112 protein-coding genes, 1 tRNA gene, 1 other RNA gene and 2 pseudogenes are annotated in these 113,683 nt (G+C 60.0%); 49 read left to right on the forward strand and 67 right to left on the reverse strand.

What is annotated here, in order from left to right; translation table 11 throughout:
- The first annotated feature begins 113 nt into the window (after positions 1-113).
- Complete coding sequence (locus tag PHS32_RS06070; protein WP_301078007.1) at positions 114-1,388, forward strand: hypothetical protein; 1,275 nt, start codon at positions 114-116, stop codon at positions 1,386-1,388.
- On the opposite strand, the gene PHS32_RS06075 is transcribed toward PHS32_RS06070, so the two are convergent.
- Positions 1,343-2,236, reverse strand: coding sequence for a M14 family zinc carboxypeptidase (locus PHS32_RS06075; RefSeq protein WP_301078008.1), 894 nt, complete (start codon positions 2,234-2,236; stop codon positions 1,343-1,345). The genes PHS32_RS06070 and PHS32_RS06075 overlap by 46 nt on opposite strands.
- Before the next feature lie 118 nt (positions 2,237-2,354).
- Here PHS32_RS06075 and PHS32_RS06080 point away from each other — a divergent pair, with 118 nt between their 5' ends.
- The 6 genes from PHS32_RS06080 to PHS32_RS06105 all read left to right on the forward strand — a co-directional run bounded on the left by PHS32_RS06080 (position 2,355) and on the right by PHS32_RS06105 (position 5,914).
- Positions 2,355-2,954, forward strand: coding sequence for a YcxB family protein (locus PHS32_RS06080; RefSeq protein ID WP_301078009.1), 600 nt, complete (start codon positions 2,355-2,357; stop codon positions 2,952-2,954).
- A 488-nt stretch (positions 2,955-3,442) separates the two neighbouring features.
- Positions 3,443-3,877 (forward strand): TIGR02594 family protein, encoded by a 435-nt coding sequence (locus PHS32_RS06085; protein WP_301078010.1) that lies wholly within the window; start codon positions 3,443-3,445, stop codon positions 3,875-3,877.
- An 18-nt stretch (positions 3,878-3,895) separates the two neighbouring features.
- Entirely contained in the window at positions 3,896-4,492 is a 597-nt protein-coding gene (locus tag PHS32_RS06090) for a hypothetical protein (RefSeq protein WP_301078011.1), read from the forward strand.
- A 12-nt stretch (positions 4,493-4,504) separates the two neighbouring features.
- Positions 4,505-5,116: a GyrI-like domain-containing protein gene (locus PHS32_RS06095; protein ID WP_301078012.1), complete on the forward strand. Its 612-nt coding sequence runs from the start codon at positions 4,505-4,507 to the stop codon at positions 5,114-5,116.
- A gap of 2 nt (positions 5,117-5,118) precedes the next feature.
- On the forward strand, positions 5,119-5,535 hold the full coding sequence (locus tag PHS32_RS06100) for a PaaI family thioesterase (RefSeq protein WP_301078013.1): 417 nt from the start codon (positions 5,119-5,121) through the stop codon (positions 5,533-5,535).
- A gap of 58 nt (positions 5,536-5,593) precedes the next feature.
- Positions 5,594-5,914 (forward strand): hypothetical protein, encoded by a 321-nt coding sequence (locus PHS32_RS06105; RefSeq protein WP_301078014.1) that lies wholly within the window; start codon positions 5,594-5,596, stop codon positions 5,912-5,914.
- A gap of 310 nt (positions 5,915-6,224) precedes the next feature.
- Here PHS32_RS06105 and rnpB read toward each other — a convergent pair.
- Positions 6,225-6,566: RNase P RNA component class A (gene rnpB, locus PHS32_RS06110), an RNA gene on the reverse strand.
- 110 nt (positions 6,567-6,676) lie between these two features.
- On the opposite strand from rnpB, the gene cysK reads away from it, so the two are divergent.
- Both cysK and PHS32_RS06120 read left to right on the forward strand, forming a co-directional pair.
- On the forward strand, positions 6,677-7,594 hold the full coding sequence (gene cysK / locus PHS32_RS06115; RefSeq protein ID WP_301078015.1) for a cysteine synthase A: 918 nt from the start codon (positions 6,677-6,679) through the stop codon (positions 7,592-7,594).
- 74 nt (positions 7,595-7,668) lie between these two features.
- Entirely contained in the window at positions 7,669-9,366 is a 1,698-nt protein-coding gene (locus tag PHS32_RS06120; protein ID WP_301078016.1) for an NAD(P)/FAD-dependent oxidoreductase, read from the forward strand.
- 4 nt (positions 9,367-9,370) lie between these two features.
- Here the strand turns inward: PHS32_RS06120 and PHS32_RS06125 are convergent, their stop codons facing one another.
- The 10 genes from PHS32_RS06125 to PHS32_RS06170 form a co-directional block, all read right to left on the reverse strand.
- Positions 9,371-10,255 (reverse strand): DMT family transporter, encoded by an 885-nt coding sequence (locus tag PHS32_RS06125; protein ID WP_301078017.1) that lies wholly within the window; start codon positions 10,253-10,255, stop codon positions 9,371-9,373.
- A gap of 27 nt (positions 10,256-10,282) precedes the next feature.
- On the reverse strand, positions 10,283-11,158 hold the full coding sequence (gene htpX, locus PHS32_RS06130) for a protease HtpX (RefSeq protein WP_301078018.1): 876 nt from the start codon (positions 11,156-11,158) through the stop codon (positions 10,283-10,285).
- Positions 11,159-11,223: 65 nt separating this feature from the next.
- Complete coding sequence (locus PHS32_RS06135) at positions 11,224-11,979, reverse strand: DUF3025 domain-containing protein (protein ID WP_301078019.1); 756 nt, start codon at positions 11,977-11,979, stop codon at positions 11,224-11,226.
- Positions 11,964-12,995 (reverse strand): dihydroorotase, encoded by a 1,032-nt coding sequence (pyrC, locus tag PHS32_RS06140; protein ID WP_301078020.1) that lies wholly within the window; start codon positions 12,993-12,995, stop codon positions 11,964-11,966. The genes PHS32_RS06135 and pyrC overlap by 16 nt, the downstream gene beginning before the upstream one ends.
- Positions 12,992-14,179 (reverse strand): ATP-binding protein, encoded by a 1,188-nt coding sequence (locus PHS32_RS06145; protein ID WP_301078021.1) that lies wholly within the window; start codon positions 14,177-14,179, stop codon positions 12,992-12,994. Before PHS32_RS06145 ends, pyrC begins: the two co-directional genes overlap by 4 nt.
- A 54-nt stretch (positions 14,180-14,233) precedes the next feature.
- Complete coding sequence (locus PHS32_RS06150) at positions 14,234-15,250, reverse strand: aldo/keto reductase (protein WP_301078022.1); 1,017 nt, start codon at positions 15,248-15,250, stop codon at positions 14,234-14,236.
- A 75-nt stretch (positions 15,251-15,325) separates the two neighbouring features.
- Positions 15,326-16,174: a crotonase/enoyl-CoA hydratase family protein gene (locus PHS32_RS06155; RefSeq protein WP_301078023.1), complete on the reverse strand. Its 849-nt coding sequence runs from the start codon at positions 16,172-16,174 to the stop codon at positions 15,326-15,328.
- 86 nt (positions 16,175-16,260) lie between these two features.
- Entirely contained in the window at positions 16,261-17,103 is an 843-nt protein-coding gene (locus PHS32_RS06160) for a prohibitin family protein (protein WP_301078024.1), read from the reverse strand.
- A gap of 105 nt (positions 17,104-17,208) precedes the next feature.
- Positions 17,209-17,544: a helix-turn-helix transcriptional regulator gene (locus PHS32_RS06165; RefSeq protein ID WP_301078025.1), complete on the reverse strand. Its 336-nt coding sequence runs from the start codon at positions 17,542-17,544 to the stop codon at positions 17,209-17,211.
- A gap of 32 nt (positions 17,545-17,576) precedes the next feature.
- Positions 17,577-17,939: a type II toxin-antitoxin system RelE/ParE family toxin gene (locus PHS32_RS06170; RefSeq protein ID WP_301078026.1), complete on the reverse strand. Its 363-nt coding sequence runs from the start codon at positions 17,937-17,939 to the stop codon at positions 17,577-17,579.
- 264 nt (positions 17,940-18,203) lie between these two features.
- Between PHS32_RS06170 and PHS32_RS06175 the strand changes: the two genes are divergently transcribed.
- The 3 genes from PHS32_RS06175 (at position 18,204) to PHS32_RS06185 (ending at position 19,260) form a co-directional block, all read left to right on the forward strand.
- Complete coding sequence (locus PHS32_RS06175; RefSeq protein WP_301078027.1) at positions 18,204-18,566, forward strand: MarR family transcriptional regulator; 363 nt, start codon at positions 18,204-18,206, stop codon at positions 18,564-18,566.
- A 65-nt stretch (positions 18,567-18,631) separates the two neighbouring features.
- On the forward strand, positions 18,632-18,895 hold the full coding sequence (locus PHS32_RS06180) for a PbsX family transcriptional regulator (protein ID WP_301078028.1): 264 nt from the start codon (positions 18,632-18,634) through the stop codon (positions 18,893-18,895).
- A 38-nt stretch (positions 18,896-18,933) separates the two neighbouring features.
- Positions 18,934-19,260: a type II toxin-antitoxin system PemK/MazF family toxin gene (locus PHS32_RS06185; protein WP_301078029.1), complete on the forward strand. Its 327-nt coding sequence runs from the start codon at positions 18,934-18,936 to the stop codon at positions 19,258-19,260.
- A gap of 210 nt (positions 19,261-19,470) precedes the next feature.
- Here the strand turns inward: PHS32_RS06185 and PHS32_RS06190 are convergent, their stop codons facing one another.
- Positions 19,471-19,863, reverse strand: a complete 393-nt coding sequence (locus tag PHS32_RS06190) for a hypothetical protein (RefSeq protein ID WP_301078031.1) — start codon at positions 19,861-19,863, stop codon at positions 19,471-19,473.
- A gap of 243 nt (positions 19,864-20,106) precedes the next feature.
- A complete protein-coding gene (locus PHS32_RS06195; protein WP_301078032.1) occupies positions 20,107-22,002 on the reverse strand; it encodes an ABC transporter ATP-binding protein/permease in 1,896 nt (631 codons plus the stop codon).
- Between the two features lie 52 nt (positions 22,003-22,054).
- Between PHS32_RS06195 and PHS32_RS06200 the strand changes: the two genes are divergently transcribed.
- Both PHS32_RS06200 and PHS32_RS06205 read left to right on the forward strand, forming a co-directional pair.
- Positions 22,055-22,474: an acyl-CoA thioesterase gene (locus PHS32_RS06200; protein ID WP_301078033.1), complete on the forward strand. Its 420-nt coding sequence runs from the start codon at positions 22,055-22,057 to the stop codon at positions 22,472-22,474.
- A 7-nt stretch (positions 22,475-22,481) separates the two neighbouring features.
- Positions 22,482-23,666, forward strand: coding sequence for an MFS transporter (locus tag PHS32_RS06205; RefSeq protein WP_301078034.1), 1,185 nt, complete (start codon positions 22,482-22,484; stop codon positions 23,664-23,666).
- Here PHS32_RS06205 and PHS32_RS06210 read toward each other — a convergent pair.
- Positions 23,654-24,436, reverse strand: coding sequence for an NAD-dependent deacylase (locus tag PHS32_RS06210; protein WP_301078035.1), 783 nt, complete (start codon positions 24,434-24,436; stop codon positions 23,654-23,656). The two genes, PHS32_RS06205 and PHS32_RS06210, sit on opposite strands and share 13 nt — an antisense overlap.
- A gap of 338 nt (positions 24,437-24,774) precedes the next feature.
- Here PHS32_RS06210 and PHS32_RS06215 point away from each other — a divergent pair, with 338 nt between their 5' ends.
- The 9 genes from PHS32_RS06215 to PHS32_RS06255 all read left to right on the forward strand — a co-directional run bounded on the left by PHS32_RS06215 (position 24,775) and on the right by PHS32_RS06255 (position 33,745).
- Complete coding sequence (locus tag PHS32_RS06215) at positions 24,775-25,530, forward strand: hypothetical protein (RefSeq protein ID WP_301078036.1); 756 nt, start codon at positions 24,775-24,777, stop codon at positions 25,528-25,530.
- Between the two features lies 1 nt (position 25,531).
- Positions 25,532-26,575 carry a hypothetical protein gene (locus PHS32_RS06220; protein WP_301078037.1) on the forward strand — a complete coding sequence of 348 codons (1,044 nt, stop codon included), beginning with the start codon at positions 25,532-25,534 and terminating at the stop codon, positions 26,573-26,575.
- A 116-nt stretch (positions 26,576-26,691) separates the two neighbouring features.
- Positions 26,692-28,953 (forward strand): ATP-binding protein, encoded by a 2,262-nt coding sequence (locus tag PHS32_RS06225; protein WP_301078038.1) that lies wholly within the window; start codon positions 26,692-26,694, stop codon positions 28,951-28,953.
- A 27-nt stretch (positions 28,954-28,980) separates the two neighbouring features.
- The gene (locus PHS32_RS06230; protein WP_301078039.1) at positions 28,981-29,400 is read left to right on the forward strand and encodes a hypothetical protein; all 420 of its coding nucleotides are present in this window, start codon (positions 28,981-28,983) and stop codon (positions 29,398-29,400) included.
- A complete protein-coding gene (locus PHS32_RS06235) occupies positions 29,397-29,792 on the forward strand; it encodes a hypothetical protein (RefSeq protein WP_301078040.1) in 396 nt (131 codons plus the stop codon). Before PHS32_RS06230 ends, PHS32_RS06235 begins: the two co-directional genes overlap by 4 nt.
- A gap of 31 nt (positions 29,793-29,823) precedes the next feature.
- Positions 29,824-31,326, forward strand: coding sequence for a DUF2779 domain-containing protein (locus tag PHS32_RS06240; RefSeq protein ID WP_301078041.1), 1,503 nt, complete (start codon positions 29,824-29,826; stop codon positions 31,324-31,326).
- A 24-nt stretch (positions 31,327-31,350) separates the two neighbouring features.
- Complete coding sequence (locus tag PHS32_RS06245) at positions 31,351-32,316, forward strand: WYL domain-containing protein (RefSeq protein WP_301078042.1); 966 nt, start codon at positions 31,351-31,353, stop codon at positions 32,314-32,316.
- Positions 32,317-32,325: 9 nt separating this feature from the next.
- Positions 32,326-33,024, forward strand: a complete 699-nt coding sequence (locus PHS32_RS06250; protein WP_301078043.1) for a hypothetical protein — start codon at positions 32,326-32,328, stop codon at positions 33,022-33,024.
- 19 nt (positions 33,025-33,043) lie between these two features.
- On the forward strand, positions 33,044-33,745 hold the full coding sequence (locus PHS32_RS06255; RefSeq protein ID WP_301078044.1) for a hypothetical protein: 702 nt from the start codon (positions 33,044-33,046) through the stop codon (positions 33,743-33,745).
- A 478-nt stretch (positions 33,746-34,223) separates the two neighbouring features.
- Here the strand turns inward: PHS32_RS06255 and PHS32_RS06260 are convergent, their stop codons facing one another.
- Positions 34,224-35,039, reverse strand: a complete 816-nt coding sequence (locus PHS32_RS06260; RefSeq protein WP_301078045.1) for a crotonase/enoyl-CoA hydratase family protein — start codon at positions 35,037-35,039, stop codon at positions 34,224-34,226.
- Positions 35,040-35,171: 132 nt separating this feature from the next.
- Between PHS32_RS06260 and PHS32_RS06265 the strand changes: the two genes are divergently transcribed.
- The 9 genes from PHS32_RS06265 to PHS32_RS06305 all read left to right on the forward strand — a co-directional run bounded on the left by PHS32_RS06265 (position 35,172) and on the right by PHS32_RS06305 (position 45,079).
- The gene (locus PHS32_RS06265) at positions 35,172-36,047 is read left to right on the forward strand and encodes a branched-chain amino acid ABC transporter permease (protein WP_301078046.1); all 876 of its coding nucleotides are present in this window, start codon (positions 35,172-35,174) and stop codon (positions 36,045-36,047) included.
- A 61-nt stretch (positions 36,048-36,108) separates the two neighbouring features.
- Positions 36,109-37,185 carry a branched-chain amino acid ABC transporter permease gene (locus tag PHS32_RS06270; protein ID WP_301078047.1) on the forward strand — a complete coding sequence of 359 codons (1,077 nt, stop codon included), beginning with the start codon at positions 36,109-36,111 and terminating at the stop codon, positions 37,183-37,185.
- A complete protein-coding gene (locus PHS32_RS06275) occupies positions 37,182-38,012 on the forward strand; it encodes an ABC transporter ATP-binding protein (RefSeq protein ID WP_301078048.1) in 831 nt (276 codons plus the stop codon). Before PHS32_RS06270 ends, PHS32_RS06275 begins: the two co-directional genes overlap by 4 nt.
- 82 nt (positions 38,013-38,094) lie before the next feature.
- Positions 38,095-38,892: an ABC transporter ATP-binding protein gene (locus PHS32_RS06280; RefSeq protein ID WP_301078049.1), complete on the forward strand. Its 798-nt coding sequence runs from the start codon at positions 38,095-38,097 to the stop codon at positions 38,890-38,892.
- A gap of 164 nt (positions 38,893-39,056) precedes the next feature.
- Positions 39,057-40,913, forward strand: coding sequence for a long-chain fatty acid--CoA ligase (locus PHS32_RS06285; RefSeq protein WP_301078050.1), 1,857 nt, complete (start codon positions 39,057-39,059; stop codon positions 40,911-40,913).
- Between the two features lie 20 nt (positions 40,914-40,933).
- A complete protein-coding gene (locus PHS32_RS06290) occupies positions 40,934-42,112 on the forward strand; it encodes an ABC transporter substrate-binding protein (RefSeq protein ID WP_301078051.1) in 1,179 nt (392 codons plus the stop codon).
- Between the two features lie 270 nt (positions 42,113-42,382).
- Positions 42,383-43,591, forward strand: coding sequence for a hypothetical protein (locus PHS32_RS06295; protein WP_301078053.1), 1,209 nt, complete (start codon positions 42,383-42,385; stop codon positions 43,589-43,591).
- Between the two features lie 116 nt (positions 43,592-43,707).
- Positions 43,708-44,571 carry a hypothetical protein gene (locus tag PHS32_RS06300; RefSeq protein ID WP_301078054.1) on the forward strand — a complete coding sequence of 288 codons (864 nt, stop codon included), beginning with the start codon at positions 43,708-43,710 and terminating at the stop codon, positions 44,569-44,571.
- Between the two features lie 247 nt (positions 44,572-44,818).
- The gene (locus PHS32_RS06305; protein WP_301078056.1) at positions 44,819-45,079 is read left to right on the forward strand and encodes a helix-turn-helix transcriptional regulator; all 261 of its coding nucleotides are present in this window, start codon (positions 44,819-44,821) and stop codon (positions 45,077-45,079) included.
- A gap of 25 nt (positions 45,080-45,104) precedes the next feature.
- On the opposite strand, the gene PHS32_RS06310 is transcribed toward PHS32_RS06305, so the two are convergent.
- From PHS32_RS06310 to PHS32_RS06320, 3 genes are all read right to left on the reverse strand, one after another.
- Positions 45,105-45,446, reverse strand: a complete 342-nt coding sequence (locus PHS32_RS06310) for a type II toxin-antitoxin system ChpB family toxin (protein ID WP_301078058.1) — start codon at positions 45,444-45,446, stop codon at positions 45,105-45,107.
- Positions 45,447-45,704, reverse strand: coding sequence for a ChpB-ChpS toxin-antitoxin system antitoxin (locus PHS32_RS06315; RefSeq protein ID WP_301078060.1), 258 nt, complete (start codon positions 45,702-45,704; stop codon positions 45,447-45,449). It abuts the gene before it with no gap.
- Positions 45,705-45,865: 161 nt separating this feature from the next.
- On the reverse strand, positions 45,866-46,465 hold the full coding sequence (locus PHS32_RS06320; RefSeq protein ID WP_301078063.1) for a VOC family protein: 600 nt from the start codon (positions 46,463-46,465) through the stop codon (positions 45,866-45,868).
- A gap of 218 nt (positions 46,466-46,683) precedes the next feature.
- Here PHS32_RS06320 and PHS32_RS06325 point away from each other — a divergent pair, with 218 nt between their 5' ends.
- The 4 genes from PHS32_RS06325 to meaB are packed head-to-tail and all read left to right on the forward strand — an operon-like array spanning position 46,684 to position 50,631.
- Complete coding sequence (locus PHS32_RS06325) at positions 46,684-47,271, forward strand: TetR/AcrR family transcriptional regulator (protein WP_301078065.1); 588 nt, start codon at positions 46,684-46,686, stop codon at positions 47,269-47,271.
- Positions 47,268-47,693 carry a cobalamin-dependent protein gene (locus tag PHS32_RS06330; RefSeq protein ID WP_301078066.1) on the forward strand — a complete coding sequence of 142 codons (426 nt, stop codon included), beginning with the start codon at positions 47,268-47,270 and terminating at the stop codon, positions 47,691-47,693. Before PHS32_RS06325 ends, PHS32_RS06330 begins: the two co-directional genes overlap by 4 nt.
- On the forward strand, positions 47,690-49,369 hold the full coding sequence (locus tag PHS32_RS06335; RefSeq protein ID WP_301078067.1) for an acyl-CoA mutase large subunit family protein: 1,680 nt from the start codon (positions 47,690-47,692) through the stop codon (positions 49,367-49,369). Before PHS32_RS06330 ends, PHS32_RS06335 begins: the two co-directional genes overlap by 4 nt.
- Complete coding sequence (meaB, locus tag PHS32_RS06340; RefSeq protein WP_301078069.1) at positions 49,366-50,631, forward strand: methylmalonyl Co-A mutase-associated GTPase MeaB; 1,266 nt, start codon at positions 49,366-49,368, stop codon at positions 50,629-50,631. The genes PHS32_RS06335 and meaB overlap by 4 nt, the downstream gene beginning before the upstream one ends.
- On the opposite strand, the gene PHS32_RS06345 is transcribed toward meaB, so the two are convergent.
- The 36 genes from PHS32_RS06345 to PHS32_RS06520 all read right to left on the reverse strand — a co-directional run bounded on the left by PHS32_RS06345 (position 50,616) and on the right by PHS32_RS06520 (position 85,175).
- Complete coding sequence (locus tag PHS32_RS06345; protein WP_301078070.1) at positions 50,616-51,104, reverse strand: thioesterase family protein; 489 nt, start codon at positions 51,102-51,104, stop codon at positions 50,616-50,618. The genes meaB and PHS32_RS06345 overlap by 16 nt on opposite strands.
- Positions 51,105-51,114: 10 nt before the next feature.
- On the reverse strand, positions 51,115-52,281 hold the full coding sequence (locus PHS32_RS06350; protein ID WP_301078071.1) for an acyl-CoA dehydrogenase family protein: 1,167 nt from the start codon (positions 52,279-52,281) through the stop codon (positions 51,115-51,117).
- 2 nt (positions 52,282-52,283) lie between these two features.
- Positions 52,284-53,189 (reverse strand): SDR family oxidoreductase, encoded by a 906-nt coding sequence (locus PHS32_RS06355; protein WP_301078072.1) that lies wholly within the window; start codon positions 53,187-53,189, stop codon positions 52,284-52,286.
- Positions 53,189-53,860 (reverse strand): TetR/AcrR family transcriptional regulator, encoded by a 672-nt coding sequence (locus PHS32_RS06360; RefSeq protein WP_301078073.1) that lies wholly within the window; start codon positions 53,858-53,860, stop codon positions 53,189-53,191. The genes PHS32_RS06355 and PHS32_RS06360 overlap by 1 nt, the downstream gene beginning before the upstream one ends.
- 274 nt (positions 53,861-54,134) lie before the next feature.
- Positions 54,135-54,983, reverse strand: coding sequence for an NAD(P)-dependent oxidoreductase (locus PHS32_RS06365; protein ID WP_301078074.1), 849 nt, complete (start codon positions 54,981-54,983; stop codon positions 54,135-54,137).
- 18 nt (positions 54,984-55,001) lie between these two features.
- Positions 55,002-55,766 (reverse strand): enoyl-CoA hydratase, encoded by a 765-nt coding sequence (locus PHS32_RS06370; RefSeq protein WP_301078075.1) that lies wholly within the window; start codon positions 55,764-55,766, stop codon positions 55,002-55,004.
- A 13-nt stretch (positions 55,767-55,779) separates the two neighbouring features.
- Positions 55,780-56,373: a 2-hydroxychromene-2-carboxylate isomerase gene (locus PHS32_RS06375; RefSeq protein ID WP_301078076.1), complete on the reverse strand. Its 594-nt coding sequence runs from the start codon at positions 56,371-56,373 to the stop codon at positions 55,780-55,782.
- Between the two features lie 28 nt (positions 56,374-56,401).
- Positions 56,402-57,136, reverse strand: coding sequence for an SDR family oxidoreductase (locus tag PHS32_RS06380; protein ID WP_301078077.1), 735 nt, complete (start codon positions 57,134-57,136; stop codon positions 56,402-56,404).
- 90 nt (positions 57,137-57,226) lie between these two features.
- Positions 57,227-58,048, reverse strand: a complete 822-nt coding sequence (locus PHS32_RS06385) for a thioesterase family protein (protein ID WP_301078078.1) — start codon at positions 58,046-58,048, stop codon at positions 57,227-57,229.
- A 51-nt stretch (positions 58,049-58,099) separates the two neighbouring features.
- The gene (locus PHS32_RS06390; RefSeq protein ID WP_301078079.1) at positions 58,100-59,296 is read right to left on the reverse strand and encodes an acetyl-CoA C-acyltransferase; all 1,197 of its coding nucleotides are present in this window, start codon (positions 59,294-59,296) and stop codon (positions 58,100-58,102) included.
- Positions 59,297-59,364: 68 nt separating this feature from the next.
- A complete protein-coding gene (locus PHS32_RS06395) occupies positions 59,365-59,880 on the reverse strand; it encodes a DUF4442 domain-containing protein (RefSeq protein WP_301078080.1) in 516 nt (171 codons plus the stop codon).
- 151 nt (positions 59,881-60,031) lie between these two features.
- Entirely contained in the window at positions 60,032-62,431 is a 2,400-nt protein-coding gene (locus PHS32_RS06400; RefSeq protein WP_301078081.1) for a 3-hydroxyacyl-CoA dehydrogenase/enoyl-CoA hydratase family protein, read from the reverse strand.
- 111 nt (positions 62,432-62,542) lie between these two features.
- The gene (locus tag PHS32_RS06405; protein WP_301078082.1) at positions 62,543-63,001 is read right to left on the reverse strand and encodes a DUF2147 domain-containing protein; all 459 of its coding nucleotides are present in this window, start codon (positions 62,999-63,001) and stop codon (positions 62,543-62,545) included.
- A 35-nt stretch (positions 63,002-63,036) separates the two neighbouring features.
- Complete coding sequence (locus PHS32_RS06410; protein WP_301078083.1) at positions 63,037-64,833, reverse strand: acyl-CoA dehydrogenase C-terminal domain-containing protein; 1,797 nt, start codon at positions 64,831-64,833, stop codon at positions 63,037-63,039.
- A 5-nt stretch (positions 64,834-64,838) separates the two neighbouring features.
- Positions 64,839-65,543 carry a TetR/AcrR family transcriptional regulator gene (locus PHS32_RS06415; protein WP_301078084.1) on the reverse strand — a complete coding sequence of 235 codons (705 nt, stop codon included), beginning with the start codon at positions 65,541-65,543 and terminating at the stop codon, positions 64,839-64,841.
- A gap of 150 nt (positions 65,544-65,693) precedes the next feature.
- Positions 65,694-66,380 (reverse strand): nucleoid occlusion factor SlmA, encoded by a 687-nt coding sequence (gene slmA, locus PHS32_RS06420; protein ID WP_301078085.1) that lies wholly within the window; start codon positions 66,378-66,380, stop codon positions 65,694-65,696.
- 102 nt (positions 66,381-66,482) lie between these two features.
- Positions 66,483-67,373 carry an acetylglutamate kinase gene (gene argB, locus PHS32_RS06425; RefSeq protein ID WP_301078086.1) on the reverse strand — a complete coding sequence of 297 codons (891 nt, stop codon included), beginning with the start codon at positions 67,371-67,373 and terminating at the stop codon, positions 66,483-66,485.
- Between the two features lie 32 nt (positions 67,374-67,405).
- Entirely contained in the window at positions 67,406-67,831 is a 426-nt protein-coding gene (locus PHS32_RS06430) for an H-NS histone family protein (RefSeq protein WP_301078087.1), read from the reverse strand.
- Positions 67,832-67,843: 12 nt separating this feature from the next.
- Entirely contained in the window at positions 67,844-68,404 is a 561-nt protein-coding gene (locus PHS32_RS06435; protein ID WP_301078088.1) for a sugar transferase, read from the reverse strand.
- Positions 68,405-68,487: 83 nt separating this feature from the next.
- Positions 68,488-69,291, reverse strand: coding sequence for a glycosyltransferase (locus PHS32_RS06440; protein WP_301078089.1), 804 nt, complete (start codon positions 69,289-69,291; stop codon positions 68,488-68,490).
- A complete protein-coding gene (locus PHS32_RS06445; RefSeq protein WP_301078090.1) occupies positions 69,288-70,235 on the reverse strand; it encodes an NAD-dependent epimerase/dehydratase family protein in 948 nt (315 codons plus the stop codon). Before PHS32_RS06445 ends, PHS32_RS06440 begins: the two co-directional genes overlap by 4 nt.
- Complete coding sequence (locus PHS32_RS06450) at positions 70,232-71,242, reverse strand: glycosyltransferase (protein ID WP_301078091.1); 1,011 nt, start codon at positions 71,240-71,242, stop codon at positions 70,232-70,234. The genes PHS32_RS06445 and PHS32_RS06450 overlap by 4 nt, the downstream gene beginning before the upstream one ends.
- Positions 71,211-72,050, reverse strand: a complete 840-nt coding sequence (locus tag PHS32_RS06455) for a glycosyltransferase family 2 protein (RefSeq protein WP_301078092.1) — start codon at positions 72,048-72,050, stop codon at positions 71,211-71,213. The genes PHS32_RS06450 and PHS32_RS06455 overlap by 32 nt, the downstream gene beginning before the upstream one ends.
- An 87-nt stretch (positions 72,051-72,137) precedes the next feature.
- Positions 72,138-73,205 carry a glycosyltransferase gene (locus PHS32_RS06460; protein WP_301078093.1) on the reverse strand — a complete coding sequence of 356 codons (1,068 nt, stop codon included), beginning with the start codon at positions 73,203-73,205 and terminating at the stop codon, positions 72,138-72,140.
- Positions 73,202-74,086 (reverse strand): alpha-1,2-fucosyltransferase, encoded by an 885-nt coding sequence (locus tag PHS32_RS06465; protein ID WP_301078095.1) that lies wholly within the window; start codon positions 74,084-74,086, stop codon positions 73,202-73,204. Before PHS32_RS06465 ends, PHS32_RS06460 begins: the two co-directional genes overlap by 4 nt.
- Positions 74,086-74,757 (reverse strand): methyltransferase domain-containing protein, encoded by a 672-nt coding sequence (locus PHS32_RS06470; protein ID WP_301078097.1) that lies wholly within the window; start codon positions 74,755-74,757, stop codon positions 74,086-74,088. The genes PHS32_RS06465 and PHS32_RS06470 overlap by 1 nt, the downstream gene beginning before the upstream one ends.
- A 6-nt stretch (positions 74,758-74,763) precedes the next feature.
- On the reverse strand, positions 74,764-75,477 hold the full coding sequence (locus PHS32_RS06475; protein ID WP_301078098.1) for a class I SAM-dependent methyltransferase: 714 nt from the start codon (positions 75,475-75,477) through the stop codon (positions 74,764-74,766).
- A gap of 10 nt (positions 75,478-75,487) precedes the next feature.
- Complete coding sequence (locus PHS32_RS06480; protein WP_301078099.1) at positions 75,488-76,264, reverse strand: DUF268 domain-containing protein; 777 nt, start codon at positions 76,262-76,264, stop codon at positions 75,488-75,490.
- Complete coding sequence (locus PHS32_RS06485) at positions 76,248-77,552, reverse strand: oligosaccharide flippase family protein (RefSeq protein ID WP_301078100.1); 1,305 nt, start codon at positions 77,550-77,552, stop codon at positions 76,248-76,250. Before PHS32_RS06485 ends, PHS32_RS06480 begins: the two co-directional genes overlap by 17 nt.
- 12 nt (positions 77,553-77,564) lie before the next feature.
- Positions 77,565-78,698 carry a GDP-mannose 4,6-dehydratase gene (gene gmd, locus PHS32_RS06490; protein WP_301078101.1) on the reverse strand — a complete coding sequence of 378 codons (1,134 nt, stop codon included), beginning with the start codon at positions 78,696-78,698 and terminating at the stop codon, positions 77,565-77,567.
- Positions 78,695-79,663 (reverse strand): GDP-L-fucose synthase, encoded by a 969-nt coding sequence (locus PHS32_RS06495; protein WP_301078102.1) that lies wholly within the window; start codon positions 79,661-79,663, stop codon positions 78,695-78,697. Before PHS32_RS06495 ends, gmd begins: the two co-directional genes overlap by 4 nt.
- An 8-nt stretch (positions 79,664-79,671) precedes the next feature.
- Positions 79,672-80,226 (reverse strand): dTDP-4-dehydrorhamnose 3,5-epimerase, encoded by a 555-nt coding sequence (gene rfbC / locus PHS32_RS06500; RefSeq protein WP_301078103.1) that lies wholly within the window; start codon positions 80,224-80,226, stop codon positions 79,672-79,674.
- A gap of 15 nt (positions 80,227-80,241) precedes the next feature.
- Positions 80,242-81,135: a glucose-1-phosphate thymidylyltransferase RfbA gene (gene rfbA / locus PHS32_RS06505; RefSeq protein ID WP_301078104.1), complete on the reverse strand. Its 894-nt coding sequence runs from the start codon at positions 81,133-81,135 to the stop codon at positions 80,242-80,244.
- Positions 81,136-81,147: 12 nt separating this feature from the next.
- Positions 81,148-82,038: a dTDP-4-dehydrorhamnose reductase gene (gene rfbD / locus PHS32_RS06510; protein ID WP_301078105.1), complete on the reverse strand. Its 891-nt coding sequence runs from the start codon at positions 82,036-82,038 to the stop codon at positions 81,148-81,150.
- Positions 82,035-83,099 (reverse strand): dTDP-glucose 4,6-dehydratase, encoded by a 1,065-nt coding sequence (gene rfbB, locus PHS32_RS06515; protein ID WP_301078140.1) that lies wholly within the window; start codon positions 83,097-83,099, stop codon positions 82,035-82,037. The genes rfbD and rfbB overlap by 4 nt, the downstream gene beginning before the upstream one ends.
- Before the next feature lie 78 nt (positions 83,100-83,177).
- The gene (locus tag PHS32_RS06520) at positions 83,178-85,175 is read right to left on the reverse strand and encodes an SDR family oxidoreductase (protein ID WP_301078106.1); all 1,998 of its coding nucleotides are present in this window, start codon (positions 85,173-85,175) and stop codon (positions 83,178-83,180) included.
- Between the two features lie 205 nt (positions 85,176-85,380).
- Between PHS32_RS06520 and PHS32_RS06525 the strand changes: the two genes are divergently transcribed.
- The 4 genes from PHS32_RS06525 to PHS32_RS06540 all read left to right on the forward strand — a co-directional run bounded on the left by PHS32_RS06525 (position 85,381) and on the right by PHS32_RS06540 (position 88,789).
- The gene (locus PHS32_RS06525; protein WP_301078107.1) at positions 85,381-85,926 is read left to right on the forward strand and encodes a phasin family protein; all 546 of its coding nucleotides are present in this window, start codon (positions 85,381-85,383) and stop codon (positions 85,924-85,926) included.
- Between the two features lie 156 nt (positions 85,927-86,082).
- Positions 86,083-87,336: a patatin-like phospholipase family protein gene (locus tag PHS32_RS06530; protein WP_301078108.1), complete on the forward strand. Its 1,254-nt coding sequence runs from the start codon at positions 86,083-86,085 to the stop codon at positions 87,334-87,336.
- On the forward strand, positions 87,330-87,995 hold the full coding sequence (locus PHS32_RS06535; protein WP_301078109.1) for a TetR/AcrR family transcriptional regulator: 666 nt from the start codon (positions 87,330-87,332) through the stop codon (positions 87,993-87,995). The genes PHS32_RS06530 and PHS32_RS06535 overlap by 7 nt, the downstream gene beginning before the upstream one ends.
- A 20-nt stretch (positions 87,996-88,015) precedes the next feature.
- The gene (locus tag PHS32_RS06540; RefSeq protein WP_301078110.1) at positions 88,016-88,789 is read left to right on the forward strand and encodes a hypothetical protein; all 774 of its coding nucleotides are present in this window, start codon (positions 88,016-88,018) and stop codon (positions 88,787-88,789) included.
- A 54-nt stretch (positions 88,790-88,843) separates the two neighbouring features.
- On the opposite strand, the gene PHS32_RS06545 is transcribed toward PHS32_RS06540, so the two are convergent.
- Positions 88,844-90,430 (reverse strand): wax ester/triacylglycerol synthase family O-acyltransferase, encoded by a 1,587-nt coding sequence (locus PHS32_RS06545; protein ID WP_366143466.1) that lies wholly within the window; start codon positions 90,428-90,430, stop codon positions 88,844-88,846.
- A 227-nt stretch (positions 90,431-90,657) separates the two neighbouring features.
- On the opposite strand from PHS32_RS06545, the gene PHS32_RS06550 reads away from it, so the two are divergent.
- A complete protein-coding gene (locus tag PHS32_RS06550; protein ID WP_301078111.1) occupies positions 90,658-90,912 on the forward strand; it encodes an acyl-CoA-binding protein in 255 nt (84 codons plus the stop codon).
- A gap of 119 nt (positions 90,913-91,031) precedes the next feature.
- Here the strand turns inward: PHS32_RS06550 and PHS32_RS06555 are convergent, their stop codons facing one another.
- Positions 91,032-91,358, reverse strand: a complete 327-nt coding sequence (locus tag PHS32_RS06555) for a polyhydroxyalkanoic acid system family protein (RefSeq protein ID WP_301078112.1) — start codon at positions 91,356-91,358, stop codon at positions 91,032-91,034.
- Positions 91,351-92,419: pseudogene (locus PHS32_RS06560) on the reverse strand (aminopeptidase). Before PHS32_RS06560 ends, PHS32_RS06555 begins: the two are co-directional and overlap by 8 nt.
- A 26-nt stretch (positions 92,420-92,445) precedes the next feature.
- Between PHS32_RS06560 and PHS32_RS06565 the strand changes: the two are divergent.
- A complete protein-coding gene (locus PHS32_RS06565) occupies positions 92,446-92,781 on the forward strand; it encodes a DUF1840 domain-containing protein (protein ID WP_301078114.1) in 336 nt (111 codons plus the stop codon).
- Between the two features lie 16 nt (positions 92,782-92,797).
- Here PHS32_RS06565 and PHS32_RS06570 read toward each other — a convergent pair whose 3' ends face one another.
- On the reverse strand, positions 92,798-93,739 hold the full coding sequence (locus tag PHS32_RS06570; RefSeq protein ID WP_301078142.1) for a tripartite tricarboxylate transporter substrate binding protein: 942 nt from the start codon (positions 93,737-93,739) through the stop codon (positions 92,798-92,800).
- Between the two features lie 121 nt (positions 93,740-93,860).
- On the reverse strand, positions 93,861-94,586 hold the full coding sequence (locus tag PHS32_RS06575; RefSeq protein ID WP_301078115.1) for a Crp/Fnr family transcriptional regulator: 726 nt from the start codon (positions 94,584-94,586) through the stop codon (positions 93,861-93,863).
- A 213-nt stretch (positions 94,587-94,799) separates the two neighbouring features.
- Here PHS32_RS06575 and PHS32_RS06580 point away from each other — a divergent pair.
- From PHS32_RS06580 to PHS32_RS06610, 7 genes and pseudogenes are all read left to right on the forward strand, one after another.
- Positions 94,800-96,775 (forward strand): annotated as a pseudogene (locus tag PHS32_RS06580) (AMP-binding protein).
- A gap of 41 nt (positions 96,776-96,816) precedes the next feature.
- Positions 96,817-97,602, forward strand: coding sequence for an ABC transporter ATP-binding protein (locus PHS32_RS06585; RefSeq protein WP_301078116.1), 786 nt, complete (start codon positions 96,817-96,819; stop codon positions 97,600-97,602).
- A gap of 68 nt (positions 97,603-97,670) precedes the next feature.
- Positions 97,671-98,600, forward strand: a complete 930-nt coding sequence (locus tag PHS32_RS06590; RefSeq protein ID WP_301078117.1) for a branched-chain amino acid ABC transporter permease — start codon at positions 97,671-97,673, stop codon at positions 98,598-98,600.
- Positions 98,601-98,692: 92 nt separating this feature from the next.
- Complete coding sequence (locus PHS32_RS06595; protein ID WP_301078118.1) at positions 98,693-99,769, forward strand: branched-chain amino acid ABC transporter permease; 1,077 nt, start codon at positions 98,693-98,695, stop codon at positions 99,767-99,769.
- A gap of 54 nt (positions 99,770-99,823) precedes the next feature.
- On the forward strand, positions 99,824-101,140 hold the full coding sequence (locus PHS32_RS06600; protein ID WP_301078119.1) for an ABC transporter substrate-binding protein: 1,317 nt from the start codon (positions 99,824-99,826) through the stop codon (positions 101,138-101,140).
- A gap of 153 nt (positions 101,141-101,293) precedes the next feature.
- Entirely contained in the window at positions 101,294-102,103 is an 810-nt protein-coding gene (locus PHS32_RS06605) for an ABC transporter ATP-binding protein (RefSeq protein WP_301078120.1), read from the forward strand.
- 57 nt (positions 102,104-102,160) lie between these two features.
- Complete coding sequence (locus tag PHS32_RS06610) at positions 102,161-103,420, forward strand: AMP-binding protein (protein WP_301078122.1); 1,260 nt, start codon at positions 102,161-102,163, stop codon at positions 103,418-103,420.
- A gap of 122 nt (positions 103,421-103,542) precedes the next feature.
- Here the strand turns inward: PHS32_RS06610 and PHS32_RS06615 are convergent.
- From PHS32_RS06615 to rpoC, 7 genes are all read right to left on the reverse strand, one after another.
- A tRNA-Phe gene (locus tag PHS32_RS06615) sits at positions 103,543-103,618 on the reverse strand.
- 47 nt (positions 103,619-103,665) lie between these two features.
- Positions 103,666-104,340, reverse strand: a complete 675-nt coding sequence (locus tag PHS32_RS06620; protein WP_301078123.1) for a response regulator — start codon at positions 104,338-104,340, stop codon at positions 103,666-103,668.
- A gap of 38 nt (positions 104,341-104,378) precedes the next feature.
- The gene (locus tag PHS32_RS06625) at positions 104,379-106,670 is read right to left on the reverse strand and encodes an ATP-binding protein (protein WP_301078124.1); all 2,292 of its coding nucleotides are present in this window, start codon (positions 106,668-106,670) and stop codon (positions 104,379-104,381) included.
- Positions 106,667-107,302 (reverse strand): DUF4390 domain-containing protein, encoded by a 636-nt coding sequence (locus PHS32_RS06630; protein ID WP_301078126.1) that lies wholly within the window; start codon positions 107,300-107,302, stop codon positions 106,667-106,669. Before PHS32_RS06630 ends, PHS32_RS06625 begins: the two co-directional genes overlap by 4 nt.
- Positions 107,259-108,584, reverse strand: coding sequence for a 16S rRNA (cytosine(967)-C(5))-methyltransferase RsmB (rsmB, locus tag PHS32_RS06635; RefSeq protein WP_301078127.1), 1,326 nt, complete (start codon positions 108,582-108,584; stop codon positions 107,259-107,261). The genes PHS32_RS06630 and rsmB overlap by 44 nt, the downstream gene beginning before the upstream one ends.
- Before the next feature lie 167 nt (positions 108,585-108,751).
- Entirely contained in the window at positions 108,752-109,315 is a 564-nt protein-coding gene (locus PHS32_RS06640; RefSeq protein WP_301078129.1) for a LemA family protein, read from the reverse strand.
- A gap of 109 nt (positions 109,316-109,424) precedes the next feature.
- Positions 109,425-113,642 carry a DNA-directed RNA polymerase subunit beta' gene (rpoC, locus tag PHS32_RS06645; protein WP_301078130.1) on the reverse strand — a complete coding sequence of 1,406 codons (4,218 nt, stop codon included), beginning with the start codon at positions 113,640-113,642 and terminating at the stop codon, positions 109,425-109,427.
- Positions 113,643-113,683: the final 41 nt, after the last annotated feature.

Consider the following 113,683-nt stretch of genomic DNA (forward strand, 5'->3'; position numbering starts at 1 on the left):
CGCTGGCGCTATTTGCAAGCCCATGAGCGTTTCTAGACTTGAGTGCCCGGCTCTGGCCCAGCGGCCATCCGAAAAAATTCGATAATGAATCCAGTATTGATTTGGATCCATTTATGATTTTCCGTTCTTTCAAGTTGTTCTTCGCCGCGCTGATCGCCGCACTGCTGTTGGTCGCTTGCAATAGCGGCGATCCGGCTCCGGCGCCAAGCGGGCTGGCCGTCACCGCCGGTGAATCGTCGGTCACGGTGTCCTGGGATATGACTGACGGCGTTGAATACTGGCTGTTTTTTGGTCCCAGCAGCGCAGCCCCCAGCAGCACGACATCGATGCAAGGCTGGTTTGGCCTGCCGGGCGGCAACGTGGTGATCAAAGCCACCTCACCGTATGTCGTTTCCGGCCTGGTCAACGGCTTGAGCTATTCGTTTTCGGTCAACGGCAGAACCAATGGCGGGCCCGGCGGGCCAGGCGCCACGCCGGTTACCGCCACACCCCGGATTGCCGGCTCAAGTTGGAGCGCCGGCAGCGCCATCTCCGGCAGCGTTGGCTTGCGCGGCCTGACCTATGGTGCAACCACCGCCACCACGACCACCAACTCGGTGGCGAACTTTGTTGCGGCCGGCGCGGCCGGGGCCATCTACGCCAGCCTTGATGGCGTCACCTGGAACGCCATCAACTACGCCACCAGCAGCAACATCAATGGCGCCGCCTACTTTGGTACTTTCAAATTGGTGGGTGATGGTGGCCTGGTGCTGACCAGTTCGGATGCCGCCACTTGGACCGCGCAAACCAGCGGCACCAGCCAGAACCTGTACGCGATCGCCAGCAATTATTCGAATTTGAATGTTGCCGTGGGCGCCAACGGCACCATCATCACCAGCCCCGACGGCGTCACCTGGACGGCGGCAACCAGTTCGGCTACCAGCCGTGATTTGTATGCGGTGGCTTACACCAGCTACAACAGTGGCACCTGGGTCGCCGTCGGCGCCGGCGGCACCGTCGTGGAAAGCGCGGACGGCTTGACCTGGCATGGCGTCACGTCCGGCAGCACGGCCGACCTGCGCGGCGTTGCCTACACCACCAGCACCTCCACGGACGGCGTCGTAAGCTACACCTTCGTGGCGGTTGGTGCCTCCGGTACCGTGCTGAGCAGCACCGACGCCAGCACCTGGACGGCACAGGCCGTGAGCGGCGCCGGCGCCCTCAATGCCGTTGTCTATGGCACGCAGTTTGTGGCGGTTGGCGCCGCTGGCAAGATCTTCATCAGCACCGATGGCCTGAACTGGACGCTGACCCCAGCCGCCACCAGCCAGGATCTCTACGCCGTGGCACACGGCTCGCTGGATTACTCGGCAGTGGGTGCCGCCGGCACCAATTTACTGTCCAGATAGCCGCCCGACGCGGCGGCAACGTTCTTTGCCGCGGCTACCCGCGCGTTCATCCAGCGCAACAGATCGAGCCACATCTGGCGCATCTCGGCATCCCGCGGCGTGCGCGTTGCATTGGGCAGCTCGATCGTGACCACCGGCATGCCCTGGTGTGCGCCGCCATAATTGCCCAATGAACCGGGGAAGATGCCAACCTGGTGCAGATACAAGCTGCCCAGTCGGGACGGCGGCACCACCGGCCCGTCAAAGTCAAGCACGCCATAGGGCGCATGAATACTGACGATCAGTTGCGGCTGAAAATTGCGCATCTCGTCGTGCAGAAAGCGCGACTCCGGCTCCGACAAGGGTCGCGGACCGGGCCAGCGGCGCGGGTCCTTGCGCGTGCGCTTTTCCCAGTACAACTTGGCATCGCGCTCCCAATTGGGCGTCGAAAAGTTCCGGTTCAAATCCACACCATGGGCGTTGACGCGGCGCGGCGAGGGGTTGAACAGACCGTCCGGATTGAGCACCGGCACAAAACGCCAGTGCACCTGCTGCGCGCCGACCATGGGCAGTTGCGCCGCCAGCCTGATCCAGTGAAAAGCCACCGCCGCCGAAGACGGCTCATCACCATGGATGGCGCCGACCACCAGCACCCGCAGCGTGGCATGTTCCGGCTTGACATCGCTGACCCACAGCGTTCGCCCTTTCACGGATCTGGCCGCCGTCGGTTGCAGCTTGGCGGCCTCGCACAGCTCGCGTCGCAAATTCGGCAAGCGGGCCGCAAAATCGGCGCAAGGTGTGGCGGATTGGGCGCTATCAACAGTTAAAAACAGAGCCAGCAAAAAGGGCTTCAGGCAACGCGCAGGCATGAATCCGAGTTTAACTTCTGGCCCCACCCAATGACGGGTTCAAATATACCTGTCGCTCAATATTGAGATTGCCTTCACGCAACCCAGTTACGTTCCAACATCACTCGCCGCAGCCTCCATGTTTACCTTTCGCCATCCGCGCCCTGTCGGTAACCGAAAACCGGTTGCGGAGTTGTCAATGCAACAGGAGGCCAGGGCCATCGACGCGTCGCATGCCATATTGGTCGGAAAGTCGGATGTTCTGCCACCACCCGTAGTCGCCACCACTTCAAGCGTGCCGCAACAACTTACGCTGGAGTTCTCGGTTTCGTATCGACTTGCGGAGTACTTGAGCTTCGCCCGGGATCATGCGCCTCTGGTTACGCAGCGCGTTCTGGCCGCGAAAGGGAAACTTGTCCAAACACCTTCGCGGTTACAAGGCGTGGCACTGACACTCATCTGCACGGTCGCCTTCTTCTTCAAGAAGCGCCGCATGCCAATTTGCCGGTTTATCATCACCGAGGATGGCATCCATAGAAGCGCGGCTTCGCGCAATTTGTTCATTCCATGGACCGAAGTTCTGGAGGTTCATCGGTACTCTCAGGGATACTTCATTGAGATGCACCGCGGCGCCATGCCACTGCCGTTCAGGTGCCTCCGTGCCCAGCAAGTGTCGGCATTTGACGCTCTCGTTGCCAAGTGGCAAAAGGCCTCTTTGGCATCAACCTTCCCGAAATGATGACATGCCAAACCCGGTTCGGCATAGCGGGAGGATCAGGCTGGAGGGGCACTCAGCTCCGTGTCCCCCGCCCTGCGGGCTCCTCCTTTACCTGCGCTGAGCGCCCCTCCAGCCTGATCTTTCAAGCAAGGTTGGTGTGCAATCGGCGCAAACCACCGACGCTCGCCGCCGAGGACGCTGGGGTGGGTGGCGTAGCGTGGACTTGGGGTTTTGCCAAATTAAGGGGGAGGCCGAAGGCCGGAGGACATTCGCAGAGCTACCCACCGCAGCGCTCTCGACCCACACACGCCTGGGCTGTAGTTCTTGACTTGCGAAAGCAATCCGCATCAGCCACGCTCGGCTGAAACGGTGTCCTGAATTTCGGGATTTTCAATAGCCGATTCACCTTCAGTCATCAATAGCGTGCCAAGCAAATGAGACGTGAGGCGACGCCAGTTATAGTGTCGGCGCCGCATGACTTGTCGCAACTGATCAACGCTAAAACACTGATGACTCTCCCACCTTGGTTATCGATTGCCGCCGCAGAGACGGGTGTGCGCACCTTTGCGCCGGGCGCCAGCAACCCCAGAATCACCGAGTACCACGCCCACACCAACATCCGGGGCTATGACGACAAAGCCTCCTGGTGCTCCTCCTTTGTCAACTGGGCGCTGGCCCAAGCGGGCATTCAGGGCACCGGCTCGGCGCTGGCCCGCTCCTGGTTGGCCTGGGGCGAGCCTTTGAGCGAGCCGGTACCTGGCTGCATCGTGGTCCTGTCACGCGAAGATCCTGGCGGCTGGAAAGGTCATGTCGGCTTCTTCCTGCGCGCCGACGCCCAGTTGATCCATCTGTTGGGCGGCAATCAGCTGGAACAGGTGCGCGAGCACTTCTACCCCCTGTCATCGGTGCTGGGCTACCGTTGGCCGGCGCGCAACACACCCTGACGCTTGGGCAACCCCACCATGCCACTCACTCCAAGACGCTGCCTGAGCGCCCTCCTGCTGGGGGTCACGGCCGCCCTATCTTCGCCGGCACAGGCACTGGAGAACGACCTGGGCAACGCCGTGCAAAGCGTCGCCGGCATCTACAGCAGCATCTGGATTCATGAGATGGGCCACGCATTGACCTTCCATGCTTTGGGCGCCACCGACATTGAAATCAAGGTACCCCGCGAAGGCTGCCGGCTGTGCGGAGAAACGACTTCCAAGAGTCCGGCCGGCGGCTACCAACTCTGGCATGCACAGGCCATTGCCGGATCAGGCCTGCTGGCGGCCAACCTGGCCGGCGAACTGGTGATCCAGCGCCAGTCGCTGCACGGCTCAGCCTTCGCACAAAGCGTTCTGGGCAGCTCCTTGGTGTCCAACGCCATCCATGTCTACACCTATTACACCCGCTACGTCGGCGTCGACGGCTACCGGGGCAACGACATCGACGCCTTCGCGGCCAGTGGCGGCAACCCGCATCTTTTTTCGGCAGCGCTGCTGGCCTATACCGCCTGGTCGCTGCAGCGCATGCGGCAGAAGGAGATTCCGTTCTTCTATGTCAATCTTCGCTTTTAGCCAGGAAAATCCATGGAAAAGATCGACCTCAAAAAAGACCTGAAACAGTACCAAGCGTCTGCCAAGGAGGTGGTGCAGCTTGACGTACCGAGCTTCCAGTTCCTGATGGTCGACGGCCGGGGCGATCCGAACACCTCGCCAGAATATGCCCAGGCGGTGGAGGCCTTGTTTTCCGTCTCTTACACGGCCAAGTTCATGCTCAAGAAGGGGCCGCAGCAACTTGACTATGCCGTCATGCCGCTGGAAGGGCTTTGGTGGGCCGATGACATGTCCGCCTTCGTCACCGGCGACAAAGCCAAGTGGCAGTGGACCCTGCTGATCCTGCAGCCATCCTTCGTGACCCCTGAAACCATCCAGGTGGCCATTGTCGAAGTCCGCAGAAAGAAAAAATTGCCGGCCCTCGACAAGCTACGCCTGGAGGATTTCTCTGAAGGTCTTTGTGCTCAAGTGCTGCACGTCGGGCCGTTCGCGGAGGAAGGGCCAACCATCGAGCGCCTGCATCAATTCATCGATGAGCGCACCGGCCGCAGCGGCAAGCACCATGAAATCTACCTGAGCGACATACGGCGCGCCGACCCGAAGCGATGGAAAACCATCATTCGGCATCCCATGAAACGAGCTTGACCATGACAACGATTCAATGGTCGGTTACCGATCTGAACGCCGTGCTGGAGCGAACGCCGTTCCTGAAGTCGTACGGCTTCAACGTCCAGTCCTGCGCCCCTGGCGAGTGTGTGCTGCGGGTTCCCTTCAACTTGGCGCTCGAGCGGCCGGGCGGCATCGTCAGCGGCATGACACTGATGGGCGCCGCCGACGTCGCCATGTGGCTGGCCATCATGACGCAGCGGGGCACCGAGGAACAGTGGGTCACCTCGGACATGAAGACCGCCTTTCTGCGCAGCGCTCGCCAGGAGGATTTCTTGTGCACCGCCCGAATTCTCAAGCTGGGGAAACGCAGCGCCTATGGCAGCGCCGAATGCAACGGTGTTGCCTCAGGCTTGCTGGCGCACCATGTGCTCACCTATGTCAAAGTCGCAAGCTGAGCGCCCAATCCACCGCCTTGATCTGCCCCCACCAACCACACAACCGGAGTGAAACACCATGCACGACATCAAATGGACCCATTCTGAGCAGAAGACGGCACGGAAGGTGTTCGACGCAGCCCTGCAACGAGAGCTTGCGGCGATCCTGTCCAAGCTCAAGGAATTGGCGGCCAGCGCAAAGACGCCTCAAGACATGTGGGAAATCGAAAAATACCTCACTCAACAGCGACGTCAGATTGACTCGAAATACGACTTTCGGTATTCACAGTTGATTGAGGTGTTCGGCAGGCTGCTGCGTGAGAACTGGATCGAAGAAAAAGAACTGCAGGCTCTCTCACCAGAGAAACTCGCCTGGATTCAACACATCGCCACGCTGTGAACCAACTGTTCCGCCAGTCGGGCCGCATTCTGTAGCCAACCCTGGTCAAGCCTGTCTGATGCAGATTGCTTTCGCAAGTCAATAACTGAGGCCCAGGCGTGTGTGGGCCGAGGGCGCCGCAACGAGCGTCGGTGGTTTGCCCAGCTCGCATACCAGCCCAGCCTGAAAGATCAGGTTGGTGGGGCGCTCGGTGCAGGTAAAGGAGGAGCCCGCAGGGCGGGGGACACGGAGCTGAGTGCCCCTCCAGCCTGATCCACCAGGTACATGAGCGGAGTTTGGCACGTCATCCTTTCGGGAACGATCCATAAAAGTGTGAAGCCCACCGATAAGCCGGATTCTGTGCAACTGCCAACCCTTGCGGGCCGGCAGAAGTGACTGCCATTAATCTGGGCTGTTGGTCGCCCAACAGCTCGGTGCTACCTACCCGCACACTCCGGGGGCCCCGTCAACGTGTGCCTACTTGGTATTGCTGCGCGTAGAGATTGCCCGTTTCACCCGAACTTAATCGGCTCGTCTCTGTTGCTCTGATCCTCACCTTATACCTTGCGGCTTTCAGTGGACAGCCGTTAGCTGCTACGCTGCCCTATGCAGTCCGGACGTTCCTCCAGTGCCCTGTTTCCAGGATTGCACCAGCGGCAGTCTGGCGGGCTTCACCCCTCCATTATCGCGGCTATCCATAACCTTATATCGAAAACTGTCGATCAACTGGTCCAAAATCTGGCCTTCTTCGCCCCAACCCACCACCTGCCCAAGGAGTTCCTCATGAAAGCCGACAACATCCTGCAAACCATTGGCAACACGCCGCACGTGCGCATCAACCGCCTGTTCGGCAGTTCGCACAAGGTCTGGATCAAGTCCGAACGCAGCAATCCCGGCGGCTCCATCAAGGACCGCATTGCACTGTCCATGGTCGAGGCGGCCGAGAAAAGCGGCCAGCTCAAGCCCGGCGCCACCATCATCGAGCCGACCTCTGGTAACACCGGTGTCGGCCTGGCCATGGTGGCCGCGGTCAAGGGCTACAAACTGATTCTGGTGATGCCCGACAGCATGTCGGTGGAGCGCCGCCGCCTGATGCTGGCCTACGGCGCCACCTTCGACCTGACGCCGCGCGAAAAAGGCATAAAAGGCGCCATTGCCCGCGCCACGGAACTGGTGGCTGCCACACCCAATTCGTGGATGCCGCAGCAGTTCGAGAACCCGGCCAACATCGACGCCCATGTGCGCAGCACGGCGCTGGAAATTTTGGCCGATTTTCCGGATGGCATCGACGCCTTGATCACCGGCGTCGGCACCGGTGGTCACCTGACCGGTTGCGCCCAGGTCCTGAAAGCCAAATGGCCCAAGCTCAAGGTCTACGCGGTGGAGCCGGTGGCCTCTCCCGTGATCTCGGGCGGTGCGCCGGCGCCGCACTCGATCCAGGGCATTGGCGCCGGCTTTGTGCCGAAGAACCTGGACACCGCTTTGCTCGATGGCGTGATTCTGGTCGATGCCGAACCGGCACGCGAGATGGCGCGCCGCTGCGCCCGCGAGGAAGGCATTCTGGTGGGCATCTCCAGTGGTGCCACGCTGGCCGCGATTGCGCAAAAACTGCCCGATCTGCCGGCCGGTGCCACCGTGCTGGGCTTTAACTACGACACGGGGGAGCGATATTTGTCGATTGAAGGTTTCCTGCCGGCCTGAAACCGGGCCGGCAAGGCCAGACCGTAAAATTCGGTGCTTCTGCTTGATAAACACAAGCCCACCAGACACCGACCATGATCCGACTGACAGAGCTCAAGCTGGGGCTTGAGCACTCCGCCGAAGACCTCAACGCACTGATTCACAGCACACTGGCCGTAACGGCGGCCGACGTGGCGCAGTCCAGCATTTTCAAACGCAGTATTGATGCGCGCAAAGCCGAACTGCGGGTGGTCTACATCGTCGATGTGGAGCTAAGCCCGGGGCTGGAGGCCACGTTGCTGGCCAAGTTTTCCGGCAACCCGCATATCTTTGCCGCACCCGACCTGGCGTACCACCCGGTCGCTCAAGCCCCCATCAACTTCGGGCCGCGTCCGGTCGTGGTGGGCTTTGGTCCCTGCGGTATTTTTGCCGCCCTCATTCTGGCGCAAGCAGGCTTCAAGCCTATCGTGCTGGAGCGTGGCAAGACGGTGCGTGAACGCACCCAGGACACCTGGGGCCTGTGGCGCAAGCGCGAGCTCAACCCCGAATCGAACGTGCAATTCGGCGAGGGCGGCGCCGGCACTTTTTCCGACGGCAAGCTCTACAGCCAGATCAAGGACCCGCGGCACCTCGGGCGCAAGGTCATGAACGAGTTCGTCAAGGCCGGCGCGCCGCCCGAGATCCTGGTCGATGCGCACCCCCACATAGGCACCTTCAAATTGGTCAAAGTGGTGGAGAACCTGCGCCAGCAGATCATCGCACTGGGCGGCGAAATCCGCTTTCAGCAGCGCGTCACCGATGTGCTGATCGAAGGTGCTGCCGATGACCGCCAATTGCGTGGTTTGACGGTCTTGAACCAGGCGAGCGGTGAGTCCTATGAACTGCCTGCCGAGCAGGTGGTGCTGGCGCTGGGCCACAGTTCGCGCGACACCTTCGCCATGCTGTACCGGCGCGGTGTCGCGATGGAAGCCAAACCGTTCTCGATCGGCTTTCGCATCGAGCACCCGCAAAGCCTGATCGACCGCGCCCGCTGGGGCCGCCATGCCGGTCACCCCAAGCTGGGCGCGGCCGACTACAAACTGGTGCACCACGCCAGCAATGGCCGCTCCGTGTACAGCTTTTGCATGTGTCCCGGCGGCACCGTGGTGGCGGCGACCTCCGAGATCGGTCGCGTGGTGACCAACGGCATGAGCCAGTATTCGCGCAACGAGCGCAATGCCAACGCCGGCATCGTGGTGGGCATTGAGCCCAGCGACTACCCGAGCGACGCCGCCGCCTTCCATGCCACCCTGGGCGACCAGGTGCCAAGCCAATTGACGCCCGGCATGGCACAGCATCCGCTGGCCGGCATCGTGTTGCAGCGCCAGCTCGAATCGAATGCCTATGTGCTGGGCGGCGCCAACTACGACGCACCGGGGCAACTGCTGGGCGACTTCCTGGCGGGCCGGGCCTCGACCCAACTGGGCGAAGTGGAGCCCTCATACAAGCCGGGCGTCGAGCTGGTCGATCTGGGCAGCGCCCTGCCAGGCTACGCGATCGATGCGATCCGGCAGGCACTGCCCGCCTTTGGCCACAAGATCAAGGGTTTCGACCGGCCCGACGCGGTCCTCACCGGCGTGGAGACGCGCACCTCGTCACCGCTCAAAATGCCGCGCGGCGAGGATTTTCAGAGCAGCAACACGCGCGGACTCTATCCGGCCGGCGAAGGTGCCAGCTATGCCGGCGGTATCCTGTCGGCCGGGGTGGATGGCATCAAGGTGGCCGAGGCGCTGGCCAGGAATTTGCTGGGCTGAGCACTCACGCTGCCGTTGGCGTTGCCGGGCGCGTGGCGCCCCACAGGCCGGCCAGACAAAACACGATGCCGGCAGTCGACACCAGCGTCGGACGCCAGCCCTCCAGCAGCGCCGACAGTAGCAGCGCAATCACCGGAATGATCATGCCTATGAGCGCGGCGCGCCCGGGTCCCTGGCGCTGCGCCAGCTTGAAGTAAAGCAGGAAGGCCACCACCGAACCGAAGGCGCTGAGGTAGACCAGCGACAGCCAGTAACTGGGACGCGAGTCCAGATGAAATGGCACCCCGCTGACGGCGGCTATCAGCAGCAGCGTGGCCGCGCCATAGCCCATGCTCCAGGCCAACAGCGGAATCAGTGCGGTGCCGCCACGGGTCAGGCGCAGCGTCATCATGTTGCCGACCGAGGCACAGGTGACCGCCAGCAAACCGATGCCGACGGCGCCCAGCACCTCGGGGGCGGCACGGGTGGTCGCGATGTCGGGCCAGAAGATCAACACGATGCCCAGCACCCCCAGCGCTGCGGAGAACAGGAAGCGCCGGCTGATGGTCTGGCCAAAACACAGTGCGCCGCCGATGGCGTTGGTGAAAATCATCAGCGAAAACAACACCGCCATCAAACCCGAAGCGAGGTGTTTTTCGGCCTGGTAAGTGCTGATGTAGTTGAAGCCGTACTGCACCGCTCCGGTCGCCAACAGCCAGCCGTGCGCGCCCGGGCTGAACGCCAGCGACTCGCCGCGCCAGCGCGCAATGGCAAACAGCATCAGGCTGGCCAATCCAAAGCGCAGCGCCACCGAATGCAGCACCGCCACCTCGCCCAATTGGTACAGGATAGCGTGCCAGGTGGTGGCCCAGATCAGGGTCGGCACCCAGAACAGGAAACGGTCAGACACGCACGGTCCACCCAGTGCTGTGGCGCATCAAGTTGGCGCGTTTTGCAGCGCCGCGATGCGCTCTTCGATCGGCGGATGGGTGGCAAACAGTTGGCCGACGCCGCCGGCAATGCCGAACGCCGCCACGCTCTTGGGCAACTCTCCGGGCTGCATGCCGCCCAGGCGCGCCAAGGCGTTGATCATGGGTTGCCGGCGGCCCAGCAATTGGGCCGAACCGCCATCGGCGCGGAATTCGCGGTGCCGCGAGAACCAGGCCACCACCATGGAAGCGGCAAAACCGAGCACGATATCCAGCACGATGGTGGTGATCATGTAGCCGATGCCGGGCCCGCTGGAGCGCTCGTCGCCCTTGCGCAAAAAGCTGTCGACGGCGTAACCGATGACGCGGCTCAGGAACACCACAAAAGTATTCATCACGCCCTGGATCAGCGTCATGGTGACCATGTCGCCATTGGCCACGTGGGCGATTTCGTGGCCAATGACGGCCTCGATCTCTTCATGCGTCATGCCTTGCAGCAGCCCGGTGCTGACTGCCACCAGTGCCGAATTCTTGAAGGCGCCGGTGGCAAAAGCATTCGGATCGCCGTCAAAAATGCCTACTTCCGGCATGCCGATATGGGCCTTGTCGGCGAGTTTGCGCACCGTCTCCACAATCCAGGCTTCGTCGGCGTTTTGCGGCTGGTTGATGAGGCGCACGCCGGCCGTCCACTTGGCCATCGGCTTGCTGATCAAGAGCGAGATGATGGCGCCGCCAAAGCCCATGACCAGGGCAAAACCGAGCAACGAACCCAGGTTCAGCCCGTTGGCCGTCAGGTAGCGGTTGACGCCCAGCAAACTGGCCACGATGCCCAGCACTGTCACCACCAACACGTTGGTCAATACAAACAAAAGAATGCGTTTCATGGTGTCCTTTAAATACGCCCGAAAGAGGCTGCCAGCCCCGGATGGTAAGGGCTGGGCGACCGATTTCAAGGTCTGGGCGGTCGAAACACACTGGCGTCGGCGTAAAACGCCGGCTCTTCATTGGCCACCCACCAGCCGGGCACACCCAGTACCGGCAAGTGCGCAAACGGCTTGCGCGCCAGTATTTCGGCACTCAGGTCCGAGGCCATCCAGTCATCCAGATCGGCCAGCGATGGGCCGCTCGGCTGTGCCCGGTAGACATGGGCCGTGATGGCTTTTCGGGGCGCCACCAGTTTCTCCAGCAAGGCGTGGCCGAACAACAGCAAATGCGCCTCTTGCCACAAGGGACGCAGATCGACGAACAAGGCGTGCCAGTCCTTGGCGGCCAGCGCCTGCCACAGCGCATCGGGCGCTTGCAGCCAGGCGGCGTTCTCGTCAAACAGTGTCAAGGCGTCACGCGCCGGACCACGCACCGGCTGGATGCCGGTCTGTGCAATCTGTGCCCGGTGCAACTGATTGAGCCGCTGCTTGGTCAGGGGGAAGCGCAGCCAGGCCAGGCCATTGAAGAAATCGTGCAAACCGTCGCGCGTCGGCACACAGCCGGTATCGAAGATGTACTGCTCGTAGGCCACCCCATCGGGCAGCTCGCCTTGTGGCACAAAACGCACCGGAAAATGGGGCCTGTCCAGCGCCGCCTGATTCAGCGCTGCCGGCTGCGACTGACCGGCCGCCACGCGTTGCACCACGGCCTGGCCGACTGCGCGCCAGGGCGCCAGCCAGGGCGCGGTCCAGTCGATCTCCTGGATCAGGCCAAGCGCCACGGCATGGTCTCGCCGGCGCGCAGGGGCTTGAGCTGCGCCTCGCCAAAGGCAAAACTCTGGGGCACCGTCCAGGCTTCGCGCTTGAGGGTGACATGGCCGGTGTTGCGCGGCAGGCCATAAAAATCGGCGCCGTTGAAACTGGCAAAAGCCTCCAGCTGGTCCAGCGCACCGGCCGCATCGAACGCTTCGGCGTACATCTCCAGGGCGGCATGCGCCGTGTAGCAACCGGCGCAACCGCTGGCGTTTTCTTTCAAGTGCGCCGGGTGCGGCGCGCTGTCACTGCCCAGGAAGAACTTGGCGGAACCGCTGGTGGCAGCAGCCACCAAAGCCAGGCGGTGGGTCTCGCGCTTCAAGACCGGCAGACAGTAGTAATGCGGCCGGATGCCGCCCGTGAAAATGGCGTTGCGGTTGTACAGCAGATGGTGCGCCGTGATGCTGGCCGCGGTGAAGCGGTCCGACTGCTGCACGTATTGCACGGCCTCCAGCGTGGTGATGTGCTCGAAGACGATTTTCAGCTCCGGAAAATCACGCCGCAAGGGAATCAACTGGGTCTCGATGAAGACCGCTTCGCGGTCGAACAGATCGACCTCGGGCGCCGTCACCTCACCGTGCACCAGCAGCAACAAACCGGCGCGCTGCATCGCCTCCAGCGTTTTGTAGGTCTTACGCAAATCAGTCACGCCGGCGTCGCTGTTGGTGGTGGCGCCTGCGGGATAGAGCTTGACGGCCACCACGCCGGCGTCGCGGGCACGTTGGATTTCATCCGGCGGCAAATTGTCAGTGAGGTACAGCGTCATCAAGGGCTCGAACTGCCGGCCCTGCGGCACGGCGGCCTGGATGCGCGCCTTGTAGGCCAAGGCAGCGGCAGTGCTGGTGACCGGCGGCCGCAGATTGGGCATGATGATGGCACGGCCGAACTGGGCCGCGCTATGCGGCACCACCCAGCGCAAGGCAGCGTCATCGCGCACATGCAAGTGCCAGTCGTCGGGTCGGGTCAGGGTAATGGTTTGCGTCATCCCGCTATTGTCCCCACTACTTGAGCTCCCAGCGTGTGCCAGGCCCGGACTTGCACATTTTTGACTGAATAACTGTCTTGCCCTCCATACACCAGCACCGGGTCGGCGGCAGCCGCGCCGGCATAGCGTTGCCAACGCTGACAGGCATGCACCCAGTCGGACGCAAAGGTGGCCCCCGACTTGATCTCCACGGCATGCAGTTTGCCCGCGTGTTCAAACAGCAAATCGACTTCCGTGCCATGGTTATCGCGCCAAAAGTAGATATCGGCCGGCAAGCCTTGATTCCATCGGTGTTTAAGGGTCTCGCTCACCACCCACGACTCAAAAATGGGACCGCGCAAGGCGTGGATGGCCAGGGTTTCGGAGCTGTCGACGCGCAACAGATGGCACAGCAAGCCGGTATCCAGAAAATACAGCTTGGGCATCTTGACCAATCGCTTGCCAAAGTTCTGGTGGTAGGGCTGCAACAGGTACACCACGTAGCTGGCTTCCAGGACGGTCAGCCAGCTGCGCGCTGTGGTGTGGCTAATGCCGCAGTCTGCCGCCAAGGCAGACAGGTTCAGCAACTGGCCCGTGCGTGCTGCACACATCAACACAAAACGCTGAAACAAGGACAGATTCGAAACTTCGAGCACCTGCCGGACATCGCGCTCAACGTAGGTCGCCGCATAGGCGCTCAACCACTGGGCCGGCCGATCAAGTTGCCGCCGCCGGTCATACAAGGCCGGGTAACCACCCAGCCATATGGTCTGCTCCAGTGTTTTGGGGTTCAAGCCGGCGGCTGCTAGCTCACCCAGCGAGAGTGGCAGCAACTGCACCAAGCCGACCCGTCCGGCCAGTGACTGGGTGATACTCCCCAGCAAACCAAACTGCTGCGAGCCTGTGATGACAAACTCTCCCATCCGGGCACGCTGGTCGACCACACCTTGCAGATAAGAAAAAATCTCCGGACAACGCTGCACTTCGTCGAGCACTGCGCCATTCGGCAAGAGTGCGAAAAACTGCCGCGGGTCGGCCATGACCCGCTGGCGAATTTCAAGATCTTCAAGGGAAAAATAGGGTTTGTCAGGGAACGCCTGGCGCGCCAGTGTTGTTTTGCCGGATTGACGCGGACCGGTCAAGGCCACAACCGGGAAACCCTTGGCCATCTGCCCAAGCAACCGCGAAGCCTGACGGTGAATCATTTGTACAATTTCACTTTCTAAAACTCAAATTGTACAGATTGAGCGCGATCCAGATCAAGCCGGCAAATTCCCGCGCAACCGGCCATCGAGCGGGTAGGCCGGGTCGGTATAGCCGGGGGTGGACGGGTGGCCCGGCTTGACCAGGCTGTCCACCAGCGCCTCGTCCTCCAGGGTGAACACATAGTCCAGCGCCGGCCGGTAGTCTTGCCATTGCGCCAGCGTGCGCGGTCCGGCAATCACCGAGCTGACCACCGGGTTGGCCAGCACCCAGGCGGTGGCGAACTGCGCCAGGCTGATGCCCTTGGCCTTGGCATGGTGCTTGAGCTGCTGCGCAATATGCAGCGACTCTTCGCGGAACTCGGTCTCGGCCATGCGCTGGTCGGCGCGGCCGGCGCGGCTGGCGGGGTCGGGCGTCTGGCCCGGCTGGTACTTGCCGGTGAGCACGCCGCGCGCGATCGGGCTGTAAGGCGTGACGCCAATGCCATAGTGCGCGCAGGCCGGCAGCACCTCGACCTCGGGCATGCGGTTGAGCAGGTTGTAGTAAGGCTGGCACACCACCGGCGCCGGCATGCCAAGCTGCCCGACCAGCCTCATCATTTCGGCAATGCGCCAGCCGCGGAAGTTGGAGATGCCCCAGTAGCGGATCTGGCCGGCGCGCAGCATGGCATCGAGCGCCCGTAAAGGCTCTTCCAGGTTCATGCCGTTGTAGTCGCGGTGCAGGTACAGGATGTCCAGGTAATCGGTTTGCAGGCGCGCCAGCGAAGCCGCCACCTCGCGCAGCATCCAGCTGCGCGAGTATTGGCCCTCGTTGACCCGCTCCGACATCTTGTTGCCCAGCTTGCTGGCCAGCACCCAGTCCTGGCGCTGGCCCTTGAGCAACTCGCCGACCATGGTCTCGGCGCCGCCCTTGGAATAGACGTCGGCGGTGTCGATGTAGTTCACGCCATGGGCGTGGGCGTCGGCCACGATGGCGGCAGCCTCCTCGCGACCGGTCTGGTCACCGAACATCATGGTGCCCAGGCAGAGGGCGGAGACTTGCAGTTGGCTGTTGCCGAGAGAGCGGTATTGCATGGAAATCTTCAGAGTGGAGGGGGAAAACTTGCAGTCTATGCCAAAGCCGACCGGGAACAGGTCAGGCTTGCTCTTTCAGCGCGACACATGAGGCGCGATCGGCGCGCCAGAATCGCGCTCTTCGACCGCCTGCTTGAAGCCCACCGCCTCGGCGCGCTGCTTGAACCACTGGCCTTCGGGCGAATGGCGCGCCGCGCCGTCGAACAGGGTGGCGAACATTTGCGTGGTCGTCAGGCCCATGTTGTCGAACGCCGAATTGATCATCAGCTTGCTCATCATGAGCTGGTTGCGCGGCACGCTGGAAATGCGCTGCGCCAGACGCTCGACGTAAACGTCTAGCTCAGCCTCCGGCACCGCATCCAGCACCAACCCCATGTCCTTGGCCTGCATGCCGGTCACCAGATCGCCGGTAAACAGCATGCGCTTGGCGCGCTCGGCACCCAGGCGATAGACCCACATCGCCGGCGTCGGTATGCCCCAGACCCGCGCCGGCGGATAGCCGATCTTGGCGTCCTCGGCCATCACCACCATGTCGCAGCACAAGGCAATGTCGCTGCCGCCGGCCACGGCATGGCCATGGACCCTCGCGATGGTGGGTTTGTAAGAGCGCCACAGCGACATGAACTTCTGCGTGTTGCCGTACATCAGCTCGAAGTCGATCATGCTGTCCCAAGGCATTTCCTGCTGGCCCGGGTTGGCGCCGGGCGTCTGGGCATAGTGCTTGAGGTCGTAGCCGGCGCAGAAAGCGCGCCCGGCACCGGTCAGGACGATGACGTGCACGCCCTTGTCCTTGTTGGCCAGCGCCACCGCCTCGGCGATCTCGGTGGGCATCTGGTCGTCGATCGCGTTCAGCCGCTCCGGGCGGTTCAGCGTGATGGTGGCGACGCGGCCCTCGACAGCGTACGCAATACTTTTGAAAGACATGGTGCCTCCTGAAGGTGTTGGTAATTGTTGCATAGCGGACCCGCTTGAGGCGTCCGCGCCACACCGACCACACCCGGTGCGCCGACTTACTTGCTGGAATGGTCGACGTTGATAAACGGCGTGGCGCCGCCGGTCACGCTGGGCAGCTTGCCATCCCATTTGGCAATCGCGGCACGTTCATTTTCGATGCGCCGCAGCGACAACAACTCGGGCGTGATCTGCATCCGCTGCACCGCCAGCGCTTCAGCCTCGGCCTTGGCGCCCACCACTTTTTGCTGCGCTTCCACCTGCAGGCGCTGCAAGTCGCGCTCGGCCTGCTGCTTTTGCTGTTCCGCCTTCACCTTGTTTTCAATGGCATCGGAAAAGCTCTTGGAAAACGCAAAGTTGATCAAATTGAATTCGTCCAGCACCAGGCCGTGGCGCACCATCTTTTGTTTCAGCAGCGCGGCAATCTGATCCCGCACCACCGTGCGCTGGGTGATCAATTCTTCCGCGGTGAAAAGAGCCGTGACGGCCTTGACCGACTCATGGGTCGCAGGAATGATGATGCGCGCGGCCAGGATGTCGGTCGACGGCCCCACATTCTTGAACGCCTCCACGGCAAACGCCGGGTCGAGGTGGTAGTTGATGGCCACTTTGGTGTGCACCGTCTGCAGATCCTTGGACGCCGCATCGCCGTCCCCTTCGCCGTTCTGGATCTGCACATTCATCAGGTTCATGGACTGGGCGATGGGCCAGCGGAAATGCAAACCGGGCTCATACAACGCATCGCGCGCCGAGCCAAATGTCGTCATCACGCCCCGGCTACCGGCGGGCACGATCGCCACCGGCGCCAGCAGCGCGATCACCACGCACGCCCCCACGAAGAACGTGATTTTCTTGGCCCAACCACCGTCCCGCACACCAGCCAATTGATCGATGAACGCCATGAAACACCTCCCTTTATAGTCCGTAATAATGAAACGGCGGCCATCCGACTGGCCTGCCGTGGCCGCAGTATCGCAGTTTGGGTTCGATCAAAGCGGTTTGGACTCTCAGGCAAACACCACATTCACCCGGCCCGCCACGCCAGCCACGGCACGGCGGCGGGCGGGTTTGACCACGATGTCGATATCGCGCCCGAGCCGGGCCAGACATTCAAGCATCTTGGCCTCGCTGATGCCCCTGAATTGACCGCGCAGCAACATGGACACCTTGGGCTGGGGCATGGCCAGCAGCTCGGCGGCTTGTTGCTGGGTCAGGTTTTGGCGCTTGATGATGTCGCCAATTTTGCTGGCCAGTTTGGCCTTGACCAGCATCTCTTGCGCGTCGGCCATGCCCAGGTCGGCGTAGACGTTGCCGCTGCCTTGTTCAAGGGTGATGGTGCTCATGGGGAAACTCCTGCAAATAGGTGGGTTGATCTTCACTGCCCGGCGTGCGCCAAAGCGGCCTTGAGTCGGTCACGGACCAAGTCCATATCCGGCTTGGGGGTCGCAATGCCGGAGGTGGATTTCTTCTGAAAGCAGTGCAGCACATACACAACTCCGGCAATCTTCACGGTGTACACCGCCCGGTAGGTGCTGCCCGCCTCGCTTTCCACCACCTCCAGCACACCCGCCGAGCCAAAGCCCTTCAATGGCTTGGCCTGAACATGCTTGCCACCGGTCTGCGCCAGGTAAAGGGCATAACCGAAGGTATCTTGCACTTCGTCGGGCATGGCCTGAAGGTCTTTCCTGGAAGAGCCCATCCATAGCAACGGTTTGGGCGTGTCGTGGACCAGGGACATGAGGAATTATACCTATGTGGGTCTAAATATGTGCCAAACCGAAGTGACGTAGTCCGATGGACACCGCGTGCACCCAGTGCCGGTCATAGTCGGGTAACTGAAGGTTTCCATTATTGAGAGGTTAGTATTGCATTTTAACCATGCATTGCTAAAATGCAATATAAATGAATGCCAAGCCGATTGCCAGCGCCCAAGAAGTGCGAGACGATGAACTGGCAACTTCTGGACGACTTCCAGCATGACGTCGAAACCTGGAGGTGAAGCATGAAAGCCATCATTGAGATCGCCCCGCGTGGCTCGGTATTCAAGGCCGCGCGCAAACAAGTCAAGGCCGCCGAGGCCAGTGCACCGTTCGGCGCCGACCACCACCTGAGTTTCGAGTCAGCCCGCACCCTGTTCTCGGAACTCACGCCGGCCCGCATCGACCTGCTGGAGGCGCTGCGCCAGTGCGGCCCCTGCTCGGTCTATGCACTGGCCAAAACCGTGGCGCGCAACTACTCCAACGTGCACACCGACGTGGGCAAACTGGAAGAGCATGGCCTGGTCCGGCGTACACCGGAAGATGCCGTGTTTGTGCCGTTTGAGTCGGTGGAGATTCACCTGGATTTGTTCAAAAAAGCAGTTTGAGAGTGGCACATGCCATCGACACGTATAAAGGTTTATACTTGTATTAACAAAGCAAGGGATCGGTCATGATTGCAACCGTAACGACAGAGCAAACAATCCAGGCCTGGGGCAATGGCCTTGGGGTGCGTATTACTGCGCCAGTCGCCAAAGCGGCACGCTTTGCGCGCGGCCTGCCTATCAAGGTGGAGGTGGTTGAAGGCGGCGTTTTTCTTCGGGCCGTGGGCAAGCCCCAGTTAACGCTGGCACAGAAGCTCAAAGCTTTTGACCCGGCGATCCATGGCGGCGAAGTGATGGCAACGGGTCGCATCGGCGCCGAGGTGTTCGAATGAAAACGCCAGGAAAATTGTGGGTGCCGGATCGGCGCGACATGATCTGGATTGATTTCAGTCCCCAGGTCGGCGGCGAAATGAAAGACGAGCACCCCATGATGGTGCTGTCGCCGAAAGCTTTTAACGAGCGGACAAACCTTGTCATTGGGCTGCCGATGACGCACGCTCAATCAAACGACAGCAACCCCTTTGCGGTCAAGTTCGTGACGCCCAAAGGCGAGGTTTGCTACGTGCTGGCACATCAACCCAAATCATTTGCCTGGCGCGCCCGAGGTGCCCGCCCGCATCCCTGGAAACAAGTGCCGCCCACAGTATTCGAGTCGGCGTGTGAAGAACTGAACGGGATCATTTCCATCGGTGTTTGAAACATCAGGCACCGCCCAAGTCGGGAAGTCACGCAACCTTCCTCCGACCAACCCACGCGCGCTTGAAAACCGGGAACAAGGTCGCGCCAAACCCAACAGCCAAAGGCGCTGCTGGTCCCGCTGGTGGCGAGGTTTCCGGACACGGTGCAAAGGCTTGAGGCGGTTTGAACCAGTGCGCCGACGTGGCCCAAGATTAGTCACAGCATCGACTCAGCCCATCTTGAATATGAAATGGCTCGGCTTTTCAGTACGCCCGACATGACTTGCCACAGCAAGACGACCGCAATATGTGAAGTCCGTGTGATGCCGCTCACGATGAAATAGATGAATTTCATCTCCGGTCGATGCGGCATTGAGCATTCGATCTTCGCCAAAATGATCGGTCGGACCTTCCCATTCGAGTTTGCCACCAGTGAGGCGATCGGCGTATTGCTCAGCGGAAGATTGTTTTTCTTCTGTAACGAAGAGAACTATTTTGTTGTCGTCTCGTGGGGTGACTACACCGCGAGCAATGGCGTGAAAACTGGTGTAGCCCCATAGCTCAGCTAATGCTTGGCGCGAATAGGTGGCACCTTTTGTGATCTTGGCGAATGAGACGGGCATGATGATCCTTTAGTTCAACTCAATATATGGAGGCACGGGCGAGTCTCCCTAGCGTTTCGATTGTCGCCCTAACAACCAGCAACACCGCATACATGATCCCAGAACGCCACCCGCAGAGATTGGGGTATGGTCCCCCGCCGATTTGTGCGCATTTGGCAGTATGAGGCGGGGGGCCATGCCCCAATCTCCGCCACCACGATCATTCGCCGCCACGCACTTTACCGCTAAAGGCAAGCGGTCGAATCACTCCGCACTCTGCTGCAGCGCCCACATCTCCGCATACCTGCCACCCGCCGCCAGCAGTTCCGCGTGCGAGCCGCGCTCGATGATGCGCCCGGCCTCCATCACCAGGATTTCATGCGCGTCGACCACTGTCGAGAGGCGGTGCGCGATCACCAGGGTGGTCTTGTTTTGCGCCACGCTTTGCAGCTCGGCCTGGATGGCGCGCTCGTTGGCGCTGTCGAGCGCCGAGGTGGCTTCGTCGAAGATCAATATCGACGGGTTCTTCAGCAGGGTGCGGGCGATCGCCACGCGCTGCTTTTCGCCACCCGAAAGTTTCAGCCCACGCTCCCCCACCATGGTGTCGTAGCCTTTCGGTGTGGCGCTGATGAAGCTGTGGATGTGGGCGGCGCGCGCCGCCTCCTCCACCTGCTCGCGGGTGGCGCCGGGCTGGCCGTAGGCGATGTTGTATTCCACCGTGTCGTTGAACAGCACGGTATCTTGCGGCACGATGCCGATGGCCTGGCGCACGCTGGCTTGCGTGACCTGCTTGATGTCCTGCCCGGCGATCAGGATCTGGCCGCCCTGCACGTCGTAAAAGCGGAACAGCAGCCGCGCCAGCGTCGACTTGCCGGAACCCGACGGGCCGACGACGGCCACCGTCTTGCCGGCCGGTATCTCGAAGCTGACGTCGCGCAGAATGGGCCGCGCCGGGTCATAGGCAAAGTTGACGTTTTTGAAACTCACACTGGCGCCACCCTGGCCCATGGGGGTGGATTGCGGATCAAGTCCGCAATGACACACTTCAAGTCCGCAATGACAAACTTGATCAAGCGCCAACGGCAGCGCGCCCGGCACATCGGCGATCTCGCGCTCGCGCTCCATCAGGGTGAACATCTTGTCCAGGTCGGTCAGGCTCTGCTTGATCTCGCGGTACAGCACGCCCAGAAAGCCCAGCGGTATGTAGAGCTGGATCATGAAGGCGTTGACCATCACCAGGTCGCCCAGCGTCATGTGGCCGTCCACCACGCCTTGCGTGGCGCGCCACAGCATGGCCACCAGGCCGCTGGCGATGATCAGTTGCTGGCCGGTGTTGAGCAGGCTCAAGGTGCTCTGGCTCTTGACGGCGGCACGCCGGTAGCGCTCCAGGTTCTCGTCGTAGCGGCGCGCTTCGAACTCTTCGTTGTTGAAGTACTTGACGGTCTCGTAATTGAGCAGCGAATCGATGGCCCGGCTGTGCGCCTTGGAGTCCAGCTCGTTCATCTCCTTGCGGAACTTGGTGCGCCACTCGGTCACGGTCACCGTGAAGGCAATGTAGAAGACCAGCGCGACCAGGGTGATGCCGGCAAACCAGACGTCGAACTTGACGGCCAGGTAAGTCAGCACCATGGCCACTTCGATCAGCGTCGGAAAGATGCTGTACAGCGAATACGAGATCAGCGAATTGACGGCCCGCGTGCCGCGCTCTATGTCGCGCGTCAGGCCGCCGGTCTGGCGCTCCAGGTGGAAGCGCAGGCTCAGGGCATGCAGGTGGCGGAACACCTGCAGCGAGATGGTGCGCGACGCACCTTCCGTGGCCTTGGCAAAAATCAGTTCGCGCAACTCGGCAAACAAGGTGGTGGAGAGGCGCAGCAAGCCATAGCCGAACAGCAAGGCCACCGGCACCACCAGCAGGGCACGGGCATCGATGCCGCCCTTGGGGTTCATGGTGTCGACCAGTTGCTTGAGCAGCAGGGGCACGCCGACATTGGCCAGCTTGGCGCCCACCATGAAGGCCAGCGCCGCCATGACGCGCCACTTGTACTGCCATAGGTAGGGAAACAGGCGGCGCAGCGTGGCCCAGTCGGAGCGGGTGGCAGCGGGGGCGGACGCAGTGGCGGCGCCGTCACGGGAGCGGTTGTGTTCGCCAGAGCGGCGCATGGGGGACAATCCTACAAAATAGTTGCTATCTAGCTAACCTAGGATTGTGCCCATGTCTACAAACACAAGTCCGCCGGGCGTCAAGTTGCCCACCGATGAGGAACTGGTGCTCAAGGTGATTCCGATGCCCGCCGACTCCAACGCCAATGGCGACATCTTCGGCGGCTGGGTCATGGCGCAGGTCGATCTGGCCGGCTCGGTGATCCCGGCGCGCTACACCCAGGGCCGCATGGCGACGGTGGCGGTCAATGAATTCATCTTCAAGCAGCCGGTGCGGGTCGGCGACATCCTGACTTTTTTCTCCAAGCTGGTGCGCATCGGGCGCACCTCGATCACGGTCAAGGTCGAGGTCTACGCCGAGCGTTTCTCGGCGCAAGGGCAGTACGTCAAGGTGACCGAGGCCTCACTGACCTACGTCGCCATCGACGATCAAGGCCGCCCGCGCCCCATACCGGCCCAGACACCGCGATAATAGCGGCGTGCCCAAGCACTTCCCGCCTCTTCTCCTACCCTTGATTCTGGTTACCCTGACGGGCCACATGGCCTTGTCGGGGGGGCGCCTTTCGGGTTCCCTGTATGCCCTGAGCGTCGGCTCACCCGAGCTGGTGGTGGGTATTTTCATGGCCATGTTTTCGGTCTTGCCGGCTCTGGCGGCGATGTCGATCGGCCGCTGGGTCGACCGCATGGGCGCGCTGCCGGTGATACGGCTGGGCGTGCTGGCGGTGCTGATCGGCGCCTTGGTGCCGGTGCTGTGGCTCAGCGTGCCCTCGCTGTTTGTGATGGCGGTGCTGATCGGCTTCGGCTTCAACGCCATGTCGGTGGCCAGCCAGCATACGGTGGGCGCCATGGCGCAGGGCAAAACGGCGGAGCAGCGTCTGCGCAACTTCGGCTGGTACGCCTTGGGGCATTCGGCCTCCAGCGCGCTGGGGCCTTTCATCTCGGGCCTGTTGATCGACCATATCGGTTTTCGCACCGCTTTTGCCACCATGGCCGGGTTTACCTGCGTCGCCTGCTGGCTGGTGTTCAAGAGACTGCGCAAGCTGCCGGCGGCAGCCAAATCGGAAGCGGCCGGCGACGACCAACCCAAGCCGCAGGCCTGGCATGACCTGCTGGCGGCGCCCGAGCTGCGGCGCATCTATTACGTCAGCATGGCGCTGGCCTGCACCTGGGACTTGTTCATCGTGATGCTGCCGGTGCTGGGCACGCGGCTGGGTTTTTCGGCCTCCGTCATCGGCACCGTGTTCTCGCTGTTTGCCGTCGGCACCTTTGTCAGCCGGGCCCTGATGCCCTGGCTCTCGACCCGTTTTCGCGAATGGCAAATCATGCGCGCCGCGATGGTCATCATCGCCCTGGTGTTTATTCTGCTGCCGTGGGCCAGTGCCGCCGCTGCCTTCATGCTGCTGGGCTTTTTGTTCGGCACCTCGGTCGGCTTCAGCCAACCCAATATGCTCTCCTTGCTGCATGCGGCGGCACCCGGTGGACGCGGCGGCGAGGCGCTGGGTCTGCGCTCCCTGATCGGCAACAGTTCATCGGTGATGGTGCCCATCGCCTTCGGCCTGGCCGTCGGGCCGCTGGGCGTGGCGCCGCTGCTGTGGGCCGGCGCCACGCTGATCAGCAGCGCCCTGCCGGCCGCGCACCGCGGCGTGCGGCATCATTTGGGTTGACATAAACCGCTCAGCAGGCTGGGCATAACCGCCCCGGCAGCACTACGCAGGGTCCAGGTGCATTCGTCGTCCAACGCCGTCGCCGTCGGGTTGACCTGCACCACCTTGGCACCGGCTTGTTTTGCAAGCCAGGGAATGCGTGCCGCCGGGTGCACCAGGCCCGAGGTGCCAATGGCCAACAGCAGGTCGCAGGCTTCGGCGGCGGCAAATGCAGCATCCAGTACCTCCTCGGGCAGAGCTTCACCAAACCAGACGACGCCGGGGCGGACCGGGCCACCGCAATGCTGGCAACTTGGGGGACTGAGTCGGCGCCCTCCTTCGGGTTCCTCAGGGATGCCAGGCGGAAGCAGATGTGCCCGGCCGCAGGCAAAGCAGCGCGGAGCGTGCAGGCTGCCGTGCAAGTGCAGCACCTCGGTACTGCCAGCGCGCTCGTGCAGGTCGTCCACGTTCTGCGTCACCACGGTGAGCCTGGGAACAAGCTGCGCCAACCCGGCAATGGCAACATGCGCCGGGTTGGGCTGCGCGCGCAACACCTGCATGCGGCGCCACTCGTACCAGCCCCAGACCAGTTCCTTGTCCCGGCGAAAAGCGTCGGGTGTGGCCAGGTCCTCGGCATCGAAGCGCTGCCACAAACCCGTCAGTGCTTCACGAAAAGTCGGAATGCCGCTCTCGGCGGAAACGCCGGCGCCGGTGAAGACCACGACATGATCTGCCTGTTGCAGGGCAGCGATCAATTCGGGCGGGATGGCGGTGCTGGCGTCTGGGTTCATGATGATTTTCGAAGGCTGGTGAAGCCCTCAGTTTCGCCGCCAGGGCGACGACCTGTGTCGTCCGGCAATACCGGCAGGAACGACCTTCCGGATGCGTCACATTTCGCCGCAGGGCTCAACAAAATGGAGTCTCCTCATCCATCATTGCGACAAGAAGCCAGGCTGTAATGCAACCGAACTCCTTGCGGCGCGCCAGCATCCGCTCTGCGACACATCTCATCGCATCATTGATTAATAGTCTCCCAGTTACGAGATTGAAGGGAAAGCCCCAGCAAATGCAAACCAAGCGGGCAACACCGTCGCTGAGACGCTTTTCCACATTACAAAGGAATTCTGAAATGAACAGACCAATCGAGCCACCTTCAACCCAGGAATCACCAGATCCGACATTTGTCCGGGACATTCTGCGCAACCGAATGGCAACCGATGATCTTCTTGAAAGATTGAGGAAAGCGTCGAACGAACTGGCGGCCGGATTGGACATTCCGTTTCCGGGTTTGCTACCGGCGTGTTCTTCCGCTCGCAATCGGGCAAAGCGGATTGATCGGTTACTCTGGGCTGTGCGGCAGAAGGCAGCAAGTCTGCGCGAACAACAAATGTCGGAGCTACCCGAACTCACCCAAGTGCGGACCGATATATTGGCGCACTTGGATAGACAGATGCTTTTGCTGGGCCCTGCTCTTGGAGATTGGTTTGAGGGTCAGGTTCCGCATCGTGGCGCTATTGGTAAATCACGTGGCGACTGGATTGAGATTGACAACTCGGTCTGGATCAAATTTCAATTTCGGCACGATCTTGATTCCGAACTTTCGCAATCCTGGCCGCTTGAACTTGGATGGCAGTTTGGACGCGTTCTATGCCGATGGCGGTGTACCCCCAGCGATGACCACCCACATTTTGAATTTCAATCGTTTGCTGATGAGCTGAAAACAGTTGATCGCCGGGAACGTTCAGATGTGAAAAGCGAGCTCTTGCTTGCGGTTTTGCCTCGCATTCCAGAGTTGGCCTTTGCCGCGAAGTTTGTAGAGCGCCTTTCTCTTCAAGTTGGCAATAGCCGGTTTACCGCAGGCATTGCCATGTCGCCCGGACTTTGACATGGATCGCCGCCAATTTCTGCAGAGCTTGAACGCCAGCGGCATGGGTGCCATCCTCCCCGCATCGGCTATGCCGCCAATAGTCGCACAAACGGCTATCGTTGAGGAGGCCGGTACGGCATGGGATATCCCAAAAATTGGCATCGTGTCTGTCGGCGGAATCGGCGGAAGCTGCATTCCCAAGGCAGGTGATCGCGCCCGGAGCCTGCCATATCTCAGCCGAACTGTTGCAGTCGATACCTACGGCGTCGATTTGCACGGCATGAACGCTGATCGCAAGGTGCTGGTGGGCGACAGCAAGACCCGGCTCAACCCCCTTACCGCAAGGCTCCTGGCTCAATCCGCTAGCAATGAAATTGCAGAGGCAGTTGCCGACCTGGACATGGTCTTGCTGGTTGCCGGGATGGGTGGCGCCACCGGCACTGGGGTTGCTCCCATCGTCGCGCAAGTTTTACGCGAGCAAGGCATCTTGATCCTGGCTTTTGCGGTCATGCCTTTCCACTGTGAGGGGCCGTTGCGCCAGCAAACCGCGCAAGTTGGTGTTCGCAATCTTCGGCACCATGTCGACACGTTGATTCCGTTCGTCACCAACGACTTTAACCCAGATGCCAAAAACGTCAGATGGCTATCTGCCGCGACCCAATTGGCCCCGCTGGCCTTCATCGAGGTATGTCGAAACATCATGAACCCGGTTTGCCGGCCAGGCTGGGTCAATATTGACTTTGAAGATCTGCGACACATCATCTTGAGCCAGGAAGGAGAATGCGCGTTGGGATTCGGATCTGCCAAAGACGCGCTCGGCGCTGCGACCGCGGCGATTGACCACCCCTTGCTCGGTCGAGGCCGATTGCAGCGGGCGTCGGCGTCTCTGGTTGCCATCGCAGCCCCACAGCAATTGCTCAAGCTACAAGACTCAAAGACCGTTCTGAACAGCGTCAGAAAGCAGATGTCCAGAGACGCATACGTGTTCTACGCCTCGACCTACGACGACAATCTCGATAACGAAATTGGGGTGTCGATCATCGCCAACGGCATCCGGGGGTGATCTCTGCAGTGACATCGCCAGAGGTGCGACGGTATGCGACGTACAACACAAATTTTGTGCGTCACAAAATGACTCAGCGACGTGGATACTTGCCTTTCAACCAAAAGGGAAAAGCCATGTCAGCACGCACAAATCTGCCCTCGTTAGCCTACACACAACGTCTTGCGCCACGCGGAGACGATGCCAGCACCTGCTCTGGTGATGACGCATTGTTGCCATTGATTCAACGCTGGGTGCTGGCCTTGATGGTGCAGTACAAGAAAGTCTTTGAGTTGCCGGAAGATTCAGTCTTGCGAAAACTGCTCAAGGTTGGCAGTCCGGAATACTGGCATAACCATGAAGACGACCCGATCACATATGAAGACGATCAGGAACCCGGCGCGAAGGCCGACCAGCGCCGCAAACAGCGCTGGACTGCCGAACTGCTGGCGGCAGCCAAAGTGAATGCCGCAGCCATAGAGCCTGACTTTTCTCATCCAGTTTTTGCCAACGTACGGGCACTGGGCGAGCTTCTGGGCCTGAACGATACCGACATGGTGGTCCTTTGCTTCTTGGTCTTGTTGCAGGGGGATGAACGATTTAAGGAAAGCGTCGCCAGCATGCGTTTAAAGCTGAGCAACGAGAGCGAATGTGTTGCCATGTTTGCCAGTGCCACGGGAGGCAACACCGTCGATCTACAGCGCGTACTGCGCCGCGACAGCCCATTGCGCAGCATGGGTTTGCTCAAGCTTGGCAAAGAGGCGCGCGACATGGAAGACTTTCTGGAGCTTCCACGGGGTCTTGCCACGCTCATGATGGACCCGCACGAATCAACTTTGCCACTGGTGCGGCATTTCTTCACACCGCGCAGCCCGAGCACGCTGGACCTCTGCCACTTCCCGCACCTGGCCGATGAAGCTGCCATCATTGCCGGCATCTTGCGCGAGGCGATGCGCCAGGGCATTGCGGGTACCAACATCCTGCTCTACGGCCCGCCCGGCGTGGGCAAGACCGAGCTGGCTTCGGTGGTGGCGCAGACTCTGCAAGCCGAGCTTTATGAGGTGGGCTACGCCGACGATGAAGGTGCCCCGATTCGCGGCGTCGAGCGATTGCAGGCCTTCAACCTGTGCCAACGCCTGCTGAGCCGACGCAACAATGCACTGGTGTTGTTCGACGAGGTGGAGGACATGCTGGAACGCGGTGAAGTACCCGGCAAAGCATGGGTCAACCGCGCCCTTGAAGAAAACCCGGTGCCAGCGATCTGGATCACCAACCACGCCAACGCGCTGGAGCCGGCCTACCGTCGGCGCTTTGACTACTCTGTGCAGCTCAGCACGCCGCCGCGCGCCGTGCGCCTGCAAATTGCCAGCCACCACCTGCTGGGCATTGCCAGCGTCGATGCAGCGAATTCCGACGCCGCAGCACAAAGCGCGGACCACACCTGGCTGCACGACTTGGCCGAGAGCCCGAGTCTGACCCCATCGCAAATGGAACGCGCGGCCAAAGTGGCCCGCCTAGTCGAGGCTCAATCTCTGATGCAGGGTGACACGGCTCCGGCAAAGCAGCGAGTGCTACAGGTGCTGGAGCGCTCGGCGAAGCTGCTGGGTCAGCCCAAACTGCGCCCCGGTCGCCCCATGGCCACCGCTTACGACCTGGCCTATCTGAACACCGATGCGCCGGTTGCCGCTCTGGTCGAATCGCTGCGCCATGCGCCCGGTGGTTCGTTCTGCTTCTATGGCCCACCCGGTGCCGGCAAGACGGCGCTGGCTCGCTATATCGCCCAGGCGCTGGAACTGCCCGTGGTGCTACGCCGTGCGTCTGACCTGCTGGACATGTATGTGGGTGGCACTGAGCAAAAAATCGCCGAGATGTTTGACACCGCCCGTACTGAGCCTTGCGTGCTGATTCTGGATGAGGCCGACTCCTTTCTGCAATCACGCGCTGAAGCCAAGCACTCCTGGGAAATCACCCAGGTCAATGAACTGCTGACGCAAATGGAAGAGTTTGAGGGCTTGTTCATCTGCACCACCAACCTGCTGGAAAAGCTGGACCCGGCCAGTCTGCGCCGCTTTGACTGGAAGGTGGCGTTCAGCGCCATGACGGCTTCGCAACGCTGGGCCTTCTTTTTGCAGGAATTCCACCTACTGGGCGGCAACATGGAGACGGCAGCGCCACTACAGTCCTATGTGCGCCAGCAGTTGGGCGGGCTCACGCCGGGAGACTTTGCGCCCGTCACACGGCAGTTTCGGCTGTTGCGGCGCACGCCATCGGCGCAGGAACTGCTGGAGCGCTTGCGTGGCGAACTGGCAGTCAAGAACGGCGCTCACGCGAATTCGCCCGTGTACCTCAGCGCCTATGGCAACGGCGCCGGAATCAAAAACATCCCCGTCGCCGCTTGAACCCCGACCAACCATCAGGAAAACACCATGGAACCCAAACACAAGAAAGACGCAGCCTTCAGCCATTTGCTGAGCAATATGCTTGACGGTTCTGCTCACGCACTTGAGCTTGCACAAGAGTTGACCAACGACCGCGATGAACACTTGCGGGCATTGCAACGCCAGTTTGCCACCGCGCCAGTCATGGGCTTTCGTCCCGGTCAGATCATCCAGTGGAAGCCGGGCATGAAAAACAGACTGATCCCGGTCTATGGCGAACCGGCGATTGTGATGGAGGTGCTCAACCCGCCGGTTTTTGACTCCAACAAAGAGTTGGATGGCACCAGCCTGTATCGGGAGCCGTTGAACCTGGTGCTGGGCATTCAGGATGTCGATGGTGATTTCTTGACGTTTCACTACGACGCTCGCCGTTTTGAGGTGACGGCAGACCTGGGAGAAGCCAAATGAGCACACCCCGCAAACTGGACCCGGCCCTGCAATCCATGCTGCACGGCTTGGCAAGCACGGAGCAGCCGGACGTGGATGTACGCCGTGAAGCACGTGAGCAAAAGATAGAAGCCCTGCGCGACGGCTATCGCCGCATCCATGGCACCGACCCCTGTAGGTTTCGGCCAGGCGACTTGGTACGCTGGCAACCGGGCCTGAAATACGTCAAGTGGCCGCAGTACGGTGAGACTGCCGTCGTGGTGGAATGCCTTGACCCGCCGGTCATGGACGACGTGTCCAGTAGCTTCACACCGTATTTTCGAGCGCCACAGACCCTGGTGCTGGGCTTGCAGCACGACAATGGCTTTCATTGCTGGCACTTCGATGGTCGGCGCTTTGAGCTGGTTCCGTAGACGTTGACAATAGAACAAGGGGGAAATCACCGTGCGCACCTTTTCAAAATCCAAGCTGCTCGCCCTGCGCCAGTGCCCCAAACGCTTGTGGCTGGAAGTGCATCGCCCTGATTTGCGCGAAGACTCCGCCGCCACTCAGGCGAGCTTTCAGGTGGGTTTTCAGGTTGGCGACATTGCTCAGCGCCTCTATGACCCTGAGGGTCTTGGGGCGCTGATCGACGTAGCGGCTGACGGCTTTGACGCCGCCTTCAAACGCAGCGCAGAACTGCTCAGCTCCACCCGGCAACCCATCTTTGAAGCCGGGTTCTCCGCTGGCGGGGCCATGGCCTTCGCCGACGTCATGTTGCCGGTACAAGAAAATGGCAGCACGCTCTGGCGCATGGTTGAAGTCAAGTCCGCCACCAGCGTCAAGGACTACCACCGTGATGATCTGGCAGTGCAAGCCTTTGTTGCCCAGAACGCCGGCGTACCGCTACAGTCCATTGCCTTGGCGCACATTGACAGTTCATGGACTTATCCGGGGGATGAGGATTACAGCGGACTACTGAAGGAAAATGACCTCACGGCAGAAGCCTTCTCACGCGGCGAAGAAGTGAGAGCCTGGATTGCCCAGGCGCAAAGCATTGACGCCATGCCAGCCGAGCCCGTCATGGAAACCGGTGCGCATTGCGACACACCCTATTCGTGCGGTTTTTATGACTATTGCAGCCGCGATGAGCCGAAAGCCGAATTCCCCATCTACTGGCTACCTCGCTTCGGTACCGCCAAAGTACGAGAGCTTGCCGAACTGGGCGTCAACGACCTCAGCGCCGTTGCAGACGACCTGCTCAACGCCAAGCAACAGCGGGTGAAAGCCCACACCCTTGCCGGCACCGTGTTCTTCGATACCGAGGGCGCCGCTGCCGACTTGGCAGTTCACAGCCTGCCCGCCTACTTTCTGGACTTCGAAACCATCCAGTTTGCCGTGCCCATCTGGAAGGGGACGCGCCCTTATCAGCAGAACACATTCCAGTTCAGCCTGCATACCCTGTCCGCATCAGGTCAGCTTGATCACACGGAATTTCTTGATATTTCCGGCAATGACCCAGCCGAACCCTTTATTAATGCGCTGATAGCCGCCTGCGGCGTTGAAGGGCCGGTGTATGTGTACAACGCCGGGTTTGAAATGGCGCGCATAAACGAGCTGGCCATCCGGTACCCGCAGTTCAGCGAAGCCCTGCTGGCCATCAATGCCCGGGTGGTCGATCTGTTGCCCATTGCGCGTGAACGCTACTACCACCCCAGCCAGCAAGGCAGTTGGAGTATCAAGAAGGTGCTGCCCGCTGTCGTGCCAGAACTCCGCTACGACGCGCTCGATGGCGTGCAGGATGGCGGCATGGCGATGGACGCTTTTCTGGAGGCCATTCACCCGGACACCAGCGTCGAGCGCAAAGCACAGATCGAACAGCAACTGCTGGCCTACTGCAAGCTCGATACGTACGCCATGGTGCGCCTGTGGCAAGTGTTTGCCGGGCGCACCGACTTGAGCCTCTAATCAACGCATCAACCAAGTATCACCATGCCCAAACGCCCTGATCCCCTGGATACGCTGCAACTGTCTATCGAGCTGCTGCACCGCATACCCAGGCGCCGTTCCATCAGCACAACAGAACTACACCAGCAGTTGAAGAATGCCGGCTTTGAGCGCCAGCCACGCACCATCCAGCGCATGTTGGAAACGCTGTCAGAGGTCTTCAACATCGAGCGTGACGACAGCGCCAAACCCTACCGCTACTGCTGGAAGGAAAACGCCAAGGGTATTTCTCTTGGCGCCCTGAGCGCACAAGAGTCCTTGCTGCTCACGCTGGCCGAGCAACAGCTCAGCAGCCTGCTGCCGGTCAAGCTCATGAAATCAATGCAAGGCTTCTTCGCCCAGGCACGCGGCCAGTTGAACGAGAAAGGCGCGACCCTGCGCGAACGCCAATGGCTGGACAAAGTGCGCGTGGTCAGCACCAGCCAGCCGCTACTGCCACCCAAAGTTGACCCCGGCGCGTTTGAGCAGGTCAGCAATGCGCTCTACGCCAACCAGTGGCTGGACGTGGACTACAAGAACGCCGCTGGCAAAAGAGCGACTTCCAGAGTCATGCCCCTGGGTCTGGCACAACAAGGACCGCGCATGTACCTGGTTTGCCGGTTTGAAGGCTATGAAAACGAACGCTGCCTCGCGCTGCACCGCATCATCTCGGCCCAGGCATCGACGCTGACCTTTGAGCGCCCCAAGGAATTCAACCTGAAGAAGTTCGATGAAGACGGACGCTTTGGCTATGGCGACGGCAACAAAATCCGCTTGAGTTTCAGGATAGAGAAAGGGGCCGGACTGCACGTCGTGGAGTGCCCGCTGTCTGCGGATCAGAAGGTGGTGGAACTGGATGGCACCTACGAGATTTCGGCAACGGTGGTGGACTCGGATATGCTGGACTGGTGGCTGCGGGGGTTTGGGGATGCGACGTGGGGTGTCAAAAGAGAAGCTGTAAAGAAACTTTGAAAGGGAAAAATGATTGATCAAAAAAAGACGAAAGTCTGCGCCTATGTCATGACTGTGGATTCGGGATTCGCACCGAATCCGTTTCATGGTGTTTGTACTCTTGCGGTTTGCACACCAAATCATATGCGTGCAAACCTCGGCATTGATGACTGGATCGTTGGAATTGCGGGACAAGGCCTCCGTTCAAGGCTAGGAAAGTCTGATCAATGGAAAATAATTTATGCCATGAAGATCGGTGATAGACAGGATCTTGATAGCTATTACAACCATCCTGCGTATCTAGCAAAAATTCCAAAGCTAATTGGCTCAAGAATCGAGATGTGCGGGGATAACTTCTACAGACGTACGCCCGAGGGAATTAAGCACACTCGACAGACCAATAATCATGAGGGAGACTTTGAAAAACAAGACACCAATGGTGATCGGGTTTTTATCGGAACAGAGTTTTACTACTTCGGATCGCTGGCCATAGAACTTCCGCAGAACGAGTCATGGAGTAAGTTAATAGTCCAAAAATTTCAAAACTGCGCGGTTGGCCTTAGATATCTGCTTGGCGGATCTAGTCGCGAGCGGTGGGGAGAAGATGAATTTGAAAAATTTCGAGACTTTCTTAAACAGCGGCAACTAAACTGGATTCCGAACCCCAAGGATTTCCCCCCTATGGAGAACCCGAAAAACCAAAATACTTGTCACTCCAAGTGTGCGTGATCAACATAGGATTGAGGCAATGAAAATCCTCTTTTTGCGCGTTGGGATTGATCGCGGTTGCGGTGGCACTTTGTCTCCGCGATTCCAAAATGGAGCATTTGAGTACGTACCAATACCCGAGTCTTCAGAGTTGTCTGTGGGGCGCGGCGTAACGTACCCCGAACTGCCCGCCCGGCATGGCGGCACGTTGGATAAGTACTCGGGCTCCACTAGCTACACACACTACGACCCCGAGTTTGAAACATTCACCTATGGTGAGCCCAGCGAGCCAAAGCGCTCGCAGTTACTTCGACTTACGGCGGGCGACAGACTTGTTTTCTACTCAGGTTTTCAGGGGCCGGATATCGCAAAAGGTACTTGCTTTGTCATTGGCTATTTGACGGTTCGCGCGGTTCATCGCGCCCCCATGAATGAACCTTGGCCACCACCTTCGCTCGCCCATCTTCATCGGAACGCTCATTTCCGTCGTAAAAACCCAGAAGCCACTCTCGTCGTCGTTGAGGGTGAGCCATCAAGCTCTCGGCTGTTTACGAATGCACTACAACTTTCCGATGACCATCAACGGGTTTTAGCCGGTGTCGAGAGCGTTGTTGGCTTCGGTGGATCTGTCATGCGAGCTGTTGGCCGCTGGGTTCCAGAAAGTCATAACAACAAAGCGCTCGAGTGGCTTCGGAAGGATGATTTCCAGGCAAGTGAAGCGTTAATCTCGAATCAACATTAAGGATATTTCAAATGGGAACTAAATGTAAGTTTTGCGGCTCATCAAGTTTTGGAACTACATCCAATTCTGGTCACCCAGATGGATGTCACGAACATACAGGCGTAGATTCCAAACATTGCGTATTCTGCAACTCAACCAGTTACGGAACCACGTCAAACTCGGGTCATCCAGATGGATGCCACAAACATGGAAGTGATGGACAGCATTGCATCTATTGTGGATCTACAAGCACCGGTACAACATCCAATGTCGGTCATCCAAATAAGTGCCACGAAAGTTAGCCAAGCGGTATGAACACATCGACTGCGTAGAAGTCCGCGCATGTGGATTTCCTATAGCTCCTTCAGCCAATGCGGCAAAGCCCACAACGAAGATGCAGTGCTGCTCGCCGGCCGCGTGCATCAAGGCAGAGTACGTGAACATGGTGAGGTCGATACGACCCCTGGCCTGACCCCAGCCAATGGCACTTGGTTCAGACCTAAAACTTCCCGTGCCTGCCACCGCCCGCGGCAAAGCGCAGCGCCCCTTGCAGACCTTCTTCAATGCACTGCTTGCCGCGCTGCCACTCCTGGTGCAGGGCTTGCGGCAGCGGCAGGTCCCACTGGGCGTAGGCGCTCAGGCGGTCGGCGCGCATGGTTTTTTGCGGAAAGTCGGCCAGTTGCTGCGCCAATGCCAGCGCAGCCTCCAGCGCCTGGCCGGTGGGCACGACGCGGTTGCACAAACCCATTTGCAACGCCTCGGCTGCTTCCACCTTGCGCCCGGTCAGGATCAAGTCCATGGCGTGACCCATGCCAATCAGGCGCGGCAGACGCACCGTGCCGCCATCGATCAGCGGCACGCCAAAGCGACGGCAGAAGACGCCGAAGTAGGCGTCCTGTTCCATCACCCGCATATCGCACCACAGCGCCAGTTCCATGCCGCCGGCCACCGCCGCACCACTGACCGCCGCAATCACCGGCTTCGACAACAGCAAGCGCGACGGCCCCATGGGACCCAGCGGACCGGGCGGCACACAGTCTTGCGGTGAAAACTCAAGCCCCAGCAGCGGCCCCGCCTGATCGGTCTGGGCCTGTTGCGCCAGACGCGCGCCTGCCTGCAAATCCCAGCCGGCGCAAAAGTGGCCATGGGCGCCATGAAACACCGCGACCCGCGCATGGTCATCGGCATCGAAGGCCAGAAAGGCGGCATGCAGCGCATGCGCGGTGGCGGCATCGACGGCATTGCGCACATCGGGCCGACTCAAAGTCACCACGCTGATAGCGCCATGTTGGCGAACTTCAACAGAGTTGTTCATGACCCATATCATGACGCGTTTTTGCGCTTGTCCGGGTTCACTTGTCACCCGCCTGACACACGTCGGTAAAAACCCTGTCAGCCCGAAGCGGGATTGCAGCTATAACCGTTGCACCATGCAACAGGAGAGCAAGTGCAGTTTTTACAACTGGTGATCAGCGGCATCGCGCAAGGGTGCATTTACGGCCTGATTGCGCTGGGCTTTGTGCTCATTTACAAAGCCACCGAGACCGTCAGCTTTGCGCAGGGCGAGCTGATGATGCTGGGCGCCTTCGGTGGCCTGGCGGCCATGACCATGCTGGGCTTTCCGTACTGGCTGTCGGTGATCAGCACCATCGCCGGCATGGCGCTGTTCGGCGTGCTGCTGGAGCGCCTGGTGATCCGTCCTATCCTGGGGCAACCGGCGTTTTCGGTCGTCATGCTGACCATCGGCATCGGCTACGTGATACGCGGTCTGATCACCATGATTCCCAATATCGGGACCGAGACGCACACCCTGCCGGTGCCTTACAAAGACCAGGTCTGGAATGTGGCCGGACTGGTGCTCAACGTCGAGCAGATGGTGGTGATTGCCGCCACTGCCGTGCTGTGCCTTCTGCTGTACCTGCTGTTTCGCTACAGCAAGCTGGGCATTGCGATGCAGGCGGCATCGCAAAACCAGTTGGCCGCCTACTACATGGGTATCCCGGTGAAAAAGCTCAACGGCATCGCCTGGGGACTGGCCGCGGCGGTGGCGGCGATTGCCGGTCTGTTGCTGGCGCCTATTACTTTTGTGCACGCCAACATGGGTTTTATCGGCCTTAAAGCCTTTCCAGCGGCCGTGGTCGGTGGCTTCAGCAGCTTGCCCGGCGCCATCGTCGGCGGCCTGCTGATAGGCATTGTGGAATCGCTGTCGGGGTTTTATCTGCCGGATGGTTTCAAGGACACCGCCGCTTACATCGTGGTGCTCATCATGCTGGTCATCAAGCCCACCGGCTTGTTCGGTGAGAAGCTCAGGAAAAAAGTCTAATAACCTTGCGGGACAGACCAAGAATGGCGCAGCCATTTTGCTCTGTCCTCAACTGATCAAGATGCGATTCATTTTTAAAACCGACTATGGGCAGGACATCAATCTTGCCAAGCATGGCGGGCACATCTTCTGGTACAGCGCACTGATGCTGGTTCTGATCGCTGCACCCTGGCTGGTGGCCGAGTACTGGCTGGCACAACTGACTTTTGTGCTGATCTATGCCATCGCCGGCTTGGGGCTGATGCTGCTGGCCGGCTTTACCGGCCTGTTCTCGCTGGGGCATGCGGCCTTTCTGGGCGTAGGCGCCTACAGCCAGGCGGTGTTGACCAATGCCGGCCTGCCGTTCCCTCTAGCCTTGGCTTGCGCGGCCGGCCTGTCGGCCGCGGTGGGTGTCGTGGTGGGCTTGCCGGCGCTGCGGGTCAAAGGCATTTACCTGGGCATGGCGACCCTGTCTTTCGGTTTCATCGTGGAGGAAGTGCTGGCGCGCTGGGAGTCCGTGACCGGCGGCAACGCCGGCATCCACATCAAAAACCCCGCCATTTTGAACTGGACGCTGAACTCCGGCGAAGAGTTTTATTTTCTTTGTCTGCTGATCACCGTGCTGGCCACGCTGGGCATTCTGAACCTGCTGCGCGCCCCCACCGGCCGCGCTTTTGTCGCCATTCGGGACTCGGAGATTTCAGCCCAGAGCATGGGCATTCACCTGGCGCGCTACAAGACGCTGTCGTTTGCCTTGTCAGCGGCGCTGGCCGGCGTCGCCGGCGCCCTGTACGCGCACAAGTTGCAGTTCATTTCACCCGACCAGTTCAACATTCTGCAATCGATAGACCTGCTGCTGATGATCGTGATTGGCGGTGTCGGCTCGGTCCATGGGGCCTTTCTGGGGGCCATCTTCCTGATCACCATGCCGCAAGTGATCGCCATGATCAAGGACTATTTGCCACCCACCATCGGCCAGGCGCCCGGCCTGCAAGGCCTGGTCTATGGCGTGGTGCTGGTGGCCTTTGTGCTGTTCGAGCCGCAGGGCTTGTATGGCCGCTGGCTGAAAATCCGCACCTACATGCAGATGTTCCCGTTCTACCGCAAAGGTATGTTCAAACGGCAGAAATCGTTCCAGAAATCGGACAGGCTGAAATGACCAATCAGGTACTTCTCTCGGCCAAAGAACTGGGCGTGCGCTTTGGTGGCGTGCTGGCGGTCAACCGGGTCAGCTTCGATGTCAAACAAGGCGAGGTGTTCACCCTGATAGGCCCCAACGGCGCCGGCAAGACGACGGTCTTCAATCTGATCAGCCGCATCTACAACCCGACCAGCGGCACCATCGATTACCTGGGGCCGCAAGGCATGCTGTGCCTGACCGAACAGCCGCCGCAAAACGTGGCGGCGCTGGGTATTGCCCGCACTTTTCAGAACATCGAACTGTTCGAGCACGCCACCGTGCTGCACAACCTGTTGATCGGCCGCCACACGCAGCGCAAGACCGGACTCTGGCAAGACCTGTTCTTCACCGGGACGGCGCGCGCGGCCGAACTGCATGCGCGCGAAAAGGCCGAGGAAGTGATCGAGTTTCTCGATCTGCAACATCATCGCGACGCCATGGTGGCCGGCCTGCCCTATGGCGTGCGCAAGGTGGTCGAGATGGCGCGGGCCTTGTGCACGGAGCCGAAACTGCTGTTGCTCGATGAGCCTTCCTCGGGCCTGAATGTGGAGGAAACCGAAGACATGGCGTTCTGGATTGCCGACATCAAGAACGACCTGGGCATCACGGTGCTGATGGTGGAACACGACATGACACTGGTCTCCAAGGTCTCGGACCGGGTACTGGCCATGAACCAGGGCGAAGTGCTGGCGATGGGCACGCCGCGCGAGGTGCAAAACAACCCCGCGGTGATCGAGGCCTATCTGGGCTCGGTCGACGACGTCACTTCCCTGCGCCGGCAAACCACCCCGGAGGCGGCAGCATGAGCGCCGCGCCGGGCCGCCCCAAGCAAGCTCGCGCCCCCTCGGGGGGCAGCGCAGTACGCGCAGCGACAAGCGTGGGGGCATCATGAACCTGAATCAGCCCCCGGTCAGCGATCAGCCGGTGCTCAAGCTGCTCAACGTCGAGAGCGCCTACGGCCCGATCAAGGCGATACGCGGCGTCAGCCTGCAGGTGCGGCGCGGCGAGATTGCGACCGTGCTGGGCTCCAACGGCGCCGGCAAGACCACCATCCTGAAAACCATCTCCGGCATCATCGATCCGCGCAAGGGCTCGATCGAGTTCAAGGGCAGCGACATCACGGCGCAAGACCCGGCCTTCATCGTGCAGCAGGGCTTGAGCCATGTGCCCGAGGGGCGCGAGGTGTTCCCGCTGCTGAGCGTGCGCGACAACCTGCTGATGGGCGCCTACACGCGCAAGGACCGCGACGGCGTCGCCAGGGACATCGAAGCGGTGTATGCCTACTTTCCGATCCTGCGCGAACGCAGCGCGCAGGACGCCGGCCTGCTGTCGGGCGGGCAGCAGCAAATGCTGGCGATCTCGCGCGCCCTGATGGCCGACCCGGTGCTGATGCTGCTGGACGAACCCAGCCTGGGAATTTCGCCCAAGCTGACCAAGGAAATCTTCGAGATCGTGGTGCGCATCAACCGCGACCGCGGCACCACCATTTTGCTGGTGGAGCAAAACGCCAACATGGCGCTCAACGCTTCCGATTACGGCTACGTACTGGAGAACGGCCGCATCGTGATGGAAGACAGCTGCGCCCGCCTGCGCGAAAAAGACGACATCAAGGAGTTCTACCTGGGGCTCAAGGAAGACGGCGTGCGCGGCGAGCGGCGCTGGAAAAAGAAAAAAACCTGGAGATAGCAATTGACACCGTCATCCCAGACCCACTGCTTGTTGTCCCGGCTTACTGTTGTCATCCCGGACCCTCTGCTTGTCAACCCGGCGTTACTGCTTGTCATCCCGGACTCGATCCGGGATCCATGGATTGCGGGTCAGGCCCGCAATGACAGGAAGCAGGTGCGCCCATGAGTAATCTGTGGGACCTCAGCGACATCCGTCCTAATCTGGACATCGTGCTGGCCGGCGAGACCATTCCGGCGCTGTTCTGGAATGGCGTCAAGCAACGCGGTCCGGCGGTCTGGATGCGCCAGAAACATCTGGGCATCTGGCGTAGCTGGAGCTGGGATCAGACCGCGCAAGCGGTGCGCGAGATTGCCGGCGGCCTGCTGAGCCTGGGCTTTGCCCGGGGTGAATGCGCCTCCATTCTGGCCAACACGGTGGTCGAATGGGTCTGGGCCGATCTGGCGGTGCTGTCCTGCGGTGGCGTCTCCAACGGCATCTACCCGACCGATGCTGCCTCGCAGGTGCACTACCTGTGCCAGGACTCGCGCACCAGCATCTTGTTTGTGGAAGACGACGAGCAACTGGACAAGGCGCTGGAAGTGCGCGAGCAGTTGCCCGGTCTGCGCAAAATTGTGGTCTTCGACATGGAGGGGCTGCACCAGCTGAGCGACCCCGGCGTCATCAGTCTGGATGATTTGCGCAAGTTGGGGCTGGCCTATCTGGCGCAGCATCCGGATGAGTTGCAACAACGCATCGACGCTTGCCGGCCGGAAGACCTGGCGATTCTGGTCTACACCTCCGGCACCACCGGCAAGCCCAAGGGCGCCATGCACTTGCACGCCGGGCTGGTCTACACCGTGCGCGGCTTCAACACACTGATCGCGCAGGATGAGCAGGACGAGCGCATGTGCTTCCTGCCGCTGTGCCACATTGCCGAGCGCATGGGCGGTGAGTACTTTGCCCTCTACACCGGCACCAAGCTGAACTTTGTGGAAAACCCGGAGACCATCCCCGAGAACGTGCGCGAGATCGCGCCCACCGTGTTTACCGCGGTGCCGCGGGTCTGGGAGAAGTTCTATTCGGGCGTCATGATTTCGCTGAAGGAAGCCGGCGCCGTGCAGCAAGCCGCCTACGCCTGGGGCATAAGCGTGGGCACCGCAATTGCCAACCAAGTGCTGGCCGGGCAGCCGGTCAGCGGCTGGCTCAAGCTCAAGTTCAAGGTGGCGCAGTGGCTGGCGCTGAACAATGTGCGCAAGCTGATCGGCATCCACCGCGCCCGCTTTCTGGTGACCGGTGCGGCGCCGATCTCGCCGGACTTGGTGCGCTGGTACCTGGCGCTGGGCGTGCCGATGCTGGAGGTGTGGGGCATGACGGAGACCTGTGGTGGCTCCACCGGCGTGCCGGCCGACAAGATGAAGCCGGGCTCCATCGGACCGGCCGCCAGCTTCAATGAAGTCCGGCTCGACCCGGCCAGCGGCGAGATTCTGGTGCGCGGCAAGAACGTCTTTGCCGGCTACCTGAACCTGCCGGAAAAAACCGCCGAGGCGATTGATGCGGACGGCTGGCTGCACACCGGCGATGTCGGCGTGGTGGATGCGGACGGCTACTTCCGCATCACCGACCGCATGAAGGACATCATCATCACCGCCGGCGGCAAGAACATCACGCCCAGCGAGCTGGAAAACGACCTGAAGTTTTCGCCCTACATCACCGACGCCGTGGTGATAGGCGACAAGCGACCGTATCTGACCGCCATCATCATGATCGACCAGGAAAACGTGGAGAAGTTCGCCCAGGACCAGGACGTGCCTTTCGGCAACTACGCGTCGCTGACCCGCAGCCCGGAAGTGCAGGCGCTGATCCAGGCCGACCTGGATCGCGTTAACAAGAAGTTTGCCCGCGTCGAACAGATCAAGAAGTTTTTCCTGCTGGAGAACCAGTTGACGGCGGAAGACGAAGAACTGACCCCCACCATGAAGCTCAAGCGTAAACTGGTGGAAAAGAAGTATGCCGCCCAGATCGAGGCCATGTACCGTTGATTTTTTTAAGGAGACAGATGATGAAGACACGTTCAGTCATAGCACTCGCTACCCTCGCCTTTTCGGCCAACGTCTGGTGCGCCCAGCAGGGCGTCAGCGACACCGAGATCGTGCTGGGATCGATCCAGGATCTGTCGGGTCCGCTGGCCGGCTTCGGCAAGCAGGACCGCTTGGGCATGATGCTGGCGGTGGACGAGATCAACGAGCAGGGCGGCATCAACGGCCGCAAGATTCGGCTGATCGTGGAAGACTCCGGCTACGACCCCAAGAAGGCCGTGCTGGCGGCGCAGAAGCTGGTCAATCAGGACAAGATTTTCATGATGATGGGCCACATCGGCACGGCGCAGAACATGGCCGCGATGCCGGTCCAGTTCGAGAAGAACGTGATCAACTTCTTCCCGGTGACGGCGGCGCGCGAAATGTACGAGCCGTTCCACCGGCTCAAGTATTCTTTTGCCGCCACCTACTTCGACCAGATGCGCCGCGCCGTGCCGCAGATGGTGAAGGACAAGGGCCTCAAGAAGGTCTGCACCATCTACCAGGATGACGATTTCGGGCTGGAAGTGCTGCGCGGTGGTGAGGCGGGCCTGAAAACCATCAACATGGACTACGCCGAAAAGACCTCGTTCAAGCGCGGCTCCACCGACTTTTCATCGCAGGTGGCGAAGATGAAGGCGGCCGGCTGCGAACTGGTGGTGCTGGGCACCATCATCCGCGAGACCATTGGCACCATTGCCGAGTCGCGCAAGACCGGTTTCAACCCGGTGTTTCTGGGTTCCAGTGCCGCCTACACCGACCTGATCCACAAACTGGGCGGCAAGGCGATGGACGGCTTGTACGCCATGATGACGGTGCAAAACCCCTACACCGACGAGACCTCGCCGGCGATACGCTTCTGGGCCAACAAGTACAAGACCAAGTTCAACGAAGACCCGGCCGTGTTCTCGGTCTACGGCTACGTCATCATCAACACCTTCGCCAATGCCGCCACCAAGGCCGGCAAGAACCTGACCACCGACAGCTTCATCAAGGTGATGGACACGCTGAGCATCCCGACCGACATCTTCGGCAGCGCGCCAGCCACCTTCTCGCCCACCAAACGCCTGGGCAGCGACGCCTCGCGCCTGTCGCAGATTCAAAACGGCAAGTGGAAGGTGGTGGGGCCGTACATCGACGATGCACCGCCGGCCAAGAAGTAGATCACCCGGCCGCTGACCAAATTTCGCCAGGATAGGCGACAGGGTTGAAAGGGAGGCAAATGACTTCGGTCTTTTGGAAATGTGGCTGTAGACCAAGGCAGTATGTGCTGCCTTGTCGTCAGATGAGTCATCAGTACCTGAACTCGGATTTCGGGTATGTCCCGGCGGATAAACTGGCTTGCCGGGATATCCAACGATCTACATCACGTAGGCGTCATAGGCCAACGTCCTGGCGAGGCAGCCGAAATCCGAAAACCACAGAAAGATACGATGGCTCGCACTGAATCTGTTCTTACGATCTTTCTCGCGTCTCCCGGAGACGTCGTCGACGAGCGGAATCGTCTAGAGGACGCTGTACTCGAGTGGAATCGCACTTGGGCCCGCAATCTTGGCGTTCGCCTCGAGTTACTCCGATGGGAGCATGACGCCTACCCCGGAATTGGGGAAGATGCGCAAGATGTAATAAATGAACAGCTTCCAACGGACTACGACCTATTTATTGGAATCATGTGGTCACGCTTTGGCACCCCCACACGGCGCGCGGGGTCCGGGACCGTAGAAGAGTTTGAAAGAGCACTTGCGAGATATCGCGCGTCTCCTGGAAATGTCAGCATTCTCTTCTATTTCAAAGACACTCCAATACCTCCAAGCAAGCTGGATGCGTCGCAGATTCAGAAGTTGCAGGACTTCAAGCGGAGTCTCTCCAGCGAGGGTCTACTGCATTGGGAGTTCACCGATACAGATCAATTCGAGAAACTTGTTTCCATGCATATAACCAAGCATGTACAGAATTGGCGACACAAACAGAAGGCCACCTCCTTGGATCAAGCGAGTTCCCCTCTCAATGCTCAGGTAAAGTCAACGTCAGTCGTGGCAGTACCAGCACGGCCAACCGAGGAAGAAGATGACGATGGATACCTCGACCTTCTTGTACTGTTCCTTGAACGGAATGCAGAAGTAGGTGAGATAACAGGCCGATTGACGGCAGCACAGTCTGATCTGACGACACGAACAACTCAAGGGACAGTCGATTTACAGAATCTAGCCGCGACGCCGGGCGGCGCCGATCCTGCGCACGCCAGACGACTGATAGGCAAGGTTGCCGACGAGATGGTCAACTTCACGAATCGGATCAATGCGGAAGTGCCACTACTTCGCGCTGCAATGAGCGGTTCTGTTAACGCACTGACCCGTGCAGCGGCGATGTCAGCGGACTTTGACTCGACACAAACTCGCGAAGCAAGAGTCGCAGCTGCAGGCCTGCTGGCGGCGATGGCGGGAGCACGCCTATCGATGATTGAATTCAAAGGTACAACGTTGGGCTTGCCCCGCATGACGAAGGAACTAAACGCCGCCAAGCGAAAGCAGGGAGCCGCTTTGGACGCACTAATCTCGGAAATGGCCAACGGCGAACAACTACTTGTCGAGTGTCTTACTGTGCTCGATACCCTCCTTGCCGCACAACCGCCGCAGCAATGACGCCTAATCGGGTAGCCGGGAGTCGCTAACTCCCAGCCCCCACACCACCCACCGTGCGGGTCCGCAGTGGGCGGTTCTTCAGCAACGCAAGGCGGGGGTGGGGTGGGGTGGGGTAGATGTTGGGCGCGATTTTAAAAAGCGAAGCGTATGAGCGCTCGGCGTCTACCGCACCCCCGCCGACCCGACCCCAACGTAGTCTTGAATTGCCGCTTTCAACGAGCGACCACCAAATTGACCTTCGGGTACCAAGCGCATCGTCTGGTATTCTGTCGCCAAACGAAAGCAATCGTCAGGGGATTGGAATGCAGCTTCTTGCGGTCCTAATTTTGATAAGTGGTTACATCTGGCTAGCAGTTCTGCTTGCGCGATATGCAACCAAAGCCTATTCCCGCACCGTTGGACGATTCGCCATTTGGACAATGATTTGCCTACCGTTCGCAGATGCGTTGATAGGTCGCGCAATCCTTCAAGACATGTGCAAAATAAAAGGTGAAATAGCCGTAAAGGAACATTTTGTCGGGATTGAAGGTATCTCTTCTGGGAGCGACGTTTTTGCTGATTCGGCAAAGTATTACGGTTATATGTGGGTCGAAAGTGCCCCGTCCTTTGGCTGGGTTAAGCGCTCAATGTCCGATGGACCTGGGCCTGGGCACATAGTTGAGCGTGCAAGGCCACTTGCCAAGTATGAGCTAAACGAGCGTCGCGACGAGCCCTCCGCTTACTTCAGGACCACTCACTATTCAGTGCGAACAACTCACTACTCCGGAACGACCGTTAATGACAGCCGCGAGTTGTCTGGTTTTGATTGGGTTAGCTTCCGTGGCGGATGGGCGGAGCGCACCCTAATGATGATTTCGGACGCCGGTCCCCGCGATGTTGCACAGTGCACGGGTCGATATACGCTTGATGAAAGAATTCGACAAATGTTGCATCGCACGGTCGAACCACTAATGTTCCCAAAAGATTTCACCCGACCCTAAACCCGTAGGACCACATCTGGATAGGGATGGCGGGAAATCTGACATACAGCCGCCATCAGTCTGAAACTGTAGTTGGCACGGCTGTCCCCATGACCACCCGGATCGCACCGGCCGGCAACGCAAGGCAGGGGCGGAGTAGATGTTGGGCGCGACATCAAAGAGTCCGAAGGACGCGGAACGCCCCGGCGTCAGCCCCACCGCCGCCGACCCAAGCCCAACGTAGTTTTGAATTACAGGAGACCGTGAAATGAAAGAATTTCGCCCCGCAAAAAAGCGCGTCAAGGTATCGGTGGGGGAGTCTGTCCGTATCTTGCGCGAGCTTCAAGAATTGAGCCAAAGCCAACTTTCCGAACTTACGGGTATTCCTCAAACCACCATCTCAGCCATCGAAAATGGCAGAGTGAATTTGGGCGTCGAGCGCGCGAAGGTTTTTGCCCGTGCCCTACAGTGCCATCCTGCCGTACTCGTGTTCCCCGGTTGGGAGGTTGCACCTGCACGCGCGGCATAACTCGGCGGTGAACCTTCTGGCTTCCTCACTCAAATAGAGTCAACAAGCGGCCCAATGCATCGTCAATAACTTCCTGGGGCGCACGCTCGATCTTCTTCGCCTTGCGTGCGGCCAAGTCCATCATCCGGCACTTGTTGACCAGGGCAACTCCCTGCGTCTTGCAGCCGGTATTCATTAGCGAGACAGCGAACCCGGCAAACCGAGAGTGGTCGCCCCCTTGGGTAATTGGCGCAACCAGAACATCGCCCAGGGCGTTGAATTCCTTCGTGGTCAGCACCAGTGCAGGACGCCGCTCACCCTGCATTTCACGGCCCACCACGGGTTCAAGGCTCACGACCACGATGTCGCCACGGTCAAAGACGGCCACTTACAGGACCTCCTGGCCAACGGGACGGGCGGCATCCCACAACGCCATATCGGCGGGCGCTGGGGCCCTCCGGTCGCACTGGGCAATCAGATCGGACAGAACGTACTTGCGCTTGGGCGACAGCGTGATTTTGCCGTCCGCGGTGGTGTCCATGGTCATGGCCTGGCCGACCTTCAAGCCCAAGTCTTTCAATACCGCAGGTGGGAACGCCGCCCCGGTACTGTTGCCGAATTTGCGCAAAACGATTTCAACTTGCATAGCGCTTCCGTTGTAAAACAATGTTGGACAGCATTGTGGTCTTCCCTTGACCGAATGTCAAACACTATTTGACATCAAAAAGTCCGAAGGACGCGAAGCGCCGGCGCCCTTGATGCGGCACCGGGAGAAGTCGGTTGGACTTGATGGCGAGTGGCCCCGCGTCAACCAATTTTGCGGATCGGGTGCTGGCCGTCCCAGCCCCTGGCGGCCTGTTCGACCTGGCGAAACAGCTCTGCCTTGCCCCCGGATTGCTCGGAGATCTCGACCACGTTGCCGGGCAGGTCGGCATGAATAAAGTAGGCAAAACGTCCACCCGGGCCGGGGCGGCCGGCGTGACCCTCGACGTAACCGGCCGACAGCATGCGCGCCACGGCGGCATCGTATTGGTAAGTCCAGAAGGCGGTGTGCTGTGCCCCTTCGCCGTTGCGCTGCAGAAAATCCAGATAGAGCGAAGGTGCCGTGTTGCGCTGCTGGATCAGTTCGATCTGTAGCGCACCAGAATTTGTCAGCGCAATGGACAGTTCAAGGTCTGCCGATGGCTTGCCGAAATAGGTGAATTCCGCGACCGTGATTTTCTCGATATAGAACCATGGACCGACGCCCAGCACGCCACTCCAATGCGCCATGGCGCGTTCTATGTCGGGTACCACGTAGGCGATCTGGCGCAGCTCGCCGAATTCGAGGCCAGGCGCATTGGCGGCTGGCGCCACTCCGGCACCGTTGACGGTTGCCGCCATTTCTTCGGTTGATTTGCCATTCACGACGGCGCTCCTGTTGTTTGATGATGGCGCTAATGTCGGCGCAGGCAGGCGCTGAGACTGTCCACTGTTGGCAGTTGCTCCTCCGGACTAACCCTTAGGGCGAGACTGCCGTTGCCAAACGTTTGAAGACACCGGACCGGCAAAGACGCCGGGTTCTGGAACACACTAAGCAAACGATTGTTTGGTATACTGGTTTTGAAAAATACGCCCACCAGACCATGAGCAACACCCGCAAACCGCACACCGACAGCCGGCTGCCGCAAGTCCTCGACGAGGCCGCCCGGCTGTTTCGCACGCAAGGCTTCAAGGGCACTTCGGTGCGCGACATCGCGCGCGCGGTGGGCATGCTGCCGGGCTCCCTGTACTGTCACTTCGCGACCAAGGAAGCGCTGCTGACGGCGGTCTACGTCAAGGGTGTGAAGCAGATCTCCGGCGCGGTGCAGACGGTGGTGGAGCGGCACAGCGACCCCTGGGATCGGCTGGAGGCGGCCTGCGTGGCGCATCTGGAGGCGATCCTGCGTGACGACGATTACGCCCAGGTGGTGATCCGGGTGCTGCCGGCCGACGTTCCGGCGGCACTGCCAGACCTGATCGAGTTGCGCAACCAGTACGAAGCCTTGTTCGTCGCCTTGATCAAGGCCTTGCCGCTGCGCCGCGGCACCGACCGGGGCGCCCTGCGCCTGATGCTGATGGGGGCGCTGAACTGGTCGCAAACCTGGTACCGCCCGAGCGGCAAATTCAATCCGCGTGCCATCGCGCACAAATTCGTCACCCTGCTGCGCCAGGGTCAGGAGCTGCCCACATGAATCAAGTTGTAATCCCCAAGGTGCTGGTCACCAAGATCGGTTTCGACGGTCACGACCGCGGCAGCCGGGTGGTGGCGGCCGGCCTGCGCGACGCCGGCATGGAGGTGATCTACACGCCACCCTGGCAGGAAATCGCCGCTGTGGTGAAACTTGCCCTGGAGGAGGACGTCGACGTTATCGGCATCTCATCGCTGGCAACCGACCACCTGATCGTGCCCAAGCTGATGAGCGCCTTGCGCGAAGCGGGCCTGACCGACGTGGCGGTGATTGTGGGCGGCATCGTGCCCGACGAAGACGAACAGATGCTGCTGGCGGCCGGCGTCGCCCGGGTCTTTCACCCGGGCAGTTCGATGGCCGACATTGCCACTTACGTGCGGGAGTTGACGGTGGCTGGACGATTGAACCGGGAGATCCTGCAATGAACCAAGCTGTGGCCAGCAAGTTGTTATCGGAGGCCGACGCCTTTGGCAAATGGCAACAAGAGTACGCCGCCGGGGTTGGCGTCGACAAGACTGTCGTCAACCGCTCCGGCATTCCGATCCAGCCGCTCTACACCGACCGTGACTGGAACACCGCCCAGCACGCGGCCGACCTCGGCTTGCCGGGGCAAGCCCCGTACACGCGCGGCATCTATGCCACCATGCACCGCGGCAAGACCTGGTCGCAGCGCCAGCTCACCGGCCTGGGCACCCCGGCCGAGTACAACGCACGCCTGCTGGACGTGCTGGCCAACGGCGCCACCGCGGTTTCGTTGCTGCCCTGCAACTCGGTGTTCCGCGGTTACGACATGGATGAATCGCACATCGAACTGCTGGGCACCTGCGGCACCGTGATCAACACCAGCGCGCATATGGACCGTGCTTTGCAGGGCGTCGATCTGGCGCAGGTCTCATGCGCCCAGAACGACCCGACGCCGTTCACGCTGCTGGCCTTCATGCTGGCCACGGCGCGCCGGCGCGGCACCGACTGGCGCCTGCTCAGCGGCACTTCCAACCAGAGCGACTACCTCAGCCACTACGCGGCCAACCACATGTTTTTCCGGCTGGCGCTGCCGGGCGCGCGGCGCCTGTTGGCCGACCACATCGAGTTCTGCAACCGCTTCCTGCCCAAATGGAATCCGATGTCGGTGGTGGGACAACACACGCAGCAGGCCGGCGCCACGCCGGCCGAAGCGATGGCCTTCACGCTCAGCACCGCCATCCAGAACGCCCGCGACTGCCTGGCGCGCGGCATGGACCCGGACCAGTTTCTGCCGCGCTTCACGTTCTTCTTCGATGTCTCGATCAGCTTCTTCGAGGAGATTGCCAAGTTCCGTGCCGCTCGCCGCATCTGGGCGCGTATCACACGCGATCAACTGGGCGCAAAAGACCCACGCTCCTGGCGCTTCAAGTTCCATGCCCAGACGTCCGGCGTCGACCTGACGCGCCAGCAGCCGCTGAACAACATCGCGCGCGTCACGACGCAGGCCATGGCCGGCATCCTGGGCGGCTTGCAGTCGCTGCACACCGACGCCTACGACGAGGCCTTGTCCTGCCCCAGCGAGTTCGGCGCCCGCATTGCCATCGCCACGCAGAACGTGCTGCGCGAGGAAGCGCATCTGACCGACGTCATCGATCCGCTGGGCGGCAGCTACTACGTCGAGACGCTGACCGACCAGATGCAAGCCGAGATCGAGCGCGTGATGGCGATTGTGGAAGACGCCGGCGGCATGTACCAGGCGGTGCAGATGGGCCTGGTGCAAGGCATGATAGGCGAGTCGGCGCGCAAATTCCAGCAGAGAATCGACGCCGGCGAACAGACCGTGGTGGGCGTCAATGCCTATTGCGTGGACGAGGACGCCAGCGCCCGCCCCATCAACACACGCCCGGACCGCGCCAGCATGCAAGCCCTGATCGACGAGTTCAAGGTCTTCAAGGCGGAGCGCTCGCAAGCCGAGGTGCAAGCCGCCCTGGACGCGCTGGCGCGCTCGGCCAATGATGCCAAGGTCAACGTCTTTGGCCGCGTCGTGGAAGCCGCGCAAGCCTGTTGCACGCACGGCGAGATCTGCCACACCCTCAGGCGCGAGATGGGTTTTGGCGACGTCCAGGCGGTGGTGTGAGTCAGCGCCCCGACCGCCACGGTAACTGGACGCCTTCGCCGGCCCTGCTGGCGGGCGACCGGCGCGTGCTGGCGCGCACCATCAGCCAGATCGAGCATGGCCAGATCGCTGCCGGCAGCTTGTCGGCGGCGCTGGCACCGCACCTGGGCCGGGCCCATGTGCTGGGCATTACCGGCGCGCCGGGTGCCGGCAAATCCACGCTGCTGCATGCCATGCTGGGTGAGTTGCTGGCGCGCGGCCGGCGCATTGGCGTGGTGGCCATTGATCCGTCGAGCCCGATCAGCGGCGGCGCCGTGCTGGGAGACCGCGTGCGCATGGGTCAGCACGGCGCCCACCCCGACGTGTTTATTCGTTCCCTGGCGGCGCGCGGCCATTTGGGTGGCCTGTCGAGCAGCACCGAGGAGATCGTCGATTTGCTGGATGCGGCCGGCTTCGACACCATCATCGTCGAGACCGTGGGCGCCGGCCAGTCTGAAGTCGAAATCATGCGCGTCGCCGACACCCGGATCGTGGCCTGCCCGCCCGGCTTGGGCGACAAGGTGCAGGCCATGAAGGCCGGCATTCTGGAGATCGCCGACCTGCTGGTGGTGACCAAGTCGGATCTGCCCGGTGCCGACGCCACGGCGCGCGACCTGCAAGACATGCTGCATCTGCGCGCGCCGGCGACCGGCGGTCTCTGGACGGTGCCGGTGCTGAATTCCTGCGCCAACAGCGGCGCGGGTGTGGCGGACCTGGTCGACGCGATCGACCGGCACGCCGCAGTGGCCGGTCGCGGCCGGCGTCTGCCAGCGCGGCCAGTGGCCAAGACCGCCAGTGTGGCTGAAGATGCCCAGTCGCTGGTGCTGCGGCTGGCCGCGGCCGATCCGTTCGCGCGCTCGCTGGGCATCACTTGCACCGAAGCCAGCGCGGGCTGCGCCACGGTGACGCTGACCCTGGCGCAGCGCCATCTGAACTTCAATGGCACCTGCCACGGCGGCGTCATCTTCGCGTTGGCGGACACCGCTTTCGGACTGGCATCCAACTCGCATGGCAAGGTGGCGGCCGGCATCGATGCGCACCTGACCTACCAGAAGGCTGCGCAGGCGGGCGATTGTTTGCTGGCCCGCGCGTTCGAGGTCTCCAGATCGCGCAAGCTGGCGGTCTACCGGGTCGATGTCAGCCGCGCCGATGGCGCCGTGATCTCCAGCTTTACCGGCACCGTCTACATCACCGGGGTCACTGTTGCGGTGCCAGCGCAGCCGGCCGTTCAGGAGACGATGTAGGCGGCCGTGCCGGTTGACAGCAGTTCGCCGTTGGCGCCCAAAAACTCCATGCGGGTGGACGCCACCCGCGAGCCCAGGCGCATCACCTCGCCACGCAACTCGAAATACTCGCCGATGGCGGGGCGCAAATAGTCGACCCGCAGGTCGATGGTGCCCAGCTTGCTGAACCGGTGCAGACGCTGCATCGGTGGCTCGTCCATGTGGCGCGCACCAAGGGCGGCCATGACGGCCAAGCCAGCGATGGCGTCCAGCCCGGCGCTGATCACGCCGCCGTGCAGCCGGTTGAAGCTGAAGTGCCCGATCAGGTCCGGTTTCATGTCGATGCGGCCTCTGACCAGGGCCGGCTTGAGGGTGGTGATTTTCAAGCCCAGAATCAGGTTGAAATTGATCATTTCCTCGAAGATCTTCTTCAAGCCAATGACGAACTCAGGTTCGAATTCGAGTTCCGCCGGTAGCACAGTTTTTTTGATCATGGTGCCATTCTCACAGACCGAGCTGACGCGAGGCCAACTCTTTCATGATTTCCTCGGTACCGCCGCCAATCATCATCACCTTGACCTCGCGGTAAATGCGCTCACAAGCCGTGCCGCGCATAAAGCCCATGCCACCCAGAATCTGCACCGCCTGGTCGGCGCAGAACTGCATGGACTGCGTCGCATGGTTTTTCAACAAGCAGACTTCGGCCACCCACTCCGCGCCCTTGTCTGCTTTGTTGCCCGAGTCCGCTCGGGCCGACACGGCGTTGAGCCAGGCCCGGGTCGATTCGATGCGCATCTTCATATCCATCAACTTGTGGCGAATCACCTGATGATCGATCAGGGCCGTGCCGAAGGTCTTGCGCTGGCGCGCCCAGGCCAGGGCTTCGTCATAGCAGCACTCGGAAAAACCCAGCGCCATGGCCGCCATAGAGAGGCGTTCACCGTTGAAGTTGGTCAAAATCATCTTGAAGCCGGCGCCTTCTTCGCCCACCAGATAGCGGGCCGGCACGCGCACCGCATCAAAGCGCAACTGCGCGGTGTCGGAGCACAACCAGCCCATCTTCTTGAGCGCTGTGCGGGACAGCCCCGCTGCGTCGCCCGGCACCATCAGCATGGAGATGCCGCCGGGGCCTTTGTTTTTGGCATCGGTACGCACCGCCACGGTCAACCAGTCGGCGCGCATACCCGAAGTGATGAACACTTTTTCGCCGTCCACCACGTACTCATTACCCTCCAGCCGGGCGGTGGTGCGCAGCGCCGACACATCGGTGCCGCCACCGGGTTCGGTGATCGCCAGCGCGGCAATTTTTTCGCCGCGCAACACCGCCGGCACCACTTCCTGTTGCAGTTCAGCGCTGCCATGGCGCAACAGCGGCGGCAGGCCGATGTTGTGGCTGAACAAGCTGGCCATCAGTCCGCCGCTGCCGCCAAAACGCGCCAGCGCCACCGTCAGCGCATTGCGCAAGCACCAAGGGCTGGGCGTGCCGCCCAGGGCCTCCGGATAACCCATGGCCAGCCAGCCCAGTTCCGCGGCACGCCGGTAGAGGTGGCGCGGAAATTCGCCGGCCTCTTCCCAATCGTTCAGCCGCGCGGCGACTTCCGTTTGAATGAAGCGGCGCGCGCCGTCCGTCAGCAGTTGCGCTGCTTCGTTCCAGTTCTCGCTTGGCGGCATGCTCATTCCTTTTTGGTAGCTGCTTCAGGCAGGAACACCTTGGGCGTCTGGGCCCGGTGAAAGCCTTCAAACGGCTTGATGGCGGCGCGCTGGCGCACTTCCTTCGAGGCCGCACGCATCGGCCAGCCCAGGCGGACCTGCGGCCGGGCACCGTCGATGCGCAAGACGCTGCCGCTGATGAAAGAGGCCGCCGGACTGAGCAGAAAGACAATACCGGCCGCCGTTTCGGCCTCGGTGCCGAAGCGCCCCAGGGGGACCGTCTGGGCCATCTCGCGCAGCATCGGTCCCATCTCGGGCGGGTACTTGTCCATGCCGCTGGAGGCGATGTAGCCGGGCGCCACCGCATTGACGCGCACACCGCGGCCGGCCCATTCAAGCGCCGCGGTCTCGGTGAAGCTGACCATGCCGCAGCGCGCCGCGCCGCTGTGCCCCATACCCGGCATGGAACCCCACATGTCGGCCACGATGTTGACGATGGCGCCGCCGTGCCGGCTCATGGATTGCAGGAAACACTCGCGCGCCATCAGGAAGCCGCCGGTCAGGTTGGTGGCCAGCACCGCCTCCCAGCCCTTGGCGCTGATGCCCTCCAAGGGCGTCATGTACTGGCCGCCGGCGTTGTTCACCAGGCCGTCGATGCGCCCTTGCGCGGCCACCACGGCAGCGACCGTCTGCTTGACCAGATCTTCCTGCCGGATGTCGCAGACATGAAAACTGGCAAGGCCGCCGTCTTGCACAATTTCATCCATCACCTGTTGCAGCTTGTCGGCCTTGCGGCCCAGCAGCACGACATGCGCGCCCAGCGCCGCCAGCTCATGCGCCACGCAGCGGCCAATGCCGGAACCGCCACCGGTCACCAACACCACTTTGCCGGCAAACAAACCGGTCGCAAAGACAGAACCGTAAGCCATCAACACTCCTTCAAAAACAAGGCCATGGCGGCGTCGGTCAAGCCATCGAGTGACGCGCCTTTCTTTCGGTCGAACCATTGCACCGACCAGTTCAGCGCGCCCAGAATCAACAAGCGCGAGAGCTTCACCGGCGCGCGCAAATGGCCGCTGGCGTGCAGCGCTTCAAGGACCGGCGTCCAGGCAGCTTCATAGTCGACCTGCAGCTTGGCCAGCGCGGCGCGCTGGCGCGCATTCAGGGATCGGTGTTCGTACAGCATCACCGGCACAAAGTCATTGCCAGGCCCCAGCAGCGTGTCGAAGTGGGCACGGATCAGGCGCCTGATCTGCACCAGGGGCTGGTCCGGCGCGGCGCCCAGCAGCGCCTTGGCTTGGCGCGCGATGGCCGCGTGCATGCCCTCTTCCATCACGGCGTAGAGCAAGGCATCCTTGCTCTTGAAGTGGTAAAAAGGCGAGCCGCTGTGCATGCCGACCGCCGCCGCAATGTCGCGCGTGCTGGTGGCATCGAAGCCCTGCACCCGAAACAGATGCGCGGCGGCGCTGAGCAAGGCCTGGCGGCGATTGCCGTCGTCGCGTTCATCCTCGGTCTTGCGCGGCCGACCACGCGGGCGTTTGGACAGCTGGCCCGCAGGCGTTGGAGGTTCAGGTTCGGCGGGCAAAACGGCGGCTGTCATGGCTCCGCAGCATACCCAGATTACCTATTTTTGGCAAGCGATTGCTTTGTATAAATAATGCAGCACTATCGTCCTGCGGCGAGCGTCGGTGGTTTGCGTTGGCCGCATACCAACCCTGGCTGAAAGATCAGGCTGGCGGGGCGCTCAGCGCAGGTAAAGGAGGAGCCCGCAGGGCGGGGGACACGGAGCTGAGTGCCCCGCCAGCCTGATCCACCCGCTACGCTGAACAAGGGTTTGGCATGTCCTCATTTCGGGAAAATCCACAGTCCCAGGTTCAATCGACAAAGAAATCCGGGATGAAGTTTTTGGTGCCGGGCGTTACCGAATACTTCTCCAGGTCGGTGATGCCGTGCGCGGCCAGCAGGCTGTCGTCGATGTAGAAGTTGCCGCTCTTAGTATTGCTGTCGGTCAGAATCAGGTAGGCCGCGTCCGACAGGATTTCGGGTTTGCGGCACAGGGCGACGTCGACGCCCGGAATCATCTGCATGGCGGCGGTGGCGATGGCGGTGCGCGGCCACAAGCTGTTGACGCCGATACCGTACTTCTTGAACTCGCCGGCATGGCCCAGCGTGCACATGCTCATGCCGTACTTGGCCATGCTGTAGGCGGTGTGACCCTGGAACCAGTGCGTCTTCATGGACAGCGGCGGCGACATGGTCAGCACCTGCGGGTTGCGACTGGCGGCCGCCGATTTTTTCAGCTCGGACAGGCAGGCCATGGTACACAGGTAAGTGCCGCGCGCGTTGATGCCGTTCATCAGGTCGAAGCGTTTCATGGGCGTGGCTTCGGTGTTGGTCAGACTGATGGCGCTGGCGTTGTTGACCAGGATATCGATGCCACCAAAAGTTTGCACCGCCTTGGCCACGGCGGCAAAGACGGCTTCGTCATCGCGGATGTCCACCGCCAGCGGCAAGGCCTGGCCACCCATCGCCTCCACCTCTTTGGCGGCGCTGTAAATCGTGCCCGCCAATTTCGGGTTGGGGTCGGTGGTCTTGGCCACGATCACGATGTTGGCGCCGTCCGCCGCCGCGCGCCTGGCAATGGCCAAGCCGATGCCGCGCGAGGCACCGGTGATGAAAAGGGTTTTGCCTTTCAGGCCGGGACTCTGCTGTGCTGTACTCATGCTGGACCTTCCTGCCATTTAAATCTTTGAGAAATCCGGTTTGCGCTTCTCCAGGAAGGCCGTGAAGGCCTCGCGGGCAGCGGGTTCCTGTAGCAGGCGGGCGAAGCTGGCGCCCTCTTCCTGCAGACGCTCGGCGACGATCCCCACCTGCGCTTTTTTCATCAGGCGCTTGGTCTCTATCAACGAACCCAAGGGCTTGGCGGCCAGTTTGCGCGCCTGGCGTTGCGCCAATGCCGCCGCCTCGGTCGGTGGCACGATGCGGCTGATCAATCCCATTTCCAGCGCCGTCTCGGCCAGGAACGGTTCCCCCAGCAGCAGCGCCTCGGCCGCGCGGCCATAACCCATCAGTTGCGGCGCCAGATAGCTGGAGGCGGCTTCCGGACACAGGCCCAGGTTGACGAACGGCATGGAGAACGCCGCGTTGTCGCCGGCGTAGACCAGATCGCAATGAAACAGCATGGTGGTGCCAATGCCCACCGCCGGGCCGCACACCGCCGCCACCAGCGGCTTGGAAAAGGTACTGATGGCGCGCAGGAACTGAAACGCCGGGGACTCCTGGGAGGTCGCGATCCGGTTCAAGAAATCGCCAATGTCGTTGCCGGCACAGAAAACGGTTTCATGCCCTTGCAGCACGGCGACGCGCAGCGTGGCGTCGGCGTCGGCTTGCGCCAGTGCATCGGCCATGGCCGCGTACATGGCCCGGGTCAGGGAATTTTTCTTCTCCAGCCGGTTCAGGGTGATGGTCAGGACACCGTCGGTGCGGTCTATCAGCAGTTCATTCATGTCAGGTTCTCAATCAATGGGTCAGTGCTTCGCGCACGAAATCGAGTCTATCCTGACCCCAGAACATCTGCTCAGCGACAAAAAAAGTCGGCGCCCCAAAGACGCCGCGGGACACGGCTTCCTCGGTGGCAGCCTTCAACTGGTCCTTGACCGCCTGCTCGCTGGCCAGCGCCAACAGTGCCCGGGCGTCAAAACCGGCAGCCTGCAACACGCCGGCCACGGTGGCCGGATCGTTCATGTTTTGCGCCTCGACCCAGATGGCCCGGAACATGGCGTTGCAGTAATCCATGAAGCGCGGGTCCTGGCGCATTTGCAGGCCTACCGCGATGCGCATCAGGGTCAGGGTGTTGATCGGGAAGAACGGATTGGTCTTCAGCGGCACCCCATAACGCCCGGCGAAGCGGGCGAAGTCGCGAAATATGTACTTGCCCTTGGCCGGCACGCTGGCCGGCGAGGCGTTGCCGGTGGCCACAAACACGCCGCCCAGCAGCATCGGGCGCCACAACACAGTGGCGCCGGTGTCGCTGGCCAGCGCCGGCAATTGGGTCGAAGCCAGGTAGGCCGCCGGGCTGCCGAAGTCGAAGTAGTACTCCACTGTCTTGCTCATTTGAAGGTCTCCAGGGTGATGCGGAAATTCAGAATTTTTCGATCCAGGGGCGCAGGTCCAGTTCATGCGTCCAGGCGTCGCGCGGCTGGCAGTGCAGTTGCCAGTATTGCTCGGCAATGTGATCCGGGTTGAGAATGCCTTGCTGCGCCTTCAGCGCGTAGCGATCCGGGAAATTGCTGCGAATGAACTCGGTGTCGATGGCACCGTCGATCACCACATGCGCGACGTGAATGCCCAGCGGCCCCAACTCGCGCGCCATGCTCTGCGCCAGCGCCCGCAGCGCATGCTTGGCGCCGGCGAAAGCGGCAAAGTTGGCGGCGCCGCGCAGCGAGGCGGTGGCACCGGTGAAGATGATGCTCTGCTGGCGCTGCGGCGTGGCGCGCTGGACCATGCGTTTGGCGACTTCGCGGCCATTGAGGAAGCCGCCGAAGCAAGCCATCTCCCAGATCTTGAAGTACTTGCGCGCCGTCTCCTGCAGGATGCTGCTGGGCGCGTTGGCGCCGATGTTGAACACCAGCACTTCGATCGGTCCAACAGTCGATTCAATTTGCTCGACCAGCGCCACCACTTCTTCTTCCTTGCGCGCGTCGCTGGCAAAGCCCAGCGCGGCGCCGCCAGCGGCAGTGATGCTCTCAAGCAAGGGTTGCAGCTTGTCCAACTGGCGCCGCGTGACGCAGACGGTGAATCCTTCGCGGGCAAAGCGGCGCGCAATGGCACCGCCGGTGGCGTCGCCGGCGCCGACGATAAGCGCTACTTTGTTCATGGCATCAGCCCAGCGCCAGGCCGCCCCAAGCAGGGCTGGGCCCCCTCGGGGGGCAGCGCAGCACACGAAGTGGCAAGCGTGGGGGTCATATTATTCCTTGTAGTAGACGATCTGGTGGGTTGTGGCCAGCAACAGCCCGGCTTCATTCCACAGCTGTGCCGTTTGATCAAAAAATCCGTTGCGAAAGGCCTGCGCCCGTGCCTGACCGAGCAGGAAGCCGGTCCCCGACTGGGTCAGTTGCGCAGCGTCGGCATGGAAATAGACCGTCATCGACACGGTGCCGGCCGGCACCCGCAAGGCGCGGCGCAAGTAGACGCGCGGAAAAAAGATGTCCGCCATGGCGGCCAGGGAACAAAAGTCCACGGCCCTTGGCGGCGTTTCGCGGACCCACAGCTGCGACAAGCTGGTATCGCCCTTGCCGTCCCACTCGACGGGAAACATGCCTTCGATAAAACGCATGTCGTAGCGCTTGACCCATTCCACGCTGCCCATCGGTTGTACCGTCGGCAAGTTATTCGGGCGCGACACCGTCGGCAAGGTGGCGTCGTCGCTGCTCCAGGTGGCACGCCGGGTGGCCGTGATGGCGCTTGCGGTCAGCATCACCTCCTCAACGCCCATCTTGTTGGTCTGCAACAGCTCGATCAGCCAGTGCTGGGTGGAGCGGTTGGTGCGCCGTGGCGTGGCCGACAGCTTGAAGGCTCCAGCCGCGATCTGGCCGGCGTAATTCACGGTCAGCGAGATCGGCGCCCCCAGCAATGCCGGATGCTGCAGCACCGCGTTCAAGGCGGTCGCCGCCAGCACGCCGCCAAACGGTCCCACCATGTTCCAGTAAGCGTCCGTGGTGGCGCCGGCGTAGACATCGGACGCCAGCGGCAACAAGCGCAGCGCGAGGTCGAACGGATGATTTTCCATGCCCACAGTGTGACGCCAGCGCCAGACCCGGGCTGTCCGGTGCGTGACGCGTCAGACGCGCTCGAAGATGCCGGCGGCGCCCTGCCCCATGCCGACGCACATGGAGACCATGGCGTACCTGAGCTGGTTGCGCTGCAGCGCATGGATGGCGGTGGCGGAACGGATGGCGCCGGTGGCGCCCAGTGGATGACCCAGCGCAATGGCGCCACCCATGGGGTTGACCTTGGCCGGGTCCAGCCCCAAGGTATTGATGACGGCCAGCGACTGTGCCGCAAAGGCCTCGTTGAGCTCGATCCAGTCAATGTCTTGCTGCTTCAATCCGGCGTAGCGCAAGGCCGCCGGAATGGCCTCGATCGGGCCAATGCCCATGATGTGCGGCGGCACGCCTTTGGCGGCAAAGCTGACGAAGCGCGCCAGCGGCTTCAGGCCGAACTGCTGGACCGCCTTCTCACTGGCCAGGATCAGAGCGCCGGCGCCGTCCGAGGTTTGCGAGCTGTTGCCGGCGGTGACCGAACCGCGCGCCGCGAACACCGCCTTGAGCTTGGCCAGGCCCTCCAGGGAGGTATCGGCACGGGCGCCCTCGTCGACACTGACGAGGCGTTTTTTCTCGATCACCTGGCCGGTCTGCAGATCGGGCGAGCGGTCGGTCACTTCGATCGGCGTGGTCTCGGCGGCAAAATAACCGGCGGCCTGCGCGGCCAGCGCCCGCTGGTGCGACTGGACCGCGAACTGGTCCTGCGCTTCACGGCTCACCTTCCACTGCGTCGCCACCTTCTCGGCGGTCAGCCCCATGCCGTAGGCAATGCCCACGTTCTCGTCGTTCTGGAACATGGCCGGCGAGAACGAGGGCGAATTGCCGCCCATCGGCACCATGCTCATGCTCTCGACGCCGGCGGCGATCATCACATCGGCTTCGCCGACGCGAATGCGGTCGGCCGCCATCTGCACGGCGCTCAGGCCGGAGGCGCAAAAGCGGTTCACCGTGATGCCGCCGACGCTGGTCGGCAGACCGGCCAGCACGGCGCCAACGCGCGCGATATTGAGGCCTTGCTGACCTTCCGGCATGGCACAGCCGCAGATCAGGTCCTCGATGCTATTGGGGTCCAGCGCGGGCACTTGCGCCAACGCCGCCTGCAAGACCTTGACCAGCAGATCGTCGGGACGGGTGTTGCGGAAAAATCCGCGCTGCGAACGGCCGATCGGGGTGCGGGTGGCGGCGACGATATAGGCTTCTTGCACTTGTTTCATGAGAGACTCCTTAAAGGGTTGAGAGCAGAACTTGCGGTCTTTCCGCCACGCTCTGCCCCGCAATGTTTTCAGTTTTTGCGTGGGGCTGAGGGTATCCAGGCCCAGATAAATTCACACTCGATCGGTTGTGCACCGGATTCATCGGTCACTTGCACCGCCACCGTGACTTCGCCCTTGTCGACCTGCTGCATCAGGGCGCGCTGCTGGTCGCTCAACGTGGCCACGGCACGCAGGGCGCCTTGGGCGCGTTTCTTGAACGCCACCTTGAGTTCCTTGACCAGCGGCAGGCAGTCGTCGCGCACGTTCATGCCCACCACCATGCCGGTGGCAGTCTCCACCAGCAGCGTCATGGCGGCGGCATGCACGCCCTTGATGTGGTTCTGCACCCGGCGCTCATTGGCAATGGCGATTTCCACGCACTGGGGCGTCATCACGGCAAAGTCCAACCCGGCCGTGCCGGTGAACGGCACGGCGCGGTGCAACACCAGGTTGCGCGCCCAGCCGCGGGCAAACGCCGGCACGGCGTCAAGCTGCTTGAGCGAACGCAGCAGGCGATTGGGTTTTGAAACAGCAGCGTGGGTCATGCGTGGTACTCGAAGTAGGTTCGTGACTGAGCAAGCGTAGCGAGGAGTCGTCAGGCTAGGCGCGGGTGCCCGAAAACAACCGAAACGTACTTCTGTACGTGAGGATTGTTTTGGGGCTGCAACGACGCATGGCGACTCCGCAGTAGCTTGATCAGTTACGAACCGGTTTGCCGGTGGACATCATGCCCATGATCCGCTCCTGGGTCTTGGGATTCACCAGCAACTCGCAGAAGGCGCGGCGCTCCAGCGTCATCAAATACTCTTCGCTGACCAGACTGCCGGCGTCCACATCGCCGCCGCAGACCACGTTGGCAATCAGGCTGGCGATGTGAAAGTCGTGCGCGCTGATGAAGCCGCCGTCGCGCATGTTGACCAGCGAGCCCTTGATGGTCGCGGCACCGCTGCGTCCGGCCATCGCAAACAAGCGCTTGTGCGGCGCCCGGTAACCGGAATTGAACATGGCCTTGGCCTCGTTGAGGGCGACAAACAGCAACTCGTCCTTGTGCGGCACGATCACATCGCTGTCCAGCAGATAGCCCAGCTTGCGCGACTCCAGCGCACTGGTTCCCACCTTGGCCATGGCCGCGGCGGTGAAGCCTTCGGTCAGGAACGGCAGCAAGTCCTTGCCGGTGGAACTGGCCGCGTTTTCGGCGGCACGCCGCGCAATGTAGGCCAGACCGCCGCCACCCGGCACCAGACCGACGCCCACTTCAACCAGGCCGATATAGCTTTCCATGGCCACCACGCGCCTGGCCGAGTAAGCCGCCAATTCACAGCCGCCGCCCAACGCCAGACCGCGCACGGCCGACACCACCGGCACGTTGGCGTAGCGCAATCTGAGCATGGCCTGCTGCATTTCCAGTTCGGCACCATCAATCGCCTGCACGCCCGCCATCATGAAGGCCGGCAACATGGCCTGCAGATCGGCGCCGGCGGAAAAGATCTCGTCATTGGACCAGATCACCAGTCCTTTGTAGCTGGCCTCGGCCAGATCCAAACCCTGTAGCAAGCCCTCGATCACGCCGGGGCCGATGGCGTGCATCTTGGTCTTGATGCTGGCAATCACAACTTCGTCATCGAGCGTCCACAGACGGATCGCCTCATCCTCATGCAGCGTCTTGCCGGTGGCCTCAACCCTGGGCGCATTGGCGCCCAGCACGCTCTCGGGGAAGTGCTGGCGCGCGTAGACCGGCAGGCTGCGTGGCAAGACGAACTGGCCGGTGCTGGGATTCCAGGAGCCCTGCGGCGTGTGCACGCCACCGGCATCGGCCACCGGGCCTTTGAAGACCCAGTCCGGCAGCGGCGCCTGGCACAAGGCCTTGCCGGCGTCTATGTCTTCCTTGATCATGTTGGCCACGGTCAGCCAACCGGCTTCCTGCCACAACTCGAACGGGCCCTGCTTCATGCCGAAACCCCAGCGCATGCAGAAGTCCACATCGCGCGCGTTGTCGGCGATGGCGGCCAGGTGCACGGCCGAGTAGTGGAAGCTGTTGCGCAGAATGGCCCACAGGAAGCGCCCTTGCGCGCCTTCGCTGTCGCGCAGCAATTTGAGGCGCTCGGCGGCCGGCTTTTTCAGCATGCGGGCATAGACCTCATCGGCCTTCTGGCCGGCCGGCACATACTCCTTGGACTCCAGGTCAAAGCGCAACACTTCGCGCCCCACCTTCTTGAAAAAGCCGGCTCTTGTCTTCTGGCCCAGATTGCCCATTTCAAGCAGGGTTTTCAGTACCTCGGGCGTGGCAAAGCTCTCGTAGAAAGGATCGCTCTCCAGGTTCAAGGTGTCCTGCAAGGTCTTGATCACATGGGCCATGGTGTCCAGGCCCACCACATCGGCAGTGCGGAAGGTGCCTGAGCTGGCGCGGCCCAGCTTCTTGCCGGTGAGGTCGTCCACCACGTCGTAGGTCAGGCCAAAATTGGCCACTTCCTTCATGGTGGCCAGCATGCCGGCAATGCCGACCCGGTTGGCAATGAAGTTGGGCGAGTCCTTGGCCCGAACCACGCCCTTGCCCAGGTTGCTGGTGACGAAGGCCTCCAGATCATCCAGAATTTGCGGCGCGGTGGTGGGGGTGTTGATCAGTTCCACCAGCATCATGTAGCGCGGCGGGTTGAAGAAGTGAATGCCGCAAAAGCGCGGTTTGATCGCCTCAGGCAGCACTTCGCTCAACTTGGTGATGGACAGGCCCGAGGTGTTGGAGGCGACGATGGCGTGCGGCGCCAGGAAGGGTGCGATTCTCTTGTACAGATCGAGCTTCCAGTCCATGCGCTCGGCAATCGCCTCGATCACCAGGTCGCAATCCTTCAGCAGGTCCAGGTGCTCTTCGTAGTTTGCCTGGACTATCAGTGCGGCGTCCTCCGGCACGCCCAAGGGCGCCGGTTTGAGTTTTTTCAGGCCGTCGATGGCCCGGCTCACGATGCCGTTCTTCGGGCCTTCCTTGGCCGGCAGGTCAAACAGGATGACAGGCACCTTGACATTGACCAGGTGCGCAGCAATTTGCGCACCCATCACGCCGGCACCCAGCACGGCAACTTTTTTCACATTAAAGCGGGGCATGTTCGTTCCTGAAAATTAGTTTGGAGAAGCTTGGGGGACCGAGCGCAGCAACCCGCTCTGTCATCAGGGCTGATCGGAGCCTGGATGGCTGCCAGCTCGGTCCGCCACTGGTTACGGTACGCGAACCCAGGTCTGGGTGCGGCCCAGCAAGGCAAAGCCGATAAAGCCGCGGACTTCGAGTTTTTTGCCGCCCTCGACGGGCGTCATCTTGAGCTTGTAGATGGTGCCGCTGTCGGGATCGACAATGTGGCCGCCTTCCCAGACATCCTTGCCGTCCACCTTCTTGGCACCGCGAATGATCTCCAGGCCCAGCAGGGGCTTGTCCTTGCGGTCATCGGTGCACTCCTTGCAAACCGCTTTTTGATCGGCCTCCTTGCGCAGCAGCTTGTCGATACGGCCGCTGACCACGCCGTCGCTCTCGCTGATCTGGATCTGGCTTTTGATCTCCCCGGTCTTGTCATCGATGCTGTGCCAATTGCCTACCGGCGTCATCTGCGCCTGGGCGCCAGCAACAACACACAGGGCCACCACTGCCAGCGCAGCACGAATCACGGATCGCGTAGTTTTCATCACAGGTCTCCTAGAGGGTAATTATGGAAATGCGTTTACAGCAACGCGGCATCAGTATCCATCAATACCTTGCTGCCGGCGCGCGCCGTGCGCATCAGTGTGGCGGTCTCGGGAAACAGCTTGGCGAAGTAGAAACGTGCCGTCTGCAACTTGGCCAGATAGAAGTTGTCGCTATTGCCGGCGCCGATTTGGCGCAGCGCGACTTGCGCCATGCGGGCCCAAAAGTAGCCAAACACCAGGTGCCCGGCAACGCGCAGGTAGTCCACGGCAGCGGCACCCACTTCATCCGGATTCTGGAAGCCCTTGAAGCCGATCTCGGTGGTGAACTTGGTCATCTGCTCGCCCAGCACAGCGATCGGCGTGATGAACTCGGCCATTTTTTCGTTGACGCCTTCTTCTTCCACCAACTTGGCCACCAGCTTGCCGAACTTCCTCAGCGTGGCGCCGTTGTTGCCCAGTATCTTGCGGCCCAGCAGGTCCAGCGACTGAACGGTGTTGGTGCCCTCGTAAATCATGTTGATGCGGGCATCGCGCACGAACTGCTCCATGCCCCATTCCTTGATGTAGCCGTGGCCGCCGAAGACCTGCAGGCAGGCCGAAGTGGCGGTCCAGCCGTTGTCGGTGATGAAGGCTTTGACGATGGGCGTCAGCATGGCCAGCAACTCGCCCGAGTCCTTGCGCACTTTTTCATCCGGATGGTTGTGCTCTTTTTCCAGCAGCATGGCGCAATAGCACAGCAGGGCGCGACCGCCCTCGGCGTAGGCCTTGGCGGTGAGCAGCATCTTGCGCACGTCGGGGTGCACGATGATGGGGTCGGCCGGTTTGTCCTTCGCCTTGGGGCCGGACAGAGAGCGCATCTGGATGCGCTCCTTGGCATAGGCCAGGGCGTTCTGGTAAGCCACTTCGGTCAAGCCCAGGGACTGGTTGCCGACGCCCAGGCGCGCCGCATTCATCATCACGAACATGCCATTCATGCCCTTGTTGGGCTGGCCCACCAGGGTGCCGATGGCGCCGTCCAGCACCAGTTGCGCCGTGGCATTGCCGTGAATACCCATTTTGTGTTCCAGGCCGCCACAGTAGATGCCGTTGCGCGCACCCAGCGAGCCATCCGCGTTGACCAGAAATTTGGGCACGATGAACAGGCTGACGCCCTTGATGCCGGGCGGCGCATCGGGCAGCCGGGCCAGTACCAGGTGAATGATGTTGTCGGTCAGGTCTTGCTCGCCGGCACTGATGAAAATCTTGTTGCCGGTGAGCTTGTAGCTGCCGTCAGGCTGCGGCTCGGCCTTGGTCCGCATGAGGCCCAGGTCGGTACCGCAATGGGCTTCGGTAAGACACATGGTGCCGGTCCATTCGCCACTGGTCATTTTGTGCAGGTAGGTCTGCTTTTGCTCCTCGGTACCGTGGGTCACCAAGGACGCGTAAGCGCCGTGCGTGAGGCCGGGGTACATGGTCCAGGCCTGGTTGGCACTGTTGAGCATCTCGTAGAAGCACTGGTTGACCACCAGTGGCAGACCCTGGCCACCGAACTCGGGCTCGCAAGCCAGCGCGGCCCAGCCGCCCGCTATGTATTTGGCATAGGCCTCCTTGAAGCCCTTGGGCGTGCGCACGGCGTGGCTGGCCTGGTCGATGGAGCAGCCTTCGGCGTCACCGCTGACGTTCAGCGGAAAAGTGACTTCGGCGGCAAATTTGCCGCCTTCTTCCAGTACCGCATTGATGGTGTCGGCATCGATATCGGCATGCTTTGGAAGTTGCTTGAAATCGTCGACCACGTTAAGCAGTTCATGCATCACAAATTGCATGTCGCGCAGGGGCGGGGTATAGGTGGGCATGCTGATTACTCCTTTGAGGATGGGTTTGGTTTTGCGGGGCGCGCGGCTTTGGTGACGGCCGGCTTGCCGTAGCGCGCGAGAATATTTTCAAAGCCTTTGTTGGCATGCTGGAGGGCACCCGGATGCTTTAAAAAGCGGGCTTCATAGTGCAGGGCCAGAATCAGTCCGTGAATCTCGAAGGCCATTTGCTCTTCGTCGGCATCGGCCTGGAGCTGGCCCTCCTCCTTGGCCTGGACCACCGCCCGGTACATGGCGGCCAGCCAGGTCTTGACCGAGCTGGCCAGCGCGTCGCGGACCGGACCGGGCCGGTCATCGAACTCGACCGCGCCGCTGATGAAAATGCAGCCCGACCGGATTTCGACGGCGACCCGCTTCATCCAGTTGGCAAACAACGCGCGCACCCGCGGCAGGCCGCGCTCCTCGTCCATGGCGGGGAAAAAAACTTCGTCGGAGAAGCGGGCGTAGTACTCGCGGATGACTGAAATCTGCAGCTCTTCGCGCGATCCAAAATGCGCAAATACGCCGGATTTGCTCATTTTTGTGACCTCGGCCAGGGTGCCTATGCTCAGGCCCTCAAGCCCGATCTGCGCCGCCAGGCCCAGCGCCGCGTCAATAATGATCTGCTTGGTTTGCTGCCCTTTTTGCAAGGCACGGGCGCCGCGCCGACCACTGGAGCGCGCGGGGACTACCGATAATTCAGAAACTGGCATGGTGCATAAAATAGAACGACCGTTCTATTTTGCAGTATTTTTGATCGGCTCGCCGGTCAAAGGCCAAATCTAGAGAAGTTTTTCTAGGGTAAGCGGGGGTTTACCCGCATTTGCTCAAGAGGCTGGTCGCTGCGGTCTGTCCCGCAAGGTCTAGAGTATCAGAGCCAAGCTGGCTTCAAGGTGCTCCGAGGGCAGGCGCTTGAAGCCCGAACGTGCAAAGCGCTGCAGGCGACCCACGACAAAAGCGGTCAAAACAGAAGCGCACACCTGGCTGTCGACGCTGGGCGTGGCCGAACCGCTCAATTCGGTGGCGCCGCGCAAGCTCTGCTTGAAAGTGGCTTCGATCTTGTCAAAAAACTGGTTCATGCGTTGCTGCAGGCGTTCATTCTCAAACACCAGTGCATCGCCGACCATGACACGGGTCATGCCCGGATTTTTTTCCGCAAACTGCATCACCATGGCCACGATTTTGGCCGTCTGGCGCATGCCGGCTCTAGCGCCGTGTGCCGGGTCCGTCGGATCGGCCGAGTTCTCCCGGTCGGTGATCTGGTTAATCAGGGAAAAAATGGTTTGCTCGATGAACTCGATCAAGCCCTCGAACATTTGCGCCTTGCTGGCAAAGTGACGGTACAGCGCGGCTTCGCTGACCGCCAGTCGCGCCGCCAACCCGGCAGTGGTGATGCGCTCGGCACCGGGCTGCTCCAGCATGGTCGCCAGCGCCTGCAATATCTGCACCCTGCGCTCGCCCGGCTTGGGCCGTTTTCGAACCGGGGCAGCATTCTCGCCACCGGAAGAGGTTGGGGCAGTCGCGGGGGTGGGAACTTCAACGTCAGACATGGTACAGAGGGCGGAATGATAATTTCATTCTCGCACAGTGGAGCCAAGGGTTTTCGCGGAGTCAGGCCGGCAACCAGGAGTTGCCGCGGACAACCCGATCACCTAATGCGACCGAATCATGGTGCCGAAGGCCTGGTCGGTCAAAATTTCAAGCAGCAGCACGTGCGGAACCCGGCCGTCAACGATGTGCACCGAGTTGACGCCGCTTTTGGCTGCATCCAGGGCACCGCTGATCTTGGGCAGCATGCCGCCACTGAGGGTGCCGTCGGCAAACAACTCGTCAATTTCGCGCGCCGACAAATTGGTCAGCAATTCCCCCGCCTTGTTCAAGACACCGGGCGTGTTGGTCAGCAATATCAGTTTCTCGGCACGCAGCACCGTCGCCAGCTTGCCCGCCACCACGTCGGCATTGATGTTGTAGCTCTCATTGTTCTCGCCAAACCCGATCGGGCTGATGACCGGAATGAAAGCGTCGTCCTGTAGTGCCTTGACCACACTGGGGTCTATGCTGACGATATCGCCGACCTGGCCGACATCGTGTTCTTTGCTGGGGTCCTTGCTGTCCACCATTTTGAGTTTTTGCGCCCGGATCATGCCGCCATCACGCCCGGTCAGGCCTACCGCCTTGCCGCCAGCCTGGTGGATCAGGCCGACGATGTCCTGCTGCACTTCGCCCGCCAGCACCCACTCGACCACCTCCATGGTCTCGGCGTCGGTCACGCGCATGCCCTGGATGAATTCGCCTTTTTTCCCCAGGCGTTTGAGGGCGGTCTCAATCTGCGGCCCACCCCCATGCACCACCACCGGGTTGATACCCACCAGCTTGAGCAGCACCACATCCTCCGCGAAGTCGGCCTGCAGCGCGGGATCGGTCATGGCGTTGCCGCCATATTTGATGACCATGGTCTTGCCATGGAACTTGCGAATGTAGGGCAGCGCCTGGGCCAGGATTTCGGCTTTGTCGCGCGGGGGAATGTTGCTGACGTCGGTCATGGCGGCTCGGGGGGTGGAGAAAGCGTGGCAGATCAGCTCTTGATGGCGAACTCTTCCCTGGTCTTCCCTTGCGCCACAAGAGCCGCCAACCAGCGCGGCGTCAGCCCGCGGCCGCTCCAGGTTTCGCCGTTCGGACCGCGGAACTTGGCGGCAACCACCGCAGCTTCTTTTGGCTTCTTTTTGGTTTTGCCGGGGGCACCCTTGGCGGCAGCCGCGATTTTGGATCGACCTTTGCCGCCACGCGCTTTGCCGGGCTGCAAATCCTTCAAGGTGATGCCGAAGGCCTGCATCTTGGCAAGAATGTCCTGCACCGTTTTGTCAAACTCCCGCGCCCTGATTTCCAACGCCTGTTTCTGCAGTTTCTCAATCTGACTTTGAATTTCGATCAAATTACTCATGTTGAACACCATCCTGTTGAAATTTAAGATCCCACCAATAATCTGCAATTTGCAGGCCAAGTTTTTTTAATTCTAATGCGTGACATTATCTCTCCTTAATACCGCGAAGGCAGTCAGTATTATGATTTTGATGTCAAAGCTGAACGACCTTTTTTCCAGATACTCAATGTCCAGCGCCACTTTTTTCGCCAGTGGCAACTCGTCCCGCCCATTGATTTGCGCCCAGCCGGTCAAACCCGGCAGCAACCGGTGCACACCGCAGCGGGTTCTTGATTCAATCAGATCGTGCTGGTTGAAAAGGGCCGGCCGGGGACCGACAAAACTCATGTCGCCCCTGATGATGCTCCACAGTTGAGGCAATTCGTCCAGACTGCTCTTGCGCAGGAAACTGCCGACTGCGGTCAGGTAGGCATCCGGATTACTAAGCAAATGGGTAGCCACCACCGGAGTTCCGGTTTGCATGCTGCGGAACTTCGGCATTTTGAAGAGCTGGTTGTTGCGCCCAACCCGGTCGGACCAATAAAGTATCGGACCGCTGGAAGTCAGTCCCACTGACAGCGCAATCAACAGCAGGGGCAGCAGCAGAAAAATACCCAGGGAGAGCGCCAGCACCAAATCGAATATTCTTTTCATACCATTTTTGAATTCTTGCCGCGACACACAATCAACCAAGACTAGCCCTTCATTGAATACCAGCCGTCATTGGCTGATGCCGCCTAACGGTGCCGGGTTTGCCAATAAACCGACGACAGAAAGAAGCGCAGCATACTGCGCAGGTGCCACGCCAAATACCTGAAATTACGATGGCTGTGGCGCTGGGCCTGGTGCACTACGCAGGCCCCGGGACACAGCCGCGCTTCCTGACCCCGCAATCGCAGCCGGGCACAAATATCAACATCCTCATAGTAAAGAAAATAGCCCTCGTCGAAGCCGCCCAGTCGTTCAAAGACATGGCGCGGAAACAGCATGAACATGCCGCCAACCCAATCCGGGCAGACCGGAGCAGCGTCGACCACGTAGTCCGGCCCCCAACCGCGTCCGAACAGCTTGCCCAGTATTCTGAACGGTGTCGGGAAACGCCGGGCACTGTCCTCCAGTTGGCCATTCTCATTCATCACCAACGGGGCAACCACTCCCACCGAAGAATTGTCAAGGCTCGACAACAAAGCTGGAAATGGGTTGCTGGCAAGGCGGATGTCCGGGTTGATGACACAAAAATTGCGTCCTGAGGCATGGCTGAAGGCCTGATTCTGGTTGGCCCCAAAGCCCTTGTGACTACCGTTTCGAAGCAGCTTGATGGGGTAGGAAAAACTGTCCAGGGCAAAAGGCAGGGTTTCATCCCGGTTCAGCGTCAGGATCAACTCAAAACGCGAATCCCGGCAATGCGCTTCCAGGCCCCGCAACAACTCTGCCACCAGCGTAATCTGCGCATGGCTGACAACAGAAATTGAAATATCCGTGGTGCCCGGTTCAACCTTCTTTTCAAGGGCAGGCGAGTCGGGATGAAACAGCTTTTTCATGGTTTTCGCATGCCTGCCACCGCCCTGCGCAGCCCCTGGTCCATCGAGACCGAGGGCGTCCACTCCAAAAGCCTGCGCGCCTTCGAAATATCCACGCGCAAACTGCCACAAACCCGCTGTATCACGTCGCTATTGCCAAACACTTTGCCAGCGGCCCACAACAGCGGCACCGGCACCGATACCAGGCGGGCCGGAACCCCCATCACCTGCGCCAGATTGCGCACCAAGTCGGCGCTGGAAACATCGTGCCCGTCACTGACCAGAAAAGTCTGGTTACCGGCCCGCGGCTGCGTCATGCAGGTAGCGATAAAGTCAATCAGGTTGTCGATCGCCACCATGCTACGCAAGTTATGCACGGCACCCAGGGGCAAGGGCCAACCCCGTTGCACAGCGCGCATCAGGGCGGCAAAATTGGCTCTAACGCCGGGGCCATACACCAAGGGCGGGCGAATGACAACGACTTCCAGGCCGGTTTCCTCGGCAATTTGCCTCAATCCCAGTTCGGCTTTCAATTTCGAATGGGCGTAAGGGTTGTGGGGCTGCGGTTGATCGTTCTCGGAGAATGCAGTACCGACTTCGGTTTTGACACCGTTGACACCAATGGAACTCAAGAATACGAAGCGCCGCACACCGGCCGCGGCCGCCTGCCGTGCCAGTTGCAGCGTCAGATCCACGTTGACGCGCTCGAATTCGGCAACTGACTTGACGGGATCGTCGTTCAAAACATGCACCCGCGCCGCAGCGTGCACCATCACATCAACACCAGCCAGCGCGGTTTGCCAAGGCACTTCGGAAGTTGACAGATACTGCGCCCCCGGCACCGGACTGTCAGGTGTCGCACGCGTCGTCGCCACCACCGCACAGCCACCCCGCGCCACCAAATGGGCGGTGAGTGCGCGCCCGACAAAACCCGAAGCACCGGTAACAAGAACCCGCTGTGTCATATCCCGTCCTTCATGGCAGGTTTGAAAATGGCCAACAGCACACAGGAAAGGAAAAACCACAACTGGTCCAGAGGCCTGCGCCGGCACTGCCGAGCCTGTAGCGCCAGCCATAAATAGCCGGGTCGCCCCCGGCGCAAGCCTCGCTGCACCACGGGCAGCGAAGAGGCCCCAACTGCATCGGCAATCAGCAGGGACTGTTGAAACCCATAACCACTCAACACCTTCCGGGCTCGCAACCAAAACGACCGCCATCCAGCATTCACGCCAATCTGGTTGTTGGCATGCTGCCGATATTCGATGCTCGACCAGTCGTCAATTGCCCAAGAATAGTGATGCGACCGGGCAAAAGCATAGGCCAACCAATCGTGATAATCGATATCCGAAAGGTCAGGACCCCTGCGTCGCACCAATTCCTGGAACGGCAGCGCCAGACTGCGGTGCATTACATAGGTGCAACCAGGGCCAGCAGATTCAAAAAGATAATCATGGGTCCGCTGCGGCCAGGCCTTGTTAACTCGTTTTGATTTGCCGCCAGGCCAAAAAGCAGTGAAGTTGCTGGAGTATCCGGATGCATTCAAAGTTTTGATCGTCCGATGCGCGCGCGCCAGTTTGTCGGTCTGCCAAATATCATCCTGGTCGGCGAAACTCAAATAGTCAAAGTCAGTCAGATCCACATCCCGCAGCAGTCGGTAGAAATTTCTCCCGGCGCTGCCGAACCGACGGCCGCAAGGCAATAGGGTCAGTCGAGGTTCCGACATCGCCCACGCGGCAAGTCGCTGCTCGGTACCATCGACTGATTGGTCGACACTGACAAACAACTGCAACACAACGCCGGCTTGCGCCAGAATGGATTCAATCTGTTCTGCAATGAATGTCATGCCGTTATAGGCGGCCAGACACACCGCAAAACGGGGTGGCTTCTCCATGGTGTCCTGGTACATGATCGGCAGAGTATCGGTCAACACAAAATCAAGATCACCGGTCGCTGCCGCGCAATCCAGCGCCAAGGCGCCAAACTGCAACCTTGGCAATGCGCCTGAAAAACTTGAACAGCGAAAATAGTCTCAGCGCATAAGCCGCGGGGCGTGAGAGCTTGCCCTTGGCCCATAGCACGCGGTAATTGTCCATGTCGGCGCTGGCCATCTGCCACAAGTTGGAACTCAGCCCACCGAAGCCGTAGGGCACTTTGTAAGTAGCAGCCAGATCGAGTTGCAAGCAGTCGACCCGGCCGCCATCGCACACAATTTCTAGCCATAGCAGACGATCCTCCATGTGGCGCCGTCCTTCGGAAAACCTCTGCCGGATATCCCGCCGGAGCATCACCGATGGGGTGATGAATTTGTTTGCCAACAACAATGACCACTTGGGAATCCGTTTGGCCATCAACTTGTCCAAGTCCCAATCGGGTTTCATGGCCGAGTTCTGCAAGATCCGGTGGCCATGCCCGCATAGCGCGACATCGGGCACAGCCTCCATGTAAGCGTATTGAATTGCCAATTTTTCCGGGTGCCACGCATCATCGGCATCCAGAAAAGCAATATAGGGTTGGCTTGCCACGGCCCAGCCAGCGTTGCGGGCATTGGCCACACCCTGATTCTCCTCATGCCGCAACAACTTTATCCTGCCAGGATAGGCACTGGCAAGTTCCGTTAATTTGGTCCAGGTATCGTCCGTGCTGGCATCATCAATCAAGATGATTTCTGCCGGGCCTCTGGTTTGCGAAACCACCGACGAAACCGCCCGCTCAATGGTCGCGACACAGGCATGGCAGGGAATAACCACTGTTACCGGTACCGGCTTCAGGTTCAACTTCATGACAACTTAAACCGGTTCAACATACGCGTCGGCCATCTGGATGCCTTTCTGCACCGGGTTTTGTGATCAGGTAAGCAAGTCTTCCCATCAGCGCTCTGATCCAAGATACAGAGATTTCATTCTTGCAAAAAATTCGCTGCCAGGACGTATTCGCAGCGTACTCAGAAGCCAAATCCTGATTCTCACCCCTAACGAGAAATCGGTACCAAACTCGTCATTCAACCTGCCCCAGCGCTGTAGCGCATCTGGGCACTGTGCCGCCACTCGATAATAAAGACGTGTCAAATGATCCAGAATCACAGCGCGCGCTTCGCCTTGATGGTGCCGCAACAGCTCGGTAAAGGCGCGGTCCACGATATTCATATTTACCGGTGGCCATCGAGGGTCCCGAAGTTTCACAATCTCGTCGGCCCATCCAGTGTTGAGCTTCAACAAACCGAAAATGAACCGGCTGTGTCGAAGCCTTATATTCTGCGTTAACTCTTGCTGGCAAGAGGATTCCCGGTTTGAAACTTGCCTGGGATGCTGGCGGTAAAGCAGCAAAACCTCCGGCACATTGGTCATTCGACAATCCAGCTGAGCTGCTCTGGTCCAGAGATCATAATCTTCACACTTTTCCCACTGCTTGTCGTACAGCAGCCGCTTGGCCAGCCCGGTTCGCATCAGAACTGTCGGGTGGGCAAACATGGTGCCAAACATCAAACCAACCCTGATGGCCTGATCGGACAGTGGGTGTCTGAGTACACGTTTGTCCTTGGCGCCGAAAAACCTTACCCAACTGCCGCAAATATCGGCCCCCGTTCGTTCAATCCAGGCCAGTTGCACCTCAAGACGATTGGGCAACGCGATGTCATCGGCATCCATCCGGGCAATCCATTCACCTCGTGCAATTTTTATCCCCTCGTTAAGAGTATCGACAAGGCCCTTGTTTTCTCTTGAAACAAGAACCACCCGTTCATCCTTCTGTTGGAACTGTTCCAGAATACGCAAGGTCGCGTCGGTCGATCCATCGTCGATAACGATGCATTCAAAATTACCGAAAGTCTGGTTCAGAATGGACTGAAGCGCCGCCTCAACATACCGTTCCGCATTGAAAACCGGTAACAAGACGGATACCAAAGGTGCCGCCGCAGGATTTCCGGTTCGGCCCATCATAGAACCGACCAGTTTTCAGGAATTAGATCCCTGGTGTCAATCGGATGCACGAACCAGTTTTTGGGAGCCAGTACAATTTTTTCGGGGTTGGAATTCAACCACGCCCCCCACCAACTGAATGAACTGTTGGCGATAATGTTGTGCTTGCACAGGCTCATCAAATACATGTCGATGTAGCTCTCCGCACCATGATTTCGATCAACATACTGACAAGGTGCATCTATCTTCAAATTACCCTTGACCCAATCCATATCGTCCGAAAAGACAAAGAAATAAGGGCGCTCTATCCGTTGCAATACATATCCAATGGCGTCTCTGTAATACTCGATGGAACAGATGCCATGTTTGGCCTGGGTCGTTGGATTGGTCAGAAAATCGCCGCGCCGCACATGCACGCTGACCGCGTTGACTCTATTTATCTCTTCTATCGTATTATCATTCTGCCTATTATTCAGCGCCTTGAAGGTAAAATCAGAACGTAGCACCGAGGCATGTTTGCCGAAATATTTCTGGGACTGCCAGTAACCCTTCAAATAGCAATTCGATGGAACACTGTTCAAGCCGGTCCAGTAATGAAAATGTGGTTCAACGACCAAACTGGGACGCCGGAGCCAGCTCATACCTGGCCGCTCGATCACCCGTCTGACAACCGGCGAAAACTGCCACCCCAACGCACGGCGCACCTCCGCCCCGGTGGCAATTTCAAATTGGCCAGCGAAGATGCGTGCCAACTCAAATCCCTGGTGCAAGCGGTAGTCCGCGAAACCCGAAATATCCAGATGCAATGCTTGCCCACGCTCGATTGACAGGGCACGACCAGCTGCAAACTGAAACATCTGGTTGCCCAGCCCACCTATGATTTGAGAAATAATCAAATCCATCACAGCCGAAGTTTATTCATGATCCGGTCCGCCAACCTGCGGACCTTTCCTTTCCGGACAATCAGAGAACTGTCTGGCAGCAGCGCTTGCAGATCACTTGCCGGTTCAACTGCAAATGGCCGATTGAACTCAAATCCCTCGAAAAATAGCCGCTTGTTGGCCGCACACAAGTCATCCCAGCCATATTCCAGCGATTTTCGGAAGAAAGAACTGATTGAGGCAAATTGTTGAAGCGCCGTATCTTGTTTTGGTAAATATTGGAAAACCCGCCGCTCAAAGTCGAATTTGACAAGCTGCAGATGCACGTCGAAATCGTATAGGTAATCGTAAGTCACTAATGGATATTCGAGATAACCACGCCCACCACCGACCCTGAAGACTTCACTCAAAAAAAACTGCGGATCGATAACATGCTCGATCACGTGGGAGCAGATGACATAGTCGAACTGTCGATCCGTGAAGGGAAATTGTTTACCCTCATAGTAATGAACCGGTCGACCGCCCAGATCGGTGCTGCCGGCTATGCCACCGCGCTGGGAAACCCGATCGGCGTTATTGTCAAAATTCAATTCCAGAAAAGCGTTGCTTCTGAAATGAGGTAAAGCGCCGGGTCCAATTTCCAGCACTCTGTCAGCAGCCTGAATAAGGGTGATTTTTTCCGGGAACAACATATCAGCTCACCGCCCCTTGACAGCAACGCAGTGCCAGCCAAAACATGCCAGGTCTTCGGATTCTTGTGATTTCTTCCGCAGGAAAAAATAGATGCGCGCGGCCCAAGCCAACAGATAAGCCAGTGGCCACAGCCGATCCCCATATTTGCGTGCCATGCTCGGCAACCTCAGGATTTCCTGCCTCACATAGGAGAACCAATGACCGTTTGCGCTCAATTCCAGGATTTCAAAATTCTTCTTTGGCAAGTGATATTCGTACCAATAGCGGCCAAACCCACTCGCATAATGGTAAGGTGCAAAATGTACCAACGAGGCAAAAGGCGCGGTAACAATCAGTTTGCCACCAGGCTTGAGCAAACGTTCAAATTCATCCAGCGCTTTCAATGGGTCTGGCAAATGTTCAAACACCTCGCTGCACAAGACAACATCAAACGAAGCGTCGGGCTCCGGAATATTCTGAATATCGCATACCAGATCAATCCTGCTGGTATCCCAGTGCCCGGTCTGGAGGCCCCGAGCGTCTCCGGTGCCTTCATACTGACACAGATCTTGCGATACGTAATCCAGATGCGAACACAAGGGCTTGTTGCGCAGTTCACCGGCCCCCGCGTCAAGGATTCGCAGGCCAGCCGGCACAGCAGCCAGGGTTTGTGCCAGCCAGTGATTACGCGCTTCTTCGTTGGCGTCACGGCCATGCAAAATGTTGGACAACAAAGTCACGTGGCAGCCTTCATTGTTTGGTGAATGTGAAGATGCCCAGAGCGTAGTTGGCCTTGCTCAACCCTTCCATGTCGCGTCCTGGTTCGCCCGATTGAACAAGTGCTTGATTGGGCTCTATCCACGCGAAGGCACTCAACAGCAGGGAATTTTCGCCCGCCAGGGACACCAGCTTGAGCGGATCGAATACCCGGTGGGCATTGAATTCGACTCGCTCTTTGCCAATCGGAACCGAAAGATAGAACACACCACCGGATCGCAGCATTCTGGCCATATTGGCAAGTCCTGTGATGTAGCCCCGTGGGTCGACCGGATCGCCGTAACGGCCAAGTCCAAAGTGTTCGAGCGCATGCAAGCACGACAATGAATCGCAGCAACTAACGTGAGGTTCCGACAAATTGGTCAAATCCGCTTGCCTGAACCGTACCCCAGGGATCGCGGTGGACACCGGTCGAATATCGAACACCTCGATTTCTCTGAAGCTGGCCACATGCGCCACAAAGCCGTCAATGCGCGAACCGATGTCAACGTGCTTGCCGGGACCGCGCAGATGAATTTGCCGCGCCACATGCAAATCCTGCCAGAAGTACTCGTCTTTTGTCGAGCCACCCTCCTCGTACCAATCGTGCAAACAGGGACGCAGATCAAGTTGCCCGTTGTAGTCGTTTCGGAAATTGCGCCAATCTGCCAGGTAGCGCGGCACGCCTCCGATGGAACGTGCCATGCGTCGAAAATCGAGACCGAACTGGACCTTCAAAATCCAGAAGAATTTTTCAAAAATTTCCTTCACCCTGCTTCTTTTTGAGCCACTCCAGACTGAGAACGAAGCCAATCAGGTTGATCACCAGCCATCCGAACGCGGCACCCATTGGGCCTTGGGACCCAACCAGCGGCGGAATTATCGCCACAGAAAGCACCAGCGCGGAGGCATTGACTTGTAGCACTCTGCGAATTTTTCCGTTGACCAACCAATGGACATAACCCACATTGTAAAAAGCATTCAAACTGGTCCCTATCAGCAAGACCGACAGCAAGGGATAGATCACCTCCACCGCCTGAGGGCTTCGCAACCAGAGATTGAGCAGCCATTTGCCCGCAGTGGCGAAAATTACGCCCCCGATGACAACCATCAGCGCAATCAAACCCGTCAATTTGAGACTCAGACTGCGCAACTTGCCGGACTCCTCCCTCAACTGTATGGCGCGTGGCAATACCGCCTGGACCAATGGGTAAATAAGCTGAAGCACGCCGACCGCGATCATGGCCGCAATCGAGTAATAACCAAATTGTTCAATGCTCGTCATTCTGCTGAGTACGATTTTGTCCATCTGCACGGTCAGTGCGCCCAGCCAGGCCGCTCCAGACAGGCCAGCGAGCAATCTCCAGACCGAGCGAATTTCCTGCCTCTCCCATTTAACCGTGTGCCGCTTCACATTCAGCGTTCTCCAGGCCAACCAGCCACGCACCAAAGTTTCCAGCAAACCGATAGACGCATGCCAAATCAGGTAGGTCGGCAAGGTTGGCCAAATAAGAACAACCAGCACACCACCAGCGTGACGCACCAAGGCACCCACCAACATGCTGGCGTTCAGGGACACCTGAGCTTGCGCCCCGACCAGCACACTGCGATAGAGCGAGCCAGGGAACTGAGCCGCAAAAATGAAAGCCGCACCGTAAACTGCTTGCTGTCCCGCCACCGCCGGCAGACCTCCCAAATTGAGCCAGTGTGCGGCAACGAAGTCGGCCGACAGCAAAGTAAGGCCACCGGCGCCGAATCCGAACAACCAATAAAGTCGCTCGAAACCGAACAACAACGAGGCCGTTCTTTGCTGTCCCGCAGCCGTCGCATCAAGTCGAACAGCAACTTCCCGTACCAGCGCTTGGCTCATCCCTGCATCCAGCAAGCCAAGTATTGCCTGCAGCATCACGATGAAGCCGATCAAACCGAATTGCCGTGGACCAAGTGCCGCAAGATACCAGGGCAATGCCAGAATCGGCGCCAAAGCTACCGTGCCCGCTCCAAGATAGTTCGCAAGAATATTTCTTTTCAGGTCATTCCTGGGGTTCACCACTGCCATGCCTTAAATTCATCATCCCATGCTCAGGGTGACGTTGTAGCCCTTCGACCTCAGTAGCGCATGCTTCTTCGCATCAGCCAAATCAGCCGCCACCATCTCCTGCACCATCTGATCGAGCGTGATCACCGGCACCCAGCCCAGTTTCTCCTTGGCTTTGCTCGGGTCGCCCAGTAGGGTTTCCACTTCAGTGGGCCGGAAGTAGCGCGGGTCTATCCGGATGATGGGCTGGTCCGTGCTGCACAAAGGCATGGATTGCGGGTCGGAGTCCGCAATGACTGCAAAACCTACCTCATCCACACCGGAGCCTTCCCAGCGGATTTGCATGCCTAAGGCGGCCGCCGTCTTTTCTATGAACTGGCGCACGCTGTACTGGACGCCGGTGGCAATCACGAAGTCTTCCGGTTTGTCCTGTTGCAGCATCAGCCACTGCATGCGCACATAGTCCTTGGCATGGCCCCAGTCGCGCAAGGCGTCGATGTTGCCCATGAACAGGCACTGTTCCAGGCCCTGGCTGATGTTGGCCAGGGCGCGTGTGATCTTGCGCGTGACAAAGGTCTCACCCCGTCTTGGGCTCTCGTGATTGAAGAGGATGCCGTTGCAGGCATAGATGCCGTAGGCTTCGCGGTAGTTGACAGTGATCCAGTAGGCGTACATCTTGGCGACGGCATACGGGCTTCTGGGGTAGAAAGGGGTGGTTTCCTTCTGCGGCGTTTCCTGCACCAGACCGTAGAGTTCGCTGGTACTTGCCTGGTAGAAGCGGGTTTTCTTCTCCAGCCCCAGGATGCGGATGGCTTCCAGAATGCGCAGGCTGCCCAGGGCGTCGACATCGGCGGTGTATTCGGGGCTCTCGAAGCTGACCGCCACATGGGACTGGGCACCCAGGTTGTAGATCTCGTCGGGTTGCGTTTCCTGCACGATGCGCACCAGGTTGCTGGTGTCGGTCAAATCACCGTAATGCAGCTTGAAGTTGGCGCCCGCTATGTGTGGGTCTTGGTAGATGTGGTCTACGCGCTGCGTGTTGAAAGAGCTGGCGCGGCGTTTGATGCCGTGCACGACATAGCCTTTTTCAAGCAGGAACTCGGCCAGGTAGGAGCCATCCTGGCCGGTGATGCCGGTGATGAGGGCGGTTTTGGGTTGGGTGCTCATGGGTTTTGCTTCCGGAAATCCTGGTAGGCCAGCGACAGGCCTTGTGCCAGACTGACCTTGGCTTGCCATCCCAGCGCATTGAGCCGGCGGCTGTCCATTAGCTTTCTGGGGGTTCCGTCGGGTTTACTGGGGTCGAATTCGATGCGGCCCTGGTAGCCTACGGCCTGGCCGACGGCTTGGGCCAGTTCGGCGATGGTGATGTCCTGGCCATAGCCGACGTTGATCTGGCTTTGCATCGCCTGGGTGTGGGCCGCGTAGGTGGCTTGGGGCAGGTTCATCACGAACACGCTGGCCGCCGCCATGTCGTCGACGTAGAGAAACTCGCGCCGCGGTGTGCCGCTGCCCCAGATGGTGACACTGGGTGCCTTGCTCTCTTTGGCTTCATGAAATCGCCGGAGCAGGGCCGGGATGACGTGAGAGTTCTGCGGGTGGTAGTTGTCACCGGGGCCATACAGGTTGGTGGGCATGACGCTGCGGTAGTCGACGCCGTGGCTGGCGCCGTACTGGCGGTTATAGCTTTCGCACATTTTGATGCCGGCGATTTTGGCGATGGCGTAGGGCTCGTTGGTGGGCTCCAGGGGACCGGTGAGCAAGGCGTCTTCGCGCATCGGCTGCGGGACCTGTTTGGGGTAGATGCAACTGGAGCCTAAAAACAGGAGTTTTTGCACGCCGGCGCACCAAGCCTGATGGATCACGTTGGTCTGCACCATCAGGTTCTGGTAGATGAATTCGGCCGGGTAGGTGTTGTTGGCGTGGATGCCGCCTACCTTGGCAGCAGCCAGGTAGACCTGGTCCGGCTTTTCTGTTTCAAAAAAAGCGCGCACCGCGGCCTGTTCGCACAGGTCGAGCTCGGAGTGCGCGCGGGTCACGATGTTGGTCTGGCCCCGTTGTTTCAGTGCTCGCACAATGGCCGAGCCCACCATGCCCCGGTGGCCGGCAACGTAGATTTTGGGTTGAATCATCATGAACTTACTCAAACACCTTCAAACACCGGCGCATTGTCCAGTGCCAAACCGGCCTGATCCTTGACCGAAACCTGCGGGCCAGCACCTGACAACGGCCAAGCCACGGCTAGCGTCGGATCATCCCACGCAATGCAGCGTTCAAACTGCGGCGCGTAATAGTCGGTCGTCTTGTAAAGGAAATCAGCTGTGTCGCTCAGGGTCAAAAAGCCATGGGCAAAACCGGACGGTATCCACATTTGCCGCTTGTTTTCTTCCGTCAGCTCAACACCAACCCATTGGCCAAAGGTGGCCGATGATTTGCGCAGGTCAACCGCCACGTCAAACACCGAGCCGCGCACGACCCGCACCAATTTCCCCTGTGGCTGCTCTATCTGGTAATGCAGGCCACGCAACACGCCTTTGGCCGATCGCGAGTGGTTGTCCTGCACAAAATTTACCGTCAGACCAGTGGCTTGCCGGAAATCTCTTTGATTGAAGCTTTCAAAGAAGAACCCGCGCGTGTCGCCAAACACCTTGGGTTCGATGATGAGAACGTCAGCAATGGCAGTGGGGATGGTTTTCATGACGTGTTTCGTGAATCAGGGTTCGTGGCGATTGCGTTCCAGCAGCAAGCGCAGCAAGTATTGACCGTAGCCATTCTTGGCCAGCGGCTGCGCCAGCTTTTGTAATTGGGCGTCGTCGATAAAGCCGTTACGCCAGGCGATCTCTTCGACACAAGCCACTTTCAGGCCCTGGCGCCGCTCCAGCGTGGCGATGAACTGACTGGCTTCAAGCAAACTGTCGTGCGTGCCGGTGTCCAGCCAGGCATAGCCGCGCTGCATGATTTGCACATTGAGCTTGCCCTGCTCCAGATAAACCTGGTTGACGGCCGTGATCTCCAGCTCGCCCCGGCCGCTGGGCTTGACCGCCTTGGCAATGTCCACCACCTGGTTGTCATAGAAGTACAGGCCGGTGACGGCATAGTTGCTTTTCGGCTGCGTCGGCTTTTCCTCAATGCTGCTGGCCCTGCCCTGGGCGTCAAAAGCGACTACGCCATAGCGTTCGGGATCTTGCACATGGTAGGCAAACACGGTAGCGCCCTCGACTTTTTGGTCGGCCCTGGCCAACAAAGGTCCGAAATCATGCCCGTAGAAAATGTTGTCGCCCAACACCAGTGCGCTGGGGGCCTGGCCCAGAAATTTGTCGCCGATGATGAAAGCCTGTGCCAGGCCGTCCGGACTGGGTTGCACCGCGTACTGCAAGTTCAGCCCCCATTGCGAACCGTCGCCCAGCAACTGCTGGAAGCGCGGCGTGTCCTGCGGCGTGCTGATGACCAGAATGTCGCGCAGGCCGGCCAGCATGAGGGTGCTCAAGGGGTAATAAATCATCGGCTTGTCATACACCGGCAGCAGTTGCTTGCTCATCGCCAATGTGGCCGGGTGCAGCCTGGTGCCGGAGCCGCCGGCCAGGATGATGCCTTTGCGTTGAATCATGGTTAATTTCAGTTACAGGATTTCTGCCAGCATGCGGGCCACCCCTTGCTGCCAGGGTGGCAGACTCAAGCCAAAAGTGGTTTGCAGCTTGCGTGTGTCAAGGCGCGAATTATGGGGCCGTCTGGCGCTGGTCTGGAAGGCACTGCTGGGCACCGGCACCGCCTCGGAGGTTCGCATTTTAAGGGCCGGCTGCGCCAGCCTGGCTTGGCTCAGCACGTAATTGGCGTAGCCGCACCAGCTGGTCTCACCACCTGCAACCAAATGGTAGAGCCCGCCGTCACCGGGGCGCTGCCACACCTGGCGGATGGCGTGCGCGGTCACGTCGGCCAACAACTCGGCTCCGGTAGGCGCGCCGAACTGGTCGTCGATCACCGTCAGGCGCTCCCGCTCCTGCGCCAGACGCAGCATGGTTTTGGCAAAGTTGCCGCCGCGTGCCGCATAGACCCAGCTGGTGCGAAAAATCAGGTGGCGCGCTCCGGCCGCCTGTATCAGTTGCTCGCCTTCAAGCTTGGTCTGGCCGTAGACGTTGAGCGGTGCCGGGGCATCGCTCTCGGTCCAGGCGCGGCTGCCGCTGCCGTCAAACACATAGTCGGTGCTGTAGTGCACCAGCCAGGCGCCCAGCCTGGCCGCTTCCTGCGCCAGCACTCCGGGCGCCAGGGCATTGAGGCTGCGCACCAGCTCGGGTTCGCTCTCGGCCTGGTCCACCGCGGTATGTGCGGCGGCGTTGACGATCAGGTCCGGCTTGAGTTCCCGGACGGTGTCAACCAGACCGGTCAGGTTGCCGAAGTTCCCACAGTAGTCGCTGCTGTCGTGGTCCAGCGCCACCACCTCGCCCAGCGGCGCCAGGCTGCGCTGCAATTCCCAGCCAACCTGCCCACCTTTGCCAAAAAGAAGGATCTTCATGCGCGCTCAGCGTAGTTGGCTTTCACCCACTCGCGGTAAGCGCCAGACTGCACGTTTGTCACCCAGGCTTGATGGTCCAGGTACCAGTGGACTGTCTTGCGAATGCCGGTCTCGAAGGTCTCGGCCGGCATCCAGCCCAGCTCACGCTCAATCTTGCTGGCATCGATGGCGTAGCGCCGGTCATGGCCGGGGCGGTCCTGGACATAGGCAATCTGCGTCTTGTAACTGCTGCCGTCGCCCTTGGGCCGCAATTCGTCCAACAGGGTGCAGACGGTGTGCACGATCTCGATGTTGGGCTTTTCGTTGCAGCCGCCGACGTTGTAGGTTTCACCGACCCGGCCACTCTGCAACACCCGGCGGATGGCGCTGCAATGGTCTTTGACATAGAGCCAGTCGCGCACTTGCAGGCCGTCGCCATAGATGGGCAGGGGTTTGCCAGCCAGGGCGTTGACGATGATCAGCGGAATCAGTTTTTCGGGGAAATGCAAGGGCCCGTAGTTGTTGCTGCAGTTGGTGGTGAGCACCGGCAGGCCGTAGGTGTGGTGCCAGGCGCGCACCAAGTGGTCGCTGGCGGCCTTGCTGGCGGAGTACGGGCTGTTGGGTTCGATCTTGTGGGTTTCGGTAAACGCCGGGTCGTCGGGGGAGAGACTGCCGTAGACCTCGTCGGTGGACACGTGAAGGAAGCGAAATGCCGCACGCGGGCCCTCCGCCAAGCCCTGCCAGTAGGCACGCACGCTTTGCAGCAGGCGCATGGTGCCCACCACATTGGTTTGAATGAAGTCCTCCGGCCCATGGATGGAGCGGTCGACGTGGCTTTCAGCCGCAAAATTGAGCACCGCACGCGGCTGGTACCGCGCCAGCAGTTGCGCCACCAATGCCGCGTCCCCGATATCGCCTTGCACGAACAGATAGCGCGAATCACCCTGCAAGGAGAGCAGATTTTCCGGATTGCCGGCGTAGGTGAGCTTGTCCAGGTTGAGCACCGCCTCATCCGACTGGGCCAGCCAGTCGAGCACAAAATTGGCGCCGATAAAACCCGCTCCGCCAGTTACCAGAATCATCATCTCCCCCTTGTGGATCTACCTGTAAAAAAAGGGCGCACACGGCGCCCTTCGATTATCGCCGCCGGCGCGGCAGGCTCAGAAATGGATGCCCCGCATCATCTGCTGCAAGGCTATCGCCTCGTGCGACAGCTGCTGCCTGACCGGTTTATCGCCCGGCTTGGCACCTTTGGCGGCGCCCGAGTCCGGGAACATGCGAAAACTGGTGTTCATGGCGATTTGTGCCACCCGGGGCAACAGCGCGTGCAGCAATTGCCCGGTGATGCCCAGACGGGTGGCAACGCGCACCGGCTTGAAAATGCAGGCCTGGGCAATCATGTCGGCGGCTTCTTCCGGCGACAGCGTGGGCACATTGTTGTACAAACCAGTGGGCGCGATCATGGGGGTGCGCACCAGCGGCATGTTGATGGTGGTAAACGAGATCCCCTGATCGGCGAATTCACTGGCGGCACAGCGGGTCCAGGCGTCCAGCGCCGCCTTGGAAGCGACATAAGCACTGAAACGCGGCGCATTGGTCAGCACGCCAATGGAGCTGATATTGACCACGTGACCCTTCTTCCGTGCCACCATGCCCGGCAGAAAGCCCATGGTGACGCGCAGGCTGCCGAAATAATTGAGCTGCATGGTGCGCTCATAGTCGTGAAAGCGGTCATAGCTGGACTCGATGGCACGCCGAATCGAGCGACCCGCGTTATTGATCAGGAAATCGACACCGCCATGGACATCAATGAGCTGTTTCACAAAACGGTCGCAGTCGGCCATGTCGGCGATATCGACCGGGTAGGCGACGAAACTGTAGCCCTTGGCCTTGGCCTCCTTGCAGGCTTCTTCCAGCTTGTCGAGGTCGCGCCCGCAAATGATGGTGATGGCACCGGCCTCGGCAAACTTGTGGGCGGCAGCCAGACCGATGCCCGACGAGCCGCCGGTGACCAGTACCACCTTGCCCGCCACCGTGCCGCGCAAGGAGTGGTCGATGTGCAAGGCCGGGTCCAGATGACGCTCCCAGTAATCCCATAGGCGCCAGGCGTAATCCTTCAGATTCGGACAGGCCACGCCAGTCCCCTTGAGCGCTGCCAGCGTGTCGCGGCAATCAAAGCGTGTCGGATAGTTGACGAAGGTGAGCATGTCTTCCGGCAGGCCCAGGTCCTTCATGACGGCGTTGCGCACCCGACGCACCGGTGCCAGCGCCAGCAGGCCTTTGGTGACGCTGCGCGGGATGAAGCCGAGCAAGGCGGCGTTGATGAACAGGTTCATCTTGGGCGCGTGCGCGGCCCGGCTGAAGATGTCCAGCACATCACCCACGCGGTAACCCACCGGGTCCACCAGGTGGTAGCACCTGCTTGCAATGTCTTTTTTGTGGCTGATGGTGTCCAGCGCCTCGACCACGAAGTCCACCGGCACGATGTTGATGCGGCCACCCTCCAGGCCCACCGAGGGCATCCAGGGCGGCAACAACTGCCGCATGCGCTGGATCAGTTTGAAGAAATAGTAGGGGCCGTCGATCTTGTCCATTTCCCCGGTCTGGCTGTCACCCACCACCATGGCCGGGCGATAGACCGACCAAGGCAGCTTGCATTCCTTGCGCACGATTTTTTCGCTTTCGTGCTTGGTCATGAAATAAGGATGCTCGTAGTTTTCAGCCTCTTCGAACATATCCTCACGGAACACGCCTTCGTACAGTCCTGCCGCGGCAATCGAGCTGACGTGGTGAAAATGTCCGGCATCGATGGCCTTAGCCAGTTCAACCGTGTTGCGCGTGCCTTCGACATTGACGGCAATCTGACTCGCCTCGTCGGCACCCAGGTCGTACACCGCCGCCAGATGGTAGAAGTGGTCAATCTGGCCTTTGAGCTTCTTCAGGCTATCGGTCGACAAACCCAGCTTCCTGCTGGTGAGATCGCCAAACACAGGTACCAGACGCGCCGCGCTGGCGCCCCAGTATTGCCGCAGGTCCGCAACCTTGCCCTCGCTCTCCTTGCGAATCAAAAAATAGACCACCGAGCCCTTGCGCTCCAGCAGTTTTTTAACCAACCGCTTACCAATAAAGCCGGTGGCACCCGTGACAAAGTACTGCATCAAAACCTCCATTCAGATGACGCATTCTTGCCGATATTGCGGCATCTGCTATTCAGCACAAACCCGTGTTCCGCTAGAGCCCAGTCCCTACAAATTTAGGAAGCCTCACCTACACAGCGCTTTGATCGCCCCGTAAAGTGCCCCTCATGCACTGACTTGCATTGTTCATCAGCGTCAACATTTCTCAACCTGTCTGGAGTTTCCCATGGTCACCAAGCTGAAAAAATCAAATCCGTCGAAAAAAGCCCCCTTGCCGCTGGCGGGATCGGTCAAGGACTCGGCCCAGCAAATCTGGCAAGCTGGCGTCGGCGCTTTCAACAAGGCTCAGGCGGAGGGCACCAAGGCGATTGAAGCCCTGATCAAGGAGGGTGTCAGCATGCAGCGCAAAACGCAATCGGTGGCTGAAGAAAAGCTCTCGGAAGCCAGCAGCAAAATGTCAAGCATGGCCACCGATATCTCTTCCAAGGCTTCCGGTCAGTGGGACAAGCTGGAAAGTATTTTCGAAGACCGTGTGGCCAAGGCCCTGAACAAACTGGGCGTCCCTTCCGCCAAGGACATCAATGCCCTGATCGCGCGCATCGATGAGTTGAACAAAAGCGTCCAGAAGCTGTCGGCCAAGGGCGCCGCGCCAAAGGCCGCCGTGAAGACAGCGCCCAAGCCGGCTGCCAAAAAGGCGGTCAAAGCTGCGCCCAAGGTGGCGCTCAAACGTGCTGCACCTCGCAAAACGGCGGCGCCTGCAAGCCCTGTTTGATCACACCCCGTCGTTACAGCGACGCAAGAAGCCAATGGTGCCAAGGACACGAAAGGCTTCCTCCTAGGGCGCTCCGGCGCCCTTTCTTGTTTTGGCCGGCGCCCATTGCTGCATCGCAGCAAGTTTTCCTCTCGATCACCCCTACACTTTGTTCTTATGAAGCGTAAACCATCACAAGCACCCAAAATTGCACTGGCGTTGGCGGGTGGCGGCCCTTTGGGCGCTATTTACGAAATCGGCGCCCTCTGCGCGCTCGACGAGTCCCTGAACGGAATCGATTTCACCAAACTGCAACACTATGTGGGTGTATCCGCCGGTGGCTTCATTGCCGCCGGGCTGGCCAACGGCATCAGCCCACGCGAGCTGTGTGCGTCATTCATCGAAAACGGCAACACTGCCTCCGAGACATTTGACCCAGCCTGGCTGATGATGCCGGCTTACGGTGAATTTGCGCGTCGCGGCATCATGCTGCCAGCCTTGTTGATGTCCGCCTTGTGGCAAGTCACCGTGCGTCGCAAACCATTCACCCAGGCCCTGCAGCGCCTGGGGCCGGGTCTGCCGGCCGGCATTTTCTCCAACGAGCAGGTCAACGTTCAGATCGAGCGCCTTTTTTCGCAAGCCGGCCGCACCAACGACTTTCGCCAACTCAAGACCCAGCTCACCCTGGTGGCGACCAATCTGGACAGCGGGGAGGCCGTTCCATTTGGCCGCCCGGGCTGGGACCACGTACCGATCTCCAAGGCCGTGCAAGCCAGCGCGGCCCTGCCGGGCTTGTTTCCACCGGTCGAAATTGACGACAACTATTACGTCGATGGCGCCTTGAACAAAACCATGCACGCGTCGGTCGCCCTGGAGCAGGGTATTGACCTGATGTTGTGCCTGAACCCGCTGGTGCCCTTCGACGCCACGGCCCCTCAGGTCGCCAAAGTCATGCGACGCGGCCTGCCATCCGAGCAGCACCATATCCCGCGCATTGTGGACGGTGGTCTGCCAGCGGTCCTGAGCCAGACCTTCCGCTCCTTGATCCACTCGCGCCTGGTCCTGGGCATGCGGCAATACGAACATGCCTACCCGAATACGGACATCTTCCTGATCGAGCCCGACCACCGCGATCCCGAACTCTATCTTGCCAACACCTTCAGTTATTCGCAGCGCCGCCACCTGGCCGAGCACGCCTACCAGCAGACTCGTCAATTGCTGCGCTCGCACAAAACCGGTCTTTCAGACAAATTGTGGCGCCACGGCATTACCCTGCACCATGAGGCGCTGGATGACCCGAAGCGGCATCTGAGCGCGCCGGTCAAGGCCTCAACGCAAATCGGGCGGAGCATCGACAAACTGCAGGAGATCATGGACGACCTAGGACATGCCGTCAGGTCGACCGCACACGGGGGCAGCCCTTCATGGTGAAAAAGGCGCCCCGGCGCACGGCCGAACGGATTCTGGAAGTCACGCTGGAACTGTTCAACCGCTTTGGCGAGCCCAACGTGTCCACCACCTTGATTTCGGCCGAGTTGAGCATCAGCCCGGGCAACCTCTATTACCATTACCCGGCCAAGGACGAGCTCATCAACGCACTGTTTGACCGCTACGAACGTGCTCTCAATGACTTGCTCAACGCCAGCGACGGCGTGCGCGACGTGGAAGACGCCTGGTTTTTCATGCACACCTTGTTTGAGTTGATCTGGCAATACCGGTTTCTGTACCGCGATCTGAACGATCTGCTGAGCAAGAACCGGCGACTGGAAACGCATTTTCAGTCGGTCCTGAAAAACAAGACCCGTGCCGTGAAAACGCTGTTGGACGGCATGAGCCGCGCCGGCGCCGTCAGCATTGATTCGCGTGAAGTGGAGGCTACTGCAACCAGCATGGTGGTGGTTCTGACCTACTGGCTTAGTTTTGAGTACGTACGCGACCCGCGCCGGGCCCTGGAACCTGAAAATGCACAATCCGCCCTGCTGCGGGGTGCGCAGCACGTATTGAACCTGCTGGCACCCTATCTGGAGCAGGGCCAGCGCCTGCATTTACTGAAGCTGGCGGGTGCCTACAATAACAACGACAAACAATAGCGTTAGGCAGAGGAGACAACATGGCCAAATGGACCGCCTTTCCCTATGCGGGTGACTATGTATTTGATGCCGCCAGTGTCAAGAAGAACTGGGCGCGTTTGCATGCCGGGGATGCCGAGCCGCTGCCCAAGAACACCAAGGTGCTACAGGCTTGGGCCTTGTTCCACAACGGCGAATTCCAGAAAGCCATGGACATGGGACTCAAGATTGGCGGTGCCGGTCTCACCGTGGCCAACAAGTCGGCATGCGTCTACGCCACCTACCTTGAAAAAATGGAAAAGGCCAGGCTTGACCTGTACCTTGAAGTAGCCCAACGCGCCGGCACACAGGCGCAGGAAAACCCGGAAAACGTCAATGCCCATTACTGGCATGCTTACGCACTGGGCCGCTACAGCCAGGGTATCAGCGTCGCCAAGGCCTTGGCGCAAGGGCTTGGCAGCAAGGTCAAGGGATCACTGGAAAACGTGATCAAACTGCAGCCCAAGCATGCCGACGCCCACATCGCCTTAGGTGCTTTTCACGCCGAGGTCATCGACAAGGTGGGCTCGCTCATCGGCAGCATGACCTATGGCGCCAAAAAAGACACCGGGCTGGCGCTGTTCGAACAGGCGCTCAAGCTGAACTTCGAATCGGCCATTGGCATGATCGAATACGCCAACGCCATGATCATGCTCGAAGGCGACAAGATGCTCAAGGAAGCGACCCGGCTGTACCAGCAAGCGGCAGCGGCCAAGCCGATCGACGCCATGGAACGACTGGACGTGGAAATGGCCAGGGAAGAACTGGAAGACTGATTCAACATCCCGCTTCGAGTTGGGGACCGAGCTAAAGATCTGTCCCGCAAACAATTAATCATTCCAGGGCAACATCAAGGTCACCATCGCCAATTTGGCAAACTCGGGTTCAAACTCGTCAATGATTTTCTGCGGATCGGGGCACAAGGTGGCATCGCTGATGACGCCAAATTGCACACCGCCGCCATAGCTCAAGATCGAAACGCCCAAACCCACGGAGCCGGATTGCGGTACCCAGAACAGGCTTTGCTCCAGAGTAGCGCCGCAAAACTTGAGTTTTTCGCGCGGACCCGGCACATTGGTCATGACCGCGGTGGTTTTTTTGGAAAACAGGCTGAGCATGGCGTCTTGCGCCGGTTTGATCAACAGACCCGCCACCGCCAGCAAGCCGAACGCCATCAGGGGCTGCATACTGCCTTTCATCAGGCTCATGCGGCGACGCACCTCGTAGACGCGCTCGACCGGATTCGCGACACCGATCGGCAACACCACCGGCGCCAGGCCAAAGCGGTTGCCCAGCTTGTAGGCGTCTTGCATGGCGCGCAGGTTCACCGGCACCATGGCCCGGATTTCCTTGCCGGCGACCTCATCGCCGAATGACTTCAGGTACTCGGCGATGGCGCCGGCAACGCAACTTAACAGAACATCGTTGATGGAGCAGTTCAAGGCCTTGCCCACGGCCTTGACCTCTTCCAGTGGAATCGGCTGACACCAGGCGACGCGCTTGGACCTGCCGGGATTGCCTTTGAGGCGGGTCGGTGAGTCGTCCGGCATCAGCGCCAAAGCGGCGCCGTCACGCATTACTTGATACGCCATCTTGGCCAACTCAATAGAGCTGGCGAATCCCTTCTCCATGCCTTTTTGCGGCCCTACCATCATCTCCAGGGCATTGACCGCGCCATCGCCGGCCGCGTCCAGCGCCTTCACCGTCACGTCGGTGAAGGGCTTGATCAATGTCTCCATGATCCAGTCCTCGGCACTTTCCAAGCCCCCGTGATGCGGCTCCTTGACGGTGCGCTGAGGCGGGGCAGAGCCGCCATCCACCATCGACTGGGTGACCGAAATCAGGGCGATACCGTCGGCAATGCAATGGTGAATGCGCGCCAACAGGGCCGAGCCGCCCTGGTAATGCTCGACCAGATGAAACTGCCACAGCGGATGTTCCATGTCAAGCGGCTGCATCGCAAGTTCCGCCAGGCGATCCTGCAAGGCCTGCTGCTCACGACCCTTGGCCTTGGGCCCGAGTTTCTCGATCACCACATGCCGTTCAATCTTGAAGTCCGGGTCCTTGACCCAGGTGGCGCCAGCGGCATCCTGTTGTACCCGCTGACCAAAGCGCGGGTATTTGAGAAAGCGTTCCTCGATACGTTCGCATACCGCCTTGTAGCCAACCCCCGGCTTGATGATCCAAACACCCACGATCATCATCAAATTGCTGGGAGAATCCATGCGCAGCCAGGCGGTATCGACCTTGCTCATGCGCTCGCCGGTCAGCCCCAGGGTGCCGTTGACGGCATCGGATACGTTCTTGCGCACCACCTTGGCCGCTCGGCGCACCTTTTTCCCCGCCTGCTGCGCGACTGGCGCCACGCTATCGACCACTTGTTGCGTGACTTTTTTGGCAGTGACTCGGGTAACCATGGGGACTCCAGACTCGGTAAAACTAAATATCCAAAATACAGTTCTTGGGGGATGCCCCTATTCTGTAGGCAATTGGAACCGTAAGATACTACGCAAATACGCCAAATGGGTGGGGTATTTCCCTTACTGAACTTTGCCGGACAGATCGCCGTTACGCGAGGCGAACAAATTCTGTCCTCGACATTTCAAATGTGAGACCGTTTCGTTCCCAACTATTTAGGAAAATCATGCCAGACCTGAAAACAAAGTTTGACGCCGCCGTTGCCAATTCAAAAAACCTGACGGAGCGCCCCGACAACGCGACGCTGCTCAAAATCTACGCGCTGTACAAACAGGCCAGCGTGGGCGACAACACCGACAAAAAACCCGGTTTTGGCGACATGGTGGGGCGTGCCAAATGGGATGCCTGGAATGGCCTCAAAGGCACGCCCAGTAAAGACGCGATGCAGCAATACGTCGATTTGATTGAATCCCTGAGCTAAGTCGCGCCAGACCTTGGTGTCTGTCATGCCGGACCCCGGATCGGAGTCCGGAGCAGGCCCGATCCGGCAGCCATGGGTTGCGGGTCGCGCCGGCAATGACAGCCTTCATGACCGGTTGATCATCTTTTTTTGACCAGGTGCGCTTTCGCAGCCGGCTTGGTCTTGAGCAAGTCGTCCAGGTTTTTCACAATTTCGCTCTCGATCTTGCCCTTGAAAGCGCCAATCAGAAAACCGAGTTTGGCATTGAGTTCGAACTTGTCCTTGGTAACGGTCAGGGTACCGTCAACGCCGGAGCGGGTAAAGCACACTTCATCGCCCGTTTTACCTTCTTCGTAAGTGCAACTCATGCCGAATTCTTCTTCCACATGCTCGGCCCAGCGGAAGGCAATTTTTCGCGCCGCGGGCAAACCGAGTGCGTGTTCGCGCAGGATATGAAGATCAGCCACTTGTGTGCTCCGTTGCTATTTGTTTCAGGGCCTGGACCCGCTCCGTTGCCGGCATTTTCGCCAGCCGCCTGACCGCATCATAAAACCGCGGCCAGTTCTTGCCTTCGCGGGCGAACAAGGCTTCAAAACCCGGCACCAGTTCGTCGTAGGCGGCCTGAGCGCCAAATGCCGCGTTGTTGGCACCGGCCACCCAGGCGTCGTACGCGCTATAGCCACCCCAACTGCTCTTGAGCCGGGCATAGTCATCACGAAAATCCTGCAGCACCCTATTCTTTCTGGCAATCAGTTCTTTGCGATCGAGCACCGGCAACTCCCCTGTCCCGTAGATGGCAAGCAGGCGGACCCGCGTGGCCAGTGACAGCGCCCGAAACTGCTGGCGTCGGGCGTCAAACTCCGCGTACTCTTTCCTGGCCGCAACGGCACCATGGACCGAGAGCCAGCGCTCGCTCCCCAGGCGCTCCACGGCCGTGGCAAATGACTCGTTGAACAAGGTGTCGTCCTTGACATACAGCACCTGATGCGCCAGTTCATGAAAAATCATGCGCGCCAACTCCCCTTCCGGGTAGCTGATGAAGGTGTTGAGCAGGGGGTCGCCGCCGACCCAGTGTGGAGTAGGCCGGCACACCGTAGACGCTGACCTCCAGCCCTTCCAGGGCCAGCGCCCGCGCTTGGGCACGCGCCTCGGCCTCGCTGAAATAGCCCCGGTAGCCGACACAGCCGACCACCGGAAAACACCAGGTTTTGAGGGTCAGCGAGAACTCGGGTGCCGCCACCACATTCCACACGACGGCGCGGCGCTGCAGATCGGCGTAGCTGTGGTAGCTGGCGTTGTCGGGTAGTTGCAGCTCGGTCACGGCAAAGCTTCGTATACGCTGCGCCAACACCAAACGCTGCTTCAACGCGGGCGCGGCGTCCTGATCAACCAACCACTGCTCGATCGGCCGGGCCACCAGCATCATGTGCAAATGCCCTTCCACCGATTGCAGGTAGTAATGGGTGTCGGCACAAGCGGCCAGCAAGCTTGACAGGAATAGGCCGGCAAGGATCTGAAGATTTCGCATCGTGGCGCAGTTTACGATGCGTCTCTATGCTGTACAAATTCAAATCCAAATCCACCGGTGACCTCATCATGCTGCAGCCCAACGGACGGCGTGTGCTGGACATCATCGGCAAAGACACCCGACCCGGCGCGGGTGACAAAGGCATCATCCTGCCGGAACAAATGCCGGCAGCCATTGCCGCGCTGGAAGCGGCCGTTGCCAAAGAAGAGGCAGAGCAAAAAGCCGCCCTGACGCAAGCGCTGGCCCGCATGGAGCCAGCGCCCCGCTTTGAGGCGATCTCGCTGCGCCAGCGGGCCTTGCCTTTTATCGAGATGCTGCGCCGCTGCGAGCGGGCTGGACACGAAATCGTCTGGGGCGTGTAGATGGCCCCCGAGGGGGCTAATCAACCTTGGCGCCGGACGCCTTCACTACCGGCGCCCATTTCTTGATTTCGGCATCGATCAACGCGGCGAATTGCTGCGGTGTGTTGCCGCTGGGAATGGCGCCCTGGGCCAGCAACTTTTCCTTGATGGCGGGGGTGTTGAGGGCCTTGGCGGTTTCCTGCTGGATCCGGTTCACGACATCGGCTGGGGTGCCTGCCGGTGCCAGCAAACCAAACCAGCTGCTGGCCTCGAAGCCTTTGAGCTTGCCGGCTTCTTCGATCGTGGGCAGCTCAGGCATGGCGGCCGAGCGTTGCGAACTGGTCACCGCAAACGCCTTGAGCTTGCCCCCCTTGATCTGCGGCATGGCCGAAGGCAAATTGTCAAACATCACATCCACCGTGCCAGACACCATGCCCATCATGGCGGGGCCGGACCCGGTGTAGGGAATGTGGGTCATGAAAGTGCCGGTCATGGTCTTGAACAATTCGCCCGCCAGGTGAATCGATGTGCCATTGCCGCTGGATGCCATGTTGAGTTGCCCCGGATGGGCCTTGGCGTAGGCAATGAAGTCGAGCACATTGTTGATGCGCAGAGCCTTCGCCTTCTCGGTATTCATCACCATCACATTGGGCACGCCGGCCACCAGCGTGATTGGCGCGAAGTCCTTTTGCGGATCGTAGGGCAAGCGGCTGTAGAGCGACTTGTTGATGCCATGGGTGCCCACGGTACCCATCAACAAGGTGTAGCCATCCGCCGGCGCCTTGGCGACGATGTCGGCGCCCAGGTTGCCGCCGGCACCAGCCCGGTTATCGACAATGAAACTTTGACCAAACGCCTTCGACAACTCCGGCGCCACGGCACGGGCCAGGATGTCGGTGGTACCACCCGGCGCAAAAGGCACCACAATTCTGACTGGCTTGGTGGGCCAAGCGGTCTGCGCCAACGCTTGGCTGGCCATTGAAATAGTCGCTACTCCGGCGAAAATCAGGGTGGCCAAGCGGCCAAGGTGGGGGAAGGATAAGGTCATTGAAATCTCCTCTGGTTTTGGTCATGACAGGACGCTGCTGCTGTCGCAGATATTAAACGACGGGCTTGCTTGTGAGAACAGCGGCGCGCAAGGCCTGCAGGTTCAAAACCCGCAGGCCGCCATATTCGACACGGATGGAGCCTTGCGCAGCCAGCGTCGTCAAGGCCTCATTGACACGCTGGCGCGACAGCCCGACCAGGTACGCCAACTCTTGCTGGGTGATCCGCAGCACCTCGCCCACGCCCGGATAGAGCACCGGGTTGAACAGTGCCGCCAGACTGCGGGCGACCCGGATGTCAGGGTTGTTCAAGCGGTCTATTTCGCGGGCCGCGATGAACTGGCCCAGACGTTCGTTGAGCTGGTTCATGATGAAGCGGTTGAAACCAATCGAGTGGTCCAGCAGCCAATGGAAGGTGTCCACGTGCAAACCGGCAACCCGACTCTTGCGCAGTGCCTGGATGTTGTAGCGGTAGCTTTCGCGCTTCAAGGCCGTGCCCTCGCCAAACCAGCCACCGGGCGGCATGCCGATGAAAGTCATGGTTCGCCCCTCGGCGTTGTCGCTGCTCATCTTGAGCAGGCCGTCGACCACGCCAAACCAGTAGGTCACGGGGCGACCGGTGCGGCACACATATTCGCCGGCGCTGGCGTCGGTGATTTTGAGGTCGTCCACGGCACGTTCACGCTCTGGCACCGTCAGCAAACCAATCCATGGAATGGCGTCCAGTTCCGCAGTGGTCAGCGGACGTCGGCGCTGGTGCAGGGAGTTGTCATAACTCATTGATGTGCCACTCCAAGAATCAATCAAACGTGCAGGGAAAACACCTACCGAGAAAAGTTCAAATTGTCGTCCAAATGACAACTTGACGTCAATGGAATGTCTATTATTCATTCCATTGCAATGGCTGGGTGCTTTGGGTCCAGCCAGTCCGTTTGGGGGGCAACGCCAAAGACCTGCCCCGCAAGTTCACTCGTTTGAAGACAAGGCCCCGGGATGCAGACCACTTTCCCTCAACTTCTGTTAAATCACTCGGCCCAAAGGGCGGCTGAACCGGCCATGCGGGAGAAAGAATACGGCATTTGGCAAGCCATGTCGTGGGCCGATCTGGGCACACTGGTGGAGCATCTGGCATGCGGCCTGCACCAGGCAGGCTTGCGTCGGGGTGAACACATGGTGGTGATAGGCGCCAATCGACCCCGCTTGTACGCCACCATGCTGGCAGTCCAGTCCATTGGCGCCATCCCGGTCCCCCTTTACCAGGATGCCGCGGCACCCGAGTGCGTGTTCCCTATCAACAACGCGGAGGTACGCTTTGCCTTTGCCGAAGATCAGGAACAGGTTGACAAACTGCTCGAAATCCGCGAGCAGTGCCCACAGCTCTGCAACCTCTACTTCGACGATCCGCGCGGTCTGCGCAATTATGACGAACCGGGCTTGGCACCGCTGGATGATTTACTGGCCGCGGGCAAGGCTTTTGCGGCCTTGCACCCGGGCTTTTTCAAGGCCGAAGTAAACCAGGCCAAGCCCGACGACGTGGCGGCCATGTTTTTTACTTCGGGCACCACAGGCAACCCCAAGGGCGTGGTGCATACCCACAATTCACTGCTGAACCGTGCCAAGGCCGGCGCCGACTTTGACAAATTGACCCATGCCGAAGAGGTGCTGCCTATTTGCCGCCGGCCTGGATCGGGCAAAACATTTTCAGCTACGCACAATGGCTGGCCTGCGGCTACGTGGTGAATTGCCCCGAGTCGTCGGCCACGGTCACGATTGACCTCAAGGAGGTCGGCCCGACCTATTACTTTGCGCCACCCCGGGTCTTCGAAGGACTGCTCACCAGCGTGATGATTCGCATGGAAGATGCTGGCGCCATCAAGCGCCGCATGTTTCATTACTTCATGAGCGTGGCGCAACGGGTCGGCCCGGCACGCATGGACGGCAAGCCGATCGGTTTCGGCAATTCCATTCTCTATGTTTTGGGTGATCTGCTGGTTTATGGACCCTTGCGCAACAACCTTGGCATGAGCCGCGTGCGGGTGGCCTACACCGCCGGCGAGGCCATTGGGCCCGACCTGTTCAGCTTCTACCGCTCCATCGGCATCAACCTCAAACAGCTCTACGGCTCCACCGAGACGGCGGTGTTTGTGTGCCTGCAGCCGGACAACCAGGCCCGTGCCGACACGGTCGGGATCCCGATCGCCGGGGTCGAAATCAAGGTCGCCGAGAATGGCGAAATTCTGGTCAAGTCACCGGGCTTGCTGAAGGAGTATTTCAAAAACCCGACCGCCACCGCCGAAGTGTTGAGCGCCGACGGCTGGTACCACACCAGTGACGCCGGCTTCCTCGACGCCCACGGTCACCTCAAGATCATCGACCGCGTCAAAGACGTCGGCCGCATCCGCGGCGGCGCCAATGATGGCGCCATGTTTGCCCCCAAGTACGTGGAAAACAAGCTGAAATTTTTTCCCCACATCAAGGAAGTGGTGGCTTATGGCGATGGTCGTGAAAAAGTCTGCGTCATGATCAACATCGATTTTGACGCGGTTGGCAACTGGGCCGAACGCCGCAATCTGCCCTATGCGGGTTATACGGATCTGGCGCAAAAGCCCGAGGTTTACCAGCTGATCAAGGAGTGCGTCGAGAAGGTCAACGCCGACCTGAGCGTGGACGTTTTGTTGGCCGGCTCGCAGGTGAGCCGCTTTCTGGTGCTGCACAAGGAGCTTGATGCCGACGACGGCGAGTTGACCCGCACCAACAAGGTTCGGCGCGGCTTCATTGCGGAAAAATACGACGTGCTGGTTGACGCCTTGTACGGCGGCAAGACCTCCCAGTTCATCGAAACGCAGGTCAAGTTTGAAGACGGCCGCACCGGTAGCGTCAGTGCCACGCTCAGAATAGACGACGCAAAAACCTTTGCCCCGGTCAAGGCCCCTGATCAGTCGGGGGCCAAGCTGGCCCGCGCCGCTTAGCCGCGGTCTGTCCGGCCCGGCACCCAAACACACTGAACATCATGGCGACTAAAAAAATCGGCGACGTCATTCTGGATGTCAAAAATATTTCTCTCAGTTTCGGCGGCGTCAAAGCGCTGACGGATATCTCCTTCAACGTCTGCGAGCACGAGGTGCGGGCCATCATCGGACCCAACGGCGCCGGCAAGAGTTCGATGCTCAATTGCATCAACGGCGTCTACACGCCGCAACAGGGCTCCATTACTTTCCGCGGCCAATCTTTCCATCACATGGACAGCCACCAAGTGGCCGTGATGGGCATAGCGCGCACCTTCCAGAGTCTGGCGCTGTTCAAGGGCATGAGTGTGATCGACAACATCATGACCGGACGCAACCTCAAGATCAAAAGCAATCTGCTGTGGCAGGCCTTGCGCATCGGCCCCGCGCAACGGGAAGAAGAGCTGCACCGCGAAGCGGTTGAGCACATCATTGACTTCCTGGAAATTCAAGCCCATCGCAAGACCCCCGTTGGCCAGTTGCCTTACGGGCTGCAGAAACGTGTCGACCTGGGGCGCGCCCTGGCGATGGAGCCGCAAGTACTGCTGCTGGACGAACCCATGGCCGGCATGAATGTGGAGGAGAAGCAGGACATGTGCCGTTTTGTGCTGGATGTGAATGGGGAGTTCGGCACCACCGTCGTATTGATCGAGCACGACATGGGTGTCGTGATGGACATTTCAGATCGCGTGGTGGTATTGGACTACGGCAAGAAGATTGGCGACGGCACGCCTGACGAAGTACGCAACAACGAAGAAGTGATCAGCGCCTATCTTGGGACGGGTCACTAGTAATTGTGGGAAAGACCGCAGCTACGCGAAGCGAGCAAGCTCTGTCCCCAACTGATTAAGGATGTGTAATGGGATTTTTTCTTGAAACCCTGCTCGGCGGCCTGATGGCCGGCATGCTGTATTCGCTGGTGGCGCTGGGCTTTGTGCTGATCTACAAGGCCTCCGGCGTGTTCAATTTTGCCCAGGGCGCCATGGTGTTGTTTGCGGCGCTGGCGATGGCCCGTTTTTCCGAATGGATCCCGGTCTGGACCGGCATCACAAATCCGATTGTCGCCAATCTGGGGGCCTTTGCCGCCGCCGGTGTGCTGATGTTTGTCGTGGCGTGGTTGATTGAGCGATTTGTGTTGCGTCATCTGGTGAACCAGGAGGGCACCACCTTGCTGATGGCTACGTTAGGGATCGGCTATTTTCTCGACGGCATTGGACAAACCATTTTTGGCAGCGACATCTACAAGATCGACGTCGGCATGCCCAAGGATCCCGTGATTGCTTTCGAATCCGTGTTCGAGGGCGGCATCCTGCTCAACAAGGAAGATTTGTACGCGGCCCTGATTGCGGCGGTGCTGGTGGCGCTGCTGAGCCTGTTCTTTCAGAAAACCAGCACCGGGCGCGCCTTGCGAGCGGTGGCGGACGACCATCAGGCGGCCCAGAGCATCGGCATTCCACTCAACCGCATCTGGTTCATCGTCTGGTGCGTGGCGGGCGTTGTGGCATTGGTCGCCGGCATGATCTGGGGCAGCAAGCTGGGGGTGCAGTTTTCTCTCACCACGGTGGCCTTGCGGGCCCTGCCGGTGGTGATTCTGGGCGGCCTGACCTCGGTGCCCGGCGCCATCATTGGCGGCCTGATCATCGGTGTTGGTGAAAAGATGTCAGAAGTATTTTTGGGGCCTTACGTCGGTGGCGGCATCGAAATCTGGTTCGCCTACGTGCTGGCACTGGTGTTTCTGCTGTTCCGGCCGCAGGGCTTGTTCGGCGAAAAAATAATTGATCGCGTATGAAATACGCAGTCAATTATTTTTCAGTGAAGGCTAACTTGCGCAGCAAGTTAAGCGAAGCATGCCGGAACTAAAAGTCATTTGAGAGATAAGAAATGTTCTACAGAGAAAACGGCCAGTTCAAGACGACCTATCGCGCAGACCAGCAGATATTTCCGATCGCGCAGGATCGCTGGGCGGTGCTGCTGATCATTGCGGCCGCCTTTATCGTGGTCCCCATGATCAGCAGCGGCTATATGTTTCGGGCCATCCTGATCCCGTTCCTGATCATGTCGGTGGCCGCTCTGGGGGTCAATGTCCTGGTCGGCTATTGTGGCCAAATTTCACTGGGCTCAGGGGCTTTCATGGCGGTGGGCGCTTACGCCGCCTTCAATTTCTTTGTCCGGGTCCCTGGCATGCCGTTGTTGCTGGCCATGGTTCTGGGTGGTTTGTGCTCCAGCATTTTTGGCATTCTGTTTGGTTTGCCAAGCTTGCGCGTCAAGGGACTCTATCTGGCGGTGGCCACCCTGGCGGCACAGTTTTTCAGCGACTGGATGTTTTTGCGCGTCAAGTGGTTTACCAACGACGCGCCGTCCGGCTCGGTTTCGGTCTCCGGCTTGCAAGTGTTTGGTTGGCAGATAAGCAGTCCGACTTCCAAATATTTGTTTTGCCTGTCGATTCTGGTGTTGCTGGCGCTGCTGGCCAAGAATCTGGTGCGCGGCGCCATCGGCCGCGAATGGATGGCCATCCGCGATATGGACGTGGCCGCCGCGGTGATCGGCATCCGGCCCATGTACGCCAAGCTCAGTGCTTTTGCCATCAGTTCCTTCATTGTCGGCATGGCCGGTGCCATGTGGGGTTTCATTTACTTGGAATCGTGGGAGCCCGCTGCATTTTCCGTGGACCTGTCGTTCAAGCTGTTGTTCATGGTCATCATCGGTGGCATGGGCTCCATCATGGGTGCTTTCTTTGGCGCCGCTTTCATCGTGATCCTGCCGATTTTTCTGAACCAGTTTCTACCTCTCATCGGAGGCGTCTTGGGCATCGAGGTTTCAACCGCCGGAATTTCACATGCCGAGTTGATCATCTTTGGCGCCCTGATCGTCTGGTTCCTGATAGTGGAACCCCATGGCCTGGCCAAGCTGTGGTCCATCGGCAAACAAAAGCTGCGTCTGTGGCCGTTTCCGCATTGACTTTATTTTTTTCGTTAACCCGGCACCCCGGTGCCACACACTTAGGAGACAAGCATGAAAATTAAGCATATTGCAGTGGCCGCTCTCATCGCCTCGGTTGGTTCGGTGGCGTTTGCTCAGGCCAAAGAGCAGTTTTTCCCGGGTCTGCCGTATCGCACGGGTGCCTATGCCCCGAACGGCGTGCCTTGGGCCAATGGCTACGCCGACTACCTGAAGCTGACCAACGCGCGCGGCGGCATCAACGGTGTGAAGATCATTTTTGAAGAATGCGAGACTGCTTACGACACGGCGCGCGGCGTGGAGTGCTATGAGCGTCTGAAGGGCAAGCATGGCGGTGCCACCGTGTTTCAACCGCTGTCAACCGGCATTACCTTCGCCCTCACCGAAAAAGCCCCCGGCGACAAGATTCCATTGATCACCGCCGGCTATGGCCGCAGCGAGAGCCAGGACGGCACCGTATTCAAATGGAACTTCCCCTTGGTCGGCACCTACTGGCTGGCGGCCGACGTCCTGATTCAAGCGATCGCCAAGAAAGAAGGCGGCTTCGACAAGCTCAAAGGCAAGAAGATCACTTTGGTTTACCACGATTCACCCTACGGCAAAGAGCCTATTCCTCTGCTACAGGAGCGGGCCGCCATGCATGGTTTTAACCTGCAACTGCTGCCAGTGACGGCGCCTGGGGTCGATCAAAAATCCACCTGGCTGCAAGTGCGCCAGGCCAAGCCTGACTATGTGTTGTTGTGGGGTTGGGGTGTCATGAATTCCACCTCCCTGAAGGAAGCACAAGCGACCGGCTACCCACGGGAAAAAATGTACGGCGTCTGGTGGTCCGGTGCGGAACCGGATGTGAAGGACGTTGGCGAAGGCGCCAAGGGTTACAACGCGGCAGCGTTTCAGCATGGCGCCGAGCCCAACTCGAAAGTGGTGAAGGAAATCCTGGCCACCTTGCACGACAAGGGTCAAGGCACCGGTCCCCGCGAAGAAGTTGGCCAGGTGCTGTACATGCGTGGAGTGGTAAGCGCCATGCTGGGGGTCGAGGGGGTGCGTCGCGCCCAGGAACGCTTTGGCAAAGGCAAATGGGTCACGGGTGAGCAAGCGCGCTGGGGCTACGAAAATCTGGCGCTCGATCAGAAGAAGCTCGACGCCCTGGGTTTTGCCGGTGTGATGCGCCCGGTCAGCACCTCGTGCGCGGATCACATGGGTTCCAACTGGGCTCGCATTCACACCTGGGATGGCAAGAAATGGAACTTCAGCTCCGACTGGCTGCAGGCCGACGAGCAAGTCCTCAAGCCGCTGGTCAAGTCCACCGCCAGCAAATACGCCGCCGACCACAAGTTGGCGCCGCGCACTCCGGCCGACTGCCAGTCTTGATTTGATCTGTCATCCTCTGCTTGGCTTGTCATCCCGGGCTTGTCCCGGGATCGGATTGCGGATCAGGTCCGCAATGACAAGCTGAGCGGCGGCGATGACAGTCCAATCGGCAGCCTTGCGCGCAGTGCTGCCGATTGGTAAAGGTAAGAATTTATGGAACCCAAAAACATCGTTCTCAACGTCAATGGCATCGAGGTCATCTACAACCATGTGATCCTGGTTCTCAAGGGCGTCTCGCTGAATGTGCCAGAGGGCAGGATTGTGGCCATTCTCGGTGGCAACGGAGCCGGCAAAACCACTACTTTGCGCGCTGTTTCGAACCTGCTGCGGGGTGAGCGGGGTGAAGTCACCAAAGGTTCCATCGAACTGCGCGGCGAACGTATTGAAAATCTTTCCCCGTCCGAGTTGGTGCGGCGCGGCGTCGTGCAGGTGATGGAAGGACGCCACTGTTTTGCGCACTTGACGATCGAGGAAAACCTGCTCACCGGCAGCTATACGCGCCAGAACAAATCTGAGGTGGTGGCAAATCTGGAAAAGGTTTACAACTATTTCCCGCGCCTCAAGACGCGCCGCGGCAGTCAGGCCGCCTACACCTCTGGCGGGGAACAGCAAATGTGCGCCATTGGCCGCGCCCTGATGGCCAACCCCAGCATGGTATTGCTCGATGAGCCCTCCATGGGCCTGGCGCCCCAGATTGTGCAGGAGGTGTTTGAGATTGTGAAAGACCTCAACGTGAAGGAAAAGGTGACCTTCCTGCTGGCTGAGCAGAACACCAACATGGCACTTAAATACGCCGACTACGGCTACATCATGGAATCGGGCCGCGTGGTCATGGACGGCGAGGCCAGCGAGCTGGCCAACAACGAAGACGTCAAGGAGTTTTACCTGGGTGTGGGTGGCGGCGAGCGCAAGAGCTTCAAGGATGTCAAGAGCTACAAGCGGCGCAAGCGGTGGTTGGCGTAAGAAATTTTCACTCCACGCACTGGTCCGGCAGTGGTCGGTGCCTCATAGGAAAGCAACATGTCTGAACATTACGATGCCTTGGAAACGCGCGATCACTTTGCGCGTGAAGCCGCCCTGCTGGCGGCATTGCCGAGCCAGGTAGCCCATGCCAAGAATTCATCCGCTGCACTCGGTCAAATTCTGAAAGATGTCAATCCGGCGCAAGTAAGCAGCCGGCAAGCGTTGGCCGGTTTGCCTGTGATCCGCAAGCATGAACTGTTGGAACGCCAGCAAGCCGAGCGGGCTCGCGTCGGCGGTGATCCGTTTGGAGGCTTTTGCGCATTGGATTTTGGCGCGCACATGCCCCGCATTTTTTCCAGCCCCGGCCCCATTTACGAACCGGAAGGCAAGGCCAAGGACTATTGGCGCATGGCGCGCGCCATCTTCGCCGCCGGCTTCCGTCCGGGCGAGTTGATTCACAACTGCTTCAGTTACCACTTTGTACCCGCTGGCTCGATGATGGAAAGCGGCGCCCACGCTCTGGGCTGCACTGTATTCGCCGGCGGCACCGGCCAAACCGAGCAACAGGTTCAGACCATGGCCCAGCTGCGGCCGGCCGGCTACATCGGCACGCCCAGTTTCCTGAAAATTATCCTGACCAAGGCGGCCGAAATGGGCGTGGCCTTGCCCAGTGTAAAAAAAGCCATGTTTGGCGGCGAGGCGTTTCCGCCCTCTTTGCGCGACTGGTTTGCCGAACGGGGTATTGCCGGTTATCAGTGCTACGCCACGGCCGATCTGGGTTTGATCGCCTATGAGACCAGCGCGCGCGAAGGACTGGTCCTGGATGAGGACGTGATTGTCGAGATCGTGCGACCCGGCACCGGCGATCCGGTGGCGCCGGGCGAGGTCGGAGAAGTTGTGGTGACGACGCTCAACCCCGACTACCCCCTGATCCGTTTTGGCACGGGTGATTTGTCTGCGGTACTGGCGGGGTCCTGTCCCAGCGGGCGCACCAATACCCGTATCAAGGGCTGGATGGGGCGGGCCGACCAGACCACCAAGATTCGAGGCATGTTTGTGCACCCGGGGCAAATCGCCGATATCGTCAGGCGCTTTCCGGAAGTGGCGCGCGCCCGGCTGGTCGTCACTGGCGAGATGGCCAATGACGCCATGACGCTGATGGTGGAGACCGCCTGCGGTGGACCAGACGCACTGGCGGCGAAGATTGGCGAAGCGATCCGGGATGTCACCAAACTCAGGGGTGACGTTGAGTTCCTGCTCCCCGGCAGCCTGCCCAACGACGGCAAGGTGATCGAGGACGCACGCAGCTACTCCTGACATCTGTCATTCACGACAAGCCGCCCTGCGTGCCAATCGAATTGGGCACAGGGTGCTAAAAAGCGTCAGGGCACTGGAATGAGAAAACCCGCGTAAACATTAGGTTTACGCGGGTTTCAAGATGGTGGCCTGGGGCGGAATCGAACCACCGACACAAGGATTTTCAGTCCTCTGCTCTACCGACTGAGCTACCGGGCCAGAGCCGCGAATTATAGCAGCATGTGGCGGACATCCAGGCCCGCAAGTCACACCCCGTTGCGCTTGCCGCGGGTCAGGTCGACCCCCAATTGCTTCAACTTCCGATAGAGGTGCGTTCTCTCAAGTCCGGTCTTTTCGGCGACCCTTGTCATGGAACCATTTTCCTTGGCAAGGTGGTATTCAAAGTACGCCTTCTCGAACTCGTCGCGGGTCTCGCGCAATGGCTTGTCGAGCATAAAGCTCTGCTGGGGCAGCGGCCCGGTCTCCGCCGCCGTCACGGTTTTTCCGGCCAAGGCGGCCACATCCGCCAGCAGCGCCGCCGGTGCCGCCGCGAGAGGCGTCAAGGACTTGCGGATAGCGCCCCGTGCCAGGCCCTGTTCAACGGCTTTGAGAAGTTTTTGCAGGGTGATCGGTTTTTCCAGAAAGGCCAGCGCGCCTATCCGGGTTGCCTCCACCGCCGTGTCAATGGTCGCATGTCCGCTCATCATGATGACCGGCATGGTGAGCGCACCGGTGGCAGACCATTCCTTGAGAAGCGTCACGCCATCGGTATCGGGCATCCAGATGTCGAGCAGCACCAGATCGGGCCGATCTCGCAAGCGGGCGGCGCGGGCTTGCGCGGCGTTTTCAGCCACTTCGACGTTGTGTCCCTCGTCATTCAATATTTCCCACAACAGGTCGCGGATGCCGAGCTCGTCGTCAACCACCAGTATGTTTGCCATGATTTAGCACGTTCCTTGGGTATACCTGAGTCGCCCGGCTAGCCCAGCACGACCGTCTCAGTGGTGAATGATAACGATACTTGGGCACCGGCCACCTTACCGTCGACGATACGGTTGGCAATATCCACACGGGTGCCATGTTCGTCGGCAATTTTTTTGACGACGGCCAGTCCCAGCCCGGTCCCTTTGGCTTTGGTGGTGACATAGGGTTCAAACGCACGCTTGAGGATGTGTTCCGGAAAACCAGAGCCGCAATCAAGCACACTCAATCGAACGCGCCCGCTGGTCTCCAGCCACTGGGTTTTGACCGTCACGCTGTGTGCCTGGCTGCCATGGCCCGCGGTTTCGGTTGCATCCTGCGCATTCTGAAGCAGGTTATGCAGCACCTGGCGCAACTGCTGGGGATCGCCCATCACTCTGGGGCAACGCGGATCAAGCTCCATCTGTACCGGAACCTGCGATGTTTCACTGGCATACAACTGCAACACTTCAGACACCAACAAGTTCAAATCAATCGGCTTGAGTTCGGCCGCCGGCAGCCGTGCATAGTCCCGGAACTCGTTCACCAGACGCTTCATGGCATCGACTTGATCGACAATCGTTTTCACTGATTTGGTGAGCAGGGCCTGCTCGGCAGGAGCCACCTTGCCCGACAGCTTCATGGCCAGTCGTTCAGCCGACAACTGGATCGGGGTCAGGGGATTCTTGATCTCGTGCGCCAGCCGTCTGGCGACTTCACCCCACGCCTGGGAGCGTTGTGCCGACACAATTTCAGAGATATCGTCAAATACCAGGAGTCTGGAAGCACCTGGCAGTTCGGCTCCTCGGGCCACCAGAATAAGCGCATCGTCGGCCTGTCGGCCGACCAGTTTGGCGCTCGCATTTCCAAGTTCAAAGGAGTGCTGCCAATGATCCAGGCCATGCTCCTCGCGAGCCCCCAGAAACGAATCGAAGCGGACCTGCACCTCTTCGCCAAACTTCTGCAGTCCCTCAATGTCGGCCAGGCGCCGCCCCTCAAAGGTAGCCATCGGAACATGCAGAATACGCGTGGCGCCGGGATTGGACGACTGAATGACCCCTTGCGCATCCAGCACCATGACCCCGGCCGTGAGGTTGTCCAGAATCGTCTGCAAGTTGGCGCGCGCCGCATTCACTTGTTCCATGCTGACCTGGACTGCCTGTCGGGCGTCTGCCAGCTGCTGCGTCATGTCGGCAAAGGAACGCGTCAAACCGTCAAGCTCGTCCGTCCCTTGCAGCGACGCTTTCGGTGTCAGGTCACCTGCCGCCACCTGCCGCACGCCGTCGGCCAGCAACAGGAGTGGACGCGCAATTTGGTTACCCAGCAATACAGCCAACAAGACGGCGCCAAAAACGGCCAGAAACAGGCACAGCGTCAAGGTTCCGATGTACATTCGGTGCAGCCCCTGACGGGCCAGCGCCCGCTCCTGGTATTCACGATTGGCCTCGGTGACGGCCAGCGCATTGGCCACCAGTGTCGGCGGCAAGGTCTGCGTCAACATGAGAAAGCGCGGCTCGACCAGCAAACCCAGGCTGCTGCTGGACACCAGAACCAGCGCCTTGACACGGGCATTGCCCGCGACACCCGGCACCGCATCATCCAGCCCCTCAATCCAGGTGATCGACCGCTGGACTCGCGCGTTGCGAAACTGCTGCTGGCTGGGCCGCTCGGGATTGAGCTGATAACGTGCCTTGCCAGCCGCGGCAATCAGTTGACCCGAAGCACTCCAGAGTGTTAAATCAGTGGCCCCCAACTGTTCACGGGCGCGTTCCAGCGGCAGCGCCGCACTGACATCGGGCGTGTCCGCCATCTGCGATGCCGTGGCACGCCCTTTCTCGGCCAATTCGGTGGACAGGGTTTCCAGCGTGACGCGTCCCAGATTCAGACCCGCGTCCAGCGCTCCTTCGACCTTCACATCAAACCAGCTTTCGATCGAGCGCGACACAAACTGGTAGGACACGACATAAATCAGGACGCCCGGGGCAAACCCTGCCAGAGCAAAAATCGCGGCCAGCTTGACCAACAGGCGGCTGCCAAATTTTCCTTGCCGCAAACGCGTTATCAGGCGGTAGGCAATCCAGACAATAACCGCCAGCAACAAGCCGGCCACCACGACATTGAGCGCAAACAGTCGGGCGTAATTGCGCTCGTACATCTCGCGGTTGGTGGTGGCTTGCGTCAGCAGGAACAACAACACCAGTCCAAGCGCCACCATGGCAGCCAAGCCGGTCGCCACGGTCCAGCGCAGGGTACGGGAATTCCTCAGGGAAAAACGGCCCTTTGCATCGGTCGCTGCGGCGGCGCCGTTCACTTGACCCCGTCCAACACCAAGGGTTGACTGGAGGAGGCAGAGATATTCCAGTCGCTCTGCCCCAGCGTACCAATCTGAAACGGACGCGGCAGTTGTGACACATCGAGGCGGAAACGAAACTCGACCAGATGGCGTTGTTCAAGGTCAAGGTCCGAGACATCGGCAATTTTCCAGCGCGACAAGCGTTGCACGGCTGCCAACGCGTCCGGCAAAGTATCAAAATTCTGATTCAGGGCCACTGCCAGCCCGGCCTGTGTGATCAGACCGGAGGCCACATTCAATCGCCAGCGACGGGTCAGTGGCTGATAGGCCAGCCGCATGTGGCGTTCCGCGCTCACCACCTTCTTGTTGGTCCAGTACCAGCGCTCGCGAAACAGGTCCACTTCGGCCAGGAAAACCATGGGAACCCCTTTGAACAGCGCCTCCTGGACCGCAGCCGACAGCTCGAACTTGACAGCGGCCGTAAGAAGAACGGCTTCGCCGTCGCGCTCAAAGCGCAAGGTTGAAATCTCCGTCGTCGGAACTTCCGCCCGTGCCACCCCCCCAACGGCCCAGAGCAGACCGGCACAGACCAGCAGCCCGATCAGGTCAAGCCGCGCGTTTTTCAAGCAGTGCGTAATAAAAGCCATCATGGTCACAAGCCAGATTGTCCGGGACGGCTTCCCCAATTACCCCATTAAAAGGCATTAAATGCCCGGACGAAGGCCGCAAGACCGCCTCGGTGTTGTGCGCAAGAAACGTTTGTATCTGATCCTCCCCCTCCGCCCTGAAGACCGAACAAGTGGCGTACAGCAGGCGCCCACCCGGCCGCAGCAGGGGCCACATGGCCTTCAGCAGTCGCGCCTGAATCTGGGCCAACTGAGCAATATCGGAGTCCCGGCGCAGCCAGCGAACATCCGGGTGACGTCGCACGATGCCCGAGGCGGAACAAGGCGCGTCCAGCAAAATGGCATCAAACAACTGGCCATCCCACCAAGTCGCCGGGTCAGCCGCGTCGGCCGCCAGCACCTGGGCTTGCAGACCCAGTCGCTGCAGCGTTTGGTGAATTCGCTGGCAACGTGCCGGGTCGAGATCCAGCGCAGTCACCTGGCAATCCGCAAGCTCCAGCAAATGTGCGGTCTTGCCCCCTGGAGCGGCGCAAGCGTCCAGCACGCGAAGCTGGCGAACCGACGTCAGTCCCGCCAGCAGCAATGGGGCGGCAAGCTGCGCGGCGCCATCCTGCACCGACACAACACCGTCGGCAAAACCGGGCAGTTCCGACACCGGTCTGGCTTGTTCCAGGGTAACGCCCCAATCACCGGCCGCAACGGCGTTCAGACCCGCTGCTTGGAGCGTCCGCAGATAATGCGGCACGTCGGATCGCCTGGCGTTAATTCGCAAACTCATCGGTGCCTGCCGGTTGTTGGCCGCGAGTATCGCCTGCCAGTGGTTTGGCCAGTCTTTTTGCAGTCGTTCGATCCACCATTTCGGATGATTCCACAACGCCACCGGATTCTTCTCGGTTTGGGCCACCAAGGTGTCGCGTTCGCGCAAGAAACGGCGCAAGCAGGCATTGATGAAACCGGCCTGTGGCTGGGTAGCAGGATTCCTCTTGGCCGCCTCCACCGCCTGATTGACCAGCGTGAAGACTTCGTACGGAGCCTCCTGATCGTGCCAGGTCAGTGCCAACACGGAGCAAAGCAAGGCATCTGCCAACGCCGGTGGAGCGCGTCTCGCGAGCAACTGCCGCAAGGCCTCGGCACGCCCTAGCGAGCGCAACACATGAAATACCAGTGCCTGCGCGCCGGGCCGTAAATCCTGCGTCACGTGGGCCAGTGCCACCGTTCCGGAAACACCGCAGCGGATGTCCCGCAAAACCGTGGCAACCGCCTGCAACTGTTGCCACAAGGGAGGACTTTGTTTATTCGTGTTCATCAAGCCAGTACTCAGACACAGAAATATCGAAACATGAAAGCGCGTCTTCGCACTCATGCCGTCGTTGCCAATCCTCGCCATAGCTACGGCTATGTCTGCGGTTTGCGCCTAGGCCTGGGCGCGAATCCATCACTTTCATCTTGTTCCGATACCTCTGTGTCTGAGTACTAGATCGGCTGTGCCGGTCTAAAACCAAACCCACGGGCCAGTATGAAAGTAGGGAACTGGCCGATGGCCTGGTTGTAATTGGCGACTGCCTTGTTGAAATCGGTCCTGGCCATTTCTGCCTGAACGCCTATCTGATCCCATTGCGCTGGCCAACCGTCCGGCAGCGCCGACCCAACCGGATTGGAGGCCAGGCCGCGCAGACGCGACCACGATAGACACAGGGTCTCATGGGCCGTCCTGAGCGCACTTGTGGTCGGACCGTTGAGCGGCTGCGAATGGGCCACTCGCAGCGAGGCGTTGAACTGATCGGCAGCCGCCGCAAGTGCGGTCCAGGCGGCATAAAAATCCTCGTTACCCTGAATCGCCGCAGCCTGCAAGGCAGGGTCTGCCGGCTGCTCCGGGCAATGCGTTTTCACCAGCAACAGGTACTGCTTGAACAGCCCCTCCAGGCTGGTATAAGCAACAATGCCCCGCGATCGCAGGCGCACCAGACGGTTGTAGGCCCCCATGGTCCAGAACAACAACACGGCGACGACAGACCAGAGTAGGACGGAATCACTCATTTCCTTCACTTTCCAGACCCTGTCAAAGGGAGTCATCAAAAAAACGAAAGCGCCTCAAGCCATCCTGCAATAGGCTTGAGGCGCCACCTGTTTCAGCAGCAGCGGAGTGTTACTCGGATACCGCTCCTTCGTTGGCTTGCGTCACGTCAGCCTGACCAGCCAGTTCCGCGGCTTCGGCTTCGGCAATGGCGCGACGCTCCGCGTCGTCCATGTTCTCACGGACTTTTCGGGCCTCGTGATAAGCCAAGCCGGTACCCGCGGGAATCAACCGGCCAACGATGACGTTTTCCTTCAAGCCCCGCAGTTCGTCGCGCTTGCCCATGATCGCGGCTTCGGTCAGAACACGGGTGGTTTCCTGGAAAGAAGCCGCGCTGATGAAGCTGTCGGTCGACAAGGAGGCCTTGGTGATACCCAGCAGCAAATTGGTGAACGTTGCCGGCATCTTGCCCTCGGCGCGCAAGGCGTCGTTGGTATTGAGCATCTCCGAGCGCTCCACCTGCTCGCCGTTGATATAGCTGGAGTCGCCGGCGCTCTCAACCACCACCCGGCGCAACATCTGGCGAACAATCACTTCAATGTGCTTGTCGTTGATCTTCACACCTTGCAAGCGGTAAACGTCCTGCACCTCGTCGACGATGTAACGGGCCAACTCTTCCGAGCCGAGCAGTCGCAAAATATCCTGCGGATCGGCCGGACCATCGACCACGCTCTCGCCCTTGTTGACGACCTGGCCTTCGTGCACGATGATGCTCTTCTCCTTGGGCACCAGCTCTTCCCAGACCAGACCATCGGGATCGGTAATCTGCAAACGAATCTTGCCCTTGGTCTCCTTCCCGAACGACACGGTACCGGTCATTTCGGCCAGCACGCCCTTGTCCTTCGGCGAACGGGCTTCAAAGAGTTCGGCAACCCGCGGCAGACCACCGGTAATGTCGCGCGTCTTCTGACCTTCAATCGGTATCCGCGCCAGCACCTCGCCGGGACCCACGTCCTGGCCGTCACGGACCTGCACCAGGGCCCCGACCGGGAACCCGATGGTCACCGAGTGATCGGTGCCCGGAATCTTGACCTCATTGCCGGAGGCGTCAATCAGCTTGACCTGCGGACGAACCACCTTGGCCGCGCCACGGCGCTTCGGATCGATCACCACCATGGTCGACAGACCGGTCACTTCGTCGACCTGCTTGGCCACCGTCAGACCTTCTTCGACATTCTCAAAATGGGCCTTGCCGGCAAACTCGGTAATGATCGGGCGCGTCAAGGGATCCCAGTTGGCCAGAATCGCGCCAGACTTGATGGACTGGTCCGCCTTCACCGCCAGCACGGCGCCGTACGGCACCTTGTGACGTTCGCGCTCACGACCGTGTTCGTCATGAATGACGATTTCGCCGGAACGGGAAATGACCACCAGTTCATTCTTGCCATTCGTCACATAGCGCATGGTAGCGTTAAAGCCGATACTGCCGTTGGACTTGGCTTCCACGCTGGAGGCAATCGCCGCACGCGACGCGGCGCCACCAATGTGGAAGGTACGCATGGTCAACTGGGTACCGGGTTCACCAATCGACTGGGCCGCAATCACACCCACTGCTTCACCACCGTTGACCAAGCCACCGCGGCCCAGATCACGGCCGTAGCATTTGGCGCAGATGCCAAAGCGGGTTTCGCAAGTCAGCGCAGTACGCACCTTGACCTCGTCGACGCCAGCGATTTCGAGCTCCTCGATCAAATCCTCATCCAGCATGGTGCCGGCCACCGCCAGCACCGAGCGGTTTTCCGGATGCACCACGTCATCGGCGGCGGTACGTCCCAAAATACGGTCGCGCAGGGACTCGATCACTTCGCCGCCTTCGACGATGGCGCGCATCAGGTAGCCACCGTGCGTGCCGCAGTCCACCTCGGTGACGACCAGATCCTGCGTCACATCGACCAGACGCCGTGTCAGATAGCCCGAGTTGGCCGTCTTCAACGCCGTATCGGCCAGACCTTTTCGGGCGCCGTGGGTGGAGATGAAGTACTCCAGCACGTTCAGCCCTTCGCGGAAGTTGGCGGTGATGGGCGTCTCGATGATCGAGCCGTCCGGCTTGGCCATCAGGCCCCGCATGCCGGCCACCTGGCGAATCTGGGCGGCCGAGCCGCGGGCCCCGGAGTCGGCCATCATGTAGATGGAATTGAAAGACTCTTGCTGCACCTTGTTGCCGTGGCGGTCGGTGACCCATTCCTTGGACAACTGCGCCATCATGACCTTGGAGACTTCGTCCCCCGCCTTGCCCCAGATGTCGACCACCTTGTTGTAGCGTTCGCCCGAGGTCACCAGACCCGAGGTGTACTGCTGCGCGATTTCCTTGACCTCTTTCTCGGCGCGCTCGATGATGCCCTGCTTTTCAGACGGCACCAGCATGTCGTCGATGCAAATCGAGATGCCGGCCTTGGTGGCCAGGCGGAAGCCATATTGCAACAGCTTGTCGGCAAACACCACGGTCTCTTTAAGACCGCATTTGCGGAACGAAACGTTGATCAGCTTTGAAATCTCTTTTTTCTTCAGCGCCTTGTTGATGTTCGAAAACGGCAGCCCCTTGGGCAAAATTTCCGACAGCAAGGCGCGGCCAGCCGTGGTTTCCCACAACTTGGTCGAAGGCACCAGCTCGCCGGTCTGCTTATTCTTGGTGTATTCGGTCAGCCGCACATTGATGCGGGCGGTCAACTCCACTTCGCCGGCATCGAAGGCACGCTGCACTTCACCGATATCGGAAAAGATCAGGCCCTCGCCCTTGCCATTGATACGATCCCGGGTCGTGTAATACAAACCCAGCACCACGTCTTGCGACGGCACGATGGAAGGCTCGCCATTGGACGGGAAAAGCACATTGTTGGAGGCCAGCATCAGTGTCCGGCATTCCAACTGGGCTTCCACCGAAAGCGGCACGTGAACCGCCATCTGGTCGCCGTCAAAGTCGGCGTTGAACGCCGCGCAAACCAGCGGATGCAGTTGAATGGCCTTGCCTTCGATCAGGATCGGCTCAAAGGCCTGGATGCCCAAACGGTGCAGGGTTGGTGCACGGTTCAACATCACCGGATGCTCTTTGATCACTTCTTCCAACAGGTCCCACACCACCGGCGTGCCGGATTCGACTTCCTTCTTGGCCGCCTTGATGGTGGTGGCGATGCCCATGGCTTCCAGGCGCGCGAAGATGAACGGCTTGAACAACTCCAGCGCCATCAACTTCGGCAGTCCACACTGATGAAGTTTCAGCGTGGGACCGACCACGATCACGGAGCGACCCGAGTAGTCGACCCGCTTGCCCAGCAAGTTCTGCCGGAAACGACCGCTCTTGCCTTTGATCATGTCGGCCAGCGACTTGAGCGCGCGCTTGTTGGCGCCGGTCATGGCCTTGCCGCGACGACCGTTGTCCAGCAGCGAGTCGACCGCCTCTTGCAGCATGCGCTTTTCATTGCGGGCGATGATCTCCGGCGCCTTGAGTTCCAGCAGACGACGCAAGCGGCTGTTGCGGTTGATGACGCGGCGGTACAGATCGTTCAGATCCGAGGTAGCAAAACGGCCACCGTCCAGGGGAACCAGCGGACGCAGGTCCGGCGGCAGCACCGGCAACACCTCCAGCACCATCCACTCGGGCTTGATGCCGGACTTCTTGAACGCTTCCAGCAACTTCAGGCGCTTGGTGTTTTTCTTGATCTTCAGCTCGGAGCCGGTCGGGTCGTTGCGCAGCTTCTCGATCGATCCCTCGATGTCAATGCTTTGCAACAAGTCCTTGATGCCCTCGGCGCCCATCTTGGCCTGAAATTCGTCGCCATATTCCTTGAACTTGGCGTCAAAGTCGTCTTCCGACATGATGCTGAATTTCTTCAGCGGGGTCATGCCGGGGTCGGTCACCACGTAGGCTTCAAAGTACAAAACACGTTCGATGTCGCGCAAAGTCATGTCGAGCACCAGGCCCAGGCGTGACGGTAGCGACTTCAGGAACCAGATGTGGGCACAGGGTGCCGCCAGGTCGATGTGGCCCATGCGCTCGCGGCGCACCTTGGTCTGGGTCACTTCGACACCGCACTTCTCGCAAATCACGCCGCGGTGCTTGAGTCTCTTGTACTTGCCGCACAGGCATTCGTAGTCCTTGATGGGGCCAAAAATCTTGGCGCAAAACAAGCCATCGCGCTCTGGCTTGAAGGTACGGTAGTTGATGGTTTCCGGTTTTTTGACTTCGCCGAAAGACCAGGAACGGATCTTCTCGGGCGAAGCCATGCCAATCTTGATGGCACTGAAATGCTCATCCGGCGTGAATTGCTTGAACAGGTCGAGTAATGATTTCATGACGCTATTTCCTTCTTAATCGGTTGGGGCCAGAGCTTGCT

Origin of the sequence: Rhodoferax sp. (assembly GCF_028714215.1) — a bacterium.
GTDB lineage: Bacteria > Pseudomonadota > Gammaproteobacteria > Burkholderiales > Burkholderiaceae_C > Rhodoferax.

Coding starts and splice junctions, on each gene's coding strand:
- PHS32_RS06070 (WP_301078007.1), top strand. CDS start 114: ATGATTTTCCGTTCTTTCAAGTTGTTCTTCGCCGCGCTGATCGCCGCA.
- PHS32_RS06075 (WP_301078008.1), bottom strand. CDS start 2,236: ATGCCTGCGCGTTGCCTGAAGCCCTTTTTGCTGGCTCTGTTTTTAACT.
- PHS32_RS06080 (WP_301078009.1), top strand. CDS start 2,355: ATGTTTACCTTTCGCCATCCGCGCCCTGTCGGTAACCGAAAACCGGTT.
- PHS32_RS06085 (WP_301078010.1), top strand. CDS start 3,443: ATGACTCTCCCACCTTGGTTATCGATTGCCGCCGCAGAGACGGGTGTG.
- PHS32_RS06090 (WP_301078011.1), top strand. CDS start 3,896: ATGCCACTCACTCCAAGACGCTGCCTGAGCGCCCTCCTGCTGGGGGTC.
- PHS32_RS06095 (WP_301078012.1), top strand. CDS start 4,505: ATGGAAAAGATCGACCTCAAAAAAGACCTGAAACAGTACCAAGCGTCT.
- PHS32_RS06100 (WP_301078013.1), top strand. CDS start 5,119: ATGACAACGATTCAATGGTCGGTTACCGATCTGAACGCCGTGCTGGAG.
- PHS32_RS06105 (WP_301078014.1), top strand. CDS start 5,594: ATGCACGACATCAAATGGACCCATTCTGAGCAGAAGACGGCACGGAAG.
- cysK (WP_301078015.1), top strand. CDS start 6,677: ATGAAAGCCGACAACATCCTGCAAACCATTGGCAACACGCCGCACGTG.
- PHS32_RS06120 (WP_301078016.1), top strand. CDS start 7,669: ATGATCCGACTGACAGAGCTCAAGCTGGGGCTTGAGCACTCCGCCGAA.
- htpX (WP_301078018.1), bottom strand. CDS start 11,158: ATGAAACGCATTCTTTTGTTTGTATTGACCAACGTGTTGGTGGTGACA.
- pyrC (WP_301078020.1), bottom strand. CDS start 12,995: ATGACGCAAACCATTACCCTGACCCGACCCGACGACTGGCACTTGCAT.
- PHS32_RS06145 (WP_301078021.1), bottom strand. CDS start 14,179: ATGATTCACCGTCAGGCTTCGCGGTTGCTTGGGCAGATGGCCAAGGGT.
- PHS32_RS06150 (WP_301078022.1), bottom strand. CDS start 15,250: ATGCAATACCGCTCTCTCGGCAACAGCCAACTGCAAGTCTCCGCCCTC.
- PHS32_RS06155 (WP_301078023.1), bottom strand. CDS start 16,174: ATGTCTTTCAAAAGTATTGCGTACGCTGTCGAGGGCCGCGTCGCCACC.
- PHS32_RS06160 (WP_301078024.1), bottom strand. CDS start 17,103: ATGGCGTTCATCGATCAATTGGCTGGTGTGCGGGACGGTGGTTGGGCC.
- PHS32_RS06165 (WP_301078025.1), bottom strand. CDS start 17,544: ATGAGCACCATCACCCTTGAACAAGGCAGCGGCAACGTCTACGCCGAC.
- PHS32_RS06170 (WP_301078026.1), bottom strand. CDS start 17,939: ATGTCCCTGGTCCACGACACGCCCAAACCGTTGCTATGGATGGGCTCT.
- PHS32_RS06175 (WP_301078027.1), top strand. CDS start 18,204: ATGAAAGCCATCATTGAGATCGCCCCGCGTGGCTCGGTATTCAAGGCC.
- PHS32_RS06180 (WP_301078028.1), top strand. CDS start 18,632: ATGATTGCAACCGTAACGACAGAGCAAACAATCCAGGCCTGGGGCAAT.
- PHS32_RS06185 (WP_301078029.1), top strand. CDS start 18,934: ATGATCTGGATTGATTTCAGTCCCCAGGTCGGCGGCGAAATGAAAGAC.
- PHS32_RS06190 (WP_301078031.1), bottom strand. CDS start 19,863: ATGCCCGTCTCATTCGCCAAGATCACAAAAGGTGCCACCTATTCGCGC.
- PHS32_RS06195 (WP_301078032.1), bottom strand. CDS start 22,002: ATGCGCCGCTCTGGCGAACACAACCGCTCCCGTGACGGCGCCGCCACT.
- PHS32_RS06200 (WP_301078033.1), top strand. CDS start 22,055: ATGTCTACAAACACAAGTCCGCCGGGCGTCAAGTTGCCCACCGATGAG.
- PHS32_RS06210 (WP_301078035.1), bottom strand. CDS start 24,436: ATGAACCCAGACGCCAGCACCGCCATCCCGCCCGAATTGATCGCTGCC.
- PHS32_RS06215 (WP_301078036.1), top strand. CDS start 24,775: ATGAACAGACCAATCGAGCCACCTTCAACCCAGGAATCACCAGATCCG.
- PHS32_RS06220 (WP_301078037.1), top strand. CDS start 25,532: ATGGATCGCCGCCAATTTCTGCAGAGCTTGAACGCCAGCGGCATGGGT.
- PHS32_RS06225 (WP_301078038.1), top strand. CDS start 26,692: ATGTCAGCACGCACAAATCTGCCCTCGTTAGCCTACACACAACGTCTT.
- PHS32_RS06230 (WP_301078039.1), top strand. CDS start 28,981: ATGGAACCCAAACACAAGAAAGACGCAGCCTTCAGCCATTTGCTGAGC.
- PHS32_RS06235 (WP_301078040.1), top strand. CDS start 29,397: ATGAGCACACCCCGCAAACTGGACCCGGCCCTGCAATCCATGCTGCAC.
- PHS32_RS06245 (WP_301078042.1), top strand. CDS start 31,351: ATGCCCAAACGCCCTGATCCCCTGGATACGCTGCAACTGTCTATCGAG.
- PHS32_RS06250 (WP_301078043.1), top strand. CDS start 32,326: ATGATTGATCAAAAAAAGACGAAAGTCTGCGCCTATGTCATGACTGTG.
- PHS32_RS06255 (WP_301078044.1), top strand. CDS start 33,044: ATGAAAATCCTCTTTTTGCGCGTTGGGATTGATCGCGGTTGCGGTGGC.
- PHS32_RS06260 (WP_301078045.1), bottom strand. CDS start 35,039: ATGAACAACTCTGTTGAAGTTCGCCAACATGGCGCTATCAGCGTGGTG.
- PHS32_RS06270 (WP_301078047.1), top strand. CDS start 36,109: ATGCGATTCATTTTTAAAACCGACTATGGGCAGGACATCAATCTTGCC.
- PHS32_RS06275 (WP_301078048.1), top strand. CDS start 37,182: ATGACCAATCAGGTACTTCTCTCGGCCAAAGAACTGGGCGTGCGCTTT.
- PHS32_RS06280 (WP_301078049.1), top strand. CDS start 38,095: ATGAACCTGAATCAGCCCCCGGTCAGCGATCAGCCGGTGCTCAAGCTG.
- PHS32_RS06285 (WP_301078050.1), top strand. CDS start 39,057: ATGAGTAATCTGTGGGACCTCAGCGACATCCGTCCTAATCTGGACATC.
- PHS32_RS06290 (WP_301078051.1), top strand. CDS start 40,934: ATGAAGACACGTTCAGTCATAGCACTCGCTACCCTCGCCTTTTCGGCC.
- PHS32_RS06295 (WP_301078053.1), top strand. CDS start 42,383: ATGGCTCGCACTGAATCTGTTCTTACGATCTTTCTCGCGTCTCCCGGA.
- PHS32_RS06300 (WP_301078054.1), top strand. CDS start 43,708: ATGTTGGGCGCGATTTTAAAAAGCGAAGCGTATGAGCGCTCGGCGTCT.
- PHS32_RS06305 (WP_301078056.1), top strand. CDS start 44,819: ATGAAAGAATTTCGCCCCGCAAAAAAGCGCGTCAAGGTATCGGTGGGG.
- PHS32_RS06315 (WP_301078060.1), bottom strand. CDS start 45,704: ATGCAAGTTGAAATCGTTTTGCGCAAATTCGGCAACAGTACCGGGGCG.
- PHS32_RS06325 (WP_301078065.1), top strand. CDS start 46,684: ATGAGCAACACCCGCAAACCGCACACCGACAGCCGGCTGCCGCAAGTC.
- PHS32_RS06330 (WP_301078066.1), top strand. CDS start 47,268: ATGAATCAAGTTGTAATCCCCAAGGTGCTGGTCACCAAGATCGGTTTC.
- PHS32_RS06335 (WP_301078067.1), top strand. CDS start 47,690: ATGAACCAAGCTGTGGCCAGCAAGTTGTTATCGGAGGCCGACGCCTTT.
- PHS32_RS06345 (WP_301078070.1), bottom strand. CDS start 51,104: ATGATCAAAAAAACTGTGCTACCGGCGGAACTCGAATTCGAACCTGAG.
- PHS32_RS06350 (WP_301078071.1), bottom strand. CDS start 52,281: ATGCCGCCAAGCGAGAACTGGAACGAAGCAGCGCAACTGCTGACGGAC.
- PHS32_RS06355 (WP_301078072.1), bottom strand. CDS start 53,189: ATGGCTTACGGTTCTGTCTTTGCGACCGGTTTGTTTGCCGGCAAAGTG.
- PHS32_RS06360 (WP_301078073.1), bottom strand. CDS start 53,860: ATGACAGCCGCCGTTTTGCCCGCCGAACCTGAACCTCCAACGCCTGCG.
- PHS32_RS06365 (WP_301078074.1), bottom strand. CDS start 54,983: ATGAGTACAGCACAGCAGAGTCCCGGCCTGAAAGGCAAAACCCTTTTC.
- PHS32_RS06370 (WP_301078075.1), bottom strand. CDS start 55,766: ATGAATGAACTGCTGATAGACCGCACCGACGGTGTCCTGACCATCACC.
- PHS32_RS06375 (WP_301078076.1), bottom strand. CDS start 56,373: ATGAGCAAGACAGTGGAGTACTACTTCGACTTCGGCAGCCCGGCGGCC.
- PHS32_RS06380 (WP_301078077.1), bottom strand. CDS start 57,136: ATGAACAAAGTAGCGCTTATCGTCGGCGCCGGCGACGCCACCGGCGGT.
- PHS32_RS06385 (WP_301078078.1), bottom strand. CDS start 58,048: ATGGAAAATCATCCGTTCGACCTCGCGCTGCGCTTGTTGCCGCTGGCG.
- PHS32_RS06390 (WP_301078079.1), bottom strand. CDS start 59,296: ATGAAACAAGTGCAAGAAGCCTATATCGTCGCCGCCACCCGCACCCCG.
- PHS32_RS06395 (WP_301078080.1), bottom strand. CDS start 59,880: ATGACCCACGCTGCTGTTTCAAAACCCAATCGCCTGCTGCGTTCGCTC.
- PHS32_RS06400 (WP_301078081.1), bottom strand. CDS start 62,431: ATGCCCCGCTTTAATGTGAAAAAAGTTGCCGTGCTGGGTGCCGGCGTG.
- PHS32_RS06405 (WP_301078082.1), bottom strand. CDS start 63,001: ATGAAAACTACGCGATCCGTGATTCGTGCTGCGCTGGCAGTGGTGGCC.
- PHS32_RS06410 (WP_301078083.1), bottom strand. CDS start 64,833: ATGCCCACCTATACCCCGCCCCTGCGCGACATGCAATTTGTGATGCAT.
- PHS32_RS06415 (WP_301078084.1), bottom strand. CDS start 65,543: ATGCCAGTTTCTGAATTATCGGTAGTCCCCGCGCGCTCCAGTGGTCGG.
- slmA (WP_301078085.1), bottom strand. CDS start 66,380: ATGTCTGACGTTGAAGTTCCCACCCCCGCGACTGCCCCAACCTCTTCC.
- argB (WP_301078086.1), bottom strand. CDS start 67,373: ATGACCGACGTCAGCAACATTCCCCCGCGCGACAAAGCCGAAATCCTG.
- PHS32_RS06435 (WP_301078088.1), bottom strand. CDS start 68,404: ATGAAAAGAATATTCGATTTGGTGCTGGCGCTCTCCCTGGGTATTTTT.
- PHS32_RS06440 (WP_301078089.1), bottom strand. CDS start 69,291: ATGAAAAAGCTGTTTCATCCCGACTCGCCTGCCCTTGAAAAGAAGGTT.
- PHS32_RS06445 (WP_301078090.1), bottom strand. CDS start 70,235: ATGACACAGCGGGTTCTTGTTACCGGTGCTTCGGGTTTTGTCGGGCGC.
- PHS32_RS06455 (WP_301078092.1), bottom strand. CDS start 72,050: ATGAAGTTGAACCTGAAGCCGGTACCGGTAACAGTGGTTATTCCCTGC.
- PHS32_RS06460 (WP_301078093.1), bottom strand. CDS start 73,205: ATGATGGGCCGAACCGGAAATCCTGCGGCGGCACCTTTGGTATCCGTC.
- PHS32_RS06465 (WP_301078095.1), bottom strand. CDS start 74,086: ATGGATTTGATTATTTCTCAAATCATAGGTGGGCTGGGCAACCAGATG.
- PHS32_RS06470 (WP_301078097.1), bottom strand. CDS start 74,757: ATGTTGTTCCCGGAAAAAATCACCCTTATTCAGGCTGCTGACAGAGTG.
- PHS32_RS06485 (WP_301078100.1), bottom strand. CDS start 77,552: ATGGCAGTGGTGAACCCCAGGAATGACCTGAAAAGAAATATTCTTGCG.
- gmd (WP_301078101.1), bottom strand. CDS start 78,698: ATGAGCACCCAACCCAAAACCGCCCTCATCACCGGCATCACCGGCCAG.
- PHS32_RS06495 (WP_301078102.1), bottom strand. CDS start 79,663: ATGATGATTCAACCCAAAATCTACGTTGCCGGCCACCGGGGCATGGTG.
- rfbC (WP_301078103.1), bottom strand. CDS start 80,226: ATGAAAACCATCCCCACTGCCATTGCTGACGTTCTCATCATCGAACCC.
- rfbA (WP_301078104.1), bottom strand. CDS start 81,135: ATGATTCAACGCAAAGGCATCATCCTGGCCGGCGGCTCCGGCACCAGG.
- rfbD (WP_301078105.1), bottom strand. CDS start 82,038: ATGAAGATCCTTCTTTTTGGCAAAGGTGGGCAGGTTGGCTGGGAATTG.
- rfbB (WP_301078140.1), bottom strand. CDS start 83,099: ATGATTCTGGTAACTGGCGGAGCGGGTTTTATCGGCGCCAATTTTGTG.
- PHS32_RS06520 (WP_301078106.1), bottom strand. CDS start 85,175: ATGCAGTACTTTGTCACGGGTGCCACCGGCTTTATTGGTAAGCGGTTG.
- PHS32_RS06525 (WP_301078107.1), top strand. CDS start 85,381: ATGGTCACCAAGCTGAAAAAATCAAATCCGTCGAAAAAAGCCCCCTTG.
- PHS32_RS06530 (WP_301078108.1), top strand. CDS start 86,083: ATGAAGCGTAAACCATCACAAGCACCCAAAATTGCACTGGCGTTGGCG.
- PHS32_RS06535 (WP_301078109.1), top strand. CDS start 87,330: ATGGTGAAAAAGGCGCCCCGGCGCACGGCCGAACGGATTCTGGAAGTC.
- PHS32_RS06540 (WP_301078110.1), top strand. CDS start 88,016: ATGGCCAAATGGACCGCCTTTCCCTATGCGGGTGACTATGTATTTGAT.
- PHS32_RS06545 (WP_366143466.1), bottom strand. CDS start 90,430: ATGGTTACCCGAGTCACTGCCAAAAAAGTCACGCAACAAGTGGTCGAT.
- PHS32_RS06550 (WP_301078111.1), top strand. CDS start 90,658: ATGCCAGACCTGAAAACAAAGTTTGACGCCGCCGTTGCCAATTCAAAA.
- PHS32_RS06565 (WP_301078114.1), top strand. CDS start 92,446: ATGCTGTACAAATTCAAATCCAAATCCACCGGTGACCTCATCATGCTG.
- PHS32_RS06570 (WP_301078142.1), bottom strand. CDS start 93,739: ATGGCCAGCCAAGCGTTGGCGCAGACCGCTTGGCCCACCAAGCCAGTC.
- PHS32_RS06575 (WP_301078115.1), bottom strand. CDS start 94,586: ATGAGTTATGACAACTCCCTGCACCAGCGCCGACGTCCGCTGACCACT.
- PHS32_RS06585 (WP_301078116.1), top strand. CDS start 96,817: ATGGCGACTAAAAAAATCGGCGACGTCATTCTGGATGTCAAAAATATT.
- PHS32_RS06590 (WP_301078117.1), top strand. CDS start 97,671: ATGGGATTTTTTCTTGAAACCCTGCTCGGCGGCCTGATGGCCGGCATG.
- PHS32_RS06595 (WP_301078118.1), top strand. CDS start 98,693: ATGTTCTACAGAGAAAACGGCCAGTTCAAGACGACCTATCGCGCAGAC.
- PHS32_RS06600 (WP_301078119.1), top strand. CDS start 99,824: ATGAAAATTAAGCATATTGCAGTGGCCGCTCTCATCGCCTCGGTTGGT.
- PHS32_RS06605 (WP_301078120.1), top strand. CDS start 101,294: ATGGAACCCAAAAACATCGTTCTCAACGTCAATGGCATCGAGGTCATC.
- PHS32_RS06610 (WP_301078122.1), top strand. CDS start 102,161: ATGTCTGAACATTACGATGCCTTGGAAACGCGCGATCACTTTGCGCGT.
- PHS32_RS06620 (WP_301078123.1), bottom strand. CDS start 104,340: ATGGCAAACATACTGGTGGTTGACGACGAGCTCGGCATCCGCGACCTG.
- PHS32_RS06630 (WP_301078126.1), bottom strand. CDS start 107,302: ATGATGGCTTTTATTACGCACTGCTTGAAAAACGCGCGGCTTGACCTG.
- rsmB (WP_301078127.1), bottom strand. CDS start 108,584: ATGAACACGAATAAACAAAGTCCTCCCTTGTGGCAACAGTTGCAGGCG.
- PHS32_RS06640 (WP_301078129.1), bottom strand. CDS start 109,315: ATGAGTGATTCCGTCCTACTCTGGTCTGTCGTCGCCGTGTTGTTGTTC.
- rpoC (WP_301078130.1), bottom strand. CDS start 113,642: ATGAAATCATTACTCGACCTGTTCAAGCAATTCACGCCGGATGAGCAT.